We start from the raw sequence: 115,343 nt of genomic DNA, 5'->3' as shown, positions 1-115,343 counted from the left end.
CTGGGTGTGGATTATGTTTCCAGCGGTGCGCTGACACATTCGGCACCGATCATGGATATTTCCTTGAAAAATCTGCATCCGATCGGAGCGTGAGGTAAGAAAAGTTGAGTGGAGAAGAACGTAGAAATCAGATCATTCATATTTTGCAATCGAGCGATACGCCTATCTCCGGTGTCAAACTGGCAAAGATGCTTGATGTGAGCCGGCAGGTCATTGTGCAGGATGTGGCATTGCTCCGTGCTAAGGACATCTGTATTCATTCGACCAACAGGGGCTATGTCATCGACAAGAATCAGGAGACCCTGCGTGTCTTCAAGGTCATCCATACAGAGGAGGAGACGGCAGAGGAACTACAGACCATCATTGATCTGGGAGGCTGGGTCAAGGATGTCTTTGTCTATCACAAGACCTATGGTGTGATCCGTGGAGAACTGAATATCCATTCCCGCTATGATATCGAGCAGTATATTGCAGAACTCAAAAGTGGCAAATCCAGCCAGTTGATGAATGTGACATCGGGCTATCATTATCATACAGTTTATGCGCGGGATGAGGCGGTCCTAGACCGGATTCAGGAACTCTTGGGAGAAAAAGGATTTTTGGCGAAATTGCAGGAATATGAACCGGTGAACTTTTGGGAAGAATCCTAGAGATAAAATCCGCAGATACATTTTGTGTCTGCGGATTTTTTTATGGGCGTAAGTGAGAAAGCACTGGGGGCGGGCAGGCGCAGGCACTAAGAAAAATATTAGGAGCCAATTCGTTACGTCTCTTAAAGAGCCAATTTGTTTGTAACGAAACTGTCTCTTGCACGGCTTCGACAGTCGAGCGGATGTGTCCGTCTGTGGCAGATATTCAGGGGCGTCACTTATAAGAGTTGCCTAGTTATTTGCAAGTCCTAAGCACCTCTAATGCGTTTTGCATTCATATCTGCCACAGACGAACAGCATCCTGGGAGACTGTCTAACCTTGCAAAGACAGTTTTCATAAAATAAAACAAATGCCTCTTTATAGAGACGTAGAATTGCGCGACTTTTTTCTTAGTGCCTGCGCCTGCCCGCCCCCAGTGCTTTCTCACTTGCGCCCCAACAAAAAAGAGCGCCCCACAAAGGAACGCTCTAAGTCTTAGTATTCGATCGAGATATCGCCCGTGTCACTTGTGACGGTCAGGGTCTGTGCGTTTGCTGCTGCAGCATCCTGCTTGTAGTGGCTCCGGAAAGAACGATCATTGATCTCAATCTCGCCTATATCACAAGACAGATCCATCTTGTAGGAATCCAGCGGTGACGGAGTCTCAACATCAATATCGCCGACATCGGAACTAAGTGCTGCTGTCTGGAAAGTGACATTTTCCAGTGAAATATCGCCAACATCGGACTGGAGAGTGATGGTGGTAAAAAGATTGTCTGAAATATCAATATCTCCAACGCTGGAGGAAATATTCAGGGTATCGGTGCCTAATCTTTCCATAGTAAAGTCGCCGACATCAATCGTTCCGTCGATCAGTTTTAGAACGGCATCCTTAGGAACCGTGATCTTACAAGTACAATCGGCATTGTTGGTCAGCCCATGTACTTTCTTTGTCTTTTGGCTGATATAAAGTGTTTCATTTTTTACCTCATACTGTGGCAGCAGATTTTCTTTGTTGGTCTTATAAGAAATCGCATAGGTGTCGCCATAAGCGATGCTAATATCAGATACTTCCATTTCCAGATGGATGTTTGAAAAAGCCGCCACTTCTTCGTATACTGTACTTCCGGATAGAAAAGACTCGGAGTCATTCACATCATCCAGATCATCACTCATGTCAGACAGCCAGTTGCCAGCCGGAAGCACTACATGAACGAGTAGTCCGATTGCAATACAGATAACAGTGATAATGGTTAATAGGGTTAAATACCATGTTCTTTTTTTCATAAGTAACCTCCTTAGTCAGACCAGATATTCTTTATACATTTGTGAACGATGGCTGCCAGCGGCCAGATGATCCAGGTCATATACCAGTCAAAACTTAAAAAAGACCAGATCAGATAGGCTGCGGAAATGGTAGGCCAGTAAACAGACATGATGGCGGCAACCGTTTTATTGCTGTAATTTTCCTGCTTTTGATAATCTACATACTGTCCGCCCATGGAACGACTATCGTTGAGTTTTAAAAGGGTGTTAAAACCATCCATCTTGATGGATGTCAAAACGATCATAAATACACCGATGGCTATGATGATGAGTACCGCAGCACCGGAAATATCATCGATAAAGTCAGGCAGTGGCAAAGCATCCATGATAATGGCAGGTACAGCGCACAAAACGCAGAAGATGATGCCGACACTTAAGAGAACGGCATGTGTGGTGCGATACATATTGCGTCTGTCATGCACATATTCCGTGGTAGCAAAATCTAAAGAACAGTGCTGATGTTTCATAAATTCCCAACGGTTCATGGTAATGCCGGAAGTAACAAAAAGTGCTACTGCAATGGCTATGAAAAGAAACATGCCGATCACACCAAGAGCCTCCATGAACGTTTCTCTTTCGGTGAGTTCTCCGATGCTGCTCATAACGATCGTAGAGACCGGGCTCAGGATACACAAGAGTACGCCAAGTGCAATCAGAAAGGCATGGCGGGAAGATGCTTTCAGGTATTCTTTTACTTCAGTAAGAGATACCATGCGCCCTGCTTCAAAGGTCTGGCTGTGGTGTAATACACTGTCAATGCCAAGATCCTCTGCCAGTTCATCCAGATTGCCAAACTCGGCGATCACGGTTCCGATGGCTTCGTTCTCTGTCTTGCCATCGGCAATGAGTTCCCGGTATTTGTCTTCCATCATCTGTCCGAGTTCGTATTTGGCTTTTTGCACTTCGGGGGTGTTTGGAAGATTTAAAAACATTGTCTCTAAATAATTTTTAATAGCGTCCATAACTATTCTCCTTGTTTTTTGATAAATTTTTCTACGACTTCTTTGGTTAATTGCCATTCGGCACATTTTTCATGATAGTATGCCCTGCCGGCATCGGTGATGCGATAGTAGGTGCGGCGTTTCCCGGTGTCCGGGTTGTTGCCGTCAAAGGAAGTGATGTAACCGTTCTTCTCCATACGGGTAAATGCGGAGTAGAGCGTCGTTTCCTTGATGCAGTATTTCTCATCGCTCATCGCCTTGATCTGTTTGGAGATCTCATAGCCATAGGATGGCTGATCCCAGAGCAGATACAGGATCATGGTATCGTTGTAGCCTCGAATGACATCGCTGCTGATCCTTGTCATATCATAGATCGCTCCTTCCATTTATCTGTCAAATGTCTGTTACTACGACAGTCAATGCTACGACTGACATTGCTACGTCTGTCGTAGTAACAATATATGACATTTCCTTGGGATTGTCAATAGGGAAAAAGAATTGTAGAATAAATCTATATCAAAAAAGGACGGAAAAGAAAATGCTGAGACGAAAAGTCAGAGGGTACGACAGTTTTCGATGTATTGCCGGAGATTGCCCCCAAACCTGTTGTGCAGGCTGGTTGATCGAGATCGATGATGAGGCTTTAGAGGGCTATCAAAAGGAGACAAGTGCTTATGGGGAGACCTTGCGCGCACGGATCGATTGGGAGGAAAAAGTATTCAGACAGGATGCGGACGCACGCTGTGCCTTCTTGCGCCAGGACGGTCTGTGTGATATGTATTGTCACTTGGGCGAGGACAGCCTTTGTCTGACCTGCACATCCTATCCCAGACATACCGAGGAATTTGAAAATGTCAGGGAATATTCGCTTGCTATTTCCTGTCCGGCAGTGGCGGAGCAGCTTTTAGCGACCACTCAGCCGCTTTCCTGGGAGACTTGGGAAGATGATGAGATAGAGGAGCCTTATGAAGAATTTCATGGAATTTTATATGAAAAATTAGTTGTAATGCGCGAGTCTATGATCGCCATTATGCAGGATCGTCGGATTCCTTTTGCCATTCGTTGTCACACCATGCTTAGAAAGGTAAATGCCATGCAGGAAGCCTTGGATGAGGGCAGATGGGAAGCCTGTCTTTTGGACGCCAAGGCGGCAGAGGATGCTAAAGAGGGTGTGAGAGCCTTTGCTTCCTTAGAAGATATGCATGTTCTGTTCCGCAATCTCTATGCCCTGGAGCCGCTTTCCTATATGTGGCGGGAACGTTTGCTGGCGGCAGAGCATCTTTTATATGAGACCGATCAAGAGACCTATACGCATCTGCAGCAGGAATTTGAGACCAGCCAGCCGGATCTTTTTGTCAAGATGGAGCAGATCGTCGTTTATTTCATTTTTGCCTATTTTTGCGGAGCCGTTTATGATGAGTATGTCTATGCGCTGGCGCAGGAGGCAGTCGTCAATGCCTATCTGATCCGTGAATTGTGGCTGGCAAAATGGCTGGAACAGGACAAGACCATAACGATAAAAGATATGGCAGAGATCGCTTACCGCTATTCCAGGGAATTGGAACACTCCGAAGAAAATCTGGAATGTATGGAAGAAATGATGGATGGGCAAATTTTAGTATAGATGTATGTGTGGTAGAGGATGCGAAAAAAGAAAGGCGATACCATGGAAAAAAATTCAAATCTGCATTATGTTTTGACGAGCCATGTGGCAGAACGGGGGAGTGACGGACAGTATTATTGCCGTGCCTTGCAGACTGTCATGGTGGGGGCGTATTGTTATTGTACTTCCTGTCCGCTTTTTGGCGGATTTTCTCAGTTCGGCAATATGGAGGAGGAACCGGAGTGCTGGTACTATGACATGGAGGAGATGCAAGAGGAAAAACGTCTGCCGGAAGAACAGGAGATGCGGACGGCGGGCTTGATCTTAGCGGGGATCATGGGGGAGTTCCCGGACTATCTGCCCCAGGATGAGACAGCCAGACCCTTTTCTGTTATAGAGCGGGCAATCCAGTATGCAGCCGAGGCACATAAGGGCGCCGTGCGTAAGGGCAGTCTGGTGCCCTACATCGCACATCCTATGGAGACCATGATGCTGGTGGCATCCATGACAAATGACAATGAAGTGATCGCGGCGGCGGCACTGCACGATGTCGTGGAGGATACACCGATCACGATCGAGGAGATCGAGGCAGAATTTGGACAGAAGATCGCTTTTTATGTGGCACATGAATCGGAGAATAAGCGCGAGGACAGACCCAAGAGTGAGACCTGGAAGATCCGCAAGCAGGAGCAGTTGGAAAAGACAAAGGATGCCAGCCGATCGGTCAAATGTATCATGCTGGCGGACAAGTTATCCAATATGCGGGCGAGTCTGCGTGATTTTAAACGGGATGGGCGCGCTATCTGGCAGAAGTTTAATATGAAAGACGAAAAAGAACAGTACTGGTATTATCACGCGGTCGCAGATGTGGTAAAAGAGCTGGCAGACACGCCCTGCTATCAGGAATACATCAGTATTTTAGATATTGTCTTTCATGATCTGGATGAGGAAATGACAAGGGATCTATAGGCAGGGAATGGTGCAGTCGAGTTTTTGACTCAGATATTTGCAGCAGTCTTTACGGTGGGCATCATCCGGGCAGTAGAGGCGGAGGCTGATGGCGATGGCATCCGGGCTAAAGGTCTTTAAGAAGTCCCTATCAGTTTTTGTCATGGCTGGAAACTGTCCTTTGCTAAAAGATAATTCAGTGGAAATATGATTCAACTTTGTAAACGCAGCCAAAAGAACATCCTCCGGCTGATGCAGGTCTATTTGGATCTTTTGGCAGGATGCCAGTTCAAATTCACAGGTAGAAATGATCTGCAGGCAAAGATGCAGGCGACCGTCGATATCCGAGGCTTCCATGAGAATATCCGGTCGCTTTTCTTTTACGGATAAGAAATAGGCTTTGGCACCGGCAATGTCCTCTTTCCTAAAATAGGTAAAGAGTTTCTGGACAGTCTCTTTGGTTTCTTTTTTTTCGCCGATCAGACCGACTTTACATTCTTTGACGCGCAGGTGACGATACTCGCACCAGACCATAAGGAGAAACTCGGAGATAAAACCATAGAGTCTCTTGTGGTAATCATCATAGGTATCCAGGGCAAGCAGTGGATGCATGGCTTCAAAAATCGGAAAGAGAAAGGCACAGTATTCATCAAAGAGAGGCTTGGAGCAGATCATCATATTGCCAAAATAAGTATGGTTTTCCTGCAAGCGTTTGGCATAGAGAGGATAAAAATCAGGATAGAGTTTGGCAATGACCTGACCGGCTGCCGCAAGATCCTCCGGTGTGTGATTTTCTCCAAAACCATAAGCATAAGAAAAATTCAGGGTCAGGCATTTGGAGGTTATCATGTCATAATCTTTGAGGAGTGGAGCCAGTTGTGCCCGGGTAAAAATACTGCCGGCATCATTTAAAAGATAACGCCGGTAATGGCAGACACCGACATAATCCAGATCTTTTACATTTTTCCAGACCCAGTAAAGACCGGTCAGTTCGCTATAATAGCAGTTCTTAGCAGAAATATTATCCCCGGTATCATCGGCAAGATAGCCCAGATCTTCATGCGTGGCATGTCCGACCTGCAGGGAAACATAGAGCGGGTCCGGCGGGGTATCAAAGGTCTTGTGGGTCATGGCAAAAATTTGGATCTTCATCAAAAACTACCTCTTTAAAAATGAAACTTTACTAAAGACTACTATAGTACAGGAAGAACAAAAAGAAAAGCAAACGAATACTTGCTTTATGGAAAAATTTTGTTATAATTATAGATGGATTTGTTTGTTGAACCGCATTACCACTATAAATAGGAGAGCATTATGGCATTATCCATTGGTCGCATGGGAGCGACAACATCATATTTACAGATCCGTCCGCAGTCTTATGCACTTTCCAATGAGTCACAGACTTCGGCGGCATATGAAGCATCCAAGACACAGAGTCTGCAGGGGATCGGAGCCGTTGATCCGGTACAGTATCCGAATGCACAGACCGGCGGAAAGAGCCTGTCGGGCATATCTTCTGCGCAGGAGGTAGAGCAGGCTTACAATGCGATCGCATCCGCCTTTGAGGGTGTGACGACTTTTTATGGACAGGACAGCGTGGGATCTTCTTATGGTATGCTGGGATCACAGATTGATGTTTATGCATAGATGAGCAAATAGAATAGAGACAGGGATAGGACGATCCGCTATGCGTGGATCGTCTTTTTTACGGAAACTGATGATTACAAAACAGTTTCTTTGACGCTGTCGACAAAAGATGAAAAAAATAAAAAAGACCGATAAATCGGTCTTTTTTGAGGGGAGTATAAATAATTAATAAGGGGTGTAAAAGGAAACTTCCTCTTACATGGCTAATTATATAACGTCCTTTTTCGGATTGCAATAAAAAAATAATAAAATTTTTATAAACTTTTCTATAGGGATATTCATTGACACATTTTTTTACAAAAGATAATATGTAATTATCTATGATTATGGCTAGAGAAAGGTTTGTTTTATGGAGACAATACAACTGGTGGCACCTTGTCATTTTGGCATGGAGGCAGTTTTAAAAAGAGAGATCTACGATCTCGGATATGATATTACAAAGGTGGAGGATGGCAGAGTGACCTTTGAAGGGGATCTGGAGACCATTTGCAGGAGTAATATCTTTCTGCGCACCGCAGAGCGCGTCATGGTACAGATCGGCAGATTTCGTGCCACGACCTTTGATGAATTATATGAAAACATGAAGGCTTTGCCATGGGAAGACTGGATTCCACAGGATGGAAAGTTCTGGGTCAAAAAGGCTTCTTCTGTAAAAAGCAAACTTTTCAGTGCATCGGATATCCAGTCCATTTGCAAAAAGGCAATGGTAGACCGTTTGAAGATGACCTATCATACGGATTGGTTCAAAGAGGACGGCGCTTCTTTTCCGGTGCGAATCTTCCTATTAAAAGATGAAGTAACGGTGGCACTGGATACGACCGGCGATCCTTTGCACAAGAGGGGCTACCGGACATGGACAAGCAAGGCACCGATCTCTGAGACACTGGCCGCGGCTCTTATCATGCTGACCCCGTGGCGGGCAGACCGCATCCTGGTAGATCCTTTTTGCGGCAGTGGCACTTTTTTGATTGAGGCAGCCATGATGGCGGCAAATATAGCACCGGGCATGAACCGGTCCTTTACGGCAGAAGCATGGACACATTTGATACCAAAGCAGATGTGGTATGATGTGGTAGAAGAAGCCGAGGAGATGGTAGATACGGATATTTCCTGTGATTTGCAGGGCTACGATATTGACCCGGATATGATCCGTATTGCGAGAGCCAATGCCAAGCAGGCAGGCGTAGATCATCTGATCCATTTTCAGCAACGTGATGTGGCAGACTTAAAGCACAGCAAAAAATACGGCTTTATCATTACCAATCCGCCGTATGGAGAACGCCTGGAGGACAAGAAGGATCTTCCGGCACTCTATACGACGATCGGACAGGTCTATCGTGATTTGGATGCATGGTCAATGTATCTGATTACATCCTATGAGGAGGCAGAGCGTTATATCGGACGCAAGGCGGACAAGAATCGCAAGTTATACAATGGAATGATCCGGACCTATTTCTATCAGTTTATGGGTCCGAAACCGCCGAAGAAGAAGGATAGGGTATGAGATATTCCAAGAGATATATAGTACTTACGGTCATACTTCTAGTGACCTTTCTGGCAAAACTCAATACTTGGAATGATGAATATGCGGATGTGACAGCCTTTCGTGGCGCCAAGTTGCAGGACGAGGTCTTTTATCCGCTCAAGGCGCGCAGCATCAATGAGGAGGGCAATCTGCACTTGACGGTGGGCGAGGACACTTACGGTGTGGCTGACGGTATCATCATGGGTGACCATATGCAGGTCATGGCATCGCTTCCCTTTGTGGAGGACTTTTTTGGATGCAGTGCCTCTCTTTATGAGGACAAAAAGATCCTCTTAGATTATGGTGACCGCTCTTATACCTTTTATATCAACAGTCTGGATGCCAAGCGGGATGACAAGGCGATCACTTTGGATGTCATGCCGGAGTTGCATGAGAAGCAGGCATATCTTTCTTTGCAGGATCTGTGCCGTGAGTTTGGCTGTACCTATAGTTATGATGAGACCAATTATCAGGCGACGATCTCGGGTGATCTGCAAAAAGGAAGCCTTCCGGCATCCTATGATCTGCGGGAGAAAGATCGTGTGTCCGCTGTGCGCAACCAGGGCGACACTTCGACCTGCTGGGCGCAGGCAGCACTTTCGGCCTTGGAATCCTCTCTTTTGCCGGAAGAAAAGTTTTCCTTTGATGCAGACTCTATGACCTCGGACAATGCATATCAGGTAGATACGTCTCTGGGCGGCAACTATACCATGGCGGTATCTTATCTGGTATCCTGGATGGGACCGGAGCAGACAGGGGAAAAGACCGTGGATAAACATGTGCAGGAAGTCCATTTTTACGATAGTGATGACATCGACGATATCAAATGGGCGGTCTATCAGCATGGCGGTGTATCGACATCCATTTATGCCAGCCTATCCACGACAAATTTAAGTAAGTCTTCCTATTATAATAGAAAAAAGAATGCCTACTGCTATACCGGGGCGGAAAAGCCAAATCATGATGTTGTGATCATTGGCTGGGACGACCATTACAGTGCGTCCAATTTCCCGGGAAAAGTGGCGGGGGACGGAGCCTTTATCTGTCAGAACAGTTGGGGCGCGACCTTTGGCGAAAATGGTGTGTTTTATGTTTCCTATTATGATACCAATATCGGCGATCAGGCGGTCTCATATGCTGGTATAGAGGATGCGGACAATTACGATACCATTTATCAGTCAGATCTGTGTGGCTGGGTCGGACAGGTCGGTTACAATAAGGCCAAGATCCATGCTGCCAACATTTATGAGGCAAAAGAAGATGAACAGATCGAAAGTGCAGGCTTTTATGCACTGGGCAAGAATACGTCATATCAGTTATATATGGTTACAGATTATCGCAACACGGCATCCCTTGCCAGCCGCGTGGAAGTGGCGCGGGGCGAATTGGAAGATGCGGGGTATTACACCATTCCTTTTGACAGACCTTATAGCGTAAAAGAGGGAGATAAATTTGCCATTGTTGTGGTATTATCCACACCCGGTATGGATCATTCTATGGCGATCGAATATCCGGCAGATGCTCTGAGCCAGCATGCAGATATTTCGGATGGCGAGGGCTACATCAGTAACAACGGGCTGGATTGGGAAAGTGTCGAGGAGACCGCCGGCGGCAATCTTTGTCTCAAAGCCTATGGAAAGAAAGTGGAAGAAGACTAGACGATGGGAAAGATGATAGGATGAAGTTAGAAAAAAAAGTCGTGGGTCTGGTCGCGACCATATTGCTTGTATTAAGCGTAGCAGTCTGTGGTATTTTCCTGGGCATCCCGGATCTGCATGTGTGGGCGCAGCAGAAGCAGTTGCAATATGCCACACAGGTGGAAAAAGGCGAGTCGGTCTTATCCCTGATGCAGGCGGAGACCGCCGTTTTAAAAGAGGGGCAGCAGGACATCGAGATGCAGGGACAGTTGCGTCTGGAGATCCCGGAGGAAGTAAAGACCGCAGATGTTAGTATCGAGCAGAATTATGTGGATCAAGAGGTGCGGATCTATATACCGGAGATCAGCCAGTCCTATTTTTATGATTATCCCATGATCGGCAGCAGCGACCATATTGACGACATCAAATATGATGTGGAAAATAAAAAGGGGCTGATCGATATCCTTTTGGATAATGTCTATATTACGGATGTGACCTGGCAGGACCATTATCTTTATATGGATTTTGTGGCACCCAGAGATCGCTATGATAAGATCGTGGTCATTGATGCCGGGCATGGTGGCAGTGATCCGGGAGCAGAAGTTCTGGGAACCGATGAAAAAGACATTGATCTGGCGATCGCAAAAAAGATCCTGCCGTATTTTAAAGATCAGGACAAGATAGGTATTTTCTATACGCGAACCGATGACAGCAGCCTGTCACTGGAAAAAAGAGTAGGGCTTGCTAATACTTTGCAGGCAGATCTTTTCCTGAGCATCCACAACAATACGACGGCGAGCGGCAGGATGTCCGGGATCAATGGTACCGAGGTCATGTATCATGCAGCAGATGAAAGCGGGGCGTCCAAAGCCTTTGCCCAGACCTGTCTGGATCAACTTTTACAGACACTTGGTTCCGGGAGCAAGGGCGTTGTCGTGGGGGATGATATTTATATCATTCGGACGGCGCAGATGCCGGTAGCCTTGGTGGAGATCGGATTTATGACAAATCAGGAAGAACTGGATAAATTAAAGAGTGATGAATATCAGGAGGCAGCCGCAAAAGCACTTGCACAGGCTGTGCTCCAGACATTGGAGGAGTAAGACCATGAAAAAAATTATTTTTGCTACAGGCAATCAAAACAAAATGCGGGAGATCCGTGAAATCTACGAAGATCTGGGCTATGAGATCCTTTCTATGAAAGAGGCAGGGATTTCTGTGGATATCGTGGAAGATGGAAAGACCTTTGAGGAAAATGCCCTGATCAAAGCCAGAGCCATCGCAGACCAGGTGGATGCCATCGTTCTTGCAGACGATTCCGGGCTGGAGATCGATTATCTGAACAAGGAACCGGGCATTTATTCTGCCAGATACATGGGCGAGGATACCTCGTACGACATCAAGAATGCCAATCTGATCGAGCGACTGGACGGTGTGCCGAAGGAGAAACGTACGGCACGGTTTGTCTGTGCTGTGGCAGCGGTATTCCCGGATGGCAGCGAAAAGGTGGTAAGAGGCACGATTGAGGGATATATCGGTTGGGAGCCGGAGGGGGAGAATGGATTTGGCTATGATCCGATCTTTTATGTAGATGCCTATGGATGCAGTACGGCGGCTATGTCCCGCGAAGAAAAGAACGCGATCTCCCATCGTGGAAATGCATTGCGTAAGATGAAGGAAGAATTGATCAAATATGAGAATACTGGTTGTTAGTGATACACACAGAAAACATGATAATCTGGATATCGCCATCGAAAGGGTCATGCCGGACCGCATTTATCATCTGGGCGATGGCGAAGGATGCGAGGACTATATCGAGGCGGTAGCGGAATGTCCGCTGGAGATCGTGCGCGGCAACTGCGACTTTGGAAGTGATCTGCCGGCAGAAGTGGTGATGCAGGTAGGACGTCATGTAGTCATGCTGACACACGGACATTATTATAATGTAAATTATGGAACGCAGATGCTTGTGGAGGCTGCCAAGGAAAAAGGTGCGGACATTGTATTCTACGGGCATACGCATGTGCCGGAAGTGACGTATGAGGAGGATATGACCATCATCAATCCGGGAAGTATCTCTTATCCGAGACAGGACGGCAGAAGACCCTCCTATGTGGTCGTGGATGTAGACCCACAGGGAGACCTGCATTTTAATCTGATCTATATGTGATCTTTGCAAAAAATAAGATGACGAAAGATGGGAAATCCGCCTGTGGCAAGGACTGGCAGGGCTTGGAAAAAGAAAATAAAAAAAGTGAAAAAAGTTGTTGACATTTATCTGACTCTGCCATATAATATTACTTGCGTCACGGAGAGACGACGCGGTAATACATCGGGGTGTGGCTCAGTTTGGCTAGAGCACCTGGTTTGGGACCAGGGGGTCGCAGGTTCGAATCCTGTCACCCCGACTTGTATGCGGGTGTAGTTCAATGGTAGAACATCAGCCTTCCAAGCTGAATACGTGGGTTCGATTCCCATCACCCGCTCTTTTATTTATGTGTTCGTAGCTCAGTTGGATAGAGCAACGGCCTTCTAAGCCGTGGGTCGGGGGTTCGAATCCCTTCGAGCACATTTGATGTTACTATTTCTTGTCATTATGCAGGAGGTAGTAATATTTTTTAAGTAAGACCTTGTCTTACTCATCTCAATATGGTGGGTATAGCGCAGTTGGTTAGCGCGCCAGATTGTGGCTCTGGAGGCCAAGGGTTCGAATCCCTTTATCCACCTTTGTTGCGATAGAGCAACATTATGAAGTTGTTGGGCTATCGCCAAGCGGTAAGGCACTGGATTTTGATTCCAGCATTCGCAGGTTCGAATCCTGCTAGCCCAGCTATCTTTTATAACATGGGATACTAGCTCAGTTGGTAGAGCACCTGACTTTTAATCAGGTTGTCGGGGGTTCGAATCCCCCGTGTCTCATTTCTTGAAAACATTGAAAAACCGTTGCAAAACCTTGTAAAATCAAGGCTTGCAGCGGTTTTTTGTCATATTCTTTTTCTCAAAAACAACGTGAAAAAATTATCAATTCTTGCTATCGTTTTTCCCCACCTGTATAATAAAAATTACATAAGTATGAAAGGTCTTTTTAGAATAAAGGGGTAGTTCTGAAAAGGCGAAGAAAAAGTAAAGGGGGATTTTACATTGAGTAGATTAACGGTTATGACAGATGATCGTGCATCGTCTACGACCTTGACACTTGCCAAGGAATTTAAGCAGCGTATCATCGCCAGCCCACCGGGAGTTTGTCTGGTGGAGATGCAGCTTGCCATGTTAAAAGTATGCCATGCGCAGAGTTGCGGAAAGTGTGTGCCATGCCGGGACGGCTTGGGAAAATTGGAGGATCTGTTGGAGGATGTCCTGAACAATCGGGCGACAGAGAATACACTGGCTCTGATCGAAAAGACAGCAAAGAATATCGAGTTGTCAGCAGACTGTGCAATCGGATTTGAGGCGGCACGTATGGTGCTTGTGGGCTTGGACGGATTGCAGGAGGACTATATTTCGCATGTAAAGCATCACAGATGCAGCGGTAGTTTTGAACAGCCGATCCCATGTATCGACCAGTGCCCGGCACATGTAGACATTCCGGGCTATATCGCTCTTACCGGAGCGGGCAGATATGAGGATGCTGTGCGTCTGATCCGAAAAGATAATCCGTTTCCGGTGGCGTGTGCATTGATCTGTGAGCATCCTTGCGAGCAGAGATGCCGTAGAAACATGCTGGATTCTTCTGTCAATATTCGCGGACTCAAACGGTCTGCCGTAGATTTTGCAGATCTGGATTCCATTCCGGTACCGCCAAAGGCAGAGCCTACAGGGAAGCGCATCGCCATCATCGGTGGCGGACCAAGTGGACTTACGACAGCTTATTTCCTGCAACTGATGGGACATCAGACTGTGGTATTTGAGGAGAAACCGGCACTTGGAGGAATGCTTCGCTATGGTATTCCAAATTATCGTTTCCCGAGAAAACGTCTGGCGCAGGATATTGATTACATATTAAAGACCGGTGTGGAAGTGCGCCTAAATACACAGATCGGACGTGATATTTCAATGGAAGATCTGGAAAAGGAATACGATGCCATTTATATTTCCATCGGTGCACAGACTGACAAGAATTTTGACATTGAAGGAGCAGACAGCCTGAACGTTATCTCAGCAGTCAATCTGCTGCGCGACGTGGGACTGGAAAAGCGCTTAGACTTTAGCGGACTAAAGGTAGCCGTTATCGGTGGTGGAAATGTTGCCATGGACTGTGCGAGAACAGCTATTCGTGCCAATGCGGAAAAGGTAAGCATCATTTACAGACGTCAGGAAAAAGACATGACAGCATCACCGGTAGAGGTGCGTGGAGCCATTGAGGAAGGGGTGGAATTATTTACCCTGCAGGCACCGCTTCGCGTGGAAGCAGATGAAGAAGGCAAGGCAGTGGCACTCTGGACGCAGCCGCAGATCAGTGGGCTTTATGACCGCAATGGAAGACCAAAGTCCAATAAGGCGGACAAGGATCCAATCCGCATGCCGGCAGATATCATTCTGGTTGCCATCGGACAGGATATCGAGAGTGAGCAGTTTGAAGAACAGGGCATTTCGACCAAATGGAACCGTATCATCACGGATGAGGGCGGTAAGACAACAGGAAATCCTGGCGTATTTTCCGGTGGAGACTGCGTATCCGGACCGGCAACCGTGATCAAGGCGATTGCAGCAGGCAAGGTCGTGGCTGCCAATATTGATGAATATCTGGGATATCATCACGAGATCACCGTAGATGTGGATATCCCATCTCCTCTTATGAATGACAAGTTGCCAAGTGGACGTATCCATTTGACAGAAAGAGAAGCGTGTGAACGCAAGAACGATTTTGACGGCATTGAGAATGCTATGAGCCGTGAAGAAACGATTCAGGAAGCAGCCAGATGTCTGCGCTGCGATCACTATGGATGTGGAGTACTGAGAGGAGGTAGGGAATTAAGATGGTAAATGCCAAGATTAACGGAATAGAAATTCAGGTAGAAAAAGGCACGACGATTTTGGATGCCGCCAGAGAAAAAGGCATTCGCATCCCTACGCTCTGCTATTTAAAAGAGATCAATGAGATCGGCGCATGCCGTGTTTGCTTAGTGGAGATCGGTGGGAAAAAGAATCTTGTTGCTGCATGTAATAATGTGGTGGAAGAGGGTATGGAAATCTTTACCAACAGTCCCAAGGTGCAGTCTGCAAGACGTACCAACGTGGAATTGATCTTATCACAGCATGATTTTCGCTGTGCCACCTGTGTAAGAGGCAATGATTGTAATCTGCAGAGACTTGCCAGAGAGTTGAATATTATTGAAATCCCATACAAGATCGAGATCGAGAACCAGCCATGGGATCATTCTTTCCCGATCATCCGTGATTCTGCAAAATGTATCAAATGTATGCGCTGTGTGCAGGTCTGCGACAAGATCCAGACCATGGGCGTGTGGGACATTATCAATACAGGCAAACGTACCAGTGTAAGCACGGTAGATATGCAAAATATCGAAGATATGGATTGCGCCCTTTGTGGACAATGCATCACACATTGCCCGACCGGTGCACTTCGTGAACGAAATGATACGGTTAAGGTCATGGATGCCATTATGGATCCGGATCAGATCGTGATCGCCCAGATCGCTCCGGCAGTTCGTGCCGCATGGGGCGAGGGCTTTGGGCTTTCTACAGAGCAGGCGACAGTAGGGAAAATGGTGTCTGCCGCAAGACAGATTGGATTTGATTATATTTTTGATACGGATTTTTCTGCGGATCTGACAATTATGGAAGAAGGGCATGAGTTGTTGGAGCGTCTTTCACATGAAAAAGATGCAAAAATGCCAATGTTTACGTCCTGCTGTCCGGGCTGGGTACGCTTTATGAGATCGCAGTTCCCGGATTATGTAGACAATTTATCTACAGCAAAATCGCCACAGCAGATGTTTGGAGCCATTGCAAAGACTTATTATGCAGATATCTTGGGTGTGACACCGGACAAGATCACCTGTGTTTCCATCATGCCTTGTACTGCCAAAAAGTATGAATGTGCAGTGCCACAGGTCAATGACAGTGGAGCAGATCGGGATGTCGATGTTTCGCTTACAACGCGAGAGTTTATCCGTATGCTTCGTGCAGCCCAGGTCAATATCGATACCTTGGAAGAAGATGCTTTTGACGAACCACTTGGTATTGGTACCGGAGCGGGTGTGATCTTTGGTGCGACCGGTGGAGTCATGGAGGCAGCACTTCGTAGTGCATACTATTTTGTGACCGGAAAGAATCCGGGGGCAGATGATTTTTCTATTGTACGTGGAGAAGATGGCATTCGGGAAGTGACCGTGGATATTGCCGGTACGCCGGTGCATGCAGCCGTAGTCAGTGGACTGGGAAATGCCAGAAATCTGATGGAGCGCGTCAGCAGAGGCGAGGTCTCTTATGATTTCGTAGAAGTGATGGCCTGTCCGGGCGGATGTGCCGGAGGCGGTGGACAACCGATCCATGATGGCTTGGAATTGGCATGTCAGCGTGGACAGAAGTTGTATGCGCTGGATAAGGGAAGCCAGTTGCGCTTTTCACATGAAAATCCGGCGATCGTCCAGGCTTATGATAAATTCTTAGATCGGCCACTGTCGCATAAGTCGCATGAACTTTTGCACACCAGACAGGCGGAATGGGATTTATAAGAAGATACACGCATTGTGTCATTTATGAAAAAGTTTCTTGCAATTTCTGATAGGGGATAGTACAATCAGTAGCATATCAACGGATATTATTTACCAAGGGGAATTTGTAGGAAAGGGGGCAGAGTTATGACAAATGAAGAATTGCTGGTAGCCATGACTAGGGTCATGTCAGATATGCTGGATGAGAAGTTAGACAAAAAGTTGGATGAAAAACTGGATCAGAAACTTGATGAAAAGTTGAATCCGATCAAGGCTGATATCTCAGGATTAAAGCAGGATGTATCAGGGCTAAAGCGGGATGTATCAGGGCTAAAGCAGGATGTATCTAACTTAAAGTCAGATATGGCAGAGCAAAAGGCAGAGACACAAAGTTTGAAGTCAGAGATGCAAGGACTCAAGACAGAGACACAAAGTTTGAAGTCAGAGATGCAAGGACTCAAGACAGAGACACAAAGTTTGAAGTCAGAGATGCAAGGACTCAAGACGGAAACACAAGGCTTAAAGGAGCGTATGACAAATGTCGAGTTACTTCTTGAAAATTATGTTGTGCCGAGTCTGAAAGATCTGTGCAAGGTTGTCAATACGGAGTACAGAAAGTATGAAATATCCATCGAGAGCCATGAGCAGATGAAAACAGATACAGATGTTTTGAAGTCGGTTGTATCCGATCATTCGGAGCGTATTATCAGATTAGAAAAGATGAATGGCTTGTCATCGGCTGGCTAATGATTGAAAAGTGTAAAAGAGGTCGCAGGGATTTGCAAAAGCATTTCCCAGTGACCTCTTTTCACTTGCTCAATTATTACTTCGTGATATACATCGTTCCATGTAATTATACGCTCGTTTTAACGCTTGGACTACTGAAGTAAGGAAAGAACATCCTGTGTAGACTGGATAGCCTGTGAAATAGTATCAATAGCTGCAGTAGCATCATCCTCTGTATCAACCTTAAGACCCTTAACACCAATTCCTGTCGCGCTCATTGCATCAATCTGGACACCAATCTTGTTGTCAGATGACGAATCTGCACCTACATGTAAATTGAAGTTAAGAGTGCCATTTACATTTTCGCTTCTAACCATACCACTTGCAGTTGTTATTTCAACTGACTTTGCTGCGTCTGCAAAATACTTAGTTGCGGTAGTTGTTCCATCAGATTGTTTTGTAGATTTTACATCTGTTGCTGAAGGGTGTTCTTTCATTACTTCAGTAATCTCAGAGTTAAGGGAGCGCGTTAGTCACATAACGCAATCTACATCTTATCGTATTAATTGAGCAAAAGAAGAGAGCGTAGGGATTGAAATCTCCCTACGCTCTTTTTGAAATACCTTACATCAAGATATCATATTCTTTTAACAATTCTTCCTGATATATTGGATCTTGAACACTGCGCGTCAAATCTTCCAGACGATTATCGGCTATCAAAGACTGGTTCAGACGATTGATGATATCCTGCCCCATTTCCTGTCCAAGTCGCTTACCGCGTTCTTCCCCTAAGGCGATTCCGTCCTGATAGGACTCTGCTTTTTCCATTTTGATATGTTTTTCCTGATCGTATTCAAATAAGCACACGCGTAACACCTCCGCTCGATTCTTTCGCAGAAAATCCAAACTGCCAAAATCCTATCAAAATACTATGGAAACACAGCAAAATCTTGCAAAATGCCAAAAATCCTACGGATTTGCGGCATTTTTTGTGTAAAAGGACATTGAGAAAAATGTCAAGATAACATATAATAAGGCAGTATTATACAAACAAGGAGGAAAATTCAATGAAAAAGTTTGGTATTAAAGAAGTCGTTGCGACCGGTATCGGAACAGCACTCTTTATCGTGCTTACAGAGGTGCAGATTCCATTGGGAATTATTCCTAACACTTCATTACAGCCAAGAGCAGCAGTCCTTGCATTTTTAGCAGCAGTATTTGGACCAGTTGTTGGTGGCATTGTAGGTATTCTTGGTCATGCACTTGGCGATGCTATGTTTTATGGTAGTATCTGGTGGAGCTGGGTTATTCCAGAAGCTGTGATTGGTATCGGCGTAGGCCTTTTCGCTAAGAAGTATCAGATCAAAGAAGGCGGATTTGATCGTAAAGCAATTGTACTTTTTAATATAGTACAGATTGTAACAAATGCGGTTGCATGGATTCTCGTTGCTCCGGTACTAGACATTGTCATCTATTCAGAGCCTACCAATAAGGTATTTGCACAGGGTGCATGTGCATTTGTAGCAAATATTATTATTACAGCAATTCTTGGAACTCTGCTTGGCATGGGTTATACTAAGATTGGTGCAAAGTCATCAAGCCTTACAAAAGAAGACTAATTATTAAAAGGGAATGTGATTGTGGAACCTATTATCGAGTTTAAAAATTATTCGTTTAAGTACAATTCACAGGTAGAACCAACTCTCCGGGATATTGACCTTAGCGTCTATCCCGGAGAAAAAATTCTTATTATAGGGCCATCCGGGTCAGGCAAATCAACACTTGCCAACTGCATCAACGGATTGGTTCCTTTTTCATATGCAGGAGAGAGTACCGGTGAGTTATATATTGGAGGAAAGGAACCGAAAGACCTGGGCATTTTTGGCCTATCCAAGATGGTCGGCACTGTTTTACAGGACACAGATGGACAGTTTATCGGACTGACGGTAGCGGAAGATATCGCCTTTGTATTGGAAAACGACTGTATGGAAGAAGAAAAGATGCACAGACGTGTGGATGCGATTGCCGATATGGTGGATGTGAAAAATCTTTTGCACCATGCACCGGGAGCATTGTCAGGTGGACAGAAGCAACGTGTGTCTATGGCAGGCGTCATGATCGATGACGTGGATATTCTGCTTTTTGATGAGCCACTTGCCAATTTGGATCCGGCAACAGGAAAACGCGCGATCGCATTGATCGATTCCATCCAAAAAGAACAGAATAAGACCATCCTTATCATTGAGCACCGTTTGGAAGATGCTTTATATAAGGATGTAGACCGTATTGTGGTCGTGGGTGATGGCAGGATTGTTGCGGATATGACACCGGATCAACTTTTATCTTGTGATATACTGATGAAAGAGGGCATCCGTGAACCGCTTTATGTGACGGCATTGAAGCATGCAGGCTGCACGATTTCCGAAAAAGATCGTCCGGCACATGTGGAGACCATGGATTTTTCTGCCTACAAAGGACAGGTACAGGAATGGTTTGCCAGTGCCCAGACACCGGCAAAGGGAAAAAATAGCCAGGTGGCTCTTGCCGTAGAGCATTTGGATTTTTCCTATGATGCCAAGCACCCGATCTTACAGGATATTGATTTTTCGGTAAATAAAGGCGAAATGATCAGCATTGTTGGAAAAAATGGTGCCGGAAAGACGACTCTTTCCAGCCTGATCTGTGGCTTTTTGCAGCCGGATAAGGGCAGGATCCTCTTGGATGGTCAGGATATCGCACCGCTTTCCATCAAGGAGCGTGGCGAAAAGATCGGTATTGTCATGCAAAATCCAAATCAGATGATCTCCAAGGCAATGATCTATGATGAGGTGGCTTTGGGTCTTGCCGTGCGCGGTGTCTCGGAAGATGAGATCAAGGAAAGAGTCTATGAAACACTCAAGATCTGCGGTCTTTATCCTTTCCGTAACTGGCCGATCTCAGCCCTGAGTTTCGGACAAAAGAAGCGTGTGACTATTGCTTCTATTTTAGTCATGAACCCACAGATCATGATCTTAGATGAGCCGACAGCCGGACAGGATTACCGTCACTATACGGAGATCATGGAATTCTTAAAACGGGTAAACGAAGAATTTGGTACCACCATCATTATGATCACGCATGATATGCATTTGATGCTGGAATATACGGATCGTGCCATTGTGATCGCGGACGGACAGATGATCGCGGACGACACACCGGCAAATATCCTGACGAATGGGCAGATCGCAGATCGGGCATACTTAAAGCAGACTTCACTTTATGAGATGGCAGAAAAATGCGGTATCCCGTCACCGTCTGCGTTTGTTGAATGCTTTATCAACTACGAAAGGACGGTGAGATAATGGCAAAATTATTTTCTTATGAAGAAAAAGGAACATGGATGGAAGATCTGTGTGGCGTTACCAAGCTGATCTTCTTTCTGGCATGGACCATCACCTGTATGTTGACCTATGATACCAGGGTGCTTGCCATTATGCTTGCGACCAGTTTAATCTTGTTTAAACTATCCAAGACCAGTTGGGAACAGGTTGGTTCCGTTTTTAAGGTGATATTGGTATTTATGATCATCAACATTCTGGCTATTTTTATCTTTGCACCGGGACAGGGAACAAAGATCTATGGCACAGAGCACATCCTTTACAGTCTGGGCGGCCGCTGGGTGGTGACCCAGGAGCAGTTGTTCTATGAACTCAATGTTGTGCTCAAGTATTTTACGATCGTGCCGGCGGTATTTATGTTCATCATCACGACCAATCCATCCGAACTTGCGGCATCATTGAATAAACTTGGCGTAAGTTATAATATCGGTTATGCGATGGCGATCGCGCTCCGCTATATCCCGGATGTGCAGGATGATTTCCACAAAATCAAAAATGCACAGGAAGCGCGCGGAATCGAGATGTCCGGCAAGGCAAAACTGATGGATCGAATCAAAAATGTGTCAGCCATCATTTTCCCATTGATCTTTACCAGTATGGATCGGATCGACACGGTCAGCAATGCCATGGAGTTGCGTGGGTATGGAAAAAATAAAAAGCGTACCTGGTATATGGGGCGCAAACTTGCAAAAGCAGACTATGCGGTCATGATCGTAACTCTAGTCGTTATGGTCATAGCACTTGTGGTTACATATCATGATGGAAGCAGATTTTATAATCCATTTATTTAAGACAAGGTAGGGAAGGCCTATGAAAAAAAGAGGCAAGATCATATTAGGGATTTTGGCAGCACTTATCGTGGTCGCCGGTGGGGCATTTTATACTTGGGCGCAGCAACCAAGTTCCCGCTTACTTTTATCCTCCATTTATTTTATGGAGGTCACACTGAAAAATCCGGGCTATCTTTTGCATGATATTGATATTATGGAGATGTGCCGTGACTATGGCAATGGAGATACCGAACTGACCGGTAAAGTAGGACTTTCCGGTATGCAGCAGGTAAAATCTTCCATCTATTTTGATGTGGATGCCAAGCGGTCTTTTGCACAAAAGCGCATTTCTTCCAAGATGGATATGGATCTTTTGTGGGTCGATATGGGCGAGTTGGATTTTTATGCAGAGGATCAGACGGTCTACATGGAAGCCCCGCTTTTGGGGGATGATATTGGCTATGCCTTCCCGACGGGGCAGGATCTCTTTTTGAAAATGCCGGATCTGACTTCTGATATCGATAAAACATGGTTCAAGGATCATATGCAGGATATTGCAGACCTGACCAAGCAGATCTCCATCGATCAGACGGGTAAGACCATCGAAGATGAAGATGGCACGGTCAGTGAGGAGTTTGTGATCACCATTCCGCAGGGATGTGGACAGTTTATCTGGGATCTTTTAGGAATTGATGCCCCGGATTATGATGTGGTCTGCTCCATGTATCTGACCAAGCACAACCATTTGCGCAGGCTTTCTGTGGATATGTCGGATGTCTTAGATGGTGCATCCATGGTCGTTGATGGCGAGGATGTCGGCACTGCCTATATGTATTATGAACTGCCGGACGATGAGCGCGTAGAAATGAAGATGGTGCGCAATCCCGACTATTCTCATTGGATCGATGCGGAAATGACCTACTATGCCAATACCGGCAAACAGTACAAGATGACATCCCATATCACATGGCAGGAGGCAGAGGATGGATTTAGCCTGAAGGCTACCGATATGGTCATGACCTGTGACGGAGATACGATGGCAAAAGGATATTTTAAAGGGCAGATGAGGGAGGTGACCGAAGGACTGCCGGATCTTTTCGGCGATCAGGCGGACTACATTCATAATCTGGAAGCCCTTGACTGGAAAGAGGTACGAGACGATACCGAAGGCTTTGTCAATGATGTATTAGGCAAAACATCTTTCTCGGTATTTATGGATGATGACAAATAAAAAATGACAATACAAAAGACAGATGCTCTGGTGCAAGATAAGCGCCCAGGCATCTGTCTTTTTATTAGCTTATTAGCATTTTTCCGGTTCCGGATAATCTACGCCGAAAGTCTCGACGGTCACTTTTTTCATTTTCTGTTCCTCTAAAGGACGATCAGAGTAATCGGTTGCGGTCTCAGCAATCTTGTTGACTACATCCATGCCCTCGATGATCTGACCAAAGGCCGCGTACTCGCCGTCCAAGTGTGGGCTGGTCTGGTGCATGATAAAGAACTGGCTGCCAGCGGAATCCGGGACCATGGTGCGTGCCATGGAAAGGACACCCGGTGTATGCTTGAGGTCATTCTGGAAACCATTGTGAGAAAATTCTCCGGCAATGGAATAGCCAGGACCGCCGGTACCTGTGCCGGTCGGATCGCCGCCCTGCAGCATAAAGCCGCGGATCACACGATGGAAGATAATACCATCATAGTAGCCCTTGTTTACCAAGGAGATAAAGTTGTTGACTGTGTTTGGTGCAACATCAGGATATAATTCTGCTTTCATGATGTCGCCATTTTCCATTTCTATGGTTACGATAGGATTCTGTGCCATATGAAATACCTCTTCTTTCTAAAAAATTGTCGCTGCCGATAACAACAACGAAATATGCAATATATTATAGGTCATATGAGGGATGGAGTAAAGAAAAAATAATATTGGCTTTTGTCAGACTTTTAAAATAATTCAAAAAGGTCTTGCCAAAAGGAAAAAGACTTGTTAATATCAATCTCACCATCTTATGAGATGGCATCTTTTTTCGACGGCGTATCGCCGGCTTATTCCGATTTGGGTATGCTTTATGTCCTTTTATGCAAAAATGAAAGGATGAGAGAATATGCAGGATATTATTAAAGAATATGGACCAGCTATGATCACCGTGGTTGTGATCGGAGCAATGTTGATCTTGGTTTCGACACTGATCGGTAAGGATCAAAACAGTATTGTCGGTGGGGCTTTTTCCCAGTTACTGACGTATTTCTTCACGAAGAATGCGCTGTAAGGGGGACGACATGAGTGAACGGATGATCGCATTGGGTAAAAGTGGTGATTTTTTCGGACCGCTTTATCCCTATATTATCGATGATGATGTGACGGATGTGGATTACAACGGCAGAGAGGTCTGGATCACGGACAGCGATAATTGTCGTCATGTATGCAAAGATCTGATCTTAAGTCAGGATTTCGTGGACCAGTTTACCGGGCGCGTGGCAAATGGTGTGAGCAAGGCATTCAACCGGCAAAATCCGGTCTTGGAGGCAGAGACGGCAAGTCTGCGCATTACCATTGTGCATGAGTCTGTGTGTCTGACCGGGCGCAGCATCTGCATCCGCAAGTCCCTGCCCTATGTGCGGCTGCATGCCAGACAGATGATCGCAGAAGGCTATTGCAAAGAGGAGGTTTTAGACCTGCTTTTGTCCTGTGTGGCAGACCATAAAAATATTGTAGTGGTAGGCGAACCGGGAGCGGGCAAAACGGAACTCTGTAAATTTTTATCCGGTTATATCCCGGAGGATGAGCGTGTGATCACGATCGAGGATACGACGGAATGGCATTATCCCAGTATGCATCCAGACCATGATTGTCTGGAACTGCGGATCAACCGGCAGATGGACTACACGCAGGCGATCAAGACCTGTCTGCGCCTGAATCCTAAGTGGATCATGCTCTCGGAGACTAGGTCTAAGGAAGTGGTCTATCTGATGGAGTGTCTGAGTACGGGGGTACACGGCATGACGACTCTGCACACGTCGGATGTGAGAAAGATACCGGATCGTATGTTAAATATGGCGGGAAATGAGCGGGATGCCGGACGCATGGAAAATGATATTTATTCCTTTATTGATGTTGGAATTCTGGTGCGCAGGCGCGGCTGGGAAGATAGCATGGAGCGTTATCAGATCAGCAGATATATCGATCAGGTCTGCTTTTTTTCCAGAGAAGATGGAAAAAATCAGGTGCAGATCGTGGTAGAAGATGGAAAAGTGATTTCCGATGCATGGGGAGAGAGGAAGGGAACGTATTATGAAGCGAAAGTTGCTATGGGATGAATTGTATCAATATGGCTATGTTTTTTCCTGGAAGAAAAGTCTGGGGATGTATGGTGTTGTGGTGGCATTTGCCCTTTTGCTGGGGCGGTATTTTCATCTGGATGGGATCTATCTTGTCCTTTTGTGTGGCTGGTGTGCCTTTCTGTTTCCCTTTTTTCTGCGCAATCTCTATCGCAACCGCTATGGGCAGTTGCAGTTTGTGGAAGCAAACACCTATATGGAGCAGTTTTTGTACTCTTTTCAAAAATCGGGCAAGGTGCTGGTGACCTTAAAGGATGTAGAAAAACTTTTGGCAAAGGGCAGGATGCATACCTGTATCAGGGATGCGATCACCTATATTGAAAAGACCTATGGGGAAAATCAGGTGGAGGCGAAGGCGCTGTCGCGTATCGAGCAGGAATATCCCCTGCAGCAGATGGCAACCATGCACCGTTTTGCCTTGCAGGTAGAACAAAATGGGGGAGAATATGGGGATGCTATCTTACTGATGCTGGATGCCAGGCGCATGTGGGCAGACCGGGAATATGAACTTTTAAAGGAGAAAAAGAGAAAGCGGACGCAGATCTTGGTCTCGGTCGTCGTATCTTTGCTTTTGTGTTCTGCCTTTGTCTATGTGGCAAACGGCATTTCTATGACAATCTCCGATTATGCCCTAGTTAAGGTCACAACCCTTGCCACGCTTTTGATTGATCTGTGGATCTTTTATGTGGCGGATAAGAAACTGGCAAGTGGCAGTATGGAAAAGACCTGCGATGAGAAAGACTTACTCCGCCAGTATGAAAAAGTAAAGCGGTGTGATGCGGCAGGCAAAAGAGAATTGGGCTATGGCATTGCAAAAAGAAAGGTGACCCGTGCCCTGCAAAAGGTCTTTCCGCAGTGGCTCTTAGAAGTGTCTTTGCTCCTGCAGAGTGAAAATGTGCAGGTGGCGATCATGGAATCCTATGAGGAAGCGCCCCTGCTCTTAAAGCCGGAACTGCGCCAACTGATACAGGATCTGCAGCAGAAACCGACAGACATGGAGCCCTATCTGGCATTTTTGCAGACCTATGCCCTGCCGGAAGTACAGTCCTCCATGAAGATGCTTTATTCTTTGTCGGAGGGCACCGGGGGCAATGCGTCCAGCCAGATCAGTGATATTATCCGTAGAAATCAACTGCTTTTCGATCAGGCACAGAAGATGAAAAACGAGGATGCCTTAGGTGGGCTCTACGCCTTATTTTTAGCACCGCAGTTGACCGGGGGAGCCAAGATGTTAGTGGATATGGTCATGCTCTTTTATGTCATGATGGCAAGCAGTATCTTGCAGATGTAGGAAAGGGGAAAGTTTATGGAAGTCATTATAAAATCATTTATCGGGGTTTTCTGTCTCATGCTTTTGACGGTTACGGGAATCGGCATTACGGCGACATCGGTATCAGCGCGAAATGCAAATGCCTTTCTGACTGCCAGTGCCGAAAGGATCGAGGCAGCACATTTTGCAGAGGATGTGATCGAAGCCTGTCAGGCAGATGCAAGAGAAATGGACTATGACCTTAGTGTGGAAGTTTATCGACCGGGGGGAAGTAAGCAGGCAGCCTATGGAAGTATGACGCTGACCTATGACTATGGGATTTCTTTTTTTGATCTGGAAAATACCAGAAGGATTGCGGTGGATTTATGGTAAAGGGGGAACTATATGCAGGAAATTATGCGGGATTATGGGATGGCGCTTTTTTACAGTGTCATCGGCGGCAGTATTTGTGGCGTCTTTCTTTTGGCAATACAGGCATTTTGTATGTAAAGAGAGGAGAAGTGGGATGAAAGAGATTATGGATACTTATGGGGAAATGTTGCTAGCGGTCGTTACGACCGTCATGTTGGGGATCTTGTTCTGGCAAGAGATAAAAAGTCCTTTTGGCATGGGGTTGGCGCTGGCATTAGAGCAGATGTTTGGATAAGGGGAGAATATGACAGAAATTATAAGAAACTATGGTAGGACTTTGCTTGCCATGGTGGTAGCAGGGGCTTTGCTGACCTTATTCTTTTGCCTGTCTTTTGCAGGAGAAAAGGGGCTGCCTCGGACACTGGGAAAGCAGATGAAAGAGAAGATGGGACAGGAGACATATGGGATGACAACTTCCGATCAAGCCATCCGAAGGGCAAAAGAAGATTCGGTTCCGACAGCAACCACGCAGACGCTTTTGGTCGGGAAGTCCTATCAGGCAAAGGATATGATCTTAGCAAGGGATGCCAGGGGAGAGGAGGCGTCTTTTTCCATCCTTTGGATCGAGGATACCGACAGCAGGGAAGTGGTAAAAGCGCAGGAAGATGCGGCGGGAGAAGAAAACTATTGCTTTGAGCGTAGCGGCATCTATCGGGCAAAAGTCATGCTTTGGGATGCGCAGGGGGCAAGTCAGAATGGTTGGATCTATCTGCGTGTGGAAGAAGGAGAACAAGGATGAAATATATCGTGTATGGTATCGTTTCTGCGGCGATCTTGTTTCTTTCCGTGCTCATGTTTCTGACCGTCGAAGGAAGGACAGACCATGAAAAGACCTTGGAGGAGGCGGTCAGTCTGGCTTTGGATCAGACCATGCAGGAACAATGGATGCAGGCAGAAAGTATAAAGGATGACGAGGCATGGGCGGATGCTTTTTGCCGGATCTTAAAAGAGAAAATGCAGGGGCTTGGAATCAAAGGGGAGTGTAAGGTGGAGATCTACGGCGTGGATAGCAAAAATGGTCTGCTGTCCGTGGGGGTGACCGAGACCTACCGGCATCCCAATGGAACAGAGGGAACCTGTCAAGTGATAAAAACTGCCCTGTGGGATCAGAAGATGGAAACAGAAGATCATGAGGTGCGTTTTTATGTGGATGACAGACTGTGGCAGGCATACCGGGTAGAGGATGGAGCAGACTTTATCTTACCGCAGACCCCGGCGGTCGAGGGGCGAAAGTTTTTAGGCTGGTCAAGACAGGCAGATCAGTGGAGTGGGGAAGCATTTCCTGCGCAGGTAAAGGAAACACAGATCTATTATGCGTGTTTTGAGTAAATGAGATCATAGAAAAATGGGGAGGAACCATGAGAAGAAGATTGCGAGAAAAACAGGAAAAACGAAAACAGGGGAAAAGGATTTGTGCTATGTTTTTGCTGGTGCTTACGGTCATATCTGGCGGTGGAAATGTATTGCCGGTTCGGGCAGAGAGCACAGAGGTGGAATTGGTGGAGCACCAGAATGCAGAAAAGTTGGCTTTCGATCGGGAAGATGGGGCGATGTCTAAGACAAACATGGAAGGAATGGCGGCAGAAGCAGACGACCGACAGATAGGATATGACTTAGAGATGGAAGACACAGAAAGCGAGGTGACATACGCGGACGAAGAGATGCAAACCGCAGAAAACGAGAAATCGCGCGCGGACATAGATTCGCAAGCCGCGACAGTAGAGGAAGGCACAGGCGCGGAGTTGCAAGACGGGATAAGTATGCCGGAACAGAGCATGTCGGTCACAAGTTATGGCGGTGGCTGGTTCTACGACTATTGGATGTGTTCTTCCTGGATGGATTTTGTCGTGGGCGCATGGTTAAATGGGGCGAAAAAATTTGTCCTCTTGGAGGATATTCCTATAACAGAACGCTGGCTGATCACAGACGGTGCCTGTTTTACCATCAACGGCAACGGACATCAGATGGTCAATTATCTGTCACAGCCGGGACCCATGGTCACGGTGCAGAATGGTGCAACCCTGATCACAGAGGGCAATCTGACACTCAATGGAAACAACCACAGAAATAATGGTGCAGCAGCGGAAGGTGGTTCTTCTGCCGTGGATTGTATCAATGCATCATGGTATGGCAGTGATACGACTATCTGCAATAACTGGAATTATGGCTATATCGGGGTAGACCATCTGGGCGGTGGCACCGGGTTTAATATCGTATCGGAAAATGGCTCGGGCTTCCCGGCAGTCGGCGTCTTTAACAACTGTCGGGCATATAACTGTGATGGTGCAGCATTTTTTGCAAGGAATACGGATGGCAGGGGAGCAACGCTGATCTGCAATAACTGCGTGGCTTATGACTCATCCTGGGGATTTATGGTCACGGATGGCGGAATGTATCTGACAGACTGTTCGGCGCAAGCACCACGCTATGACGGCAGTAAATGGCTCTATGGCGGTGCGGGCATTGCCTATATGGGGCAGGCGAGCGGCAGTGCCAAAGGATGCAGTATGCAGGGGGCAAATTGCGGGCTGTGGCTTAATGCTGCCAATCGCATTGAGATCCGCCAGTGTCATATCAAAGATAGTCTGACCGGCGTTTTGGCTACGGCAAATGAGCCATGGTCTACCTATCTTTTGGATGCCTGCAAGATCTATGGCAATACACATGGGCTGATACATGGCTTTTTCAATCGTCCGACCGGAGAGATAGAAAAAAGCAGTCTGCACAATAATACGACTGCCATCTGCAACAGCGGAAATCTCTCTGTGACCGCCTGTGCCATCTATGATAATGGGACGGGGATCGACAATGTATGGGGCATACTGCGCGCAAAAAGATGGCAGGATGGAGAGAAACAACTCGTATGATATTTTGCAAAAAGGAGAATATCATCTATCCGGGGAAATCGCCATCTGCGGCAAGGGGATATGGCTGGCAAAAGACAGGAGCCTAAGACTGTCCGGTGCGCTATCCCAAAATCTTTCAAAGATCTCTCTGACGTTGGAAGAAGAATGCCCGGAGCCGGGGAGGCTTGTCCTTTCCTGCGATTATGATAAGACCCAGAATACGGCAGACCGGATGAAAGAAAAATTTACTCTGACCAATACGCATACAAAGACTTGGAATGCGGGGCAGGGGAAATACCGGTCTGCCATCCTGCGGGCGGGCACAGGATCTAATGCGTCTGTCGGACAGGTCATTGTATCTGAGACATATACGATTGCTTTTGAGGGAAATCTGGACAATCCCCATGTGACATTTTCCCTGCCGGAGCAAAAGCCCCTGTACTGGAAAGAGGCGCAGACCATAAGTGCACCTGCCTTAGCGGTCTTTTATGATGGAAGAGTCTTTACTTCTCTGGAGCAGACCGGGTGGAGGCAGACTGCCAAAACGACAGAGGAATTCTGGCAGATCGGACAGGATAAGGTGTTTTCCGCAGAGGCATGCACAAAGGACTATTGTTTTTATGCGAACTATGACGTGATAGCGGATGTTCTCATATGTGGAAACGGTCAGACTGCCGGGGAAGATTATAGGATCCGTGATTGTAAAAAGACGGTTTCTTTACCGGAGAATACCTTTGCGCGCATAGAAGAAAGTCTGGTATGGGATGAAAATTTTGCCGAGAAAGTATTGGAAAGAAAGACCTATGCCCATATGGGCTGGGCAATGCGGGAGGATGCCATTTATAAGGATGCGGATGTGCTTGCTGTCGGCAGCCCGGCAGACTTAAATGCCTGGGGCATGCAGGCTTTGGAAAGTGGAACAGAAAAAGTAGATGTCGACGGCAGATTAGAGCCCTTGACCTTTTACAGTGTCTGGGACAGACCGCCGGAGATCTCTGCAAAAAACCGCTACTGGTCAAAAAATCAAGTCAAGGCAGGTGCGGTGACAAAACAGGAAGTCCTAAGAACAGCCGGAGCAAGTGATGCCGAGGATAGGGAAAATCTGGTACTGGATGTGGAACTGCCGGATGAAAAAACGCTGCTTTCTCTGGGGGAGAAAGGCTATGTGACGGCACGCTATAAGGCAGTGGATGGTGCCGGAAATATGACAGAGCGTCTGGTCAAGATGGGCATCACAGAAAGCGGTATTTATCAGGGACAGTATCGGGATGGCAATGCCATTGTACTGCGAAAGATCGACCAGACCTATTATAATAAGAAGACAGAAGAAGCAGGCGGGCTGATGGAGGAGTCGCTTTGGTATGTCGATCCTGCCTGTAAAGAGAAAATCTTACAGACTTTCACGGCACAGGAGGAGGAAGAGCCGGTTTTTTCTTATGAACTGTCTTTATCCGAGTGAAAATACGAGGAATATCCTTGGTATTGCTTGATTTCTAAAAGAAAAAATATATAATAAAATGAAATAACGAGATATTATTATAAGAAAGAAAAAGGAGTGATGTTTTTTGGATACCGTCTCGATACTTCAGTTAGTGATCTTGGTTGTTCTTTTACTTTTATCTGCGTTCTTTTCTTCTGCGGAAACAGCGCTGACAACCGTCAACAAGATCAAAATGAAATCTATGGCAGAAGATGGCGATAAGCGGGCACAGTGTGTGCTCAAGGTAACAGATGATTCGGCAAAGATGCTGTCGGCGATACTGATCGGCAATAATGTAGTCAACCTGTCAGCATCATCACTGGCAACGACACTTGCCATACGCCTGTTGGGCAGTGTGGGCGCAGGGGTAGCAACAGGACTTTTGACCCTGCTGATCCTGATCTTTGGTGAGATCTCGCCGAAGACACTGGCAACACTCAATGCGACCAAGATATCTTTGTCTTATGCAAAGATCATTTGGGGCTTAATGGTGATTTTGACACCGGTGATCTTTTTAATCAACAAGTTATCTTTGGCATTTTTACGTCTGCTTCGCGTAGATCCCAACCAGAATGAGGGAGCCATTACCGAGGAAGAATTGCGCATCATGGTAGATGCCAGCCATGAGAGTGGCGAGATTGAGGGAGAAGAACGAGAGTATATCCATAACATCTTTGATTTTACGGATGCGACCGCCAAGGAGATCATGATACCCCGTATTGATATGACCATGGTCAATGTGAACTGGTCCTATGACAAATTAGTGGAAACTTTTAAAGAGGATATGTTCACGCGACTGCCGGTCTATGAGGGAGACACGGACAATATCATCGGTCTGATCAATATGAAGGATATGATCCTAGCACCGCGCGGAGAGGATTTTTCCATCCGTGATTATCTGCGAAAAGTATATTTTACCTATGAACAGAAGAATACCTCGGAATTGTTTGAGGAGATGCGAAAGGAGCGCTTAAGCCTTGCAATCGTGCTGGATGAATACGGTGCAGTGGCAGGACTTGTGACCCTAGAAGATCTCCTGGAAGAATTGGTGGGCGAAATCCGTGATGAATTTGACGGAAATGAGGAAGACGATCTCATCCGGATCAGCGACAGGGAGTATGATGTCCTTGGTTCTATGAATCTGGAAGATCTGTGTGATGAACTGCACCTTGCCTTTACCTCAGAAGATTATGATACCATCGGTGGTTATCTGACCGGGCTTTTCGATCATTTCCCACAAAAGGGAGAAGTCTATGTGACCGGGGATGGTGTGATACTTCGGGTAGAGGGCGTGGATAAGAAGCGTATCACCAAAGTGCATATCAAACTGCCAAAGTCGGACGAGGAAAAGGCAGAAGAAGTATAGAAAACATAAAATGAGAAAAGAAATGCCAGAACCGGATCAAAACAGGTTCTGGCATTTTTATTACTTCCCGATATAGTCATCGGTGACGATCAATGTCTCATAGCCGTCATTTTGCAGTTTTCTCTGCAGGACAACGGCTTCGTCCAAGTTATCGACAGGGCCGACCCAGATGGCGATCAGTCCGCCGATGCGTTTCCAGACTGCGGAATATCCCTGCCCCTTTAATTGCTCCATCAGGTAGACCGCATTCTCCGGATAGCGGAAAAGACCAACCTGCACATAATACCACATACGAGGCATTGGTTTTTCTTCCGGCATGGGCAGTGGTTCACAGGACGCATCGGCAAGCTGCCGGCGCATGTCAGCCACCGGATCGGACGGACTGGCTTCCGGTGCGATGGATCGTGCCTTTTCCACAGGTGCAGAGGCTGCCTCCACAGGAGCATGTTGCGCATCTGCACTCATTTGGTTTGTTTTACCGGAAGTCGTCTGAGAAGCATCAGAAGTGGTCTGCGGTATAGGGGGAACCTGCTCTGTAGAAGCCGTCGGGGCATGTGTCGTCCGCAGTGGCAGAGCAGCCATCACACCATCTGCAATGGCGCGGGCAATAGCATCAAAATTCTCATCGAAAAGTCGGTTGTCCTCTTTGGAATTGATAAAGCCGACTTCTAAGAGAACAGCAGGCATGGAAGTGCGGCGGAGCACAACGAGTTCCTTGCGGGATTCAATGCCCAGATTTTTAAATCCGATCTCCTCCAAGTTTTCATTGACATTTTTGGCAACGCGGAGCGCCAGAGGATTTTTATCATATACAAGGGCTTGCACACCCTGATAGAGATCTGGAGTTTCGGCAAAATTACGATGGAAGGATAAAAACAGATCCCCACCCGCAGAGTTTGCGATCTGCGCTTTGTCGTAAGGTGAATCGTAACGATCGTCTGTGCGTGTATAGATGATCTGATATCCTGCGTTTTGTAATTCCTGACCTACTGCCAGGGCTAATCTCAAGTTGTCATCTTTTTCTTTTCTGTTTTCATAGACGGCACCGGGGTCGAAACCGCCATGGCCCGGATCTATAATGATGGTCTTTGACATGAGAAAACCTTTGCATATGTTTTTAATAGCCTATGCGAACACAAATAAAATGTGAACCATTCTATACAAAAAACTATAGTTTTGGTATGATAAATGGAGTGAAAAAAGATGAAATGCAAGATAAAAGGAAGTTTTTTAAAATGTGTAAAGAATGCAAAAATGTCATAAAACGTCTGGCGGGGGCAACCCTTGGTCTGACTTTGTGTCTGGGGCTTTTGAGTGCATGTGGCAGCAAGACGACACAGCAGATGGAAGAAAAGAAAGAGGCAGGCATTACTGCCATGCAGTCGGCAGATTACAAGACAGCGGTAGAATCCTTTGATGCGGCATTGCAGTTATCCGGTGCAAAAGTGGATGCGAATGTCGTGGATATCTGTTTTTATAAGGCGGCAGCAGAGTATGCACAGGGCAATCTAAAGGAAGCCATAGCCGTCTATGACTCGATCGTTGATTATGATGAGACCGATTATCGTCCCTGCTTTTTACGGGGCAGCGTTTATCTGAACGAGGGCGAGAAGGAAAAGGCAATCAAAGACTATGAAGAGGCGGTCAAGCGCGCCGGCAGCAATTACGAATTATATATTTTGATCAGCCAGAATCTGAAAGCCTCCGGGATGGAAGATGAGGGCGATAATTTCTTGGATGAGGCACTGGCTCTGGAAGGAAAAAGCGGTGAGGACTATCTGGGCAAAGGACGGATCTATCTGGAGCAGGGAGACTATAAGCAGGCGATCGAATATTTGCAGACGGCAGTAGAGAAGAAGACGTCAGACGCTAAGGTCTATCTGGCAGAGACTTATGAGGCATCCGGGGACAGCGACAGCGCATCCAAACTTTTAGCAGAGTATGTCAAGGAAGAAAAGCCTTCGGCAGAGGCACTGGCACTTCTTGGTAATATGGAGATCAAGGCGGGCAATTATGACAAGGCATTGGAGTATTATCAGGAAGGCATCAAAAAAGAAGATGATACCGCGATGCAGGATCTGCTCAAGGGGGAGATCGTAGCACTGGAATACACAGGCGATTTTAGCAGTGCCAAGGAGAAGATGACAGAATATCTGGCAAAATATCCGACGGATCAGGCAGCCTTAAGAGAGCAGACTTTTCTACAAACTAGATAAAATTTTTGCATTGATTTATTAAATGCAAAATGAATAAGTGACAAAATACCCCATGAAATCGGCTTTTCATGGGGATTTTTTGTATTTGTCGTCAAAATGACGAAAATACTATATATAGTGAAATGATATTGACCCATGCACCATATTTTGATAGAATTTGTACATAAATAGCGTTTGAACGAGAAACATGTCGCTTACATGTATGGAGTTTGGAGAACCAAGGAATTTTGAAAGGTGGATTAGGAAATGTTTGAAGTTGTGAAAAGGGATGGACAAGTAACAGAGTTCAACTTGGGGAAGATCAATGATGCGATCGCCAAGGCATTTGATGCGACACAGATGTCTTATAATGATGATATCATTGGTTTATTGTCTTTGCGCGTATCTGCGCATTTTCAGGATAAGATCAAGGACGGAAAGGTATCGGTAGAGGCAATCCAGGACAGTGTTGAGACCGTTTTGGAGCAGACCGGTTATACCGAGGTCGCTAAGGCATATATCCTGTATCGTAAGCAGCGTGAAAAGATGCGTAATATGAAGTCTACGATCTTAGACTACAAGGACGTTATCAATAGTTATGTAAAGGTGGAAGACTGGCGTGTAAAGGAAAATTCTACCGTTACTTATTCTGTAGGAGGTCTGATCTTAAGCAATTCCGGCGCAGTGACGGCAAATTACTGGCTTTCCGAGATCTATGATGAGGAGATCGCAGAGGCACACCGCAATGCGGACATCCACATCCATGATCTGTCTATGTTGACCGGTTATTGTGCAGGCTGGTCTTTGAAGCAGTTGATTCAGGAAGGTCTGGGCGGTATTTCCGGCAAGATCACATCTGCTCCGGCAGCACATTTATCCGTGCTTTGCAATCAGATGGTAAACTTCCTCGGCATCATGCAGAACGAATGGGCAGGAGCACAGGCTTTCTCTTCTTTTGACACCTATCTGGCACCATTCGTAAAGGTAGACAATCTGACCTACCGCGAAGTGAAAAAATGTATCGAAGCATTTATTTACGGAGTAAATACACCGAGCCGTTGGGGAACACAGGCACCATTCTCCAACATTACTTTGGACTGGACCGTTCCGGCAGATCTTGCAGAATTACCTGCTATCGTCGGCGGCAAGGAAATGGACTTTAAGTACAAGGACTGCAAGAAGGAAATGGATATGGTCAACCGTGCATTCCTTGAGATCATGATCGAGGGCGATGCCAATGGTCGTGGATTCCAGTATCCGATCCCTACTTATTCTATTACCAGAGATTTTGACTGGTCTGATACCGAGAACAACAGACTGCTCTTTGAAATGACCGCAAAATACGGCACACCATATTTTTCAAATTATATCAACAGTGACATGGAGCCGAGCGATGTGCGTTCTATGTGCTGTAGGTTGCGTCTGGACTTGAGAGAACTCCGCAAGAAATCCGGTGGTTTCTTTGGCTCAGGTGAAAGTACCGGATCTGTTGGCGTTGTTACGATCAACATGCCGCGTATCGCATATCTGGCAAAGGACGAGGCAGACTTTTATGCAAGACTGGATCATATGATGGATATTGCCGCAAGATCCTTAAAGATCAAGCGTGGTGTCATCACCAAACTTTTAAATGAAGGTCTTTATCCATATACCAAGCGTTATCTGGGAACCTTTGACAACCATTTTTCAACGATTGGTCTGATTGGTATGAACGAAGTGGGACTCAATGCAAAGTGGCTTGGCATGGATCTGACACATGAAGAGACACAGCAGTTTACCAAGGACGTCCTCAACCATATGCGCGAGCGCCTGTCTGATTACCAGGAAGAATACGGTGATCTTTACAATCTGGAGGCAACACCGGCTGAGTCTACGACTTATCGTCTGGCAAAGCATGATGTTGCACAGTTCCCGGATATCAAGACGGCAGGCAAGGAAGGAGATACACCTTTCTATACCAACAGTTCACACTTGCCGGTAGAATACACATCCGACATTTTTGACGCATTGGATATTCAGGATGACTTGCAGACCCTTTACACTTCAGGAACCGTATTCCATGCATTCCTGGGTGAAAAGTTAGACACATGGGAGTCAGCGGCAAAACTGGTTCGCACCATCGCGGAAAATTACAAGTTGCCGTATTACACCTTGTCTCCGACCTATTCTGTATGTAAGGAGCATGGATATATCGCAGGCGAGCATTTTACCTGCCCGCATTGTGGAGCAAAGGCAGAAGTATATTCCCGTATCACAGGCTACTATCGTCCGGTACAGAACTGGAACGAGGGTAAGACCCAGGAATACAAGAACAGAAAGTTATATGACATCAAGAAGTCTGTTTTGAAAAAGCCGGCAAAGAGTTTGGTGACAATCACGGAAGATGATGTCAAGATCCAGCCTTTGCATAGTGTAAAATATCTCTTTACCACAAAGACTTGTCCAAACTGCGCCATGGCAAAGGAGATCTTAAAGGATCAGGAATACGTTGTGATCGACGCAGAGGAAAATGTGGAACTGACACAGCAGTATGGTGTTATGCAGGCACCGACGCTTGTTGTGGTAGACGGAGAACATACCAAGAAATATGTGAACGCATCCAACATTCAAAAGTTTGTGGATGAGACACTGGTACAACAATAGCATTTGAGGGGCGAAGGCATAACCTTTCGTCCCTTCTTTTTAAAAAAGACCAAAGGGGGCAATCCTTGTGGCAAAAGGAACGTCCCTGTGAACAGGAGTGAAAGATGGGAATTTTAATCAAAAACGGACACATTTTAAATCCACCGACAGGAACGGATGAGGTCATGGATCTTTATGTGGAAGGAGATCGCGTGACAAAGATGCAAAAGGATCTGGCGGCAGGAGCGGACGATCAGGTGATCGACGCCAGCGGCTGCTATGTTTTTCCGGGATTTATCGATCTGCATGTGCATCTGCGCGACCCGGGACTTACCGCAAAAGAAGACATTGAGACCGGATCGCGGGCAGCAGCACATGGGGGATATACCACGATCGTTGCCATGCCAAATACCAAGCCGGTCGCCGATTGCCCGGAAGTCATCCACTATGTGCATGATAAGGCAGCAGAGGTCGGGCTGACCCATGTATTGCAGGTGGGTTCTGTGACAAAAGGCATGGAGGGTAAGGAATTGTCAGACCTATCCGGCATGATAAAAGCCGGTATCCCGGCAATCTCCGAGGACGGCAAGAGCGTTATGGATTCGGGACTTTACCGGGAAGCCATGAAGATCGTAGCAAAGGCAGACATCCCGGTACTGGCACATTGCGAGGACATCAATCTGGTGCAGGGCGGTGTCATCAATCAAGGAAATAAGTCAAAGGAACTTGGCGTATCCGGTATTTCCAATGCCGTAGAGAACGTGATCGTAGCCCGTGACATCATGCTGGCGGAGGAGACCGGTGCAAGACTCCACCTTTGTCACTGCTCTACCAAGGAATCGGTAGAGTTGGTGCGTGATGCCAAGAAAAAGGGTATCAAGGTCAGCGGTGAAGTATGTCCGCATCATTTTACACTGACGGAAGATGATATTGTGGAAGGGGATGCCAATTATAAGATGAACCCGCCACTGCGTACCAAGGCGGATGTGGACGCCTTAAAGGCAGGTCTGCGCGACGACATTATGGAAGTGATCTCTACCGACCATGCACCGCATACGGCAGAGGAAAAGGCAAAAGATCTAAAGAGCGCACCGTTTGGCATAGTAGGTATGGAGACGGCAGCAGCACTTACCTTTACCGAACTTGTAAAAACAGGTTACCTGACCCCGATGGGTATGGCAGAGAAAATGAGTACCAACCCGGCGCGTATCCTTGGCATTAACAAGGGAGATATCAGCGTAGGACGCCTTGCAGATATCACGATCTTTGATCCAAAGGATACTTACGAAATCAATGCAGCAGAATTTGCCAGCAAGGGAAAGAATATGCCGTTTGAGGGAAGAAAAGTGACCGGTCGTGTGGTTGGTACGATTTTGGATGGACGTATTGTTTATCAGAAGTAACTGGGGTATCATAGGAAAAGAATAAAAAGAGTGAGGATAGAGATATGATCAACAAGTTAAATGAAAAAATTAAAAAGACAGGCGCACCGATCGTGGTCGGCTTAGACCCTATGCTTTCTTATCTGCCAACGCACCTGCTGGATGCAGCCGTGGCAGAAAAGGGTGAGTCTTTAGAGGCAGTGGCAGATGCCATTTTTGCATACAACAAGGCAATCGTAGATGCAACCTATGATCTGATCCCTGCGGTAAAGCCACAGATCGCTATGTACGAGCAGTTCGGACTGCCGGGGCTTGCAGCTTTTAAAAAGACCGTAGACTACTGCCACGAAAAGGATCTGGTCGTGATCGGTGATGTAAAACGTGGAGATATCGGTTCCACATCCGCAGCCTATGCGACAGCGCATTTGGGTCAAGTCGCCGTAGGAAGTAAGGTGCTGACACCATTTGATGAGGACTTTGCGACTGTCAATCCATATTTGGGCAGTGATGGCATTGAGCCGTTTGTCAAAGTCTGCAAAGAGGAGAAAAAGGGAATCTTTGTATTGGTCAAGACCTCCAATCCGTCCAGTGGAGAATTTCAGGATCGCGTGATCACGGATGATGAGGGCAAGCAGAGACCTCTATATGAATTTGTCGGACAGATGGTTGATAAATGGGGTAGCGACTGCATGGGTGATGACTACAGTTATGTCGGTGCTGTTGTAGGAGCCACCTATCCGGAAATGGGAAAGGTATTGCGTGAATTGATGCCAAAGTCTTATATCCTGGTTCCGGGATATGGCGCACAGGGCGGCAAGGGTGCAGATCTGGTACATTTCTTTGACAAGGATGGTCTGGGCGCTATCGTCAATTCCTCCCGTGGTATCATCGCAGCCTATAAGCAGGAACAGTATCAGGCAAAGGGCATTACGGAAGAGAATTTTGCAGATGCGAGTCGTATGGCAGTTGAAGCCATGATTGCGGATATTAAGTCAGCATTAAATTAACAAGGAGTACATGTTATGGCAAAGATTCAGGAAATGGCAACCGTATTAGAACAGACCATATTGGCAGAAAGTGTCTACAGTATGTGGCTGGCCACCAATGTTGCAAAGGAAGCGGCAGCGGGACAGTTCGTATCCCTTTATTGTGGGGAAGGAAGCCGCCTCTTACCGAGACCGATCAGCATTTGTCAGATCGATACCGACAGAAACGCCATTCGTCTGGTCTACCGGCTGGCAGGAAAAGGAACAAAAGAATTTTCCAAACTGCAGACAGACGAACAGGTCAGGATTCTGGGACCTTTGGGAAATGGCTTTCCACTCGAAGGTCAGCATCCAATCGTAATCGGTGGCGGTATCGGCGTACCTCCGATGTTAGAATTAGCAAAACAATTAAAACAGGATTCAACAATCGTTCTGGGCTATCGGGATGATCAGTTGTTTTTAAAAGAGCAATTTGAATCATACGGACAGGTGGAGATCGCAACGGATGATGGCTCGGTAGGGCTACACGGTACGGTCGTGGATGTCTTACGGCAAAAGAATGTGACTGGGGATGTCATCTATGCCTGCGGTCCAAAGCCTATGCTTGCTGCCGTTAAGAAGTTTGCGGAAGAAAAGGGCATCAAGTGCTATATTTCTATGGAAGAGCGGATGGCTTGCGGCATTGGTGCATGTCTGGGCTGTGTCTGCCAGACCAAGGAAGTAGATGCACATTCTCATGTGCATAATGCAAGGGTCTGCAAGGATGGTCCGGTATTTCTGGCTGAGGAGGTGGAACTCTAATGAATACACAGGTAAATTTAGCAGGGGTAACCTTAAAAAATCCAGTCATGGTGGCATCAGGAACCTTTGGATCCGGAGCCGAATATAGTGAGTTCGTAGATCTGAACCGTCTGGGTGCGGTCGTGACAAAGGGCGTGGCAAATGTGCCGTGGCCGGGCAATGCGACACCGCGTGTGGCGGAAGTGCGCAGTGGTATGCTCAATGCCATCGGACTGCAAAATCCGGGCATTGATGTTTTCTGCCAGAGAGATCTGCCTTTTTTGGAAGGCTATGATACCAAGGTGATCGTTAATGTCTGTGGAAAGACTACGGCAGATTATCTGGAGGTTGTGGAATGTCTGGGACAGGAAAAGCGTGTGGATATGTTGGAAATCAATATTTCCTGCCCGAACGTCAAAGAAGGCGGTATTGCTTTTGGACAGGATCCAAAGGCGGTAGAGGCGATCACCAAAGAAGTGAAAAAGCATGCAAAACAGCCGGTTATTATGAAACTCAGCCCGAATGTAACAGACATTACGGAGATGGCACGCGCGGCAGAAGCAGGCGGTGCAGATGTCCTTTCTTTGATCAATACCCTGACCGGTATGAAGATTGATATCAATCGCCAGACTTTTGCATTGGCAAATAAGACAGGCGGTATGTCCGGACCGGCAGTGCATCCGATCGCGGTACGCATGGTCTATCAGGTGGCACAGGCAGTGAAACTTCCGATCATTGGTATGGGTGGTATTGAAAATGCCGAGGATGCGATCGAGATGATCTTAGCAGGTGCTACAGCGGTATCGGTAGGAACCGCCAATTTCTATAACCCGATGGCAACCCTTGAGATCGCAGATGGCATCGAAGATTATATGAAACGTATGCATGTGGAAAATGTGCAGGATCTGATCGGAGCGGTACATTAAGGAGCGGGTATGGATCGTTTTTTTAATAAAAAAGTAGCAATGCAGTCTGCACGCATCCTTAGTTTTTCCCTGCTCATTATTCATACATGGTTTATTTTCTATTTCCATGCCTTAGACGTCGTGGAAATGCGAAACCTGAATTTTTTGAGTGTATTGATCTATATTATCAGTTTCTGGATCATACAAAAAGAAAAGATAGATTGGTTTATCAGCATTGTAGGGATCGAAGTCATGGTACACATGATCTTTGCAGCTTATTTTGTGGGGACGGATTGTGGACTACAGATCACTTTGCTTGGCATGCCAATCGTCTTTTTCTATACAGATTATTTCTCGCTGAAATTGCGTGGACGCAGTGCGCACGGGATCCTTTACAGTGTAATATATATGATAAGTTATATCTGCATTGAATTTATAGACAGATATCACAAGGCGGTTTATGTCTTGCCGGAATGGGTAAATTTTTACACAAAATTATCTATTTTGATCTTAGCCTTTGTCATTCCGATCATTTTAGCCTATGTCATGACGCGCTACTCTTATTCTATGGAAAAGAATTTGCGTCAGTTAGCACAGACAGATGCAATGACCGGGCTTTTGGATCGCTATGGCATGCAGGATGTCGTCCGGGCAGCAATAAAAGGCGAGAATGCCACAGAATGTTGGATCGCTGTATTGGAACTGGATAATTACGAGTGGATCCGTCAGACCTATGGGCATGTGGCGGCAGATCAGGCGCTGATCGAAATTGCAAATTGCATGCAGAGACGGATGCCGGATTGCACCTGCGCCAGATGGGATAGCAATGAATTTACCATCGGCGGAAGAAATGTTTCAGAAAGCAGAGAAAAACTGGACCACTTGCTTGAAAAAATCCAGCAGACACAGGTGTTGGATATGACCGAGGAGTGCTTACTGCAGGTGTCCGGAGGCGTGGCTGTCTATGAAGATAGCATGGAGATGCAGGATTGGTTTGAGAGAGCAGAGCAAAAGTTACAACTTGCCAGATACAACGGTGGAAATCAGGTGATTATGTGATGGATGAAAAGAAAATATGCGTGCGAGAGGCTAGGGTTTCGGATGCAGAGGCCTTGTGTGAAATTTATGCTTATTATGTGAAGAATACGGCGATCACCTTTGAAACAGAAGTCCCTTCAGTGGCAGAGTTTACTGACCGGATCTGTAGTATTCAAGCGTGGTATCCCTATCTGGTCGCTGAGTGTAATGGTCAGATTCTTGGGTATGCCTATGCCCACCGCTATCATGAAAGAGCTGCTTTTGCCTGGGATGTGGAGGTGTCTATTTATATCCATCAGGAAAAAAGGCGCGGTGGATTGGGTTGTATTTTGTATGAAGCACTGGAAGCGGCTTTGAAAAAGCAGGGAGTGGTCAATTGTTACGCGCTGGTCGCAGAGCCTGAGACAGAAGATGACTACCTGACCTTTGATAGTCTGAAATTCCATCAGAAAATGGGTTATCACATTGCTGGAACCCAGCATTACAGCGGATATAAATTTGACCGCTGGTATCACATGACAACACTGGAAAAGTTCTTAGGAGAACATAAAAAGGGGATGACAGAGATCAAGCCCTACCGGACTGTGGAGTGAAAGAGAATAGAATAGGAATTTTTGGGACACAATCGACGCATGATTGTGTCCGTTTTTTGTCCTGCTATTTATGGTAAAGTGAACGTGATTTAATAGAGGAAAACCGAGAAGCAATCGAAAGGACGGTTTTGGGAATATGTTTACAAGAGAAAAGAAAGCAGAGAGATACGAGCAGATGAGACAGGGCGCCTCCAAAAAAGAAATCCTTGAAGGCAGTAGGGGCAGAAGGAGACTGTGATTACTTTTCCTAAAAGTGTCCTCTCTTGCAAAAAAGAAAACCATTTTTGTCCATTGTCAAAAAAATATCAAACTTACTTGTAAAACCTCAGGATTGCGTTAAAATGTAGAAAAAGACAGTTCGGAAGAATTGGGTATTTTAACAAAATTAGGAGGTTTTTTATTATGGCAAACAGATTTGTGTTGAACGAGACATCTTATCATGGTGCAGGAGCAATCGCAGAGATTGCAACAGAAACATTGGGAAGGGGATTTCAGAAAGCATTTGTATGCTCAGATCCTGATCTGGTAAAGTTCGGTGTAACCAAGAAAGTGCTTGACGTACTGGATGAGGCAAAGATCGCTTATGAACTCTACTCAAACATCAAACCAAACCCAACGGTTGAGAATGTAAAGACCGGTGTGGAAGCATTCAAGGCATCCGGCGCTGATTATATCGTTGCAATTGGTGGCGGATCTTCCATGGATACAGCGAAGGCAATCGGTATCATCATTAAGAACCCGGAATTCGCAGATGTTGTAAGTCTTGAAGGCGTTGCACCTACAAAGAATAAATGTGTTCCTATTTTTGCAGTGCCAACAACTGCAGGAACCGCAGCAGAGGTTACCATCAACTATGTTATCACAGATGCAGAGAAAAACCGTAAGATGGTATGTGTAGACCCTAAGGATATTCCGGTTGTTGCCTTTGTAGATCCTGAGATGATGGCAAGTATGCCAAAGGGACTTACCGCTGCAACCGGTATGGACGCACTGACACATGCGATCGAGGGATATATTACAGCAGGCGCATGGGAGTTGTCCGATATGTTCCACTTAAAGGCAATCGAGATTATCTCAAGATCTCTCCGTGCTGCTGTTGAGAACACACCGGAAGGCAGAGCAGATATGGCTTTGGGACAGTATGTTGCTGGTATGGGATTTTCTAATGTAGGTCTTGGTATTGTTCACTCTATGGCGCATCCTTTGGGCGCACTTTACGATACACCACATGGTGTGGCAAATGCTATTATCCTGCCAACAGGTATGGAGTATAATGCACCGGTATCTGGCGAAAAGTATCGTGAGATTGCCCGCGCTATGGGGGTAGAAGGTGTTGACGATATGACACAGGAAGAGTACAGAAAGGCTGCTATTGATGCTGTCAAGAAGTTGTCAGCAGATGTTGGTATCCCGGCAGACTTAAAGGATATTGTAAAGAAGGAAGATATTCCATTCCTGGCACAGTCAGCATATGATGATGCATGCAGACCGGGTAACCCAAGAGAGACAAGTGTAGAGGAGATCACAAAACTTTATGAATCACTTCTTTAGTCTGTAACTAGTTTGTAACACCGCAAAAAGTACACTCATCCTATACTAAGATGAGTGTACTTTTTTGGAATTATAGCCCGATTGGTTCACAAAGAGCCAATCGGTTTTGGGTTTAGCAAACGTTTTTTCACATACAAGTGGACGATTTCTATTGTTAGGTTGCTGATGTGGAATTGGTCTATTATAATCAATATGTGACAAGCAATGACGTGACAAGAGCCTGCAATGGCTCAGATCATGTGGAAGGATGTTAGATGAATTTGCGAAAAAAGAAACGAGGGTTTCTGTTTCTTGAGGTAGTCCTGATTGGTCTTACGATAGGAGTCATCTTCTATGGCAGATATCAAACTGTGCAAAGGACAGAGGGAAAAAAGGTCGAACAGGAAAAAGAAACATCAATAGAAAGGGAAAGTCGGCAAGCAGAGCAACTTCCAGAACAGTTACCAGAACCTGCAGATACAGACTTCGTGAAAATTACAGATTATATTCCGGATATTGTGGTGGATCTTAAGTATGCCACAGCAGATAATTTTACCGGTACGGTCATCTACGATTTTAAGGATGCCTATTTGCGCTATGGAACAGTAAAAAAACTCGCAGTGGCACAGGAAAAATTCAAAGCTATGGGATATTACATAAAAATATGGGATGCCTATCGTCCGTTTGCGGCACAGGAAAAGTTGTGGCAAGTCTGTCCAAATCCACGTTATGTTGCAAACCCAGCCAATGGTATGAAAGCACATAACCTTGGAGGGACAATTGACATGACGCTTGTTACATTCGATGGAAATGAGGTGGAAATGCCGACCGGTTTTGACGATTTTTCCCTCAAAGCCGACCGTGATTACAGTGATGTGCCGGAAACAGCGGCAGGAAACGCTAGAATGATGGAGCGTGTGATGACAGAATGTGGTTTTGTAGGTTATGCGGGAGAATGGTGGGACTATTCCGATACAACAGCCTACGAAGCCTGTGATTTCGAACCATAATTTAACAATTATATAGAATAAATTCCTTTGGTATCTTTGGAAACTGCGTTATAATGATTTCATGTTGTTTCAATAAATAGGGGGTATAAATAAGGATAGAGTCAGACCAAGTGGCTGGCTCTTATGGAATGGTAGGATGAATGATATGAAAAAAGGTACTGTGAAATCCATTTTAATGCTAGGAATTTTTTACTTTGTATTTCTTGGTGCAGAATACTATTTTGATAATATGATGGCTTTTGTGACAGATGCAGATGGTGTGGTCTTAGCACAGAACTATATTTTAGGTAGTAGTGTGCTTGGATTTTTGTTGTATGCACCAATGGAAAAAATGTTACCGGCAAAGATAAAGCAACTGTTTTGGAGCATGAGCAGTGCTGCTGTGATTCTGATGTTCTTTTTTATCAGGATTCATAGCGGCTATGGACATACATTGCGCGCAGGTTTGTTTTTATTCTTGTTGCTTGGGTATTTTGGAAGTGGTGTGCATTATTTGGTGGCGCAGACTTTTGCGACAGAAATTGAGACAGAAAAATCGCATTTGGCACGGACAGTAGGATGTGCCTATGCCTTTGGGATTTTATTACAGTTTATCAATAACAATTGTATTTCATCCGTAGCAGTGCAGGTGATTTTCTTATGTCTGGCATTTGCTGTTATGGAAGGTTTGTTTATGGTAAAAGCACAGCAGGTCGGTGCGCAAGGAGAAACGCATCCGCTCATAGAAGCGGATGGTGTTGCACGAAAGACTGGCATGCTGTTGATTTTTATAGTCGCTCTCATGACATTTATTTTTGCAACATTAGATAACGCGGTGACATTGGTACATGCTGGTGGAGGTGCGGATATTGGACAATGGCCGAGGCTTTTACTTGCATGCAGTGGTTTGCTTGCAGGATTTTTATATGATATCAAAAAAGGTGCTTACCAGAACATCATCATGTATTGTGTGATGATGCTTTCAACGATTTGCGTGGTTGTGATCACGTGCGGTGGTCCATTTATATTGGGATTGGTTGTATTTTATCTGTCGGCCGGCTTCTTTTCCATCTATTTTGCCAGCAGTTTTATGCGTCTTTCGTATGCAATGAAAGAGGGAAAACTATGGGCTGGACTGGGGCGTGCTGTCAACAATCTGTGTGCGGTGGGAACGGCTTCAATGTCACTGGCACTTTTACATTCGCCAAGTTATGTTACCATTGTCATTGCACTTGTGTTATTTGCTATTACAAGTGTTCTGATTTTTGTATACCAGAGATATGGGGATCAAATGCGATGGAAACAGGAAAATGCAATTTTATCACAGGAAGCAGAAAAAACAGAAAAGATATTAGAAACACATAAGAAAAGTGAAGAGGAATTGCTTGCACTTTTTGCGCAGGAGTTTTCCTTAACACCACGTGAAGTGGAAGTGCTTGCGTGCATGCTTCATTCAGAAGATAATGTGACAGAGATGGCGACCCGGCTTGCTATTTCGCGGGCAGCCTTGTACCGTCATCTTTCGAATATGAATGAGAAAACAAATACCAAGGCAAGAATTGGTTTGCTCCAATTTTATTATGCCTGGATGCAGGAAAAATAAAGGAATCTGACAATTTGAGACATATGTCAACTCCCACATTACGACCGCATATGCTAGAATTTTACCCATCATTAAGTAGTAAATACGATGTTGGAGGGTGAGCGTATGCGACGACGTAATGTGGGAGTTTTTTGTTGTTTACTCTGTCTTGTATTGGCATGTTCTACCATGATGTGGCAGCACTTTTAAAAAATGCGAAGTATGTGGCTGTAATTCATGTAAAAATTAATCCTGAATTTAATATTTATCTTGATAAAGATGAAAATGTCGTGGCATTGGAATGCCTGAATGCAGATGCAAAGGACGCATATGGCAAGAAATCGTTTGCTGGGAAATCACTAGACGAGACATTACAGACCGTGGTTTCTATTGCAGCAGAAAAAGGCTACATGAAAGAAGACCAGACGGTAGCACTTACCATCACGGAATGTACGACCGATTTGAATGCTACCGAATTACAGACAAAAATGGATAGTGTAGTAACGGAAGCGGCAAAGGAACAGGATATCACAGTTACGACAGCGATGGATATGAGTGAAGAAGTCAGGATGGCACAAAAAGAGGCGGGATTGTCCTGTGTGCGGTGGCAGTTTTAAGTGCGTTGTATGTGGTGGCAGCGGTACACTTTAAAATGGGATGTATGCAAGAAAATAACAATACATAGAAAAAAACGACAAAAGGAGGAATACAACATGAAAAAAACAAAAGGAAGGATGCGTGGAATTTTATCGCTGGTCTTAGCACTGCTCTTGATGGTAACGATGATTCCAGCACAAAAAGTATTGGCAGAAGGTGGTTCCGGCGGCGAAGAAAATCCACCACAGCCACCTAAGCCTCCAGTATCACAGGGAATTGAATTTGTCTTAGAAGGTAATGCAAGAGATAAATTTGGTGAAATGATTGCTGCAGGAAATGATGCCAACAATATTTATGTAAAGGTGAATGAGGATACATCTTATCAGAAGATTAACGATTTGATAAAGAGTAAGATGGTTACCGTTTCTCCGGATGGACGTTATCAGTTTGACAAATCTGTGACAAAAGTTTCTCTCTATGTAAAATACGATGCAAACTATATGGTACAGTTTATGCCAAATGTAGCGGGCATAGGCTTTAGCGAAAATGCACCGCTCGTTTTGGATGGCTCTGGCTCACAGCATATCCAGATTGATAAAAAGGTCAACACGATCACATGGGCGTATGACGATGTGCGTTATGGCAAAGATGCTTATCTGGAGCATGGAACAGCAGAAATTATTGCAGTAAACGGAACACCGGTTGCACAGCTTCCGAAGGATCCGGACAATTTTGCAGCAAATGCAGGAAACAAAGATGGCGGACACTTTGCAGCAGATCCTGGTGCTAAGATTACCATTAAGCTGACACCAGATTATGGTTACCAGTTATCGGGAGTTCAGTTAAATGGCGGCGCTACGTTAGAGGCACAAAAAGATGTATCTACGTTCACATTTACCATGCCGGATACAAGCGTTCACTTCAAAGGCATTTTTACAAAATCAGAAGATGCCGTAGTGACAACGGGAAATACAGTCAAAAATGCTGCAATTGCAAATGGTGCAAATGCTACAAACAGCGGAAATCTGGAATTGAAGGTATCTGATAACACGAATTACAACACAGCAGCAGCCACAGCTCTTGTTTCCGATGCTGTAGCAGCAGAGGCGGTAGACCTTTCTTTGAACCAGGTTGTCAGCAAAGGAAATGGCACCAATTGGGAAACTGGAATTACGGAATTTGAAAATCCAATCACATTATCTTTGGCATTGAAGGATTATGATGCCAATTATGATTATACGGTAGTGAGAAACCACAATGGAAAACTGACAGCACTTGATACAACAGCAATCAACGGAACGGTTTCTTTTGCAACCAATCAGTTCTCTACCTACGTTATTGTAAAGAAAGAAAAGAGTAAGACACCGGTTTATAGTACACAGGCTAATGCCGGCGCAGGTGCACCACAGACAACATTTTCACAGACGACAAAGGAACTGTTAGATGCCATTGGTCTGACCGCGGCAGAAAAGAAAGCAATTGCAAATGGTGCAAATGTAAATGTTAAGACATTGACAGAGAAAGAAGCAAAATTAATCGAAAGTGTCATTGGCAAGAATAAGATGGCAGAAACATATGACATCAATCTTTTGCTTCAGATTGCAGGCTTAGCAGATCGGAATATCACAGATCCAAGCAGTGCAATCGGTATAACCATCACGATTCCAGATAAATTTATTAACACGGATACCAGTGTGAAGAGAGTTTATCGCATGGTTCGTATTCATGATGGAAAAGCAACGGTAATTGACGGAACGTTTGATGCGAATACAAAACAATTTACATTTGCAACGGATGGATTTTCCACCTATGCATTGGTATATGAAGATGTGGCTGCAACTACAACAACCCCAGCAACGACATCGCCAAAGACAAACGATACTTCATTACCTATCGCATGGCTTCTGCTTTTAGGTGCCGGTCTTTGCGGATGCATGGCAGTAACGCTCGTAAAAAAGAAAACGAAATAAAAAGTACATGACGATTTGATAGAATGCTCCCACAGATAGAAGTGAATGTGGGGGCATTCTTTTTGCCTGTGATGATGTCTGTTTTTTATGTTCGGGAAAATCCCTGTGGTTGCAAGGCGGGGGAGTTTATAGTAAAATTGTGGAAGGTTTAAAGGAAAAATAAGAATCAGAGGAGGTCTTGATTATATGGAAAGTTACAAGAAGGAATTCATTGAGTTTATGGTAGAGAGTGATGTTTTAAAATTTGGCGATTTTACCTTAAAGAGCGGTCGTAAATCTCCCTTTTTTATGAATGCTGGTGCTTATGTCAGCGGACCACAGTTGATGAAACTGGGCGAGTATTATGCAAAGGCGATCCACGATGCTTACGGCGAAGATTTCGACGTCTTATTCGGACCGGCATACAAGGGTATTCCGCTGGCAGTCATCACGGCAGAAGCCTTCTATCGTTTATATGGAAAAGAAGTAAAATATTGCTCCAACCGTAAAGAAGCAAAAGATCATGGTGCAGATATGGGTTCTCTTTTGGGCTATAAAATCAAAGATGGCGACCGTGTTGTGATGATTGAAGATGTAACAACTTCTGGTAAGTCTATGGAAGAGACCGTTCCAATCGTCCGCGCACAGGGTGACGTTACGATCGTAGGTCTTATGGTAAGTTTAAATCGTCAGGAGATCGGACTCTCCGGCGACCACAGCAAGTCAGCCCTGGATGAAGTGGCAGAGACTTACGGCTTTGCGACCAATGCCATTGTGTCTATGTCAGAAGTGGTAGAACACTTATATAATCATGAGCATCAGGGTAAAATAGTCATTGACGATTCTATGAAAGCGGCTATCGACGCATACTATGACCAGTATGGCGTGCGATAAAGATGGTTATTTTATGAACAAGACAAACAAGATCCGGTATGTGATCCCTTTTATCCTCTATATGGGACTATTGATATATTTTCTGCTTTTTGCAGAGGCATTTCGGGAAAATGCAGTGGATGAGTATCGCTACAATCTGATCCCTTTTCGGGAGATCATGCGTTACATCCAATATCACAAGACGATTGGAACCGGGCGGGTACTTTTGAACCTGCTGGGCAATATCATAGGCTTTGCCCCTTTTGGATTTTTCCTGCCCTGTATCAGCAGACGACCGATCGATCTCTGGGCGGCAACACTTTTTTCCATGGAGTTTTCCATCACGGTAGAAGTGATCCAGTTGTTCAGCCGCGTGGGCTGTTGTGATGTGGATGACGTGATACTCAATACCTTGGGCGGTATGCTGGGCTTCCTGTGTTATCGGGTTTGGAGGAAATATAGACATGAATCGTAGAAGTAGAAGATATAGTGGGAAAAAGAAACCCTTATCTACACCATCCATAGGTGCGGCATTGGGAGCGGCGGCATCGCTTTTGATCCTGGTACTGGCACTTTTTATTGCAGCAAATACAGATGGCAGCAGTGCCAATATCATCGGCGGTATCTCGGTGCTTGCCATGATCCTGGCGATCGCGACATGCGTGGCAGGAGCGCATATGGCACGCAATGATAATTTTGAAAAAATATCCCGTATCCTTGGAGTGGTCGTTCCGGCGATCGCGACGGCATGCTGGGTGATCTTATATTGTATCGGTATTCTGATTGGATAAAAGACAGGTGGGTAGAAAAATGAGACAATTAGAGCGACAGGAAGAATATGAAGAACGATTTGCTCTGGTAAGTGAGCGGGTAGATCAGTTAAAGGAAGATGCGGAGGTGCCGGATCCCTTTGCTTCTTATTTTAAAGAAGTGGCAGCATTTCTTGGGCTGGTAAAAAAGACATATGTCTGTGTGGCAGAGGGCGCCTATGAGAGGCTTTCCTTAGAGGAACGGCAAAAGATACACGCGGACTTGTATGGCAGATTGGAGCCGGCGGTCTATGAGGCTTCTTATTTAAATCCGGAATATGCTGAGGAGACGCTGGGAGCAGAACTGGGCGGTATGCTCAGCATGCTTTATGCAGATCTGTTATCGACCATACCGGATGCCTTTGAAGAAAGGCTGGACCTGCTCTGCATCTGGAACGAACTCTTTGTAGAACTCCACGGTTGTTTTGTGGAAGAAATGCAGGAGATGGGAACAGAGACAGGAGCATTCTCCGGGGAATCCTTGAAATGGATTGCAGGAAATGTAAAGGATGCGATCTACTGGTTCTATCATGACTATGCGGAAAGTTTTGTACCGGATACGATTCTGCCAATGATCGATCCATCCTATGATTTCTTTACCAAATGGATCGAGGAAGCAGACTTATCCGGCAATGCCTATCTTTACCGCATCGGTGCACCGGTCGGTAAGAATGAACTTTTGATGGCAGATTATCTGCGAAAGATGCCGCAAGATCAGATCGATGCTATGGCGCATACCTTTACGGAGGGCTATCGCAAGGGCTTTGAGATGGCTGGCAAGGATATCCATGCGAAAAAGACGGTCAAGATCGAGGCACCGCTTGGCATGGAGCGTATGGTAAAGGCTGCCATGGCACAGTTTGTAGACATGGGCTTAAAGACGACCATCCTGCGTGAGGCGACGATCTCACTTTACGGCAGGGGCGGTGGCAAGCGTGGTTATTACAGTGTATCGCCAAACCGTCAGTATGATTATGACCACAAGGATGATAAGGCATATTATTTTGATAAATCCTTTGTAGAACGCCGCTTGGAAGTCATGCGTGACACCTTTGAAAAGGAAAAAGACAAGGCACTGACCTTTGGCGGTCCGGCGGTTGTGGAAGTCTTTGGCGAAGAACCATTTGCGCCGGTCAACAAGGAGGCAAATGCCAAGTATTCCGACAAGCAGAATTCTCTGAACGTATATAATGCTGTGGAATCCGGTAAGATCACCAACACCTATATCCCGGGAGAATCCTACAGTTTTACCATCATTGCCTATCCATTGCCGGCGATCGGCGATCAATTTGAGGAGATCTTTGCCAAGACCGTTGAACTCAACACCTTAGACTATGAAAAATACCAGACCATCCAGCAGCATATCATTGACGCACTGGATCAGGGACAGAGCGTACATGTGACCGGACGTGGAGACAATCACACAGATATCCGGGTGCAGCTGCATCCGCTGGCGGATCCTGCAAAAGAGACGATCTTTGAAAACTGCGTGGCCGATGTCAATATTCCGGTGGGGGAAGTCTTTACATCTCCGGTCCTGGAAGGAACCAATGGTGTTCTGCATGTGACCCAGGTCTATCTGGGAGAACTCTGTTACAAAGATCTGGAGGTCGTATTTACGGACGGCAAGATCACAGCCTATGACTGTGCCAACTTTGAGACGGAAGCAGAGAATAAAAAATACATTCAGGACAATGTCCTTTATCACCATAAGACCCTGCCGTTGGGCGAGTTTGCGATCGGCACTAACACGACGGCTTACCGCATGGCAAGAGATTATGACATTGCGGACAAACTGCCGATCCTGATCGCGGAAAAGACAGGACCGCATTTTGCTGTGGGTGATACCTGTTATTCCCATGCGGAAGATGTGCCGATGTATAACCCGGACGGTAAGGAAGTTGTAGCGAGAGACAATAGCGTATCTTTGCTCCGCAAGGACCCAAAGACCGTGAACCAGGCATATTTTAACTGTCATACCGATATTACCATCCCTTATGATGAGTTGGGCGATATCGTGGTGGAATGTGCGGATGGCAGAAAGATCACCATTCTTTCACAGGGCAGATTTGTCCTGCCGGGAACCGAGGAATTAAACGTTGAATTGGAACGATAAATAGAAGAGACTTACAATTTAAGGAGGAAAAGAAAATGGCTAAAGTAGGAATTGTAATGGGCAGCGACTCTGATATGCCGATCATGGCAAAGGCAGCAGAGGTCTTGGAACAACTGGGGATCGATTATGAAATGACGATCATTTCCGCACACAGAGAGCCGGATGTGTTCTTTGAATATGCGAAGGGGGCAGAGGCAAGAGGCTTTAAGGTCATCATTGCGGGAGCCGGAAAGGCAGCACATCTTCCGGGCATGTGCGCAGCACTTTTCCCAATGCCGGTCATTGGTATCCCAATGAAGACATCTGATCTTGGCGGTGTGGATTCTTTGTATTCTATCGTGCAGATGCCAAGCGGTATCCCGGTTGCGACCGTCGCTATCAATGGTGGGGCAAATGCGGGCATTTTGGCAGCCAAGATCTTAGCGACCAGCGATGATGAGATCTTAGAGAGGTTAAAGAAATACAGCGAGGATCTGAAAGATCAGGTCGTAGAGAAAGACGCGCGCTTACAGGAAGTGGGCTACAAGGCTTATATGGAAAAATAATAAGATGCATGGGACTAGGATATATTAGGATGACTAATATATCCTAGTAGTTTTTATTACTAGAATTTCTAAGACACAGGTTTTATAATGGGAACAGAGATACTCATAACAGCACAAAAGGAGTAGTGAAAAGCATGGATTACAAAAAAGCAGGTGTAGATATTGAGGCAGGTTATGAATCTGTCAAATTGATGAAAAAATATGTGCAGGAGACCATGAGACCGGAAGTTTTGGGCGGTCTTGGCGGATTTTCCGGTGCATTTGATCTTTCATCCATCAAGGATATGGAGGAACCGGTTCTTCTTTCCGGTACAGATGGATGTGGTACCAAGGTAAAACTGGCATTTCTTATGGACAAGCATGATACCATCGGTATTGATGCGGTTGCCATGTGTGTCAATGATGTGGCATGTGCAGGTGGCGAGCCACTTTTCTTCTTAGATTACATTGCTTGTGGCAAGAATTATCCGGAAAAGATCGCAACCATCGTCAGCGGTGTAGCCGAAGGCTGTAAGCAGTCCGGCTGTGCTCTGGTCGGCGGCGAGACGGCAGAGCATCCGGGACTTATGCCGGAAGATGAGTATGATCTGGCAGGTTTTGCCGTTGGTGTCGTAGACAAGAAGGACATCATTACCGGTGAGAATTTAAAGGATGGCGATGTACTGATCGGTATGGCATCTACCGGGGTACATTCCAACGGATTTTCTCTGGTGCGCAAGATCTTTGACATGACAAAAGAGTCTTTGGATACCTATTATGACGAACTTGGCACAACACTGGGAGAGGCATTGCTTGCGCCTACCAGAATCTATGTCAAGGCATTAAAGGCGGTTAAGGATGCAGGTGTGACAGTCAAGGCATGCAGCCATATCACAGGCGGCGGCTTCTATGAGAATATCCCGCGTATGTTGCCGGAAGGCAAGCGTGCCGTTGTAGAGAAGAATTCCTATGAAGTGCCGGCAATCTTTAAGTTGATGGCAGAAAAAGGAAATGTGGATGAACACATGATGTATAATACATACAATATGGGACTTGGCATGATCGTTGCCGTGGATCCGGCAGATGTCGATAAGACCATGGAAGCAATGCGTTCTGCTGGGGATAGACCATATGTTGTTGGTAAGATCATTGATGGTGAAAAGGGTGTAGATCTATGTTAAAATTAGCAGTTTGTGTGTCCGGTGGCGGTACCAATCTTCAGGCGATCATTGATGCGATAGAAGCAGGGCGGATCCATGATACCGAGATCTCCCTGGTCATCAGCAACAATCCAAATGCCTATGCCTTGGAACGTGCGAAAAAGGCTGGTATTGAGGGTATCTGTATTTCGCCGAAATCTTATGAGAACAGGGATGCCTTTAATGCGGCATTTTTGGAAAAACTGGATGCAGCCAAGGTGGATCTGGTCGTACTCGCCGGATTTTTGGTCGTGATCCCGGAGATCATGATAAAGAAATATCGCAATCGTATCATCAATATCCATCCGTCGCTCATTCCGTCCTTTTGCGGAACCGGCTACTATGGCTTGAAAGTGCACGAGGGTGTGCTTGCCAGAGGTGTCAAGGTGACAGGTGCGACCGTGCATTTTGTGGACGAGGGGACAGATACGGGACCGATCATTTTACAAAAGGCAGTAGTTGTGCAGCAGGATGATACACCGGAAGTTTTACAGCGTCGTGTGATGGAAGAGGCAGAATGGCAGATCATGCCGCAGGCGATCGATCTGATCGCAAGAGGCAAGGTTAGCGTGGTAGATGGAAAAGTTAGAATTGCGGAGTAAGGAGAATGGCATGAAAGTATTAGTTGTAGGCAGTGGCGGTCGTGAGCACGCGATCTGTATGAGCGTGGCAAAAAGTAAAAGGGTAGACAAGATCTACTGTGCACCGGGCAATGCCGGAATCGGTCAGATCGCTGAATGTGTACCGATCGGTGCCATGGATTTTGATAAATTAGTTGCATTTGCTAAGGAAAACGCCATTGATTTTACAATCATTGGTATGGATGACCCTTTGGTCGGTGGTATTGTGGATGCTTTTGAAGCAGAGGGCTTAAAGGTCTTTGGACCGAGAAAAAATGCGGCAATTCTGGAAGGAAGCAAGGCATTTTCCAAGGATCTTATGAAAAAATACAATATTCCTACGGCAGCCTATGAGCGTTTTGACGATGCAGAGGCAGCGATCGCTTATTTAAAGACCGCCAAGATGCCGATCGTATTAAAGGCAGATGGTCTTGCACTGGGCAAGGGTGTATTGATCTGCAATACCCTGGAAGAAGCCATCGAAGGGGTACATACCATCATGATGGACAAGAAGTTCGGAGATGCCGGCAATACCATGGTCATCGAGGAGTTTATGACCGGACGCGAGGTCTCTGTGCTTTCTTTTGTGGACGGCAAGACCATCCAGATCATGAGCAGCGCGCAGGATCACAAGCGTGCCGGGGATGGAGATACAGGTTTAAATACCGGAGGCATGGGAACCTTTTCTCCAAGTCCTTTCTACACCAAGGAAGTGGATGAATTTTGCAAGAAATATGTATATCAGGCGACAGTGGATGCTATGGCAGCCGAGGGCAGAGAGTTTAAGGGTGTTATCTTCTTTGGCTTGATGCTCACGGAGGACGGACCAAAGGTTTTGGAATACAATGCCAGATTTGGAGATCCGGAGGCACAGGTTGTACTGCCGCGTATGAAGAATGATATTATAGATGTTATGGAAGCATGTGTGGATGGCACTTTAGATCAGTTGACGCTGGAATTTGAGGATAATGCAGCCGTCTGCGTGGTACTTGCATCAGATGGTTATCCGGTTTCCTACCAGAAGGGATTTCCAATCACAGGCTTTGATAAGTTCGACAATGAGGAGTATTTCTGCTTCCATGCAGGTACAGCCTTAAATGATGCAGGACAGATCGTGACAAATGGCGGACGTGTACTTGGTGTTACAGCCAAGGGCAAGGATTTAAAGGACGCCAGAGCCAAGGCTTATGCGGCAACAGACTGGATCTCTTTTGAAAACAAATATATGCGCCACGACATCGGCAAGGCGATTGACGAGGCGTAAAAAGAACCAAAAGTAAAAAGGTTTGTGAAACCTGGGAAGGCTTCACAAACCTTTTTTCATGTCTGGACAGTAAGCGAACATCAGCGGAACTGGTTGCTGTCTGCTTCATAATAATAATCAATGGCTGCCAGTCGTTTTTTAAGATCTGCCTGATCGACATTCTCTGCCGCACAAAACTCTGCAAGGGATGGATATCGGTCTCTTAAATTCATGTTGACGACACTGAGCAGCATCATGGGATCTAGTGGTAAATTCATTTTCATACTCCTTTATAAACGAATGTGCTTTCTTAGACATATATATTATATGTAAGAATGTAAAATTTGCAAATGAAAATGAATTTACTACAAAATTATTTAGAATACTGCGCAAGCGGTTTCTTTAAGAGTGGATACAGGATGGTGGAAAGGATCACACCAAAGAGTCCCTGCACGATGTTGAACGGAACACCGCTGGCTGAGGATGCCAGACCTGCGGCAAGGCTTGTGCTTGAGAAACCATCGCCTGCTGCGAGTGCCATCAAAAAGATCTCAAATACAAAGTATCCAAATACCATGAAGGCTTCGCCAACGACACCACTGATCGCGGTAAAGGCTGCCTGCTTGCCACCGGAAACTTCGGAAAGTTTCTTGGTAAAAGCACGGTAAACTAGGCTGGCAAATACAGCGGTAAGCATCTTGATGACAAAGGTTGCCGGTGCATAGGAGAAGTATCCGCCAAATAAGTCAGAGAACATAGAACCAATACCGGCTGCAAGTCCGCCATAAAGTGGTCCAAGTAAAAATCCTGACAAAAGTACAATAGAATCACCTGGATGGATATAACCCATGGTAGGTGTCGGTACCTTGATGATCATGGTAGCAACACAGGTCAGTGCTGCAAATAAAGCTGCAAAAATCAATTTTTTCGTTTTCATATTTTTCCCTCTTCTTTCTTTTATCTTGTCAAAAGTCTTGCTTTTGTGCGAGTAACTGAGTATCATTATATGCATAATTGGTTATGTGAAAATAACCATTTTAAACAAATTCGACCATACCAGATTAAAAAATACTGAAAAACCTAGAGAAATACTAGGAAAAGCCGATTTTTACGAAAAAAGAAAAATAGAGGAATGTATATGCTTACCTATACTTTTGAGGAGAGGGGCGAAAAACCCTACTACCAATATTTATATGAAGTATTAAAAGAAGATATTGAGGAAGGAAGATTAAAAGAGGGGGAACACCTGCCGTCCAAGCGGGCTTTTGCCAAGCAGTTGGGACTTTCCGTGATGACTATTGCCAGTGCCTATGAGCAGTTGTTGGTAGAGGGATATATCTATGCCGTGGAGAAAAAGGGTTATTATGTGGCGGCGGTGCAGCCCTATCTGACAGAACCTTTACAAGAGGATCCTGCGGTGAAAATTTTTATTGAGGGGGACGATGCCAGCCACGAGGAAACAAAGGCAAACTGGCGGATGGATTTTGCATCCAACCATGTAGACCGGGAACGCTTCCCTATGAGCACGTGGTCACACCTGATGCGTGCTGTATTAAGTGGCCAATCGAAGGATGTGCTTTTGCCGTCGCCACCGCAAGGTGTCTATGAACTGCGGCAGGCGATCGCGGACCATCTGTATCATTTTCGCGGTATGCGTATTTTGCCGGAACAGATCGTGATCGGTGCGGGAACCGAGTATTTGTATCATCTGCTCATCCAACTTTTGGGGAGAGACCATGTCTATGGCATCGAAAATCCGGGCTATCAAAAACTGGCGAAGATCTATGCGCATAATGGCGTGGACTACCGCTATGTGGATCTGGATGCGCATGGACTTTCCATGGAGTCGCTGAGAAAGCAAAAGGTAGAGATCATCCATACATCGCCGACCCACCATTTCCCGACCGGTATTGCTATGCCTATCAGCAGGCGGCAGAAGTTGCTTGCCTGGGCAGCCGAAAAAGAGGGACGTTATATCATTGAGGATGACTATGACTGTGAGTTCCGTTTTGGCGGTCTGCCCATTCCGACCTTGCAGAGCATTGATGGAGCGGGGCGGGTGATCTATCTGAATACCTTTTCCAAGAGCCTGACCCCCTCTATCCGTATCAGTTATATGGTTCTACCCCGGACGCTGGTCGGAAAATTCCAAGAGAATTTAGGCTTTTATGCCTGCACGGTGTCAAATTTTGAGCAGTACACCCTGGCTGCTTTTTTGCAGCAGGGCTACTTTGAAAAGCATATCAACCGTATGCGCAATTTTTACAAGAACCACCGAAATCAGGTCATTGCCAAATTAAAGGAAAGCCGTCTGTGGCAGATGGCATCCATCTATGAGGAGGATGCCGGCTTGCATTTTCTTTTACATATTGATACACAAAAAGAGGACAGCGTTATCAAGGATCAGTTGCAACAAAGGGGCATCCGCCTGCGGGGTATGAGCGATTATACCTATGACGGCAGTCAGGTGATCCCGCATACATTTATCATCAATTATACGGCGATCGATCCGCAAGACCTGCCAGAAGTTCTGGAAGAAATCTATCAGGTTTGTATAAACTAACTATTGTCTTGTAGAAAAAACATGATTTTGCGCGAAAGCGATTGAAAAATAATCCAAGCGTGTTAGAATGATGGATGGAAAATAAGAAATAAATTTGTATGAAAGGAAACAGTTATGTTTGGATTTGGACAGTTAATTGACATTTTAAAAGAAAACCCAAAGAAGATCGTTTTCACAGAAGGAACCGATCCTCGTATTCTTGAGGCATCCTCAAGACTTCTTGCATCTAATTTCTTAGCACCGATCTTGATCGGAAAGCCGGAGGAAGTAGAAGCAGCAGCAGAAAAGAGTGGATTTAATATCCGTGGCGCAGAGATCATTGATCCAGCAAATTACGATAGAATGGACGAGATGATCGAGATGTTCTGCGAACTGAGAAAGAAAAAGGGCGTTACCCCGGAGCAGGCAAGAGGCATTCTTTCACAGGCAAACTACTTTGGTACCATGCTTGTAAAGATGGGCGTTGCTGATTCTTTACTTGGAGGAGCAACATATTCTACAGCAGATACCGTAAGACCTGCTTTGCAGTTGATTAAGACAAAGCCGGGCAACTCTATCGTATCTTCTTGCTTTATCATGGTTCGTCCAGCTGCTACAGGTGAGAACGAAGTACTTGCTATGGCAGACTGCGCAATCAATATTCATCCTACAGAGGACGAATTGGTGGAAATCGCTGGAGAGACAGCAGAATGTGCTAGAATCTTCGGTATTGACCCACAGGTTGCATTCCTTAGTTATTCAACACTTGGTTCCGGTAAGGGCGAAGATGTAGATAAGATGCGTAATGCAGCAGCTAAGACAAAGGCAAAATTCCCGAACCTTCCAATCGAGGGAGAGATTCAGTTTGATGCAGCCGTTTCACCACGTGTTGCTCGTACAAAGTGTAAGGATTCAGAAGTAGCAGGTCATGCAAATACCTTTATCTTCCCTGATATCAATGCAGGTAATATTGGTTACAAGATTGCACAGAGACTTGGTAACTTCGAGGCATATGGTCCTATTCTTTTAGGATTAAATGCTCCAGTTAACGACTTGTCCCGTGGATGTAATGCCGCAGAAGTTTACTCTATGGCTATCATTACAGCAGCACTTGCATAAATCATATTGTAAGTAATACAAAAGGCGTTCTGCTTATGCAGAGCGCCTTTTTTGGGAGTTTCATTATTCTGTTATAAAACAACTTCGAAAAGAAGTGCTTTTATAATTCACATGCTACGTCGTAAGCAGATTTGATTGCATGATCAATGTTGCTTGGACGTTCGCCGGCACAGTCACCAACATAGTGGATTGGCAATGTGCAATTGTTTAATTCTGCGACATTCTTCTTTGCACCAACAGCCATAACAACGAAATCAGAAGCAACTTCTGCTTTTTCTGTCTTTTCGTCAACTGTCTTTTCAACGATAACCGCATTTTCTGTGATTTCCATCAATTTAGCAGAAGTGAGAACTTCTACTTCATGGCTGTTTAATTCTTTCATCAATGTAGGAAGAACGGTGTTGCTTTCTTCTTTTGCAATCTGGTCCATCATTTCAACGATGGTAACCTTGCATCCGCGAGAAGCCAGATATTCAGCTGTTTCGACACCGACAAGTCCGCCACCGATGACAGATACCTTGCCAAATACGATTTCTTTCTTTGCAAGAACATCCCATGCACTGACAACCGTTGGAAGGTCTTTTCCAGGAACTGGGATGATGGCATTCGTTGCACCTGTTGCAACGATGACTTCATCGAAGGAAGCGTAATCTTTTTCACTAAATTCCTGACCAAGACGGAAGGTGACATCTAATTCTGGTAATACGTTGCAGTAGTAGTTGATACTACGCATCATTTCTTCTTTTCTTGGTGGAACACTTGCAATCAATAACTGTCCACCAATCTGTAATGACTTTTCAAAAATAGTAACCTGGTGACCACGCAAAGCAGCAACACGGGCAGCTTCTAAGCCTGCAATTCCGGCACCAACGATAGCAACACGTTTTGCAGTAGCAGCAGGAGTAATCTGACGGCTTGCTTCATAACCATTTTCTGCATTTAAAACGCAGCTTAAGAATGCACGGTTTTGAATGTTGTCGGTACAACCCTTGTTACACATCATACATGTTCTGACACAACCAGCGTGGTTATCTGCACACTTATTAGCAAAATCAGGATCTGCAAGCAAAGAACGACCAAGTGCGATAATATCAGCAGAACCGCTGGTAAGTACAGCTTCAGCAGCTTCTGGTGTCACAATACGTCCTACAACGGATACTGGAATCGAAACGATTTCCTTGATCTTCTTAGAGTAAGAAACCATAAAGCCGTATGGCTGTGTTCCCATAGCAGGAATGGTATCACCCATATTTCCTGTGTGGTTTGCCTGCGCTACGTGAAGGGTGTCTACGCCAGCAGCTTCCAATTCTTTTGCAAAAATGCAAGCTTCATCAAATGGAAGACCACCTTTACCACGGAATGCATTTTCGCCGAGTGGAGTTACAATAGGAAGTTTATAATCAATCACCATATCTGGAACAACGGTCTTTAACCGTTTTACGAGTGTTAATGCAAAACGTGTACGGTTTGCAAGATCTCCACCATATTCATCTGTTCTGTGGTTTAAGATTGGAGAGCAGAGAGAACCAACCAGACGGTCTCCATGTACTTCAATACAGTCAACACCAGCTTCCTGTGCTAAAATAGCGCAGTTTTCCATGTGCTTGATGATCTCTTCAAGTTCTTCTGCAGTTACTTCGTTTACAAAATGCTGCATATCATGATGCAATTTTGCTCTTGCTTCCTGCATTTTTCCCTGATGGAATAAATCATTTAATGCGGCAACGTTGTAATCCGGATGGAATAACTGGATTCCAAGCTTTGCACCATTTTCGTGACAAGCATCTGCGAGTCTTTTGAATCCTTCTGCCTGTGCAGGAGAAAAAAGCTTTGGTGTAGGAGAGAATGTTGCAAGAGGCGCAACGTCTCCGATTACAATATAACCAACACCACCCTTAGCGAGGCGTTCGTAAAAACGGAAACTCTGCTCACCGATAGAACCGTCTTTTTCCTCATATCCGGTTGTAAGCGGAGGGAACATCAAGCGGTTCTTAAAGGTTGTTTTTCCAACTGCGATAGGTTCTAATAGTTTCATAAGTCATACTTCCTTTCAAGTCTGTTTCATTTATTTTAATGCCTGCAAGAAGGTAAGAATAGATTCATTTAATTCTTTTCTTGCAGAAGCACTGGCAAAGTTATGGTTTGCACCTTCGATGGTCTGATAGGTGCATTTTCCAGAATAAAGTGTTTCATATTTGTGGCAGGTAGCATCGTCTACTAAATCATCAGCGGTACCACGAACGATAAGGACAGGACCTTCGTAACCAGCAGCGGAAGAAAACGGCTCGTACTGGTATAAATCATGATTAAAAGATGTTGCAAAGCAAAGTCCTTCAATATCAGCACTTGTGATGCCTTTTGCCTCCATAGCTTCGGCGCGTTCCTTACATCCAAACCACATACCGGCACCCGGACACATGAGAATCAATGCGTAAGGGTTTACTCTTGGAGCAGCAGTAGCGGCTGCATAGCCGCCCATGCTCTGACCGGAAAGAATTACTTTTTCCGGATCAGCAAAATCCTGCTGTTTTGTCCAATTTATAATATCTTCAATATCTTCAAGAATGCCGGTAAATGTCATATCTTCAAACTCTCCATCACTCTCCCCGTTTCCGAATAAATCGAAACGTACGCTGGCAAAACCATGCTTTGCAAGAAATCTTGCCGTTTGCGTATAACTGTTTTTGTAGCCACTCTTATTTCCAGTAAAGCCATGTACATTTACAATGGCAGGAAAACGTGAACCCTCATCTGGGATATCTACAATTCCGCGTAAAACGTGACCGGAACGATTGGTAAGTTCGACTTGTTTGATCAATGTGATTTACCTCTTTTCTAAAAATTATTCAGCGTTTGCAGCGTTTCTCTTATCTGCTAACTGATGTAACATTTCTTCTGTTTTTTCTTTGGTTAATGGATATACAAACTTTAATACAAGTACAGCTAATAAGTAACCAACAACATATAAGCCGGTATAGGTTTTCCAGAGATGTCCAGCGAAAGCGTCACTCTGTACTTCCAGATTTACGTTAAATCCAGCAATCGCAAGTGCGAAACTACTCATACTTCCAGATACTGCATTTGCAAGCTTACGGAAGAAAGTGTAAGCAGAGTAAACGATACCTTCGTTACGCTTTCCAGTCTGGAGTTCCTGATAATCAATGGCATCATTTACAAGTGCCCAGATTAATACCTGGAAACCGCTGACACCGAGATAGCAGATACCGTTGATGATGATAAAGAGCAAAGGATTCTTCATTGGGAAGAAGAATAAAATGGCAAATACAACGACAGAGAAAGTAGCACTGTACATAATCCATTCTTTTTTACCAAATTTCTTTGCAACAAACTTGATACCAACGAAAGCGATGAGTGACCAAAGGACACTTAACATACCAGAAATTGCCATGATAGCAACGTTTCCAAAGTAGTCACGGAATAAATAAGTATTCAATCCGTTTACCATACCTGCACCAACGATACCGATAAAGCTTGATAACATAACACCGAGTAAAGCTTTGTTTTTGGTGATATCTTTTAATACTTGTAAGTAATTGAGTTTTTCTTTTTCTTCTTTTATAGGTTCTGTAATGACACGCTCTTTACACCAGTTTGCTGTAATCATCAAGCAGATGAAACCGATAACGGCACAGACAGCAGCCATCATCAGAAAATGACTAGGTACTGGCTGGTTATCCTTGTAAAGGAATAATGGACCAGCGATAACGATAACCGTCATGAAAATGGTTCCACCAAGACTTCTATAGCGGGAAAGATCTGTACGCTGGTTTACATCGTCTGTCATAACACTGGAAAGACTTCCGAATGGAACGTTGACGCAAGTGTACATAATTTCATATACAACATAAGTAATGAACATATATGCAAGACGGGCACCATATGCGAAGTTACTTACATTAACAAATCCTAACACGCAAAGAACAGCAGTTGGGAAAGCGAAAAATTTAATCCAAGGAATAAATTTACCTTTTCCGGTGTTTTTGTGGCTATCAACCAATGCACCGATGAGTGGATCGTTGATGGCATCCCACAATTTGGTCACCAACATTAAGATACCGACGTGTACTGGATTTACTTTTAATACCAATGTGTAAAAAATTGCTAGATACATAGCACGGAATTGTTCCGTACAGCAACACCCTAAATCCCCCAGAGTGTAGCCGATTTTGTCCTTCATAGAAAAAGGTCTTGTTTCTTTCATAATAAAATACCTCTCGTTTTATAATGTTTTGGTAGCTACAGTATTATTATAGAAACAAAAAAAGAGGTCACATATACAAAAATTGCTTGCAAACTATGAAAAATTGATATATCGTTAAAATTGACAAAATAAACAAAAAATATAGGGAAGGAATGTGCAAAGTGAACATATGAAGAGACAAGGATATGAAATGGAGCATGTAAAGATTGTGGAGAGCGGTCAGAGAAGTTTTGGACAAAGCAATCGTCATACCATTATTTTTGTTGTTGGCGGTGTTTCCTATTTACAGGCAGAGGAACGGAATGAGGTTTGTACGATGGAAGATCTTATTTTTATCAAACCCGGCAATCGTATCAAATTGGAATACCGTAAAAACAAATATCCGTTGGAACTGTATGTTCTTTATGTTGGCGCTGACTTACTAAAAACACTTTCCGATGAACATACCGATTTGAATGCGGCGTTTGATGTCGTACCATTTCAGGTAAAAATGGTACATGCAGAGAGTGAAGCAGCAATGCTGATTAAAAATATTTCGAAAAAACTCTATGCAATGGCAAAAGAAGAACAAAAATTTGCACATGCATTATATGAGAAGAGCCAGTTGACCATTTTGCTTATTTTGGCATTGCGCTCGTCTGTGCAGGAGGACAGACAGCATAAGGTGAATAAGAAAAAACATGTGGTGATGGATGATATCTTTATTTATATTAAGGAACATTTGACGGAGGATATTACGCTGGAACGTTTAGAGGATGAATTCTATGTCAGCCGGTATCACATTGTAAGAGAATTTAAAAAAATGACCGGAGAGACACCACATGCTTATATTGTAAAGGCAAGACTTGATCTTTGCAGACGCTATATTGAGCAGGGGAAAAGCATTCGCGAAGTGTATGAACTGGGTGGATTTGGTGGGTACAACCATTTCTTCCGGGCATTTAAGAAAGAATATGGTGTGACACCTATGCAGTATTATAAGAATTTACAGATTGATCGAAGTGTGGATGAAAAATCACGCATTTCCTAATGCTGTCATATAGTAAAGAGACGATGGCTGCAGGAGAAAAAAATGGATGTGACAACACCAGGAAACATAGGATTTGCATCTTCAGGAGAACTCGAAATTGAATTATATGATAGTACTAACAGAGGACCGGTGCGTGGGGCGCAGGTGAGCATTTACCGGGCGTCAGATGGTGAGAAAATAGCAAGTTATGTTTCGGACGGAGCAGGACAGATTCCGGATATACGTGTAGAAACACCGCCGTTAGAATACAGCTTAGAATCGCAGGCAATGGGGATGCCTTATGGACAATATAATATCGTGGTAGAAGCTGCAGGGTATGAAACATTAGAACTGACAAATGCGGAGGTATTGCCGCAGGAACTGTCACTGCAGCCGGTTCCTTTGATCCCCACGGGAAGTATGACAGGAAAAACAGAAGAAATTGTGGTGCCCGGCAATACGCTTTATGTACCGCAAACGCCTAAAATTCCGGAGACAGAGGTAAAACCAGTTACTGAAACCGGAGAAATCGTTTTAAGCCGCGTGGTGATCCCAGAGTATATTATTGTGCATGATGGAACTCCGTCCGATGCAAAAGCGAAGAACTATTATGTGACATATCCGGATTATATCAAAAATGTGGCATCCAGTGAAATCTATGCGACCTGGCCGGATGCTGCAATTCGTGCAAATGTACTTGCCATTATGTCATTTACACTGAACCGTGTTTATACGGAGTGGTATCGTGGCAAAGGGTATGATTTTACCATTACATCATCAACGGCATACGATCAAAAATGGTCGTATGGACGTACCATCTTTGAATCGATTTCACAAGTGGTCGATGAAATGTATACCAATTATCTGGCACGACCAAATGTCAAGCAACCAATTTTGACGCAATATTGTGATGGGAAAAATGTACGATGTCCAAAGTGGCTCAGTCAGTGGGGCTCGAAAGATTTGGCAGATCAGGGGCTTCGTACCATAGAAATTCTTCGTTATTATTATGGCAGTAATATCTATATTAGCACAGCGGAAGAAATCAGTGGCATACCGACATCCTGGGCAGGAGAACTGTCCGTGGGTTCAGAAGGAAAAAAGGTGAGCCAGCTGCAGGAACATCTGAATGTGATAGCAGGGGATTATCCGGCGATTCCGCGTGTGGCTGTGGATGGTATTTATGGACCTTTGACAGCGGAAGCGGTGCGTACCTTCCAATCTATTTTTGGACTGCCGGCGACAGGTGTGGTAGACTATCGTACATGGTATAAAATCTCCCAGATCTATGTGGGAGTAACCGGTATAGCGGAATTGTAAAAAAGATACAAGTTACAGATAGAGAAAAGAGGAAAAAACATGGCAAAATGGCTCATGTATAGTAAGCGGGCAGATTTTACCGCAATGGGCAAAAAATATCAGATCGATCCGGTAGTGGCGCGCATACTCGTCAATCGCGATTTGACGGAGGATGCAGCCATTACTGCATTTTTGCATCCCAGCGAAAAAGACCTTGGGGATGGAAAAGCCTTAAAGGATATGGATGTGGCGGTCGCTCTTTTGCAAAAGGCGATAAAAGAGAAAAAAAAGATCCGTATCATTGGCGATTATGATATTGATGGGATCCAGGCGACTTATATTCTGCATCAGGGACTGCTGCGTCTGGGGGCGATCGTAGACTATGCCATACCCGACCGTATCGAGGACGGTTATGGTGTCAATATCCGTCTGATGGAAAAGTGCGTGGCTGATGGGATCGGTCTTGTCATCACCTGCGATAATGGGATCGCGGCGGCGGATGCCATCGCCTATGCCAAGGAGGCGGGCATAGAGGTGATCGTGACGGACCATCATGAGGTGCCTTACGAAATGGTCGAAGGCAAAAAAGTCTATCATCTGCCGCCGGCGGATGCCGTGGTCGATCCCAAGCGGGAGGACTGCATGTATCCGTGTAAAAAGTTGTGTGGAGCGGTCGTGGCATGGAAAGTGATCTGGGTATTATATGAAGCGGCAGGCATTGCGCGTCAGGAAGCCATGCGTTTTATGGAAAATGCGGCTTTTGCAACGATCGGGGATGTCATGGAACTGGTCGAAGAAAATAGAACGATCGTAGCCCTTGGTATAGACCGGCTGCGCCATACCAAGAATCTGGGGATGCAGACTCTGATCGCACGCTGTGATCTTGCGCCAGAGGACATCAGTGCCTATCATGTCGGCTTTGTCTTAGGTCCCTGTTTAAATGCCAGCGGCAGGCTGGATTCTGCTACAAAGGCCTTGGAACTTTTGGAGGCTGAGGATATAGAAAGCGCAGCCGGATTGGCGGAAACATTGCGCCAGTTGAATGAAGAAAGAAAGGTCATGACCGAACAGGGCGTTGCGCAGGCGATCGCACAGATCGAGCAGGCGGCAGACGCGGATGCGCCTGTCTTAGTCATTTATCTGCCACAGGTGCATGAGAGTGTCGCAGGCATCATAGCCGGGCGCATCCGGGAACGCTATGAGCGCCCGACCTTTATTCTGGTGGATGCGGCAGACGGAAATGGGGCAAAAGGCAGCGGCAGGTCTGTCGAAGGTTTTTCCATGTATGATGAGATGTGCAAGTGCAAGGAACTTTTTAGCAAATTTGGTGGACATCCTATGGCGGCAGGTCTGTCTCTTCCGGTCGAAAATATAGATGCCTTTCGGACAGCCATCAATGCCAATACGCAGATGACAAAAGAGGAAATGCAGACGCTCATCCACATTGATGTGCCTATGCCTTTTTCCTACATCAGTGAGGAATTGATCGGGCAGTTGGAAAGATTAGAGCCATTTGGAAATGGCAATCCCAAGCCGGTATTCGCGCAAAAAAATGTCTGCATCCTGCGAAAAATGCCTATCGGCAAACAAAAGCAGTTCCTGCGTCTGACCCTGCAGGGGGAGGATGGCAGTCGCATGGAAGGTCTTTATTTTGGGGAGCGGACGGTATTAGAGGAGATTGAAGGCGAGCGGGGATGCATTACCATTACATATTATCCGCAGATCAATGACTTCCGTGGCAGAAGAAGCCTGCAGATCGTCATATCAAATGTCTGCTAGATGTTGCATAATACTACAAAAAAATGTAGAATACATAGTATACATTTGTGTAAGAAAATGTATGAATGGAGGTATGCGCAGGCATGTTTCATAGCAAAGAAGTGAAGCAACAGTTACAGCAGGCTGAGACGCTTGGGCGACAGGTGGAGACATACGAGGCTATGCTTCAGACGGCGGCATCGGATGTGGCAGAAGCACAGATGGATGTGGATCAGTTACAGATGAGCGCGGCAAAGATGGATCGAAGCCTGACCAAGGTTGTAGGTTATGCCAAGGATACACGGGATGACCAGCAGGTCATGGAAGATGGCATACAGGAATGTGTCGAGGTCTTACGACAGGATAGTCTGCAAGTGGGACAGATCCTGGAAAAAAGTGCCAAGCATACTGATTTTTTACACCAGCAGGAGACGGCATTGACCGACCTGATGGAGCAGAGCAAGCATTATACCGGACTTGCCAAGTCGGTTTCGGAAGGCTCCAATAAAGAGACATCCGAGATCAAGCGTCTGATGGAACAGATGTCAGGCTTGGAAAAGTTTACCGGGACGATCAGTGCACTCGCCTTACAGGCAGCAATCGATGCGGGGAGACTGGGCGACGAGGGCGCGGATTTTATCCGTAGCGCAGAGCAGATCCGGTCTTTGGCAGAAGTCTTTGGCGGACAGTTATCGGACACCTTAGAGCAGGCAGAAAATCTCCAGAAGGAGATCACCGAGATGAGTGGACAGATCCATCAGTTTATTTCTTTGCTCAAGGACAACAACCGTGCGCTTAGCAAGATGGCAACGGATGTGAGCCGCTATAACGCGGGACAGACTGATACAGAGTCACCGGAGGCATCTATGGCAGGTCTGATCGAGACTTTGCAGGAGTATCAGGGACGTGTGACAGATGATATCAGCAGGCAGGAGTGCATCTTGGAAGAGATGGAAAAGATCGGCACCTGTTATATGGAGCAAGAAGAGAGCACAACGCATTTAGAGCAGACGGTCGCACACATGAAGCAGACCTTTGCTGATGCCGGTGGTTCAGAGACACAAAAGTAAAGGTAGCAATACCATTTACATATATGAGACAAATAATAAGGGGGATTATAAAATGGCAGAGCAGACATATCAATTTGCATCAGCAGATGGGGTAACACAGATTCACGGCGTCAAGTGGACGCCGGATCAGGAGCCGGTTGCCGTGCTTCAGATCGTACACGGCATGGTAGAATACATCGAGCGTTACCGCCCGTTTGCAGAATTTTTGAACAGTAAGGGGTTCGTGGTAGTAGGACATGATCATATCGGACATGGAGAGTCTGTTTCTTCACCGAAAGAATGGGGCATCATGCATGCAAAGCATCCGAGTGACATCATGGTAGAGGATATCTACAGCAACTACAAACTGACCAAAGCAGAATATCCGACACTTCCATATTTTATCATGGGACACAGCATGGGATCTTATATGACAAGAAAATGTCTGTGCGTTAAGGCAGAGGAAATGGATGAATTGGACGGAGCCATCATTATGGGAACCGGTACAGAGAGTGACGGAACCATCAATGCAGGACTTGCGTTGATTAATTTCTTATCCTTCTTCCGCTCAGATCAGTATCGCAGTACTATGGTCAGAGATATGACCTATGGTGCACCTTACAAGCAGTATGACTGCACAGGTGCTAGGCCGGAGAAGAGTTGGCTGACAAAGGATGTTGATATTGTAAAGAAATATTATCAGGATCCAAAGTGTACCTACACATTTTCCTTAGGTGCATACCGTGGACTGGTAGAGTCTACCAAGTATGACAATGATCCAAACAACATCGCAAAGATGAAGAAGGATCTGCCGATCTTCTTTGTTTCCGGTGATAGTGATCCAGTTGGAAATATGGGCAAGGGTGTTGAGGCTGCCAGAGACAAGTTCCTTGCAGCAGGCATGCAGGATGTTTCCTTGAAATTATACAAGGATGATCGCCATGAGATCTTAAATGAGACAGACCGTCAGGTAGTATATGAGGATCTGTATGCGTGGATGCAAAAGAAGATGGAAGCATAGTCCGTCTGAAAAGATAAAATAGAAGGTCCCTGCGGGAGACGTGCTGGCGTTTCTTGCAGGGATTTTTGTGTGATAGGAAATTCGCCTCAGCATCTGTCCACATCCCCAGCCCGAACTGTCGCCTACACTTTCTTACTGAGAAATGCCCAGAACTTCTTGAACGGGGCAAGGTCGCCCTGGATCTCCTCGACCTTAAGACGGTTGGCTTCGTTAAATCCTACCAGAATATCGTGGTTGGCTTCTGCCAGATAGTCCATGATACCATCAATGTCAGACTTGATATTTTTCGGACAATGAATGTACTGACGTTTGGCGGCAGTAATATGCAAGGTATAGGAAATAGAAAAGTGGTGCCACAAAAACTTATGCAGGGTAGAGTATTTGTAGATCCAGATGATCTGACTGATCGGCACGATCGCCACACCATAATTGGACGTTTCAATAAAATAATGCTCCGTGATGAACATATCTTCCGTGGCAAGCTGTGGCAGGGTTGCCAGTTCTTCCTCGGCTTCCGCTAAGATCTCGCGGGGCTTGCCATAACAACGGAGCCTCTGCACAGGTACGGAGAGCACCGGAAAGGCAATGTAGATGGCATAGCGGATGATACTGATAAAAGCATAAAGCCCGCTTAAAATATAGACCAGTTTAAAAAGTGTCGTTGCAAGATCGGTGGCATCCGGCTGTGAGATCATATAAGGTGAGATCGTGGAAGTAATGCCGTTCTGCGACCATGCCAGATCTTCCGACAGATAGAGCAGCAATTTGCTCATGGCATGGGAATTATATAGGATCTTGCCGCGGATCTTGATCTTGTCAATAGTCGGAAGTCCCTGCTGGGAGTCGTCCGGATTCAAGAGAACCATGATGCAGTCGTCGCCCATGACCGTATAGTAATAATAGCCCACCGTGCTATCCAGCCAGCGCTTGGTATAACCGGTAAAGTAGAGGTCTTTCAGCGTGATCTCGATGTAGCGGTCATTGTCTTGGTATAGTTTTTCGATATCGTCCTCACCGCTGGCACTCGCCGGACGCATGAGATTGCTGACCGGATAGAAAAAGGCAAGCAGTGCCAAGATGGCTAAAAAGATGATCGGCGATACAATTCTATGCTGATAGAAGGAGCGGATGCTCCTGCTGATGTAATGTTCAAAATTTTCTTTCATATGATTTCGCATACTCCAATGTCTTATTTCTCTCAGTATAAGGTTTGTACCTGATTTTTTCAAGGCGGGCAAAGACCACTTTTCGTTTGCATTTATGGATAAATGTGTTAGTATTACTTATGGTTAAAAAGGTTTACTGGACAAGTATGCCTTTTTATAGGAAAGAGGTAATATGGCAGCGTACGAAAGTTTTGCAGAGGTCTATGACCTTTTTATGGACAATGTGCCTTATGATGTGTGGAAAGACAATTTACTGGGCATCTTGGCGCGGTATAAAATTACAGAGGGGCTGGTAGCGGATCTGGGCTGTGGCACCGGCAAGATGACAAGACGGCTGGCAGAATCCGGCTATGACATGATCGGCATTGATAATTCTTATGAAATGCTTGGCATTGCCATGGAGTATCCTGCAGAGGGCATCCTTTATCTGTGTCAGGATATGCGTGCTTTTGAGTTGTATGGCACGGTCGCGGCAGTGGTCAGTGTATGTGATTCCATGAACTATATCGTGGAATATGCAGATCTGGTCGAGGTTATCCGCTTAGTCAATAATTATCTGGATCCGGGCGGTATCTTTGTCTTTGACCTGAATACGCCGTATAAGTATCGCAGTCAACTGGCGGATAATACTTTTGCCGAGAACCGCGAGCAGGGCAGTTTTATCTGGGAGAATACCTTTGACGAGACGACCGGGATCAACGAATATGACCTGACGCTCTATATTCAGGATGAGGAAGATCCAGATTACTTTATGCGATTTGAAGAGGTGCATTATCAGCGCGCCTATGAGATAGAAGCGATAAAAAAGGCATTGCGTGAGGGAGGGATGGATCTGCTTGAGATCTTAGACGCAGATACCATGACGCCAGTATTGGAGGAGACTGAGCGCATGTATGTCATTGCAAGAGAAGTGGGAAAGAAGAGAGGATAAAAGATGAGTGCATATAAAGATTACATTGTAAGAGCAACCGCGGCAGATGATGCTATTCGTGCATTTGCCATTACATCAAAGGATCTGGTGGAATTTGCCAGAGCAAGCCACAATACCAGTCCGGTCGTTACCGCGGCACTGGGACGTATGCTTTCGGCGGCTGCCATGATGGGCATTATGATGAAGGGGGACGACGACATGCTGACCCTGCAGATCCAGGGCAACGGACCGATGAAAGGGATCACGGTCACAGCGGATGCCAAGGGACATGTCAAGGGCTTTGCCAATGTGCCGGATGTCATGCTGCCCCCCAATAAGGATGGCAAATTAGATGTCGGCGGAGCCATTGATCTGGGCATCATGCGCGTGATCAAGGATATGGGCTTAAAAGAGCCTTATGTGGGCACGGTACCGTTGCAGACAGGCGAGATCGCCGAAGATCTGACTTATTATTTCGCGACCAGTGAACAGGTGCCGTCTTCAGTTGGACTTGGCGTTTTGATGAATAAAGATAATACCGTGGCACAGGCAGGTGGCTTTATCATCCAACTCATGCCTTTTACTTCCGATGAGATCATTGAAAAATTAGAGGAAAATATCAAAAATCTGCCATCAGTGACAACCATGTTATCCGAGGGCAAGACGCCGGAGCAGATCTTAGAGACCGTTCTGGCAGGCTTTGACGTGACCTTCCATGAGACAGTGGATGCGGGCTTTGTCTGCGATTGCTCCGCAGAGCGTGTGGAGCGAAGTCTGTGCAGTCTTGGGGATGAGGACGTGGCAGACATCATTGCGGATGGCAAGCCGATCGAGGTCAAATGTCAGTTCTGCAACAAGGCATACAATTATACCGTGGACGAATTGATCGAGATGCGTAAGCGCAAATAAGATAAGAGAGAAGAGTATGAAAGACGGATTTATCAAGGTGGCTTGTATCACACCAAAGGTGCGTGTCGCAGATGTCACTTATAATGTAAAACAGATACAAGAGGCGATGGAAGCAAGTGCTAAGGCGGGGGCTATGATCGTGGTATTCCCGGAACTTTGCATTACAGGATATTCCTGCCATGATCTCTTTTATCAGCGCACTTTGCTGACGCAGGCAAAGGCAGGGCTTCTTAGCCTGGCAAAAAAGACGGAAGACCTATCCGGTATCTTTTTTGTCGGACTGCCATGGGAGCATCAGGGCAAATTATATAACGTTGCAGCAGCGCTTTGCGGTGGAAAGGTACTGGGACTTGTGCCAAAGACCTATCTGCCAAATTATGCAGAGTTTTACGAGGCAAGACAGTTTACACCGGGTATGCAGGAGATCGTAAATGTCTGTCTGGAAGGACAGGAGACTGACATACCTCTGGGAACAGATCAGGTCTTTCGTTGTAGAGAGATACCGGAACTTGTCATAGCCTCCGAGATCTGCGAAGACCTGTGGACACCGTGTCCGCCATCCGGCAGGCATTGTCTGCACGGAGCGACCCTGATCGCCAATCTGTCTGCCAGCGATGAAGTGACAGGCAAGAATGCATACCGCAAAGATCTGGTGGCAATGACATCGGCACGCCTATATTGTGCCTATCTCTATGCCAGCGCAGGCGAGGGCGAATCCACGCAGGATGTCGTCTATTCCGGGCATAGCCTGATCGCGGAAAACGGCAGTATCTTAGTAGAGAGTGACCTCTTTGCGACCGGAATGGTCCTAAGCGAAATAGATGTCTATGCAATCGCTGCAAAACGCCATATGATGTCTACCTATGAGATGACAGATGCCGACTATTATGAGACCTATTTTTCTCTGTCTTTGCAGGAGACGAAACTGACACGTTTTGTAGACAAGGCACCATTTGTACCATCAGATGAGGCAAGCCTGCGCAGACGCTGCGAGGAAATCTTAGACATCCAGTCTATGGGCTTGAAGAAGCGGCTGGCACACACCGGAGCAAAAACGGCGGTGATCGGCATTTCCGGTGGTCTGGATTCGACCCTGGCACTTTTGGTTACCGTGCGTGCTTTTGATATGCTGGGACTGGATCGCAAGGGCGTAATCGCTGTGACCATGCCGGGATTTGGAACGACAGACCGTACCTATCAGAATGCGGTTTCTATGATAAAAAGTCTGGGAGCGACTTTCCGTGAGATTTCGATCCGGGATGCTGTGCTTCAGCATTTTGCAGATATCGGACAGGATGCCGAATGCCATGACGTGACTTATGAAAACGGACAGGCTAGGGAACGCACCCAGATCCTCATGGATATTGCCAATAAAGAAGGAGGCATGGTCATCGGAACCGGTGATATGTCAGAACTGGCGCTTGGTTGGGCGACCTACAATGGCGACCATATGTCTATGTATGGGGTCAATGTATCTGTACCAAAGACTCTGGTGCGCTATCTGGTTTCCTACTATGCGACCTATCTTGCCGATGAAGCATTGGCAGATGTGCTGCGCGATGTCTTGGATACCCCGGTATCGCCGGAACTCCTGCCTCCAAAGGATGGCGTGATCGCGCAAAAGACAGAAGAATTGGTAGGCCCATACGAATTGCATGATTTCTTCTTGTATCATCTGATGCGTTATGGCAGTGAGCCGAAAAAGATCTATCGTCTGGCAAAATATGCCTTTGCAGAGGATTATGACGAAGCCACGATCCTAAAGTGGCTGCATACATTTTATCGCAGATTTTTTGCGCAGCAATTCAAACGCTCGTGTCTGCCGGACGGACCAAAGGTTGGTACGGTCAGTCTGTCACCGCGAGGAGATCTCAGAATGCCTTCAGATGCATGTGCCGAACTATGGTTAGAGCAGATCGCATCCTTATATAAATGAGCGTAGAGTAAGGGAAAGGTAGTTATTATGTTAAAGTTATTTTCAAAAAAGGGTGAAGAAACGGACGCACCATCGACTGTGGAAACGAGCACAGAAGAGAAAAAGAACGTTGACAAAAAGAAGATCGCCATCATTGGTGGCAGTGTCTTAGGTGCGCTTTTGATCGTATTTGTGGGATTTGGCATCTTTTTCCAGAGCCACTTCTTTTTCCGCAGCACGGTCAATGGTGTGAAGGCTTCTGCAGCCAGTGAAACCACCATGAAGACCCGTCTGCAAGATGCGGCAAAGGGATATGATCTCACCGTGGTAGACAGCGAAGGAGACAAGGAAACACTTTCTTCCGATGAATTGGGACTCAAGATCGACATCAGCGACAAGAAGATCAAGACACTCTTGAAGAAACAGAACGGTTTCCTCTGGGTATATCGTCTGTTCGTACCGGCAGAGTATATGGATGATGCATTGGTTTCCTGTGATACCGATACGCTGGAAAAGAATGTGGCAAAACTCTCCTGTGTGACCAATCAGGATGTCAAGGCGACCGAAAATGCAAAGGTCTCCTACAAGGATGGTTCTTTTGTTGTCACCAAAGAAGTCTACGGTACGGAGATCGAGGTTGAAAAATTAAACAAAAAGGTAGAACAGGCAGCCTTATCTTTGCAAAAGACCCTGGATCTGACCAAGGATAAATGTTACAAACAGCCGAAATACACCGAGGATAGCAAGGAAGTCAAGAAACTCATCAAGACCCTCAATGGCTATCTGGATACCAAGATCACTTACCAGATCGGCAGTGCGACCGAGTCTGTGCCAAAGGATACGATCGGCACATGGCTTTCCGGTGACGACGATATGCAGCCGGCATTTGATACCGAAAAAATGAAAGAATTCGTCTCTACCATGAGCAAGAAATACGATACTTACGGACAGCCAAAACAACTGGCAACACAGTATGGCGTGACCGTTACCGTACCGGGTGGCAACTACGGATGGCGTATCGACAAGGATGGCGAAGTGGCACAGTTGACCGAAGATCTCAAGGGTGGTAAGGATGTCAGCCGTGATTTCGTTTATCAGTACACAGCAGCCAGCCATGACGGCAACGATTATGGCAACTCTTATGTGGAGATCAACCGTACGGCACAGCATGTATATCTGGTCGTAAACGGATCTGTTGTTATGGATACTCCTTGTGTTACCGGAAATCCAAACAACGGTCATGTGACTCCTTGTGGTGCTTTTCGCATTACATATTGTGAGAGAAATGCGATCCTTAAGGGAGCAAACTATAGAACACCGGTATCTTATTGGATGCCGTTTAACGGAGATATCGGTCTGCATGATGCGACCTGGCAGAAGTCCTTTGGTGGACAGCGTTACCGTGAGGGCTATGGTTCTCATGGCTGTGTCAACCTGCCACTTTCGGCTGCCGGCACCATCTTTAGTTATGTGCAGGCAGGCTTCCCGGTACTCATGTATGATCTGGCAGGCACAGAGACCGTGGATTCTTTGACCCAGCAGCAGGCAGATGCCTGCAAGAATGCCATCAATGCGATCGGAAGCGTGACGGTGGACAGCGGCGCAGCCATTTCTGCAGCACGTAGTTCTTACGATGCCTTAAAAGATTCCGGCAAGGCTTGTGTAGACAACTATCAGGTATTGGTAGATGCCGAAAATGCATATGCAAATATCTGGGCTGGTATTGCACAGCAGGCAGATGCGGATGCACAAAATCAGGCAAATACAGTCATTGCATTGATCGATCAGATCGGCACACCGGTGACGGCAAACAGCAAGGCAGCCATTGATGCAGCACAGAATGCCTACAACGGATTGTCGGATGCCGCAAAGGCAAAAGTCAGCAACAAGGCAGTTTTAGATGCGGCAGTTGCAGCATATAACGCATTATAGAAAGGACAGAGGCAGATGAGTGGATGGGAGACATATGTTAGAAAAGTGGAACCTTATGTTCCGGGCGAACAGCCAAAACGTAAGGTGATCAAACTAAATACCAATGAAAATCCTTATCCACCAAGCCCTCGGGTGCAAAAGGTCTTAGATGGATTTGATGCGGAAGAACTCCGGCTATACCCGGATCCCGAAGCCGCAGATCTGATCGAGGCGATTGCTTTAGAAAAAGGACTTTCCAAAGATCAGATCTTTGTCGGTGTCGGATCGGATGATGTCCTTGCCATGAGTTTTCTGACTTTCTTTGGCAGTGACAAGCCTATCCTCTTTCCGGATATTACCTATTCTTTTTATGATGTCTGGGCAGAACTTTTCCGTATTCCTTATGTACAGATCCCTTTGCAGAAGGATTTCCGTATCTGTATCGAGGACTATAAGAGAGAAAATGGCGGGATCGTGATTCCCAATCCAAATGCGCCGACCGGGATCGCAGAGTCTTTAGATGCCATCGAGGAGATCTTAAAGACAAATCCGGACTCTGTCGTGATCATTGACGAGGCATATGTGGATTTTGGAACAAAAAGTGCGCTGGCATTGTTACCAAAATATGAAAATCTTTTGGTCGTACAGACTTTTTCCAAATCCAGATCACTGGCAGGAAGCCGTATCGGCTATGCCATGGGCAGCCCCAAACTGATCTCTTATCTGAACGATTGTAAGTACTCCTTTAACTCTTATACCATGGATCGACTGACCATACAGATCGGCAAGGCATCCATGGAGGATACACCTTATTTTAAGGAGCAGGTCGACCGTATCGTTGAGACCAGAGAATGGGCAAAAGAGCAGTTGCGGCGTCTGGGATTTACTTTTTTGGATTCCAAGGCAAACTTTATTTTTGCAAGCCATGCCAAGATGGCGGCTGCAGTTATTTTTGCGGCTTTAAAAGAAAAGGATATCTATGTGCGCTACTTTAACAAGCCGCGCATTGACAATTTCCTGCGCATTACCATCGGCACCAAAGAGGAGATGGAGCGTCTGTTTGCGGCATTGGAAGAAATCTTGCAGCAGGCATAAAAGAAGAGAGAGAGGCAGGCAATCATTTATGGATTGGTTGAATATGATTATCAATGTCATCGCTATTTTTGCAGGGCTTGGGATTTATCTGGGCGTCATGCATACCAAGTGGGGACGCGAGCATGAAGGCTATCAGTATGCCATTATGTTGGCGGCAATCATAGCGGCATGTCTGGTTGGCGGATTGCTCCGCTTTATCTTTGGATAAAGACTTTTGGCATGAAGGGATGACACAAGTCATAGAATGGCAAAAAAAGGAGAGATGAGCATGGCAGAGGCTTCAAACTGTGAAATGTGCAATAATTTTGTCTATGATGACGAAGATGAATGTTATGTGTGTGATATGGATCTGGATGAGGATGATATGGTACGTTTTTTGATGGGAAATACGGCGTCCTGTCCTTACTATCAGTCCAATGACGAGTATCTGATCGTGCGTCATCAGATGTAATTTATGGATGTGATCAGCGATAAGATAGATGCATCGCTGCAACTGGCGTTGCAACTTCCTACAGAAGAACTGGAGAAATCCGGCAGTCTGTCGGCAGGCTATGAAAAAGAAAGCCAGTCATGGGAGTTGATCCTGCGTCTGGCAGGATCGGTTCAGACCTTGCGGCAGGCTTTTCCCCAGGCAAGTTTTCAGGAATTGAGCGGTGGCTATGTCACGGCACTTGTCCCAGAGGATGCGATCGAGGCGCTGGCGGCGCAGGATAGTGTGATTTATATAGAGCAACCCAAACGGATCGTAACAGGAGTGGCACAGGGCGTGCGTGCATCCTGTATCTGGCCGTTACAACAAGAGATGACCCCGGTAGGACCTTTGTCTGGCCGGGGGATTTTTGTCGCCATTATCGATTCGGGCATTGATTATTTTCACCCGGATTTTCGCAATACGGATGGAAGTAGCCGGATCGCATGGCTTTTTGCGGATGGAAAAGAATACAGTAAGGCGCAGATCGATCAGGCGCTGGCAGCGGAGGATCGCACGTCGGCACTTTCTTTAGTACCGGTGACAGATCCGTCCGGGCATGGTACCCATGTGGCAGGGATTGCGGCAGGAAACGGCAGGGCATCCGGGGGGAGAAACCGGGGAGTGGCATATGAAAGTCCCCTGATCGTCGTAAAACTAGGGACAGCCCGATCCGGTGGATTCCCTTTGACCACACAGTTGATGGAAGCAGTGGAGTATGTCAAGCGAAAATCCATAGAAGAAAGGAAACCGGTGGCGATCAATATCAGTTTTGGAAATAACTATGGATCTCACACAGGAACATCGCTTTTGGAGACTTATCTATCCCAGGTGGCAAATCAGTGGAAGATGGCGATCGCGATCGGTACCGGGAATGAGGGACAGGAGGCATTGCATCAGCAAGGGAGACTGTCTGCATTCAGACAGGAATTAGGAATCGAACTGGCAGTGGATGTCTATGAGACCAGTGTCAATCTGCAATTTTGGAAACGCTATCAGGATGTTGTGGATTTGGTGCTTTTGGCACCGGATCAGAGTCAGGTTTTCCGTTTTTTAGATAGTGAGCAGGGAGTCGCGGAAGGGCAGATCGCATCTTATGTATGGAACAATACAGAGATTCATGTTTTCTTTGACGCACCAAGTCCCTACCAGATTTATCAGGAGATTTATTTTGCATTTTTGCCAAAGACAGATTATGTGGATGCTGGCGTCTGGACGATCAGGCTCTTGCCTCGGCGGATCAAGGATGGCTCTTATGCTCTTTGGCTGCAGACGGGGGGAAGTCTGAATGAAAATACCGGCTTTTTACAGGCGAGTGAGGAAACGACTTTGACGGTGCCGTCGACTGCCGACAAGGTCATTTCGGTGGGAGCATATGACAGCAGGAGAAATCAGTATGCCTCCTTTTCGGGGAGGGGATTTGCTTGGGTGACCGGGGAAGTCAAGCCGGATCTGGTGGCACCGGGTGTGGATATCACATCCTGCGCGCCGGGCGGTGGTTATGTGACAAGAAGCGGCACTTCCATGGCAACACCTTTTGTGACCGGTTCGGCTGCCCTGATCATGCAGTGGGGGATTCTGGAAGGGAATGATTCATATGCCTATGGGGAAAAGTTGAAGGCATATCTTTTGCGTGGGGCGCTTCCCTTGCTGGGAGAGCCTATGCCGTCTGAGAGGACAGGATGGGGCAAGTTGTGCTTAAGGGATAGTCTGGAATAAGTAAGGATGGTTTTTTCGCGGCAGTCGCGTTATAATAAACATAATATTGACGTGATATCGTGGGGGAATTTATGCAGAGTTTTGTGGATAAGATCAAAAGTTTTTTCAATGTGCGTACCAAGGGTATGCGGCTGGTTCTATTTAATGTGATGGTCGTGGTCGCAGTGCTGGGCGGAGTATTTTCTATTATCATGGCAATAGCATCGCTATTGCCGGTACAGCCGGTGCCGATCTTTATTGTGGCAATTCTGATCGCTGTCCTTCCTTTTTATCTGGCAAATTATAAGGGGCGGCTGGGTGTAGCCTCCAATTTTATGGTTATTGTGAGTTGCTTCTTTTTATTTCCTGGCATCTTTTTCTCCCAAGGCGGTATTGAAAGTGGAATGTCCAGTTGGTTTGCGCTGGGAATCTTATTTATTTTCCTGCTTTTGGATGGCGTAAATTTTGTTGTTATGTTGTCTTTGGATGCTATCGTTATCATCGGTTGTTATTGGCTCTCTTACAAATATCCACAATTGGTGCACGGGCAGATGCTGCGGGCAAGTTTTTTCCTCGATGTGGTTCAGAGTATCTTTGTCACGACGGTGGCGGTAGGTCTGATCGTCAAGGTGCAGGCATGGATGCAAAAGCAGCAGGATAGCATCGTGGAGGAGAAAAACAAACTTCTGGTGGAAGTGACGCAAAAAGCAAAGCATGCGCAGAGAGAGGCGGAGATCGCCAACCATTCCAAGAGCAATTTCCTTGCAAATATGTCGCATGAGATCCGAACACCGATCAATACGGTTCTGGGCATGGATGAAATGATCCTGCGTGAGACCAGGGAAGATAATACCAGAAGTCTGGCACAGGATATTCGGACTTCAACGGAATCCCTGCTTGAGATCGTCAACGAGATCTTGGACTTTTCCAGAATTGAATCCGGTAAGATGGAATTGATGGCAGATGATTACGAACTGTGTGATGTGCTACACGATACCGTGACGGTATTCGGTCTGCGTGCTAAGGAAAAGGGCTTGTATCTGCATATCCATGTGGATGAGAAACTGCCTGCCATGTATCGGGGAGATTCCCTGCGCCTGCGCCAGATCATCAATAATATCATGAGCAATGCCATCAAATACACCAGAGAGGGCGGTATCAATTTTTCCGTGACCGGGCACCAGGAAGAAGATTCGGAAGTCCTGCATTTTGAGATCGAAGACACCGGTGCGGGGATCCGGGAGGAAGACCTGCATCGTCTTTTTGAGGCATTTGAGCGTATCGACGAAAAGACCAACCGCAACATCGAGGGTACGGGACTTGGTATGGCGATCACGGCAAATCTTTTGCATATGATGGACTCTAACCTACAGGTCAGGAGTGTCTATGGGCAGGGCTCTACCTTTTATTTTGATCTAAAACAGCGTGTCAAAGATTGGACCCCGATCGGGCATTTCCAGGTCAAGGATAAAAAGAATGCAGACAACAGCAAAGAGCAGCATTTTACTTTTCTGGCGCCAAATGTGCATGTTCTCCTTGTGGATGACAATGCCATGAACCGCAAGGTCTTTTGCAAACTGCTCAAGCATACACAGATCCAGATCGACGAGGTGGACAATGGCTTTACCTGTCTGGAAATGGTCAAAAAGCGCCATTATGATATCATCTTTTTGGATCATATGATGCCGGAACTGGACGGTGTCGAGACTTTTTCTTATATGCAGAGCATGCAGGAGAACCGCTGCAAGGATACGCCGGTCATCGTACTGACGGCAAATGCCATCATCGGTGCCAAGGAGCAGTATATGCAGATCGGTTTTACGGACTATCTGTCCAAACCGATCGATTCCCATCGCTTGGAAAATCTGATCGTAGAGCAACTGGCACTCCACAATATCCATGTGGAGCCTATAGAACTTTCCGGCAATAACTCCGAAGTCTACGGTGAAAAAAATCACGAAGCCTTACAGGAACTGCCGCAGGTGGAAGGCTTTGACTGGGAATATGGGCTCTTGCATTTTCTGAATGCGCAGATGTTGTGGGAATCCGTGGAAGATTTTTATAATGGCTGTGAGAGCGCTGTTGCGGAACTGGATCTTTTATATCAGGATATTTCCGGCCCTAAGGGGATAGATGCCTATCGGATCAAGGTGCATGCCCTAAAGAGCAATCTGGCGTTGATCGGAGCCATGCAGGCATCCGCGCTTGCCAGGATCTTAGAATATGCGGCAAGAGACGGCAAGGAAGAACGTCTGCGACATCTGCATGGCGTTTTGATGGAAGAAGTCGAGGCTTGCAGGCAAAATCTTTCGGTGCATATGCAGCCGTTAGAAAAGAAACCAAATATGACAGATAGAGCATGGATCCTTGGTATGCCTTCTATGTTATGTGCCGATGCGGAAAATCTGGATTATGACGGCATAGATCAGATCATGCAGATGCTGGAGGGCTATGCCTATGAGGAAACTTTGCAGGTAAGGATCGATCAACTGGCGGCTAGTGTCAGAAATCTGGATCTGGATACCAGTATTGCGATCTGTGAGCAGATGAAAGATATACTGGAAAAGGGCAAGGCTGACACTTGACATGTGGGGCGCATGAGTATAACATGAGATAGGACTTGGTGTTTGATGCAGGGTATCGGACATTATAAAATAAAAGATAAGAGGTCAAGCGATGAAAAAGGTTGAAGACTACATAAGAAGTATTCCGGATTTCCCGGAGGAAGGCATTATCTTCCGTGATGTTACAAGTATTTTGCAGGAAGCAGATGGACTACATTTGGCAATCGATGAGATGATCAAGTTGCTGGATGGCGTGGATTTTGATGTGATCGCAGGAGCAGAGTCCAGAGGATTTATCTTTGGTGTGCCGATCGCCTATGCGCTGAACAAGCCATTTGTGCCGGTTCGTAAGGCTGGTAAACTGCCATGCGCTACCGTATCCAAGACATATGATCTGGAGTATGGTTCTGCAACGATCGAGATGCACAAGGATTCTATCAAGCCGGGACAAAAGGTGGTATTGGTAGATGATCTGATCGCGACCGGTGGAACGATCGAGGCTGCTGCACAACTGGTAGAAGAACTTGGCGGCGAGGTTGTCAAGATCGTATTCTTGATGGAACTTGCAGGACTTCACGGCAGAGATAAGTTGGCAAAGTATGATGTCGCATCTGTTGTGACCTATGAGGGTAAATAAAAGACAGGCTTTTGAAATGACAAGAGGCATGCTGCGTGCATGCCTCTTTTGCTTTTTGTGTCTTCTTATTCTGCCTGTAAGCGTTCGATTAGAGGGATGACCTTGGAAAGATCGCCAGCCCAGTCATAAAGCAGTGGCTCAATGTCCGGTGTCGGCATGGTAAGATCCGGGATCATGACGGTAATACATCCGGCATCATGTGCCGAACGGATCCCGTTAGGCGAATCCTCCAGAGCAAGACAATGCGCCGGATCCGCGCCCAGTTCCTTGCAGACATGCAGATAGACATCCGGGTGAGGCTTGCCCTGTTTTACCATGGAAGCACTGATCACGGTATCAAAAGCGTTTTCCAGTCCGACTGTCTTTAAACGTTCCAAAGCGCGATCCAGTTTGGTGGCAGTGGCAACAGCCGCCCGGATCTTGTGGTCTTTGAGATAGGTCAGCAGTTGGTCTAAGCCCGGTTTTGTCTCGATACCTTCTTTTTCCATGAGAGCCAAAACCAGTTTTGTGTTGTATTGGTGCACGGTCTCAAAGGAGAAATCCTCCCCGTAGCGGCTGCCCCAGAGTTTTTGTGCATCCGCGTGATTGAGGCTTCGTTGCATCAGGGCATCTTCTCTGGTAAAATCAGGATAACCGCAGGCGGCAAAAGCGAGTGGCCAGGTGCGGTTATAAAATTTTTCGGTGTCTGTAATGGTTCCGTCCATATCAAAGATTACGGCATCTAATTTCATGAAGATCTCCTTTTTCGTAGCGTAAATGATTTCGTTCGCGGAACAGTATAGCACAGGAGACGGATGAGGACAAATAGTATGAAGTATTTCGGGATTTCCTTTTTAGATAAATTTCATTGCAGCAAGGGGGTATGCCCCAAGACTTGTTGCAAGGGCTGGCAGATTTTGGTGGATGCGAAAACGATGGAAAAGATAGAGCAGGAGCCGGCAGACCGTAGAAAGACTCTCCTGCGAAATATCAAAGGACAAAAGACAGACAGCCCCCAGATCAGAAAGCGTTTGGGATCCTGTCCCTATCATACCGGGGAGGGATTGTGCGGTTTGCAGCAGGAGGGCAGGACGGATCTGATGCCGCGTGTATGCAGGGAATATCCGAGGCGCACGATCTCTTATGAAGCATTTGCGGAGATCGCCTTAGAACTTGCCTGTCCGGAGGTGGCACGCCTGTTTTTAGAGGAAAAAGAGCCGCTTTCCATGCTTCCTTGGCAAAAGGAAGAAAGAGAGATCCTTTGGAAGATAGGCAATGAGGATCTTCCTTTTTTAGAATTTTTACAGGAACTGCGTCAGACTATGGTGGATGAGGCACAGACGCAGGAGCGTTTTGACGTCGCACTTTTATACCGGCAATACCGGTGCTTCGATGCCATGCATGAGCATCTGATGCGTGATAAGCGTGCTGAGGCAAATGCCGTGTTAGATGCCTATAGGAACCGGTGTCAGGAAAGCAGGCGGGTAGGAGAACAGGAGGATTTGGATGCAGGTGCACCAAGGCAGATGTTATTTTTCCCTATGGATCTGGTAGATAAGGTCATTGCGCATCAGTTGGATCTGCCAAATCTGGCGGTCAACAACGCTTACCTGAAAAAATGTATCCGGCTTTATTATCGTCTTTGTAATGGTAAGACGGCAGAGGAAGCAGGAGCCTTTTTTGAAAAGGTCTGGCAGGAAATGGAAGAGGAAATGCCGGGAACTTATGACAAATACCGCAAGTATTACATATACTATCTCTATGAAATGCTCTTATGTGTCTATGAGGATTATCATCTGCTCAAGACCATTCTCTTGGGCAATATGTATCTGGAACTTTATATGGTCATGGATGCGATCGCCTGGCTGGATTGTAAGAAGCATAAAGTGACCTATGATCTGGAACTGCAGGTAAGAACCCTATCTTCTTTGGAGCGGCGGATGCGGCACAATACGGGGGTGACGGATGGAATCCTTAGCAGGGTACGAAAAGATTTTTTGTAAAAATCCTTATAAAAAATTCTTGACAGAGGGACAACATTGGAGTATAAATAACATATATTTGAGAAACCGTTGAACAAGAGAAGTACTATCTTGGAACATTCACAGAGAGTCATCGTTGGTGGAAGATGGCAATGCAAAAAGTTAGGAATGGACTTGTGAGGGCATGCCTGAAATGATCTTTTCAGAGTAGGGGATGACGGGAACCAGACTCGTTACTAAACTGGCACGTATGATGGTATGTGGAATGAGAGGGTTGCATAGCAGCCAATTTGAGTGGTACCGCGATAATGATTTTATTACCGCCTCAGAGTTTTTCTGGGGCGGTTTTTTTATTATCCTATTTACCAGTCCAAATTCCGAATCCGATTCATACATCATTCAAAGAATGGCAAATGTCTTTGAAAAAGTATTGAATTCTAGGAGGAAAAGAAAATGAAGAAAAGAATTGTAGCAGGAATGATGGTAGCAATGATGGCAATCGGAGCAGTAGGTTGTGGAAACGCAAGCAGTGACAGCAAGAAGTCATCCGACACAGAGTACACGATCGGTATTGCCCAGTTTGCGGAGCATGGCTCTTTGGATAATTGCCGTGAAGGCTTTTTGGAGGGGCTGAAGGAAGAAGGTATTGTTGAGGGCGAGAACCTGACAGTCCTTTATGACAATGCCCAGACCGATACCGGTACAGCAAGCACGATCGCAGACAACTATGTTTCCAAAAAGGTCGATATGATCTGTGCCATTGCAACACCTTGTGCCATGAGCGCATACAATTCTGCAATGAATACAGAGATCCCGGTTGTTTATACGGCAATCTCCGATCCGGTCGCAGCGCAGCTTGCAGATGATGACGGAAATTCCGTAGGAAATATCACAGGAACATCCGATGCACTTCCGGTCAAGGAACAGTTAGAGATGATCCGCGAACTGATGCCTGATGCAAAGAAGATCGGTATTATCTACACCACAAGCGAGACAAATTCAGTCAGCACCATTGAAACTTACAAAGAATATGCACCGGATTACGGATTTGAGATCGTAGAGACCGGTATCAACACCATCGCTGATGTGGATATGGCAGCAGCAGACATGGTAAGCAAGGTAGACTGCATTACCAACCTGACAGACAACACCGTAGTCAGCGGTTTACAGACCGTACTTGAGCATGCAAATCAGGCAAACATTCCGGTATTCGGTTCCGAAGTAGAGCAGGTAAAGAATGGATGTCTTGCAGCAGCAGGTATCGACTACAAGAAACTGGGTATCCAGACCGGAAAAATGGCAGCAAAGATCTTAAAGGGTCAGGCAAAGGCTTCTGAAATGCCATTTGAAAAGATCACAGACCCAAGTTACTACGCAAACACAGAAGTGGCAGATAAGTTAGGTATCGATTTACCAAATACATTTACCGAAAAAGCAGAAGTATTTGATACGATCACAGTAAGCGAGGAATAAAATGACTTTAGTTATCAGTGTTTTTGAACAAGGTATGATCTACGCGATCATGGCACTTGGTATGTATATCACATACAAGATCCTGGATTTCCCGGATATGACAGTAGATGGAAGCTTCCCTTTGGGGGCTTCCTTGTCTGCTGTTTTGATCTCACAGGGCATGAACCCATATCTGACCCTTCTTCTTAGTTTTGCAGCAGGACTTATGGCAGGGACGATCACAGGACTCATTCATGTAAAATTAAAGGTGCGGGATATTTTAGCCAGCATCATCATGATGACGGCGCTTTATTCGGTCAACCTTCGTATTGCGGGAAAGGCAAATCTGCCGATCTACAATTATGACAATATTTATAACAATAGTCTGACCAATCATTTGCTTGGCGGTGCCCTGTCGCCTTATAAGAATTTGATCATCATTGCGATCATTGTCGTGATCGTAAAATGTGTGCTGGATTGGTATTTAAAGACAAAATCCGGTTATCTTTTAAAGGCAGTCGGGGACAACGAAACACTGGTGACTTCGATGGGGATTGACAAGGGCAAGATCAAGATCTTAGGACTTGCCATTGCAAACGGTCTGGTTTCCCTCAGTGGCTCCATGTTCGCCCAGCAGCAGCGTTTTTTTGATGCATCTATGGGTGTTGGAACCGCAGTCATTGGTCTGGCATCGGTCATCATTGGAACAGCACTTTTCGGACAGATCAGCGTTTTTGGATTTTCTATCAGCGTGATCCTGGGATCCATCCTTTACAAGGGCTGTGTGGCAGCAGCCATCCGTATTGGACTACAATCCACGGACTTAAAACTGGTAACGGCAGTCTTATTCCTCTTGATCCTGGTACTTTCCTCAAGGATCGAGAAATATCAGGGCAGAAAGCGTAGAAAGGAGCGGGCATGATCGAATTAAAGCATATTCACAAATATTATAATGCAGGCTCCGTCAGCGAGATGTGCCTGTTTGACGATTTCAATCTGACGATCCAGGATGGAGAATTTGTTTCCATCGTCGGCAGTAACGGTTCGGGAAAGACTTCCCTTTTAAATATCATCTGTGGCAGTATCGGTGTGGATCGGGGGCAGATCCTGATTGGGGGCGAGGATATCACAAGGCAGAAAGATTATCTGCGCCATCGCAGTATCGGGCGTGTCTATCAGGATCCTTCCAAGGGTACTTGCGGGCATATGACTATCTTGGAAAACATGGCACTTGCGGACAATAAGGGTAAGCCATACAATCTGGGTATGAGCGTCAAAAAGAGCCGGGAAGATTACTACCGGGAGTTGTTGCTTCCGCTGGGACTTGGGCTGGAAGATAAGATGCGTACGCAGGTTGGTTCCCTCTCCGGCGGACAGAGGCAGGCAGTGGCACTTTTGATGGCGACCATGACACCGATCGACATGCTGATCTTAGATGAGCATACGGCGGCATTAGACCCAAAGACAGCAGAGATCATTATGGAACTGACGGGTAAGATCGTAGCCGAAAAACATCTGACCACCATGATGGTCACCCACAATCTCCGTTATGCAGTGGAATATGGTGACCGGCTTTTGATGATGCATCAGGGGCAGGCGATTCTTGATAAGTCCGGGAAGGAGAAAAAGAATCTTGCAGTTGACGATATCATGGGTGTATTTAACGAGATCAGTGTGGAGTGTGGTAATTAATGGTAGAAGAATTGGCAGTCAATGCTGTAGAAAAGAAATTGGATATGCAGGCATCCATTTTGGTGGGAAACTATGAATATTATTATGCCTGTGGAAAATTAAAAGGTCTGATGGATCTGGCGGTGGATGAGAAAACCGCACCGCTTGTTATGAAGGAGATCGTGGATGAAGCCTTAGCGTCTTATACACCGGATGAAGAGACTGAGCCGGTCAAGGCTTATCTGAAAACCTTGCTCCTGCGCTACCGTCCGGCGGATGAGTACGATGCCCAGATGGCAGACCTATTTCGCCAGGGCAGTGGTCGTTAGGGACGTTCCTTTTGCCACAAGGAGCGTCCCTTTTGCATCTATTGCAGTCTAGATAATATGACACCCCCCAACTCACGCCGTAATCTTTCCAGGTGACTTCAATCTGGTCACCTTTTCACCCAACCTGTTTGCCTGATTTTCAGGATAAGTATCAAAGTAAGATTTATGTTGAACTGCGCGCTTCTTCTCAAAGTATGGGATTTTCGCCCAGATCATAGATGGCGCGCCGACAGTTAGCAGATACAGCGGTCCCCAGATGAGCGACTGGATCGTGTGCCCGTATTCATGCACCGCAAACATTTGAGAAAAATCTTCCTCGCTATAATTTCCCTTTTCATGTTCATAATAGAAAAATGGATCATCAGAAACAAAGATGAATAAGCCAAGTGATAGACTCGCTTTTAACTTCCATGTAGTACAGATTGCTCCATGGAAATTTTTATGCAGGCAGTCACGGTTTTTTAGAAAAATAATAAAGCCCGCCAAGGTTTGTGGAAAGCCCCAAGTCAGTTGCAATATCGTATATAAAATCTTTTTCATTATTCCCTCGCTAGAGTCATCCTATGTGATTTTTACAATCATAAGAGTAACATTTTTTATTCACATGTTCAAATGCATATTTCCCCTCATATTTACACACGCTATCCTATAGAAAAATAATGAAAACATGGGAACGAGCCAAAGGGGACACTCCTTGTGGCAAAAGGAACGTCCCTGTGGCGAGGAGGATAGTATGCAAATACAAATGGGGGCGGACAGTCTCTGTCTGCCGAAGCCGGTTTATATCATGCAGACGGCATCTGTTGTTGGAAAATTGGAAGGAGAGGGACCACTGGGGGATTGTTTTGACATGATCTGTACGGATGACCGATTTGGCGCGGATTCCTGGGAACGTGCGGAAAGCGAGATGCAAAAAGAGTCGCTGACGCTGGCACTGGGTAAGGCAGGGATGGACGGAGAGCAGTTGCGCTATCTCTTTGCGGGCGATCTTTTGGGACAGACCATTGCATCCTCTTTTGGCTTGATGGAGTTTCAAAGACCGTTTTTCGGTTTGTATGGTGCCTGCTCGACGGTGGGAGAAGCCTTATCTTTGGCAGCCATGAGCGTTGCGGCAGGCTATGCTGATCTTGTTGCTGCGGTCACTTCCTCACACTTTGGCGGAGCAGAGCGGCAATTCCGTTTCCCTATAGAATATGCCAACCAAAGACCACTTTGTTCGACATGGACGGTCACAGGCAGCGGTGCTTATATTTTGGGAACGGTTAAATCCGGGGCAAAGATCACAGGCATCACAACGGGAAAGATCATGGATCTGGGCATCCGGGATGCACAGAATATGGGGGCTGCCATGGCTCCTGCAGCATCTGCCCTCATTTTAAACCACATGAAAGATTTTGAGCGGAGTCCCAAAGATTATGATGCCATCATCACGGGTGATCTGGGAAGTGTGGGAAGCGAGATCCTGGCAGAACTTTGCAGTATCGGTGGATGCGACATCACAGACAATCACTATGACTGTGGCATGGAGATTTTTGATGCAGACGAGCAGCACACCTGTGCGGGAGGCTCCGGCTGTGGCTGCTCAGCGGTCACGTTGGCATCCTATTATCTGCCCCGTGTCATATCCGGCAAATGGAAACGGATCTTATTTATTCCGACGGGAGCGCTCTTATCTCCGGTCAGTTTCAATGAGGGCAACAGTGTACCAGGCATTGCTCATGGTGTCGTGATCGAACATGAGGAGGTGGCATGATGGACTATGTAAAAGCATTTGTCATTGGCGGTCTGATCTGTGCCATGGTACAGATCTTAATGGAAAAAACAAAAATGTTGCCGGGGCGTATCATGGTACTTCTGGTCTGCACAGGAGCACTTTTAGGAGCCATCGGCATCTATGAACCTTTTGTGGAATTTGCAGGCGCAGGTGCATCAGTGCCCCTGCTTGGCTTTGGCAATGTCTTATGGAAAGGCGTCAAAGAAGCCGTGGAAGAACAGGGATTCTTAGGAATTTTTGCAGGTGGGCTCAAGGCCGGGGCTGTGGGGATTTCGGCGGCACTCATCTTTGGTTATCTGGGAGCCCTGATCTTCCCACTCAAGCGAAAACGATAAAACGCATAGGACTAGGTATAAAAACAGAAAATCCAAGCCATACTATAAATGCCTTGCAAGGAACGAGGTAAATTGTGTAAAGGAGAATATCGCGATGAAAAAAGGAAAACTTCTGCTGGTATTGGCACTTTCGGTATTGGCACTCGCTACTTTTGTAGGTTGCGGAACTAACAAGAACACAACCGACAATAATAAGAACGAAACGCAGAATGTCAACGACGCGACCGGAGGCAACAAGAAGGACACAAGTGATGACACAAAGACGGAGGACAATGGCGGCGGCATCATTGATGATGTTGTCGATGGTGTAGGCGACGGCGTTAAGGATGTGACCGACGGTGTATCCGATGGTGTCAAAGATGTGACCAATGGTGTGGAAAATGCCACAGACAATATGACAGACAACAATAAAACGACCAAACCAAACAATACAAATGCCAATTAAGGAATAAGAAAAGGAACACCGGTCTTTATAATCAAAGAGGCGGTGTTCCTTTTATTTACTACTTATCCGCAGGTTCCGGCAACTAGGACGGCGGCATCATAATCGCGCCCCATGATGTTGAATTCGATAAAGTAGGTAAAGACGATCATGAGTAGAACCTGTGCAGCCAGCAAGATGATGAGTGGCAGTGCCAAAGAGGCAAGTTCCCAAAGTTTCAAGGTGATCATTGCCATACCGAGAAAGAGGGAAAGACTGATGCCGCCCAGTCCACGAGTTGGCAGGCTTCGGTGTATAGTCCTGCGATTGCGCGCAGATTTGTACTTTTTTTATAGGCGTCAGTGCTTTCATTGGAAAGTGCGGAAAAAGTGTTGGCAAAAGAATAGTACATGCCACCGATATCCGCCCAGGTTCATATATACAGTTTATAATACATAGCGTGAGTTTTATATCCGGCTTTGTACATTTAGGAAGGTGCTGGTTTATTTCTGGCACCTTTTTTTTATTGTGCATTGAGAAAATGAAAAAAAAGGCTATAATAGATTTATGGCAACGAAGAAGAAAAGACATAAATTTACAAAAAAACAAAAGAAAAAATTGATCTTGGAGATCGTGATTCTCTTTTTAGCAACAGTTGGTGCCATCACAATACTTCTGGGAATCGGACACAAGGTAGTTGAAGTATTTTCGGGCAGAACAGCCCATAAGGTAGTGAGTCAGCAGCCGCAACTTGATGTGGAACTCTTATCCATCAATGATTATTCCAGACCGGGACTTGCGATGAATGAAGTCAAGGGGATTGTGATACACTATACCGCCAATCCGGGTTCCACTGCGATCCAGAACCGTAATTATTTTGAAGGATTAAAAGACAGTCATGAGACTATGGCCAGCAGTCATTTTATTGTGGGTCTTGACGGAGAGATCGTGCAGTGCATCCCAACCAATGAGATCAGTTATGCTTCCAATGACAGAAACAACGACACGATTTCCATTGAGTGTTGTCACCCGGATGCAACAGGTAAGTTTAATCAGCAGACTTACGATTCGCTTGTGGAGTTGACGGCATATCTGATGGGACGTTTTCAGTTGACAACGGACGATGTCATTCGTCATTATGATGTGACGGGTAAAAAATGCCCACTTTATTATGTAGAGCATGAGGATGCCTGGCAACAGTTTTTGACAGATGTCAATCAATATATTGATACGCATGGTGAAGTGCAGGAGGAGTAGGATGCGCGAAGAGCAGTATAATCAGATGGCAGATGCTTTACGAAAGCATCCGGGAATGCTTGGACTTATGCTGGGGCTAAACCGTGTGATCACATTACTTACGATGGCAGCATATCCTATGCTTCTTTTGTATTTGCTTTTTTCAGAAAAATATGAGATGCTATATCACACTGTTTTAGTGCCGGGAGTTGCCTTTGTGGTTGTCAGCATATTCCGACGTGTTTACAACGCACCACGTCCTTATGAGCAGATGCAGATCAGATCACTTATTCAAAAAGATACAAAGGGAAAGAGTTTTCCGAGCCGCCATGTCTTTTCAATCTTTATCATCGGCATGAGTTTTATGCCTGTTTTTCCGGTGATAGCAGGTGTGATCTTTGTGGCGGGTGTATTTCTTGCCCTGATACGTGTGATCGGTGGTGTGCATTATATTCATGATGTGATCGCGGGAGCATTTCTCGGAATTTTGATCGGATTTTTAGGTTTTTATGTGATCTTTTAGATGACGCAAGCCATATATGGGAGAGTAAAATATGAAGAAAAACATACGAAAAGTGACAGCAGTGCTTTTGGGCTTGCTGGGAACAATTCTTGCCATTTATGTAGGCGGTTACTGGTTGTTCATCCGTCCGGTGCGTTTCCTTTATGTTGGATTTATGGCAGGAACATTGACAAAGAAATCCCTATTGATCTGCATTATCAAGATATTTCTTGCATCTACGGCAGGCGGAGGTATCTGGTGTATCTTTGATATCATAGCAGGTCATTTTCGTGACGAGTAGGAAAAGGTAAAAATTGCATAAAATATAAGAACAGTCATGTCACATATAGGACATGGCTGTTCTTTTTCTTACTATTTGAAGTGAAAATTATTCGTCCACACTGTAGTTTGGTGCTTCTTTTGTGATGTGAATGTCATGCGGATGGCTTTCCTTTAAGGAAGCAGCAGAAATCTTGACAAATTTTGCTCTTTCCTGAAGTTCCGGGATGGTAGGACATCCATTGTAACCCATACCAGAACGGATACCACCAACGAGCTGGAAGATCATGTCTTCCAAAGATCCCTTGTAAGCTACACGTCCTTCCACACCTTCCGGTACTAACTTCTTAGCACCTTCCTGGAAGTAACGGTCTTTACTTCCGTTTTCCATAGCAGCGATGGAACCCATACCACGGTAAACCTTGTATTTTCTTCCCTGGAATAACTCGAAAGTACCAGGAGCCTCGTCACATCCTGCAAACATGCTACCCATCATACATACGTTACCACCGGCAGCAAGTGCCTTTGTGATATCCCCGGAATACTTGATACCACCATCAGCGATAACCGGGATACCATATTCTTTGGCAACGGCATAGCAGTCCATGATCGCAGTGATCTGTGGAACACCAATTCCGGCAACAATACGGGTCGTACAGATAGATCCAGGTCCGATACCAACCTTGACAGCGTCGGCACCGGCTTCGATCAATGCTCTTGCAGCATCACCGGTAGCGATGTTACCTGCGATAACCTGAAGATCCGGATAAGTAGCCTTAACTTTCTTAACAGCCTCAATGATGTTCTTAGAATGACCATGAGCAGAATCCATAACGATAACATCAACATGGGCATTTACAAGAGCCTCAACACGTTCCATCATGTTTCCAGTGATACCAACACCGGCACCACAGAGCAGGCGACCCTGGTCATCCTTTGCAGACAATGGGTACTTAATCTGCTTTTCAATATCCTTGATTGTAATCAGACCACGGAGATTGAAGTCATCATCCACGATTGGTAACTTCTCTTTGCGTGCCTTTGCAAGAATTGCTTTTGCTTCATCTAAGGTAATACCGACTTTGGCAGTAATCAGACCGTCTTCCTTAGAAGTCATAGATTCTTTGATCTTTTTAGAAAAATCAGTTTCAAACTTGAGATCACGGTTGGTGATGATACCGACTAACTTGGTTCCCTCGGTGATCGGTACACCGGAAATACGGAACTTAGCCATCAGTTCGTCAGCATCTTTTAAGGTATGTTCCGGTGAAAGATAAAATGGATCTGTGATAACGCCGTTCTCAGAACGCTTTACCTTATCTACTTCTTCAGCCTGTGCTTCGATTGACATGTTCTTGTGAATGATACCGATACCACCCTGACGAGCCATGGCAATCGCCATCTTGGATTCGGTAACCGTATCCATTGCTGCACTCATCATAGGAATGTTTAACTTGATTTTTTTGGTCAGATTGGTAGTCAGATCAATCATATTAGGGGTAACCTCAGAATACTGAGGGACTAATAATACATCGTCAAAAGTAATGCCTTCGCCAATAATTGTACCCATTGTGTGTTTTCCTCTCTTTCTTTTCACTCGTATTTCATATTTTAGCAGGTTCGGCAAGACAACCAAGCCCTACTTTAATATGATATTTTAACAAAATAGCAGAGGATAGGCAAGTAGAACAAAAGGTTTCTTTTTCGTACAAAGTGTGCTATGCTCAATCCAAATGATTTTTTAAGAAAGGAAACTACATATTATTATGGAATACCGACCGTGTATCGACATACACAATGGCAAGGTGAAACAGATCGTTGGAGCTTCTTTGCAGGATGAGGGCGATCAGGCAAATGAGAATTTTGTATCTAAGCGGGATGCTGATTTTTTTGCAGACTTTTACGCAAAGGATGGATTGAAAGGCGGGCATGTGATCATGCTGAACAAGTCGGACAGTCCCTACTATGAGGCAACCAGACAACAGGCACTCTTGGCACTCCATACTTACCCGGGAGGCATGCAGATCGGTGGAGGCATTACAGCGGACAATGCTGCATATTTTTTGGCGGAAGGAGCCAGTCATGTGATCGTGACGTCCTATGTCTTTTCTGATGGCAAGGTCAATTACCAGAATTTAGGCAGATTGGTGGAGGCGGTTGGCAAGGAACATATCGTCTTAGATCTTTCTGCACGCAGGGCAGATGACGATTATTTCATTGTGACAGATCGTTGGCAGCATTTTACCAAGGAAAAGATCACGACAGAGTTACTGGATCGGCTTTCTTCCTATTGTGATGAGTTCTTGATCCATGCGGCGGATGTCGAGGGCAAGTGCCAGGGGATCGAGGAAGATCTGGTCCGCCTTTTGGGAGACTGGGGCAAGATCCCGATCACTTATGCGGGAGGTATTTCTGATTATCAGGACATTACACACATCAAGGAGATCGGTGACGGCAGGATCAATATCACGATCGGTTCGGCACTGGATCTTTTTGGCGGCAATCTCAATTATGAGACTGTCTTAAAATACGTGCAGGATGTATAGAAAAGAGGAGTGCTGAGGGGAAGCAAATGGCGACAGTATTGCAACTAAAAGATTTTACAAAATCTTATGATGGACAAAAGCCGGCAGTGGATCATGTGTCACTTGAGGTAGAGGAAGGAGAGATCTTTGGCTTTATCGGGCACAATGGCGCCGGCAAATCTACAACGATCAAGTCGATTGTTGGCATCTTATCCTCCCATAATGGAGAAATCTATATTGATGGGAAAACACTTTGGGAAGCCAAGAAAGAATGCCAGAAAAAGATGGCATATATCCCGGATAATCCCGATCTGTATGAATATATGACTGGGATTTCTTATATCAACTTCATCGCAGATATTTATGAAGTGCCGACGGAGGTGCGGACAGAACGTATCGAGAAGATCGCGGATGCCTTTGAGATCAAGGAAGCCTTGGGAGATCTGATATCTTCCTATTCCCATGGTATGAAGCAAAAGGTAGCCCTGATCAGTGCCTTTGTACACCAGCCCAGGTTATTGGTCTTAGATGAACCTTTTGTGGGCTTGGATCCCAAGGCATCTGCGGTATTAAAGCAAGAGATGCGCGCCTTGTGTGCACAGGGAAGTGCTATCTTCTTTTCGACCCATGTGTTGGAAGTGGCAGAAAAGTTGTGTGACAAGGTCGCCATGATCGATCATGGGCATATCGTTGTGAGTGGAAGTGTAGAGGAACTGACCAGGGAGGCTTCCTTGGAGGAGGTCTTTTTGGAACAGTTAGAACTCGCGAAAGCGCAGGTGGAAAGCCATGCGTAGTTTGGCACTTTTGATGAAATTACAGTTGGATGGGATCTTTCGTTTTAGCGAATTCCGTTATGCAAAAAGCGGCAAAGCAAAAATCGCTTTCTTTTTGCGAAGTCTGGTGCCACTGCTTTTGGCATTTGTTCTGTATGGTGTCTGCTATTATCTGGGACAGACTTTGTCAAAGGGCGGGCTTGCAGGAGTCTTACCGGTCTTAGGCTATCTGCTGGGAAGCCTTCTCACGCTGATCTTTACTATGATCAAGATCAATGAACTCTTAGCCGGTGATGATAATGCCCTATTTCTTTTATCCTTGCCCATCAGTACCTTTTGGCATGTGTTTTTGATCTTTTTACGCTTGTATGTAGAATGTACCATACTGGTTCTTTTGAGCAATATTCCTTTTTTACAGGCATATCTGATGGCAGTTTCTGTAGATGGGGGCTTTTTGGGACGTTGGATCGTGGGGCTATGTTTTACCTGTCTGCCGATCACCGGGATCGCATCTCTGGCGGGTATTTTCCTGGCACTCATCCTTTGTTCCGTCAAAAACAGCAACTTACTGCATTCGATGATCATGCTGGCAGTGCTTTTTGTCATGGGACTTCTGGTGGGAAATTCCATAGGAAATGTATCCAATGCGGTGTCGATGCATAAAGATCAGTCTGAGATCATCCGGGCAATCTGTGCCAACTACTCCTTTGGCAGGATGTATCAAAATGGTGTTGTGGAAAATAACGGAGCCTTTTTCTTCCTGTTTTTGGTAGCCTCCTCCGTCTGGTTTTTATTCTTCTTTTTATTTATGCTGGTCGCCTATCAGGAAATCGTGCTGGCACTGCGCGCGCCAAAAGTATATAAAACGTTTTCTTATGGCACACAGGAGGCAAAAACCAAGCATCGGGCTTTGGAAGAAAGACTATGGAGTCAGTGGATCCATTCGCGGTCTTATATGGTAAGTACGCTGATCGGCCCCATGTATGCGCTTATGTCGAGTGCGTTTTGCCTGTTGAGGGCGCAGGAGATCAGGCAATTTTTATATGCTGACTGTGACAGAGGACGTGTTGACCTTGTGATCCTTTGTCTACTGTTGGCACTGCTCGGTATGGGAAGCAGTAGTTACTGCGGATTTTCCATGGAGGGAAAGCGGCATTGGATCATGGAATCTATGCCTATGGAGGAGAAAGATATGGAGGGACTGCTGGTCAAGAGAAACCTTTTTATCACCATTCCGGTTGCGGTCGTATCTTGTATTTTCCTGGGATTAGCGTTTTCTTTTGGCATATTAGAAAGTCTTGGTTTTCTCCTATGCAGCCTTGCTTACTGTTTGCTAACAGCCTTTTATGGTGCTAAGATAGATAAAAAATTTGCAGATTATTCTATGCTATCGGAGAATCAGATCTTACGGCAGAGCACATCCTTTTTCTTGGGATGGCTACCCGGTGTGGCAATACCGCTTCTTCTTGCGGTGGGGCTTGGAATCGGTCTTTGAGCAGGTCTGTTAGAAAAAGAAGAGAAAGGAACGTCATATGAAATTTACAAAAATGCATGGATGTGGCAATGACTATGTGTATGTAGATTGCACAAAGGAAGTCATTCCCAATATTTCAGAAACCGCCATTCGAGTGAGTGACCGTCATTTTGGCATTGGTTCGGATGGGCTGATCCTGATAAAAGCGTCTGATGTGGCAGACTTTGAAATGGACATGTATAATGCAGATGGCTCCCGTGGGAAAATGTGTGGAAACGGCATCCGCTGTGTTGCAAAATATGTCTATGACCATGGTCTGACAGACAAGACGACGATCACGGTCAACACTCTTTCCGGCATCAAGACATTGAAACTGACGGTAGAAGATGGCAAGGTCAGTAAGGTGCGTGTCGATATGGGAGAGCCGGAACTCATTCCGGCGCAGGTTCCCGTCAAAGCATCTGTCCTTGGCTTGGCGGACGATCGAAGGGAAGCGATCGTGGCGGAGCCATTAGAGATCAAGGGCAGGTCTTATGATATTACCTGCGTATCTATGGGAAATCCGCACTGCATCACCTTTATCGGGGAGGATGTCAGAGATTTTCCGCTGGAGGAAGTGGGGCCGGTCTTTGAAAAACATGAACTTTTCCCGGAGCGGGTCAACACCGAATTTATCAATGTGATCGACAAGGATCATTTGCGTATGCGCGTGTGGGAACGCGGTTCCGGCGAAACACTTGCCTGCGGTACAGGAGCCTGTGCTGTGGCAGTTGCGTCCTATCTTAACGGGTTCACAGGACGGAGTGTAGATATCGAACTTCTGGGCGGACATCTGGAGGTCGTCTATGACGAAAAGACCAACCATGTCTTTATGACAGGTCCGGCAACCGAGGTTTTTTCCGGGGAAATCGATTTATAGGAGTATAGAACTTGACAGCAAAAGTAACTTGTGAATGGACATAAAAGGAGAATGAAGATGTACAAGATCAATACGAATTATCAAAAATTACCAGGAAGTTATTTGTTCAGCAATATTGCAAAGAAAGTCAATGCCTTTACAGAGGCACATCCGGAGGCAGACATCATCCGTCTGGGTATCGGGGATGTGACCCAGCCGATCGCGCCGGCTATGATCGAGGCCATGCATAAGGCAGTGGATGAGATGGGAGATGCCAAGACCTTCCACGGCTATGCACCGGATTTAGGTTATGCCTTCCTGCGGGATGCCATCGTGGCACATGATTATCAGGCAAGAGGATGCGATATCTCTGCGGATGAGATTTTTGTATCCGATGGAGCCAAGAGTGATTCCGGTAATATTCAGGAGATTTTTTCTGTGGACAACCGTATCGCTGTCTGTGATCCTGTTTACCCGGTTTATGTTGATTCTAACGTTATGGCAGGAAGAACAGGTGTATACGATGCAAATACACAGATGTGGAGCAACGTGATCTATATGCCATGTACGGCAGAAAATAATTTCGTACCGGAATTTCCAAAGGAGAACCCGGATATCATTTACCTGTGTCTGCCAAACAATCCGACAGGAACCACACTGACCAAGGATCAGTTGCAGGAATGGGTTGATTATGCAAACCGTATTGGCGCTATTATCATTTACGATGCTGCATACGAGGCATATATTTCCGAGAGCAATGTGGCACATACCATCTATGAATGTCAGGGAGCAAAGACCTGTGCGATCGAGATCCGCAGTTTTTCAAAGAATGCAGGATTTACCGGCGTTCGTCTTGGCTTTACGGTCGTACCAAAGGATCTGGTATGTGACGGCGTTTCTTTGAACGGCATGTGGGCAAGACGTCATGGAACCAAGTTCAACGGCGCACCTTACATCATCCAGCGTGCAGGCGAGGCTGTATATTCTGATGCCGGACAGGCACAGATCAAAGAACAGGTCGGCTATTACATGAACAATGCCAAGACCATCTACACCGGACTCAAGGATGCCGGTTACGAAGTCTATGGCGGCATCAATGCACCTTACATCTGGTTAAAGACACCGGATCATATGACCTCGTGGGATTTCTTTGACTTCTTACTGGAGAAGGCAAATGTGGTAGGAACACCGGGAAGCGGATTTGGACCAAGCGGAGAAGGCTACTTCAGACTGACAGCCTTTGGCAGTTATGAAAATTCCGTGCGCGCACTGGAACGTATTAAAAATCTATGAAAACATTAACTTTAAAAAATCTTGTGGTTTATATAGAAAAAGAAAAATTCACACCGCAGAATTATGAAAGACAAATGGCGTATTTGAAAGAAAATACGCCATTTTTTCAAAAGGTGGTCTTTTTGGAACCGGAGAATGTGGCAGTACTTTTTGATCTTTCGGATATGGCGGCGACCATCTGCCTGACGACTTCGCCGGATATGGCAAAGCAGATGCAGGGGTTGGGGATCGCTGTGCTTGGATTTCAGGCAGAGGAAGATGAAATGATGCAGGCAAACTATGTGGTGCTCAGTCTGGAACAGGTGACCTACCGGGATTTTGTCCGGGTCTTTGAAAGGTATCACGGGATCCCATGGCAGATCTTAGAGACGAAAAGATGCCGCCTACGCGAATTCTGCATGGATGATCTGGACGACCTTTTTGCCTTATATGCCAAGCCGCATGTGACCGATTTTATTGAACCTTTGTATGAGTATGAGCAGGAAAGGCTGTATGAGGAGACTTATATCGAGCGTATTTACGGTTTTTATGGATTTGGTATGTGGCTGGTCTTTGAAAAAGACTCCGGCAAACTCATCGGGCGTGCAGGTCTGGAGTACCGGGAACCTTGTCGGGAAGGGGAGGCAGAACTGGGCTATCTGATCACACCGGAGCACTGGCGAAAAGGCTATGCCACGGAAGTCTGTCAGGCGATCCTTTCCTATGCAAAAGACGAACTCGGCATGGAGCGGATCATCAGCCATGTGGACGAAAGAAACCTGGCATCGCGGCAATTTTTGGAAAAAATGGGATTTCAGGGAAAACAAATGCCGGACGAATGGATCTATTCTTATAATTTGTAAAGGAATCCCGCGAGATTTGTTGCTTTTTTGGAGAATTTTAACTATAATCAAAGGTAAAATTTGTGCTACTTTTTGGTTTTGCTCGTGGAGAGTATCAGAAACAGAAAGGGGAGATGACGAATGGCAGATTTCACTGTAGAACAACTAGAACAGATGGAACAGAGTATCGACCGGGAACGCAAGGGCATTATCGCCACTGCGGATTTTGTTGAGCCGGAAGAACTGCATCGTGAACTGATCGAGCGCATCCGTAAGTATCACCCGAACACGGACATTACCATGATCGAAAAGGCATATCACATTGCCTATACAGCGCATGAGGGGCAGTGCCGTAAGTCGGGCGAGCCTTATATCATCCATCCGCTTTGCGTTGCCATCATCTTGGCAGATCTGGAAATGGATAAGGAGACGATCGTTGCCGGACTTTTGCATGATGTGGTAGAAGATACCGTTATGACGATCGAGGAGATCTCAGCAGAGTTTTCTGATGAAGTAGCGCTTTTGGTAGATGGTGTTACCAAGTTGGGACAGTTGTCCTATGATGCGGACAAGGTAGAAGTGCAGGCAGAAAATCTCCGCAAGATGTTTCTTGCCATGGCAAAGGATATCCGTGTTATTTTGATCAAACTGGCGGATCGTTTGCACAATATGCGTACCCTTAAATATATGACACCGGAGAAGCAGAAGGAAAAGGCGAGAGAGACCATGGAAATCTATGCGCCTTTGGCACAGCGTCTTGGTATTTCCAAGATCAAGATTGAACTGGACGACCTGTCGCTCAAATATCTGGAGCCGGAAGCCTACTATGATCTGGTGGAAAAGGTGGCACTGCGCAAGCAGGAGCGGGAGGCTTATATTGACGGTCTGGTTGCCGAGGTGTCACAGCACATGAAGGGGGCCGGTATCGAGGCTGACATCGAGGGACGTGCCAAGCATTTCTTTAGCATTTACCGCAAGATGGTCAACCAGCACAAGACGATCGATCAGATCTATGATCTTTTTGCCATCCGTATTATCGTTGAGACGGTCAAGGATTGTTATGCGGCACTTGGTGTCATCCATGAGATGTATACGCCGATCCCGGGGCGTTTCAAGGATTATATTGCTATGCCAAAGCCAAATATGTACCAGTCATTGCACACGACTCTGATCGGACCGACAGGTACACCGTTTGAAATACAGATCCGTACTTATGATATGCACAGGACTTCCGAATATGGTATTGCTGCGCATTGGAAATATAAGGAGAGTGGCGAGGGTGCCACGATCAACAAAGAAGAAGAAAAGTTGAGTTGGCTGCGCCAGATCTTGGAGTGGCAGAGAGACATGTCGGACAACAAGGAGTTCATGAGCCTGCTGAAAAGTGATCTCAACCTCTTTTCGGATATGGTATTTTGCTTTACGCCATCCGGTGATGTCAAGAATCTGCCGAACGGCTCCACACCGATCGACTTTGCCTACAGCATCCATTCAGCGGTCGGTAACAAGATGGTGGGCGCCAAAGTCAATGGCAAGTTGGTGCCGATCGATTATGTGATCCAGAATGGAGACCGTATCGAGGTGCTGACTTCCCAGAATTCCAGAGGACCGAGCCGGGATTGGCTAAATGTTGTCAAGAGTACACAGGCAAAGAACAAGATCAATCAGTGGTTCCGCAATGAGTTTAAGGAAGAAAATATCATCAAGGGCAAGGAACTCATGATGGCTTCTGCCAAGGCAAAGGGGATCAATTATTCCGATATCAACCGACCGGAATATCAGGAAAAGATCATCCGCAAGTATGGTTTCCATTGCTGGGATGACTGTCTTGCAGCCGTAGGGCATGGCGGCTTGAAAGAGGGGCAACTTGTCAACCGTATGTATGAAGCATACAAGAAGGATCATCCGATTTTGATCACGGATGAGGATATCTTGGCAGAAAATAACCAGCCGGAGGACAACACACCTGCGGCAAAGGAAAAACAAAAGGAACACAAGTCCAAGAGCGGTATTACCGTCAAGGGGCTTTATGATGTTTCTGTCCGTTTCTCTAAATGCTGCACACCGGTGCCGGGGGATGAGATCGTTGGATTCGTGACGCGTGGACGAGGCGTTTCCATCCACCGTACGGATTGCATCAATGTGCTCAACCTGCCGGATAGTGAAAGAGAACGCCTGATCGAAGCAGAGTGGCAGCCGGATGCCATTGAACAGCGTTCCGGTGAAGTTTATCAGACAGAGATCCATATTTACGGCAACAATAGAACCGGGCTTTTGGTAGATGTTTCCAAAGTATTTACAGAGCGTGATATAGATATCAAGTCTATCTTTTCTAAGACCAGTAAGCAGGGCATTGCGACGATCGTGGTCAATTTTGGAACCAAGAGCAAGAACGAATTGCGTAGTCTGATCGAAAAGTTAAAGCAGATCGATTCTGTGATCGATGTGGAAAGGACGACAGGCTAGATGGGAGAAAGCATATGAGTGACAGACAGATTGTGCATCTGGTGGTAGGACCGGTGCAGACCAATTGTTATCTTGTGATGAACCAAAAGACAAAAGAGACGATTATTGTGGATCCGGGCGCGGAGGCTGACCGTATTGTATCTGCATTGACAAAGATGCAGGCAAAGCCGGTGGCCATTCTCTTAACCCATGGACATTTTGACCATGCCGGGGCGGCAGCAAGTTTGGCAGAAAAGTACGGCCTTTTGGTCTATGCCCATGAAAAGGAGGCAGAGACTTTGGCCGATAGCCGCATCAATTTGTCAGGACCTATGGCTGGCGGTGCCGTGACTTATCATGCAGATATCTTTTTAAAGGACGAGCAGGAGATCGACCTTGCAGGATTCCATATCCGGGTTCTGTTTACGCCGGGACATACACCGGGCGGATGTTGTTACTATTTTCCGAGAGAGGATATTGTCTTTTCCGGAGATTCTCTTTTTTGCGGTTCCATCGGACGCACGGATTTTCCGGGTGGAAGTGCGAGACTTCTTGTAGAATCTGTGCGAAACAAACTCATGACGCTTCCTGAGAATACCATTGTCTATCCGGGGCATGATGTGGAAACCAGCATTGAACAGGAGCGGATGTACAATCCATTTCTCTAAGAAAGTGAAGAGATAAATGATTACAGTAAAATTAAATGAAGCGAATTTTGAATACGATATCTACTCTTTGATCAAAGCCTTCTATCCACAGGAAGAAATTCTTGTGGATACGAATCCAAAGGCAGATCAGGAGAAGGTATCGTTTTCTTTTGCCGTGACCTATGCCATGGAGCAGATCACCATCACATGGAAGATAAAGGATGCTGAAACGACGAGAAGATGCGACGTTTGTTATCAGGATAGAAAAGATACCAAAAACAGACTGAAGCGCTTACTATATGAAATATTGCAGGAGATTTCAGGACGCGAACTGCCGTGGGGAACGCTGACAGGAATCCGACCGACGAAGATCCCACTGCGGATGCTGGAAGAGGGGGCCGATGAGACGGCAATTCGTACTTATATGAAAGATACCTATCTGATCTCCGAGGAAAAGGAGACGCTATGCACGGAAATTGCCAAGAAAGAGCATAGATTGTTAGCACCGGTGGATTATGAAAATGGATACAGTCTTTATATCGGGATCCCATTTTGCCCGAGTACCTGTCTTTACTGTTCCTTTACCTCCTATCCGATCGGTATCTGGAAAAAGCGTGTGGATGCGTATTTAGAGGCTCTTTTTAAAGAGATTGATTTTGTTGCAGAGCATTTTAAAGACAAGGTCTTAGATACCATCTATATTGGTGGCGGCACACCGACAAGTCTTAGTGCCGACCAGTTAGATCGGCTTCTGACCAAGATCGAAGAAAGCCTGGATTTATCTGATCTTTTAGAGTTTACTGTGGAAGCGGGAAGACCTGACAGTATCACCCGGGATAAATTGGAAGCCCTGCATCGACACGGAATCGGTCGTATTTCCATCAATCCGCAGACCATGAACCAAAAGACCTTGGATCTGATCGGAAGACACCATACGGTCGAGCAGGTGATAGACAGTTTTCATTTGGCAAGAGAGGTGGGATTTGCGACCATCAATATGGATCTGATCGTGGGATTGCCGGGAGAACATATGGAGGATGTGGAACATACCATGTCTGTGATAAAGGAACTGGATCCGGACAATCTGACCGTACATTCACTGGCGATCAAGAGGTCTGCAAGGCTGAATCTGGAATGGGATAAATATCAGGACCTTCACATGGAAAATTCTGAGAAGCATATGGCGCTTGCACACCGGACGGCGCAGGCACTGGGCATGGAACCTTATTATCTCTACCGCCAGAAGAATATGACCGGAAATCTGGAAAACATTGGCTTTGCCAAGGAAGGCAAGGCTGGACTTTACAATATACTCATCATGGAGGAGAAGCAGTCGATCGTGGCGCTTGGGGCAGGAGCAGCCTGCAAATGTGTGAGTGACCATGGACTGACAGTGACAAGGTGTGAGAATGTCAAGGATGTTGGACTCTATATTGAAAGAATTGATGAGATGATTGAGAGAAAGCGGGAACTTTTTTCAGAAAGATGAATGTCTTTTTTGCACAGGCTCTGAAGCAGATCATTGTGCCCACTTATGAAAATGTGCTGGCGGTTTTCATCGCCCAATGCCAGAAGGATCTTTCGGCATTGGGCGAAGTCTTTGAAATGCGCAATGGTAAAGAAAATCGAGACCATTGCAGTGTCTTACATGCCGTGGAAAATAATCAAGAATTGCCTTGAACGAGATTGTATTTTGCGTATAATAAAAGGGAGACTTTGTGCTGAAGAAAAATGTAAGACTACCATGTATGGAGCGAAGATCATAGAAATGAGAAACAAAAAAGATGAGAAAAGATTTGAAGCCTCAGAGAATGTCGGGCTACAGCAATTTCATATTCTTGGAGCAGCCGGATGCATTGGAAATACGCTTGGATTTTTAGGTAATGTCATCATATACGGATGGACGGTTCCGTCGATTCTCTGTGCGGTCTGCGCGCTTGTTATGTTGGTTGTGACGATCTGGGGATCTGTCAGCAGGCATGTACTTCGAGCATCCTATATCATCATTGTGATGGTGGCACTGATGGAGTTCCCTATGTTGTATTATGTATATAAGAGTGGAACGATCGCCTATATGGTGCTTGCGATCGTTGCAATAGCGAACTTTATGAAAAAGAAGCACGCCTTTATATTTGGCACTATCGCCATTGCAGAGGATATATGCACGATACTTCTGACATATTATTACCCGGTACATATTGAGCCGGTGACTGAGATAAACGCACTGAGCACAACACTGTGTTCTTTTATTGTGACAATGATTAGCCTCTTTTTGATTACCGCCCTAGGCAGTGCCCAGCAGAGACGGCAAAAGGAACGCCTGGAAGCAATGACCGAGCAGTTGCGGTCTGCGGCAGATCATGATTCCTTGACGGGACTTTACAACCGCAGATATCTCAACCATTACATGGAAAAGATCATGGGAGCAGCGCATGCGGATTTTTATACAGCACTTATGGATCTTGATTTCTTCAAAAAGATCAACGATAAATACGGTCACCTTTTTGGAGATGAAGTGCTGATTGGATTTGCGGATATTATGAACCGTTACCTGCCGGACGATGGTATTTCGGTACGTTTTGGCGGGGAAGAGTTCCTTCTGGTTCTACCGCAAATGACGGAGGAGCAGGTGCGCGATCTACTGGAAAAGATGCGTCAGGATTACAAGGCTTTTGGCAGACAAAAGTGTGGAGAAGACTTTACTTTCAGTTGCGGTATAGAGCGTTATGTAGCGGATATGGAGATTACAGCCTTGTTCAGTCGTGCAGATGACAAGTTATATCAGGCCAAGCAAAAAGGAAGAGACTGTGTGGTGTGATTTTGCGTCCTTCTGCAATTTGTAAAACGATCAAGTTGCTTCTTAAAAGAATACGGATTATAATGAAATGAAAATGTAAATACTGGAGGAAATGAAATGGCTTTAAGTAAGAAACCGGTCAATGGTATGAAAGATATTTTGCCAAGAGAGATGGAAATCCGTGATTACGTGACCAATGTGATCAAGACGACCTATCGTGAGTTTGGATTTACACCGATCGAGACACCTTGTATGGAGAATATCGCAAACCTGAGCAACAAGCAGGGCGGCGAAAATGAAAAACTGATTTTTAAGGTGTTAAAAAGAGGCGAAAAATTGCATTTGGACACTGCGAAGGAAGAAAACGATGTGGTGGACTTTGGTATGCGTTATGATCTTACTGTGCCACTTTGCAGATTCTATTCTAATAATGCCAATGATCTGCCAAGTCCTTTTAAGGCATTGCAGATCGGTAATGTATGGCGTGCAGACCGCCCACAGAGAGGCAGATATCGCCAGTTTACCCAGTGCGATATTGATATTTTGGGCGAGCCGTCCAATATGGCAGAGATCGAATTGATCCTTGCTACGACCACGACACTGGGGCGTCTTGGATTTTCCGGCTTTGAGATCCGTATCAATGAACGTCGTATCTTAAAGGCTATGGCTTCCTACAGTGGTTTTGAAGAAAAAGATTACGACAGTATTTTTATCACACTGGATAAGATGGACAAGATCGGCATCGAGGGCGTTTCTACAGAACTTCTGGAAAATGGTTATGCAAAGGAAAGCGTCGATAAGTATCTTGGACTTTTTGATGCATTGGCAGACAAAAAAAACGTGGCTGAGGGCGTAGGATTTTTACAGGAGACCCTGGGTGGATATTTAGATGAAGAAATCTCCGGCAATCTGCGTGAGATCGCCCAGACGGTTGAGGCGGCTAAGGCTGCGGATTTTGCTTTGGTATTTGATCCGACTCTTGTGCGTGGTATGAGTTATTACACAGGAACCATCTTTGAGATCGCAATCCCGGAATTTGGCGGATCTTGTGGCGGCGGTGGTCGTTACGATGAAATGATCGGCAAGTTTACAGGACAGAATGTACCGGCTTGCGGATTTTCCATTGGATTTGAGCGTATCATCTTACTTTTGATGGAGCAGGGATTTGAGATTCCGGAGCGCCCAAAGAAAGTGGCTTATCTGGTAGAAAAGAAGTATCCGGCAGAGAAACTGACGGAGGTCTTAAAGCAGGCAAAAGAAGCCAGAGAAAACGGACAACAGGTACAGGTCGTTCGTATGAACAAGAACAAAAAGTTCCAAAAAGAACAATTACAAAAAGAAGGCTACGAAGAATTCGTAGAATTTTTCAATAGAGACTAAGGCAGGAGGATAAAAAACATGGCAGAGTCTATGCAGGGGCTTCACAGAAGTCACCGTTGTACAGAAGTAAATAACACTATGATCGGCGAGGAAGTTACGCTGATGGGATGGGTGCAGAAAAGAAGAAATTTAGGAAGTCTGATCTTCGTTGATTTAAGAGACCGCAGTGGTATGATGCAGGTAGTCTTTGATGAGCCTGTGATCGGAAGCGAAGGATTTTCCAAGGCAGGAACTTTGCGTAGCGAGTATGTGGTTGCTATCGTCGGCAAGGTACAGAAGCGTTCCGCAGCCGTCAATGAGAACTTAAAAACAGGAGATATCGAGGTGTTCGCAACGCAGCTCCGCGTGCTTTCTGAGGCACAGACACCGCCATTCCCGATCGAAGCCGGTATCCAGACCAAGGAAGAATTACGTTTGAAATATCGTTATCTGGATCTGCGTCGCCCGGATCTGCAAAAGAATCTGATGATGCGAAGCCGTGTTATGGGTGTGATCCGTTCTTTCTTACAGGATGAAGGATTTTTAGAGATCGAGACACCGATCTTACAGAAATCCACACCGGAAGGAGCCAGAGATTATCTGGTACCGTCCCGTGTGCATCCGGGCAGTTTTTATGCATTGCCACAGTCACCACAGTTATTTAAGCAGTTGTTGATGTGCTCTGGGTATGATCGTTATTTCCAGATTGCAAAGTGCTTCCGTGATGAAGACCTGCGTGCAGACCGTCAGCCGGAATTTACCCAGGTGGATATGGAGATGTCTTTTGTAGATATGGAAGATGTCTTAGATGTTAATGAGCGTCTGATCGCCCGCGTATTCAAGGAGACACTTGACGTAGAAGTACCACTTCCGCTCAAGCGCATGACTTGGCAGGAGGCTATGGATCGTTTTGGATCTGACAAGCCGGATGTCCGTTTTGGCATGGAACTGATAGATGTATCAGAGGTTGTTGCCGGATGCGGTTTTGGCGTATTTACCGGTGCTTTGGAAAATGGCGGAAGTGTCCGTGGTATCAATGTCAAAGGTCAGGCAGCAATGTCCCGCAAAAAGATTGACAAGTTAGTAGATCATGCTAAGGGTTGTGGTGCCAAGGGACTGGCATATCTTTCTATCAACGAAGATGGCACTTACAAGTCATCCTTTGCCAAGTTTATGACAGAAGAAGAACTTGCCGCTTTGGTATCTGCTATGGATGGCCAGCCGGGAGATCTACTTTTGTTTGCAGCAGACCGCAATAAGATCGTATGGGAAGTTTTAGGTTCCTTGCGTTTACAGTTAGGAAAAGAGTTTAATCTCTATGATCCAAATGAATTTGCTTTCCTTTGGGTTGTGGATTTTCCACAGTTTGAGTGGTCAGATGATCAGAACCGTTTTGTTGCCATGCATCATCCGTTTACCATGCCTTATGAGGAAGATCTGGACAAACTTACCAGTGATCCGGGTGCTGTCCGTGCAAAGGCATATGATATCGTATTAAACGGTTGTGAACTTGGTGGTGGTAGTATCCGTATCTATCAGAGCGATGTGCAGGAAAAAATGTTCAATGCACTTGGCTTTACCAATGAAGAAGCACATGAGAGATTTGGATTCTTACTGGATGCCTTCTCTTATGGTGTACCGCCACATGCAGGACTGGCATTTGGATTGGATCGTATGATCATGCTGATGATGCATGCGGATTCTATCCGTGATGTGATTGCTTTCCCGAAGGTCAAGGATGCATCCTGTCTGATGACAGAGGCTCCGACACCGGTTGATCAGGCACAGTTAGATGAGTTGGGACTTGCGTTAGAAAACATAGAAGAATAATCAGGTACTAGAAAGGGTAGGGGTATAAATTATGGCAAAGAAACCAAAGAAAGCAATTGCACTTACACCGGAACAGACCGCCAGATCAAATAAATTAGGGGTGATGATCTACGGTATGTCTTTCCTAGGCTGGCTGCTGATCATGCTGATCACGCACACCATGTCTGCGCCGGGCATGGTAGTTATGCTGGTATGTTTTATATTGGCATCTTTCTGGGGATTGTGTAAGGGAAGCGAAGAAAATACGCATATCAAGATGTCAGTCATGTATCTGATTCCTTATATTGCTGTGACATTCACATCAGCAGCCAAAATATATCCGATTGTATTTATAACAGTGTATGCTTTAATTGTGTATCAGAATGTCCGTCTGGTGTCTTGCGGTACTGCTGCAACAGTCATCATCAATCTGGTAAGTATTGGATATCGATCTGTACAGGGACAGATGACAGGGGAAGATGCAACCATAGAGTTGATCTCTACTATGCTGTTTGGTTTCTTTAGCATGTATACGGTATTTCGTATCTACAATGCAACCAAGGATAATATGGATCAGATCCAAAAGCAGACCAATGAAGCCATCGAGGTGGCAAATCAGGTGGGACAGATCTCACAGGACATTCTGGATAATTTCCATGTGGTCACGGATGGCATGCATGACATCACAGAGCAGGCAAATGAAAATAAGGGTGCACTCAGTGATATTTCTTCCGCATCTTCCGTGAACAGTCAGGAAATGAGCCATCAGTCCGAATTGACACAGAACATTTATGCAATCGTGCAGGAAACACAGGCAAGTGCAGAACGTGTCCAGCAGAATGCGGAAGAAGTGTATGAAAAAGTCAGCGAAGGTGCTGTCCTTTCAGAGGATATGCGCACGCAGGCACAGGCAGTATCGGGAGATATCGAAGCGACCAATCAGATCATTACCGATCTGGTAGCACAGATCCAGGGCGTTTCCAGCATCACGGATGCTATTCTTTCCATTTCCAGCCAGACCAACCTCTTAGCCCTCAATGCGTCGATCGAGGCAGCCAGAGCAGGCGAGGCAGGCAAGGGATTTGCCGTAGTAGCCGATGAGATCCGTACGTTGGCAGAGCAGACCAAGAACTCTACGGAAGAGATTACACAGATTATGAACCAGTTGATCTCTGTGGCAAATCAATCTGTAGAAAAGATGAATCACTGCGTAGAGGGGATTCAGTTACAGAATACCAAGATTGCGGATGTCAACAGCAGTTTTGAACAGACCAAGGATAATGTCGGTAAGTTAAAGACTATGGTGGATGGTATCATTGATGGTGTCAATGAGGTGTCCAATAACACAGCCAAGATCGTTGACAGTGTAGTGAGTGTTTCTGAAAATACCAATCGTGTTTCTGAACTATCCGGAAACGGTGTAGATGGTGCTGTCATGATTTACGACACCATTCAGGATTTCTCCGATACTATTGGCAGATTGCATGGAAAAGTAGAAAAATTACAGGATACGATCTCAAACGAACAGTAATACATAAAAAGCCCGGGTGCAAACAGCATCCGGGCTTTTGGGTATGAGCATATATTAGCGGACTAAGACATCTGTGATCTCGCCGATATACATGGTGTGCATATCGCCATCCGCATACCACTTGTCTGCGATGGTCGGATCAATGAACTGATCGGCTGTTATGCGGGTCGCAGATAATTTTTTACAGAGGATGACAAATTTGGCTTCGTCTAAAAACGGAGTGCCTGTCATGTGGTTGATATGCAGACGTGCTCCGGCGATCTTATCCTCATTGTGACCAGAAACCTTGCCCAGGTAATTCAGTGTGCTGTGCATATGATCATCTTCAAAGAAATTGATAGAAAATGTATCGCTTGCATCGATCAGTTCCTTTGTGTAACGGGAATCACGGATATAGATGGTGGCTACGTTTTTTCCCCACATGACACCGACACCGCCCCAACTAACAGTCATGGCATTGGCTTTGCCGTCTGCCTCTGCGGTCACGGCTGCCCATTCGCTACCGATCTTTTGAAAAGGATTAAACTCTAACATATTCATAGGATATGGTTGAAATGTATGCATAATGTACTCCCTTCGTATCTTTCTTATTTTTACCATTATATTATTTTTGAAAAAGGCTTTCAAGAACCATTGCCTGTGGGGAATGAAAAAATATACAAAAAAGCCTAAGAAAAATGCAGGATAATTATAGACTGTATTCTTGACAAGCCTTGTAAAGAGGAAGATAATAAGAAAAACAGAGAAATTTTGCAGGATTTCATCTGCGATTATGCAATATATGGAGGAAGAAATCATGGAAATTAGATTTGAAGAACGTAAGCAGTTAAAGGAAAAGCCAGATCAGAAACATCTTGGATTTGGTAAGTACATGACAGACTATATGTTTATCATGGACTGGGACAAGGATCAGGGATGGCACGATGCTAGAATCGTACCACAGGGACCGATCGAATTGGATCCGGCATGTGTGACACTGCACTATGCACAGGAGACATTTGAAGGCTTGAAGGCATATCGTACCGCTGAGGGCAAGATCCAGTTGTTCCGTCCGGAAATGAACGCAAGACGTATGATCAATTCCAACGCAAGACTTTGTATGCCGGCATTCCCAGAGGACATGTTTGTAGAAGCAGTCAGAGCACTGGTAAAGCAGGAAGCAGATTGGGTTCCATCTGAGCCGGATACTTCTCTTTACATCCGTCCGTTTATGTTTGCTACAGAAGCAGCGCTTGGTGTGCATATGGCATCTTCTTACAAGTTTATGATCATTTGTTGCCCGGTTGGAGCATACTATGCAACAGGACTTGATCCGGTTAAGATTCTGGTTGAGGATGAATTGGTTCGTGCCGTAAAGGGTGGTACCGGATTTACCAAGTGTGGCGGTAACTATGCAGGATCTATCTTAGGACAGGTTAAGGCTGAGAAGATGGGCTATGCACAGGTACTCTGGCTTGATGGTGAGCATCGTAAATATGTAGAAGAAGTTGGTACTATGAATATCATGTTCAAGATCGCCGGCGAGATCTACACTGCACCGATCGAGGGAACCGTACTTCCGGGTGTTACCAGAGATTCCATGATCCATTTGCTTCGTGATTGGGGATACAAGGTCAACGAGACACGTCTTTCTGTAGACGATCTGATGAAGGCAGGGCATGACGGTACTTTGGAAGAAGTATTTGGTACCGGTACAGCAGCTGTTATCTCACCGGTTGGAGAACTTCGTTACAAGGATGATGTTGTTGTCATCAACGATGCCAAGACAGGCAAATTAACACAGAAATTATACGATACTTTGACCGGCATCCAGTGGGGCAAGATCGAAGATCCTTACGGATGGACACAGGTTGTAGAATAAGATCGCAGAATAGGATAAATGAAGGGCTCGATCAGACAGGATCTGATCGGGCTTTTTTATTTTTGGGTCGCTGGAGGAAGCCTGCATATAATGGGCTTGACGTGGGTAAGGATAATACGATAATATTTAATTGGATAACTAGGATTTAAGATGAAAGAGGAGTATTTATGTTTGATAAGGTTTATGGTTATGTCAAAAAATGGGTGACGGAATTGTGTCACATTTTAGAGTTGATCGCAGCGATATTTGTTTTTATTGCGGTCGTGATCGCGCTGATCGCGCTGATCCCACATGTGGGTGAATTGTGGGAGAACCGTTCAACGGCTGGGGCAATGCTGGAGTTTTTAGAACAGGTATTTCTGGTCGTGATCGGTGTTGAATTTTTGAAAATGTTATGCAGGCCGACCGCAGATAATGTCTTGGAGACGATCATCTTTTTAGTGGCACGTCATATGATCGTTGTCACGACGACAACACCGTTGGATGATCTGATATCTACCATCAGTATTGTCCTCTTATGCTTTGTGCGAAGATATTTAAAGGAACATCGGATGAAGGACAAGATGCGGGAAGAAGATTGGCGCAGATTAGAGGAGTCAGATGAATCAGGAACTGCTGAATGAATTAAGACAGATCAGCGATGAAGAACAGGGCTATCTTAAGGGACAGGTCGATGTGGATCGCGGAATCTATATGGAGCCGGAGACCCATATGGTCGATTACAAGCGGCTGATCGAGAGTGGTAAGACCATAGAGATCCGTACCCATACCCGCTTTGTGCATTTTCCGGCGCACACACACAA

General features: G+C 45.8%; 111 protein-coding genes, 6 tRNA genes, 1 pseudogene and 1 other annotated feature (2 of these 119 cut by a window edge). Of the genes and pseudogenes, 99 read left to right on the top strand and 19 right to left on the bottom strand.

Translation table 11 applies throughout. The features are described 5' to 3' along the window. Positions 1 to 93: the 3' portion of a carboxylating nicotinate-nucleotide diphosphorylase gene (gene nadC, locus H8R94_RS03805; RefSeq protein WP_186853932.1), read on the top strand. 768 nt of this gene lie to the left of the window's left edge; only the last 93 of its 861 coding nucleotides appear in the window; its start codon lies off the left edge, out of view; the stop codon is at positions 91 to 93. Positions 94 to 104: 11 nt separating this feature from the next. Next, on the top strand, positions 105 to 650 hold the full coding sequence (locus H8R94_RS03800; RefSeq protein ID WP_118280728.1) for a transcription repressor NadR: 546 nt from the start codon (positions 105 to 107) through the stop codon (positions 648 to 650). Between the two features lie 475 nt (positions 651 to 1,125). On the opposite strand, the gene H8R94_RS03795 is transcribed toward H8R94_RS03800, so the two are convergent. From H8R94_RS03795 to H8R94_RS03785, 3 genes are read right to left on the bottom strand one after another with little or no spacing between them, the layout of a single operon-like run. Next, positions 1,126 to 1,917: a DUF4097 family beta strand repeat-containing protein gene (locus tag H8R94_RS03795; protein WP_186853931.1), complete on the bottom strand. Its 792-nt coding sequence runs from the start codon at positions 1,915 to 1,917 to the stop codon at positions 1,126 to 1,128. Positions 1,918 to 1,928: 11 nt separating this feature from the next. Further along, positions 1,929 to 2,918, bottom strand: a complete 990-nt coding sequence (locus tag H8R94_RS03790; RefSeq protein WP_186853930.1) for a permease prefix domain 1-containing protein — start codon at positions 2,916 to 2,918, stop codon at positions 1,929 to 1,931. 2 nt (positions 2,919 to 2,920) lie between these two features. Then, complete coding sequence (locus H8R94_RS03785; RefSeq protein ID WP_118280731.1) at positions 2,921 to 3,262, bottom strand: PadR family transcriptional regulator; 342 nt, start codon at positions 3,260 to 3,262, stop codon at positions 2,921 to 2,923. A gap of 173 nt (positions 3,263 to 3,435) precedes the next feature. Between H8R94_RS03785 and fliB (H8R94_RS03780) the strand changes: the two genes are divergently transcribed. Continuing rightward, a complete protein-coding gene (gene fliB, locus H8R94_RS03780; RefSeq protein ID WP_147403499.1) occupies positions 3,436 to 4,521 on the top strand; it encodes a flagellin lysine-N-methylase in 1,086 nt (361 codons plus the stop codon). A gap of 42 nt (positions 4,522 to 4,563) precedes the next feature. Next, positions 4,564 to 5,469: an HD domain-containing protein gene (locus H8R94_RS03775; RefSeq protein ID WP_243238439.1), complete on the top strand. Its 906-nt coding sequence runs from the start codon at positions 4,564 to 4,566 to the stop codon at positions 5,467 to 5,469. Here H8R94_RS03775 and H8R94_RS03770 read toward each other — a convergent pair. After that, a complete protein-coding gene (locus tag H8R94_RS03770; RefSeq protein ID WP_186853929.1) occupies positions 5,464 to 6,600 on the bottom strand; it encodes a DUF4422 domain-containing protein in 1,137 nt (378 codons plus the stop codon). The genes H8R94_RS03775 and H8R94_RS03770 overlap by 6 nt on opposite strands. 162 nt (positions 6,601 to 6,762) lie before the next feature. On the opposite strand from H8R94_RS03770, the gene H8R94_RS03765 reads away from it, so the two are divergent. From H8R94_RS03765 to H8R94_RS03695, 15 genes are all read left to right on the top strand, one after another. Continuing rightward, positions 6,763 to 7,095, top strand: a complete 333-nt coding sequence (locus H8R94_RS03765; RefSeq protein ID WP_186853928.1) for a hypothetical protein — start codon at positions 6,763 to 6,765, stop codon at positions 7,093 to 7,095. A gap of 349 nt (positions 7,096 to 7,444) precedes the next feature. Further along, positions 7,445 to 8,599, top strand: coding sequence for a THUMP domain-containing class I SAM-dependent RNA methyltransferase (locus tag H8R94_RS03760; protein ID WP_118280735.1), 1,155 nt, complete (start codon positions 7,445 to 7,447; stop codon positions 8,597 to 8,599). Continuing rightward, positions 8,596 to 10,278, top strand: a complete 1,683-nt coding sequence (locus H8R94_RS03755) for a lectin like domain-containing protein (protein WP_186853927.1) — start codon at positions 8,596 to 8,598, stop codon at positions 10,276 to 10,278. The genes H8R94_RS03760 and H8R94_RS03755 overlap by 4 nt, the downstream gene beginning before the upstream one ends. Positions 10,279 to 10,298: 20 nt before the next feature. After that, positions 10,299 to 11,360 (top strand): N-acetylmuramoyl-L-alanine amidase, encoded by a 1,062-nt coding sequence (locus H8R94_RS03750; protein WP_118280737.1) that lies wholly within the window; start codon positions 10,299 to 10,301, stop codon positions 11,358 to 11,360. A 4-nt stretch (positions 11,361 to 11,364) separates the two neighbouring features. Next, complete coding sequence (locus H8R94_RS03745) at positions 11,365 to 11,970, top strand: XTP/dITP diphosphatase (RefSeq protein WP_118280738.1); 606 nt, start codon at positions 11,365 to 11,367, stop codon at positions 11,968 to 11,970. Beyond that, the gene (locus H8R94_RS03740) at positions 11,951 to 12,427 is read left to right on the top strand and encodes a metallophosphoesterase family protein (protein WP_118280739.1); all 477 of its coding nucleotides are present in this window, start codon (positions 11,951 to 11,953) and stop codon (positions 12,425 to 12,427) included. Before H8R94_RS03745 ends, H8R94_RS03740 begins: the two co-directional genes overlap by 20 nt. 163 nt (positions 12,428 to 12,590) lie before the next feature. Further along, positions 12,591 to 12,665: transfer RNA gene (locus H8R94_RS03735), tRNA-Pro, on the top strand. A 7-nt stretch (positions 12,666 to 12,672) separates the two neighbouring features. Next, positions 12,673 to 12,743: transfer RNA gene (locus H8R94_RS03730), tRNA-Gly, on the top strand. 11 nt (positions 12,744 to 12,754) lie between these two features. After that, positions 12,755 to 12,828, top strand: a tRNA-Arg gene (locus H8R94_RS03725). A gap of 81 nt (positions 12,829 to 12,909) precedes the next feature. Next, a tRNA-His gene (locus H8R94_RS03720) sits at positions 12,910 to 12,983 on the top strand. A gap of 32 nt (positions 12,984 to 13,015) precedes the next feature. Continuing rightward, positions 13,016 to 13,087: transfer RNA gene (locus tag H8R94_RS03715), tRNA-Gln, on the top strand. A 16-nt stretch (positions 13,088 to 13,103) separates the two neighbouring features. Then, a tRNA-Lys gene (locus H8R94_RS03710) sits at positions 13,104 to 13,176 on the top strand. A 222-nt stretch (positions 13,177 to 13,398) separates the two neighbouring features. After that, a complete protein-coding gene (locus H8R94_RS03705; RefSeq protein ID WP_279286806.1) occupies positions 13,399 to 15,240 on the top strand; it encodes an NAD(P)-binding protein in 1,842 nt (613 codons plus the stop codon). Beyond that, entirely contained in the window at positions 15,234 to 16,955 is a 1,722-nt protein-coding gene (locus H8R94_RS03700; protein ID WP_186853926.1) for an NADH-dependent [FeFe] hydrogenase, group A6, read from the top strand. Before H8R94_RS03705 ends, H8R94_RS03700 begins: the two co-directional genes overlap by 7 nt. 126 nt (positions 16,956 to 17,081) lie before the next feature. After that, entirely contained in the window at positions 17,082 to 17,681 is a 600-nt protein-coding gene (locus tag H8R94_RS03695) for a hypothetical protein (RefSeq protein WP_186853925.1), read from the top strand. 131 nt (positions 17,682 to 17,812) lie between these two features. Here the strand turns inward: H8R94_RS03695 and H8R94_RS03690 are convergent, their stop codons facing one another. Both H8R94_RS03690 and H8R94_RS03685 read right to left on the bottom strand, forming a co-directional pair. Further along, complete coding sequence (locus H8R94_RS03690; protein ID WP_186853924.1) at positions 17,813 to 18,157, bottom strand: hypothetical protein; 345 nt, start codon at positions 18,155 to 18,157, stop codon at positions 17,813 to 17,815. Positions 18,158 to 18,284: 127 nt separating this feature from the next. Then, on the bottom strand, positions 18,285 to 18,527 hold the full coding sequence (locus H8R94_RS03685; protein WP_118534509.1) for a hypothetical protein: 243 nt from the start codon (positions 18,525 to 18,527) through the stop codon (positions 18,285 to 18,287). A gap of 200 nt (positions 18,528 to 18,727) precedes the next feature. Here H8R94_RS03685 and H8R94_RS03680 point away from each other — a divergent pair, with 200 nt between their 5' ends. The 4 genes from H8R94_RS03680 to H8R94_RS03665 are packed head-to-tail and all read left to right on the top strand — an operon-like array spanning position 18,728 to position 23,038. Continuing rightward, positions 18,728 to 19,279 carry an ECF-type riboflavin transporter substrate-binding protein gene (locus tag H8R94_RS03680; RefSeq protein WP_118280744.1) on the top strand — a complete coding sequence of 184 codons (552 nt, stop codon included), beginning with the start codon at positions 18,728 to 18,730 and terminating at the stop codon, positions 19,277 to 19,279. Between the two features lie 21 nt (positions 19,280 to 19,300). Further along, positions 19,301 to 21,001, top strand: a complete 1,701-nt coding sequence (locus H8R94_RS03675) for an ABC transporter ATP-binding protein (protein WP_178009501.1) — start codon at positions 19,301 to 19,303, stop codon at positions 20,999 to 21,001. Further along, positions 21,001 to 21,828 carry an energy-coupling factor transporter transmembrane component T family protein gene (locus tag H8R94_RS03670; RefSeq protein ID WP_118534511.1) on the top strand — a complete coding sequence of 276 codons (828 nt, stop codon included), beginning with the start codon at positions 21,001 to 21,003 and terminating at the stop codon, positions 21,826 to 21,828. Before H8R94_RS03675 ends, H8R94_RS03670 begins: the two co-directional genes overlap by 1 nt. 19 nt (positions 21,829 to 21,847) lie before the next feature. Continuing rightward, entirely contained in the window at positions 21,848 to 23,038 is a 1,191-nt protein-coding gene (locus H8R94_RS03665) for a hypothetical protein (RefSeq protein ID WP_186853923.1), read from the top strand. Positions 23,039 to 23,110: 72 nt separating this feature from the next. On the opposite strand, the gene H8R94_RS03660 is transcribed toward H8R94_RS03665, so the two are convergent. Next, on the bottom strand, positions 23,111 to 23,632 hold the full coding sequence (locus H8R94_RS03660; protein WP_118280748.1) for a peptidylprolyl isomerase: 522 nt from the start codon (positions 23,630 to 23,632) through the stop codon (positions 23,111 to 23,113). 283 nt (positions 23,633 to 23,915) lie between these two features. Here H8R94_RS03660 and H8R94_RS03655 point away from each other — a divergent pair, with 283 nt between their 5' ends. From H8R94_RS03655 to H8R94_RS03610, 10 genes are all read left to right on the top strand, one after another. Beyond that, positions 23,916 to 24,080 carry a hypothetical protein gene (locus H8R94_RS03655; RefSeq protein ID WP_158573010.1) on the top strand — a complete coding sequence of 55 codons (165 nt, stop codon included), beginning with the start codon at positions 23,916 to 23,918 and terminating at the stop codon, positions 24,078 to 24,080. A gap of 10 nt (positions 24,081 to 24,090) precedes the next feature. Then, entirely contained in the window at positions 24,091 to 25,128 is a 1,038-nt protein-coding gene (locus H8R94_RS03650) for an ATPase, T2SS/T4P/T4SS family (protein ID WP_158575117.1), read from the top strand. Continuing rightward, positions 25,103 to 26,440 carry a hypothetical protein gene (locus H8R94_RS03645; RefSeq protein ID WP_118534514.1) on the top strand — a complete coding sequence of 446 codons (1,338 nt, stop codon included), beginning with the start codon at positions 25,103 to 25,105 and terminating at the stop codon, positions 26,438 to 26,440. Before H8R94_RS03650 ends, H8R94_RS03645 begins: the two co-directional genes overlap by 26 nt. Positions 26,441 to 26,455: 15 nt before the next feature. Next, a complete protein-coding gene (locus tag H8R94_RS03640; RefSeq protein WP_118534515.1) occupies positions 26,456 to 26,791 on the top strand; it encodes a hypothetical protein in 336 nt (111 codons plus the stop codon). A 133-nt stretch (positions 26,792 to 26,924) separates the two neighbouring features. Further along, positions 26,925 to 27,065 carry a hypothetical protein gene (locus tag H8R94_RS03635; protein WP_158573012.1) on the top strand — a complete coding sequence of 47 codons (141 nt, stop codon included), beginning with the start codon at positions 26,925 to 26,927 and terminating at the stop codon, positions 27,063 to 27,065. Between the two features lie 9 nt (positions 27,066 to 27,074). Next, the gene (locus H8R94_RS03630; protein ID WP_186853922.1) at positions 27,075 to 27,569 is read left to right on the top strand and encodes a hypothetical protein; all 495 of its coding nucleotides are present in this window, start codon (positions 27,075 to 27,077) and stop codon (positions 27,567 to 27,569) included. Then, entirely contained in the window at positions 27,566 to 28,159 is a 594-nt protein-coding gene (locus H8R94_RS03625) for a hypothetical protein (RefSeq protein WP_186853921.1), read from the top strand. The genes H8R94_RS03630 and H8R94_RS03625 overlap by 4 nt, the downstream gene beginning before the upstream one ends. Before the next feature lie 29 nt (positions 28,160 to 28,188). Next, positions 28,189 to 29,697: a hypothetical protein gene (locus H8R94_RS03620; protein ID WP_186853920.1), complete on the top strand. Its 1,509-nt coding sequence runs from the start codon at positions 28,189 to 28,191 to the stop codon at positions 29,695 to 29,697. Continuing rightward, the gene (locus H8R94_RS03615; RefSeq protein ID WP_186853919.1) at positions 29,675 to 31,135 is read left to right on the top strand and encodes a hypothetical protein; all 1,461 of its coding nucleotides are present in this window, start codon (positions 29,675 to 29,677) and stop codon (positions 31,133 to 31,135) included. The genes H8R94_RS03620 and H8R94_RS03615 overlap by 23 nt, the downstream gene beginning before the upstream one ends. A gap of 106 nt (positions 31,136 to 31,241) precedes the next feature. Beyond that, a complete protein-coding gene (locus H8R94_RS03610; RefSeq protein ID WP_186853918.1) occupies positions 31,242 to 32,522 on the top strand; it encodes an HlyC/CorC family transporter in 1,281 nt (426 codons plus the stop codon). A 60-nt stretch (positions 32,523 to 32,582) separates the two neighbouring features. Here the strand turns inward: H8R94_RS03610 and H8R94_RS03605 are convergent, their stop codons facing one another. Continuing rightward, positions 32,583 to 33,617 (bottom strand): N-acetylmuramoyl-L-alanine amidase, encoded by a 1,035-nt coding sequence (locus H8R94_RS03605; protein ID WP_186853917.1) that lies wholly within the window; start codon positions 33,615 to 33,617, stop codon positions 32,583 to 32,585. Between the two features lie 140 nt (positions 33,618 to 33,757). Here H8R94_RS03605 and H8R94_RS03600 point away from each other — a divergent pair, with 140 nt between their 5' ends. The 21 genes from H8R94_RS03600 to purD all read left to right on the top strand — a co-directional run bounded on the left by H8R94_RS03600 (position 33,758) and on the right by purD (position 57,075). After that, the gene (locus H8R94_RS03600; protein WP_186853916.1) at positions 33,758 to 34,738 is read left to right on the top strand and encodes a tetratricopeptide repeat protein; all 981 of its coding nucleotides are present in this window, start codon (positions 33,758 to 33,760) and stop codon (positions 34,736 to 34,738) included. A gap of 246 nt (positions 34,739 to 34,984) precedes the next feature. Beyond that, entirely contained in the window at positions 34,985 to 37,360 is a 2,376-nt protein-coding gene (locus H8R94_RS03595; RefSeq protein WP_118280758.1) for a ribonucleoside triphosphate reductase, read from the top strand. Positions 37,361 to 37,464: 104 nt separating this feature from the next. Beyond that, positions 37,465 to 38,742 (top strand): dihydroorotase, encoded by a 1,278-nt coding sequence (locus H8R94_RS03590; protein ID WP_186853915.1) that lies wholly within the window; start codon positions 37,465 to 37,467, stop codon positions 38,740 to 38,742. Positions 38,743 to 38,786: 44 nt separating this feature from the next. Then, positions 38,787 to 39,728: an orotidine-5'-phosphate decarboxylase gene (pyrF, locus tag H8R94_RS03585; protein ID WP_178010325.1), complete on the top strand. Its 942-nt coding sequence runs from the start codon at positions 38,787 to 38,789 to the stop codon at positions 39,726 to 39,728. A gap of 15 nt (positions 39,729 to 39,743) precedes the next feature. Next, complete coding sequence (locus H8R94_RS03580; RefSeq protein ID WP_118280761.1) at positions 39,744 to 40,508, top strand: dihydroorotate dehydrogenase electron transfer subunit; 765 nt, start codon at positions 39,744 to 39,746, stop codon at positions 40,506 to 40,508. Continuing rightward, positions 40,508 to 41,413, top strand: a complete 906-nt coding sequence (locus tag H8R94_RS03575) for a dihydroorotate dehydrogenase (RefSeq protein ID WP_118280762.1) — start codon at positions 40,508 to 40,510, stop codon at positions 41,411 to 41,413. Before H8R94_RS03580 ends, H8R94_RS03575 begins: the two co-directional genes overlap by 1 nt. A 9-nt stretch (positions 41,414 to 41,422) precedes the next feature. Then, on the top strand, positions 41,423 to 42,451 hold the full coding sequence (locus H8R94_RS03570; protein ID WP_186853914.1) for a GGDEF domain-containing protein: 1,029 nt from the start codon (positions 41,423 to 41,425) through the stop codon (positions 42,449 to 42,451). Continuing rightward, entirely contained in the window at positions 42,451 to 43,023 is a 573-nt protein-coding gene (locus H8R94_RS03565; RefSeq protein ID WP_186853913.1) for a GNAT family N-acetyltransferase, read from the top strand. Before H8R94_RS03570 ends, H8R94_RS03565 begins: the two co-directional genes overlap by 1 nt. A 402-nt stretch (positions 43,024 to 43,425) precedes the next feature. After that, positions 43,426 to 44,574, top strand: a complete 1,149-nt coding sequence (fucO, locus tag H8R94_RS03560; RefSeq protein ID WP_186853912.1) for a lactaldehyde reductase — start codon at positions 43,426 to 43,428, stop codon at positions 44,572 to 44,574. Positions 44,575 to 44,828: 254 nt separating this feature from the next. Further along, positions 44,829 to 45,563, top strand: a complete 735-nt coding sequence (locus H8R94_RS03555) for a M15 family metallopeptidase (protein WP_186853911.1) — start codon at positions 44,829 to 44,831, stop codon at positions 45,561 to 45,563. A gap of 145 nt (positions 45,564 to 45,708) precedes the next feature. Next, positions 45,709 to 47,145 (top strand): helix-turn-helix transcriptional regulator, encoded by a 1,437-nt coding sequence (locus H8R94_RS03550; RefSeq protein ID WP_186853910.1) that lies wholly within the window; start codon positions 45,709 to 45,711, stop codon positions 47,143 to 47,145. Between the two features lie 134 nt (positions 47,146 to 47,279). Then, positions 47,280 to 47,741, top strand: coding sequence for an anti-sigma-I factor RsgI family protein (locus H8R94_RS03545; RefSeq protein WP_186853909.1), 462 nt, complete (start codon positions 47,280 to 47,282; stop codon positions 47,739 to 47,741). Positions 47,742 to 47,837: 96 nt separating this feature from the next. Then, a complete protein-coding gene (locus H8R94_RS03540; RefSeq protein ID WP_186853908.1) occupies positions 47,838 to 49,691 on the top strand; it encodes an InlB B-repeat-containing protein in 1,854 nt (617 codons plus the stop codon). A 186-nt stretch (positions 49,692 to 49,877) separates the two neighbouring features. Next, positions 49,878 to 50,564, top strand: a complete 687-nt coding sequence (gene pyrE, locus H8R94_RS03535; protein WP_186853907.1) for an orotate phosphoribosyltransferase — start codon at positions 49,878 to 49,880, stop codon at positions 50,562 to 50,564. A 13-nt stretch (positions 50,565 to 50,577) separates the two neighbouring features. Beyond that, positions 50,578 to 51,018, top strand: a complete 441-nt coding sequence (locus H8R94_RS03530) for a VanZ family protein (RefSeq protein WP_118280771.1) — start codon at positions 50,578 to 50,580, stop codon at positions 51,016 to 51,018. Beyond that, positions 51,008 to 51,334, top strand: coding sequence for a hypothetical protein (locus H8R94_RS03525; protein WP_186853906.1), 327 nt, complete (start codon positions 51,008 to 51,010; stop codon positions 51,332 to 51,334). Before H8R94_RS03530 ends, H8R94_RS03525 begins: the two co-directional genes overlap by 11 nt. Before the next feature lie 19 nt (positions 51,335 to 51,353). After that, positions 51,354 to 53,468, top strand: a complete 2,115-nt coding sequence (locus H8R94_RS03520; protein ID WP_186853905.1) for an aminopeptidase — start codon at positions 51,354 to 51,356, stop codon at positions 53,466 to 53,468. A gap of 35 nt (positions 53,469 to 53,503) precedes the next feature. Then, entirely contained in the window at positions 53,504 to 54,013 is a 510-nt protein-coding gene (gene purE, locus H8R94_RS03515; RefSeq protein ID WP_118280774.1) for a 5-(carboxyamino)imidazole ribonucleotide mutase, read from the top strand. Between the two features lie 134 nt (positions 54,014 to 54,147). After that, complete coding sequence (gene purM, locus H8R94_RS03510; RefSeq protein WP_118280775.1) at positions 54,148 to 55,173, top strand: phosphoribosylformylglycinamidine cyclo-ligase; 1,026 nt, start codon at positions 54,148 to 54,150, stop codon at positions 55,171 to 55,173. Next, on the top strand, positions 55,167 to 55,793 hold the full coding sequence (purN, locus tag H8R94_RS03505; RefSeq protein ID WP_118280776.1) for a phosphoribosylglycinamide formyltransferase: 627 nt from the start codon (positions 55,167 to 55,169) through the stop codon (positions 55,791 to 55,793). Before purM ends, purN begins: the two co-directional genes overlap by 7 nt. Before the next feature lie 10 nt (positions 55,794 to 55,803). Continuing rightward, positions 55,804 to 57,075 (top strand): phosphoribosylamine--glycine ligase, encoded by a 1,272-nt coding sequence (purD, locus tag H8R94_RS03500; RefSeq protein ID WP_118281350.1) that lies wholly within the window; start codon positions 55,804 to 55,806, stop codon positions 57,073 to 57,075. Positions 57,076 to 57,155: 80 nt separating this feature from the next. Here the strand turns inward: purD and H8R94_RS03495 are convergent, their stop codons facing one another. Then, positions 57,156 to 57,332 carry a DUF4250 domain-containing protein gene (locus H8R94_RS03495; protein WP_178010303.1) on the bottom strand — a complete coding sequence of 59 codons (177 nt, stop codon included), beginning with the start codon at positions 57,330 to 57,332 and terminating at the stop codon, positions 57,156 to 57,158. A gap of 95 nt (positions 57,333 to 57,427) precedes the next feature. Beyond that, positions 57,428 to 57,991 (bottom strand): ECF transporter S component, encoded by a 564-nt coding sequence (locus H8R94_RS03490; RefSeq protein ID WP_118280778.1) that lies wholly within the window; start codon positions 57,989 to 57,991, stop codon positions 57,428 to 57,430. A gap of 201 nt (positions 57,992 to 58,192) precedes the next feature. Here H8R94_RS03490 and pdxR point away from each other — a divergent pair, with 201 nt between their 5' ends. Next, positions 58,193 to 59,617, top strand: a complete 1,425-nt coding sequence (gene pdxR, locus H8R94_RS03485; protein ID WP_118280779.1) for a MocR-like pyridoxine biosynthesis transcription factor PdxR — start codon at positions 58,193 to 58,195, stop codon at positions 59,615 to 59,617. A 114-nt stretch (positions 59,618 to 59,731) separates the two neighbouring features. After that, positions 59,732 to 60,715 carry a phosphate acetyltransferase gene (gene pta, locus H8R94_RS03480; RefSeq protein WP_118280780.1) on the top strand — a complete coding sequence of 328 codons (984 nt, stop codon included), beginning with the start codon at positions 59,732 to 59,734 and terminating at the stop codon, positions 60,713 to 60,715. A 100-nt stretch (positions 60,716 to 60,815) separates the two neighbouring features. Here the strand turns inward: pta and bilR are convergent, their stop codons facing one another. Genes bilR through H8R94_RS03465 form a run of 3 tightly spaced genes read right to left on the bottom strand, consistent with a single transcriptional unit; the run spans position 60,816 to position 64,937 of the window. After that, positions 60,816 to 62,750, bottom strand: a complete 1,935-nt coding sequence (gene bilR, locus H8R94_RS03475; RefSeq protein ID WP_186853904.1) for a bilirubin reductase, long form — start codon at positions 62,748 to 62,750, stop codon at positions 60,816 to 60,818. A gap of 30 nt (positions 62,751 to 62,780) precedes the next feature. Continuing rightward, positions 62,781 to 63,533, bottom strand: a complete 753-nt coding sequence (locus H8R94_RS03470) for an alpha/beta hydrolase family protein (protein ID WP_186853903.1) — start codon at positions 63,531 to 63,533, stop codon at positions 62,781 to 62,783. Between the two features lie 24 nt (positions 63,534 to 63,557). Continuing rightward, positions 63,558 to 64,937: an MFS transporter gene (locus H8R94_RS03465; protein WP_118280783.1), complete on the bottom strand. Its 1,380-nt coding sequence runs from the start codon at positions 64,935 to 64,937 to the stop codon at positions 63,558 to 63,560. 169 nt (positions 64,938 to 65,106) lie between these two features. Between H8R94_RS03465 and H8R94_RS03460 the strand changes: the two genes are divergently transcribed. From H8R94_RS03460 to H8R94_RS03440, 5 genes are all read left to right on the top strand, one after another. After that, complete coding sequence (locus tag H8R94_RS03460; RefSeq protein WP_186853902.1) at positions 65,107 to 65,967, top strand: helix-turn-helix transcriptional regulator; 861 nt, start codon at positions 65,107 to 65,109, stop codon at positions 65,965 to 65,967. Positions 65,968 to 66,009: 42 nt separating this feature from the next. Next, on the top strand, positions 66,010 to 67,266 hold the full coding sequence (locus H8R94_RS03455; RefSeq protein WP_118280785.1) for a peptidoglycan-binding protein: 1,257 nt from the start codon (positions 66,010 to 66,012) through the stop codon (positions 67,264 to 67,266). 39 nt (positions 67,267 to 67,305) lie between these two features. Further along, on the top strand, positions 67,306 to 69,024 hold the full coding sequence (gene recJ, locus H8R94_RS03450) for a single-stranded-DNA-specific exonuclease RecJ (RefSeq protein ID WP_186853901.1): 1,719 nt from the start codon (positions 67,306 to 67,308) through the stop codon (positions 69,022 to 69,024). Positions 69,025 to 69,107: 83 nt separating this feature from the next. Continuing rightward, positions 69,108 to 70,073, top strand: coding sequence for a hypothetical protein (locus tag H8R94_RS03445; RefSeq protein ID WP_186853900.1), 966 nt, complete (start codon positions 69,108 to 69,110; stop codon positions 70,071 to 70,073). Between the two features lie 52 nt (positions 70,074 to 70,125). Next, the gene (locus tag H8R94_RS03440; RefSeq protein ID WP_186853899.1) at positions 70,126 to 71,073 is read left to right on the top strand and encodes an alpha/beta fold hydrolase; all 948 of its coding nucleotides are present in this window, start codon (positions 70,126 to 70,128) and stop codon (positions 71,071 to 71,073) included. A 122-nt stretch (positions 71,074 to 71,195) separates the two neighbouring features. On the opposite strand, the gene H8R94_RS03435 is transcribed toward H8R94_RS03440, so the two are convergent. Next, entirely contained in the window at positions 71,196 to 72,239 is a 1,044-nt protein-coding gene (locus H8R94_RS03435) for a DUF6709 family protein (RefSeq protein ID WP_186853898.1), read from the bottom strand. 172 nt (positions 72,240 to 72,411) lie between these two features. Here H8R94_RS03435 and H8R94_RS03430 point away from each other — a divergent pair, with 172 nt between their 5' ends. The 10 genes from H8R94_RS03430 to H8R94_RS03385 all read left to right on the top strand — a co-directional run bounded on the left by H8R94_RS03430 (position 72,412) and on the right by H8R94_RS03385 (position 84,347). Next, positions 72,412 to 73,170, top strand: coding sequence for a class I SAM-dependent DNA methyltransferase (locus H8R94_RS03430; RefSeq protein ID WP_186853897.1), 759 nt, complete (start codon positions 72,412 to 72,414; stop codon positions 73,168 to 73,170). A 3-nt stretch (positions 73,171 to 73,173) separates the two neighbouring features. Continuing rightward, positions 73,174 to 74,058: an Hsp33 family molecular chaperone HslO gene (hslO, locus tag H8R94_RS03425; protein WP_118280791.1), complete on the top strand. Its 885-nt coding sequence runs from the start codon at positions 73,174 to 73,176 to the stop codon at positions 74,056 to 74,058. 16 nt (positions 74,059 to 74,074) lie between these two features. Continuing rightward, a complete protein-coding gene (locus H8R94_RS03420; RefSeq protein ID WP_186853896.1) occupies positions 74,075 to 75,994 on the top strand; it encodes an NAD(+) synthase in 1,920 nt (639 codons plus the stop codon). A 27-nt stretch (positions 75,995 to 76,021) separates the two neighbouring features. Next, positions 76,022 to 77,905, top strand: a complete 1,884-nt coding sequence (locus H8R94_RS03415) for a peptidoglycan binding domain-containing protein (RefSeq protein WP_186853895.1) — start codon at positions 76,022 to 76,024, stop codon at positions 77,903 to 77,905. Between the two features lie 15 nt (positions 77,906 to 77,920). Next, positions 77,921 to 78,979 carry a histidinol-phosphate transaminase gene (gene hisC, locus H8R94_RS03410; RefSeq protein WP_186853894.1) on the top strand — a complete coding sequence of 353 codons (1,059 nt, stop codon included), beginning with the start codon at positions 77,921 to 77,923 and terminating at the stop codon, positions 78,977 to 78,979. A gap of 28 nt (positions 78,980 to 79,007) precedes the next feature. Beyond that, positions 79,008 to 79,187, top strand: a complete 180-nt coding sequence (locus H8R94_RS03405; RefSeq protein WP_186853893.1) for a hypothetical protein — start codon at positions 79,008 to 79,010, stop codon at positions 79,185 to 79,187. 60 nt (positions 79,188 to 79,247) lie between these two features. Beyond that, a complete protein-coding gene (locus H8R94_RS03400) occupies positions 79,248 to 79,430 on the top strand; it encodes a DUF6472 family protein (RefSeq protein WP_186853892.1) in 183 nt (60 codons plus the stop codon). Between the two features lie 3 nt (positions 79,431 to 79,433). After that, positions 79,434 to 81,167 (top strand): S8 family peptidase, encoded by a 1,734-nt coding sequence (locus H8R94_RS03395; protein ID WP_186853891.1) that lies wholly within the window; start codon positions 79,434 to 79,436, stop codon positions 81,165 to 81,167. A gap of 71 nt (positions 81,168 to 81,238) precedes the next feature. Continuing rightward, the gene (locus H8R94_RS03390; RefSeq protein ID WP_186853890.1) at positions 81,239 to 83,731 is read left to right on the top strand and encodes a response regulator; all 2,493 of its coding nucleotides are present in this window, start codon (positions 81,239 to 81,241) and stop codon (positions 83,729 to 83,731) included. Between the two features lie 91 nt (positions 83,732 to 83,822). Next, complete coding sequence (locus H8R94_RS03385; RefSeq protein WP_118280798.1) at positions 83,823 to 84,347, top strand: adenine phosphoribosyltransferase; 525 nt, start codon at positions 83,823 to 83,825, stop codon at positions 84,345 to 84,347. Positions 84,348 to 84,412: 65 nt separating this feature from the next. Here the strand turns inward: H8R94_RS03385 and H8R94_RS03380 are convergent, their stop codons facing one another. Continuing rightward, entirely contained in the window at positions 84,413 to 85,078 is a 666-nt protein-coding gene (locus H8R94_RS03380; protein ID WP_186853889.1) for an HAD family hydrolase, read from the bottom strand. Between the two features lie 78 nt (positions 85,079 to 85,156). Between H8R94_RS03380 and fliB (H8R94_RS03375) the strand changes: the two genes are divergently transcribed. The 5 genes from fliB (H8R94_RS03375) to H8R94_RS03355 all read left to right on the top strand — a co-directional run bounded on the left by fliB (H8R94_RS03375) (position 85,157) and on the right by H8R94_RS03355 (position 89,760). Next, a complete protein-coding gene (fliB, locus tag H8R94_RS03375) occupies positions 85,157 to 86,329 on the top strand; it encodes a flagellin lysine-N-methylase (protein WP_186853888.1) in 1,173 nt (390 codons plus the stop codon). A 60-nt stretch (positions 86,330 to 86,389) separates the two neighbouring features. Further along, positions 86,390 to 86,639 (top strand) — a binding site (T-box leader). A gap of 122 nt (positions 86,640 to 86,761) precedes the next feature. Then, positions 86,762 to 87,781: an ABC transporter substrate-binding protein gene (locus H8R94_RS03370; protein ID WP_118280802.1), complete on the top strand. Its 1,020-nt coding sequence runs from the start codon at positions 86,762 to 86,764 to the stop codon at positions 87,779 to 87,781. Position 87,782: 1 nt separating this feature from the next. Continuing rightward, positions 87,783 to 88,682: an ABC transporter permease gene (locus H8R94_RS03365; protein WP_118280803.1), complete on the top strand. Its 900-nt coding sequence runs from the start codon at positions 87,783 to 87,785 to the stop codon at positions 88,680 to 88,682. Further along, complete coding sequence (locus H8R94_RS03360) at positions 88,679 to 89,452, top strand: ABC transporter ATP-binding protein (RefSeq protein ID WP_186853887.1); 774 nt, start codon at positions 88,679 to 88,681, stop codon at positions 89,450 to 89,452. Before H8R94_RS03365 ends, H8R94_RS03360 begins: the two co-directional genes overlap by 4 nt. Then, positions 89,452 to 89,760 carry a DUF3837 family protein gene (locus tag H8R94_RS03355; RefSeq protein WP_186853886.1) on the top strand — a complete coding sequence of 103 codons (309 nt, stop codon included), beginning with the start codon at positions 89,452 to 89,454 and terminating at the stop codon, positions 89,758 to 89,760. Before H8R94_RS03360 ends, H8R94_RS03355 begins: the two co-directional genes overlap by 1 nt. A gap of 72 nt (positions 89,761 to 89,832) precedes the next feature. On the opposite strand, the gene H8R94_RS03350 is transcribed toward H8R94_RS03355, so the two are convergent. After that, complete coding sequence (locus H8R94_RS03350) at positions 89,833 to 90,300, bottom strand: hypothetical protein (RefSeq protein WP_118534554.1); 468 nt, start codon at positions 90,298 to 90,300, stop codon at positions 89,833 to 89,835. Positions 90,301 to 90,493: 193 nt separating this feature from the next. Here H8R94_RS03350 and H8R94_RS03345 point away from each other — a divergent pair, with 193 nt between their 5' ends. From H8R94_RS03345 to H8R94_RS03335, 3 genes are all read left to right on the top strand, one after another. Further along, positions 90,494 to 91,513, top strand: coding sequence for a stage V sporulation protein AD (locus H8R94_RS03345; RefSeq protein WP_118280806.1), 1,020 nt, complete (start codon positions 90,494 to 90,496; stop codon positions 91,511 to 91,513). After that, a complete protein-coding gene (locus H8R94_RS03340) occupies positions 91,513 to 91,869 on the top strand; it encodes a SpoVA/SpoVAEb family sporulation membrane protein (protein ID WP_186853957.1) in 357 nt (118 codons plus the stop codon). Before H8R94_RS03345 ends, H8R94_RS03340 begins: the two co-directional genes overlap by 1 nt. Positions 91,870 to 91,963: 94 nt before the next feature. After that, positions 91,964 to 92,314 carry a hypothetical protein gene (locus H8R94_RS03335; protein ID WP_118534555.1) on the top strand — a complete coding sequence of 117 codons (351 nt, stop codon included), beginning with the start codon at positions 91,964 to 91,966 and terminating at the stop codon, positions 92,312 to 92,314. A gap of 65 nt (positions 92,315 to 92,379) precedes the next feature. Here H8R94_RS03335 and H8R94_RS03330 read toward each other — a convergent pair. Continuing rightward, a pseudogene (locus H8R94_RS03330) lies at positions 92,380 to 92,580 on the bottom strand (sodium/glutamate symporter); the annotation flags it as partial. A 277-nt stretch (positions 92,581 to 92,857) separates the two neighbouring features. Between H8R94_RS03330 and H8R94_RS03325 the strand changes: the two are divergent. The 3 genes from H8R94_RS03325 to H8R94_RS03315 are packed head-to-tail and all read left to right on the top strand — an operon-like array spanning position 92,858 to position 94,329. Beyond that, positions 92,858 to 93,547 carry a peptidoglycan recognition protein family protein gene (locus H8R94_RS03325; protein WP_118534556.1) on the top strand — a complete coding sequence of 230 codons (690 nt, stop codon included), beginning with the start codon at positions 92,858 to 92,860 and terminating at the stop codon, positions 93,545 to 93,547. Position 93,548: 1 nt separating this feature from the next. Then, complete coding sequence (locus H8R94_RS03320) at positions 93,549 to 94,049, top strand: phosphatase PAP2 family protein (protein ID WP_186853885.1); 501 nt, start codon at positions 93,549 to 93,551, stop codon at positions 94,047 to 94,049. Between the two features lie 31 nt (positions 94,050 to 94,080). Further along, positions 94,081 to 94,329: a hypothetical protein gene (locus H8R94_RS03315; RefSeq protein WP_118280813.1), complete on the top strand. Its 249-nt coding sequence runs from the start codon at positions 94,081 to 94,083 to the stop codon at positions 94,327 to 94,329. An 87-nt stretch (positions 94,330 to 94,416) separates the two neighbouring features. On the opposite strand, the gene guaB is transcribed toward H8R94_RS03315, so the two are convergent. Further along, complete coding sequence (gene guaB / locus H8R94_RS03310; protein ID WP_186853884.1) at positions 94,417 to 95,877, bottom strand: IMP dehydrogenase; 1,461 nt, start codon at positions 95,875 to 95,877, stop codon at positions 94,417 to 94,419. Between the two features lie 196 nt (positions 95,878 to 96,073). On the opposite strand from guaB, the gene hisA reads away from it, so the two are divergent. The 14 genes from hisA to H8R94_RS03240 all read left to right on the top strand — a co-directional run bounded on the left by hisA (position 96,074) and on the right by H8R94_RS03240 (position 112,679). Continuing rightward, complete coding sequence (gene hisA, locus H8R94_RS03305; protein WP_118280815.1) at positions 96,074 to 96,853, top strand: phosphoribosylformimino-5-aminoimidazole carboxamide ribotide isomerase; 780 nt, start codon at positions 96,074 to 96,076, stop codon at positions 96,851 to 96,853. A 26-nt stretch (positions 96,854 to 96,879) separates the two neighbouring features. Then, positions 96,880 to 97,626: an ABC transporter ATP-binding protein gene (locus tag H8R94_RS03300; protein ID WP_186853883.1), complete on the top strand. Its 747-nt coding sequence runs from the start codon at positions 96,880 to 96,882 to the stop codon at positions 97,624 to 97,626. Next, entirely contained in the window at positions 97,619 to 99,100 is a 1,482-nt protein-coding gene (locus tag H8R94_RS03295) for a hypothetical protein (protein WP_186853882.1), read from the top strand. The genes H8R94_RS03300 and H8R94_RS03295 overlap by 8 nt, the downstream gene beginning before the upstream one ends. 37 nt (positions 99,101 to 99,137) lie before the next feature. Then, positions 99,138 to 99,998 (top strand): diaminopimelate epimerase, encoded by an 861-nt coding sequence (gene dapF, locus H8R94_RS03290; RefSeq protein ID WP_118534561.1) that lies wholly within the window; start codon positions 99,138 to 99,140, stop codon positions 99,996 to 99,998. Positions 99,999 to 100,055: 57 nt separating this feature from the next. Beyond that, a complete protein-coding gene (locus H8R94_RS03285; protein ID WP_186853881.1) occupies positions 100,056 to 101,270 on the top strand; it encodes an LL-diaminopimelate aminotransferase in 1,215 nt (404 codons plus the stop codon). After that, positions 101,267 to 102,112 (top strand): GNAT family N-acetyltransferase, encoded by an 846-nt coding sequence (locus H8R94_RS03280; protein WP_186853880.1) that lies wholly within the window; start codon positions 101,267 to 101,269, stop codon positions 102,110 to 102,112. Before H8R94_RS03285 ends, H8R94_RS03280 begins: the two co-directional genes overlap by 4 nt. Positions 102,113 to 102,265: 153 nt before the next feature. After that, a complete protein-coding gene (locus H8R94_RS03275; protein ID WP_408639002.1) occupies positions 102,266 to 104,557 on the top strand; it encodes a RelA/SpoT family protein in 2,292 nt (763 codons plus the stop codon). A 14-nt stretch (positions 104,558 to 104,571) separates the two neighbouring features. Then, positions 104,572 to 105,204: an MBL fold metallo-hydrolase gene (locus H8R94_RS03270; RefSeq protein WP_118280822.1), complete on the top strand. Its 633-nt coding sequence runs from the start codon at positions 104,572 to 104,574 to the stop codon at positions 105,202 to 105,204. A gap of 16 nt (positions 105,205 to 105,220) precedes the next feature. Beyond that, the gene (hemZ, locus tag H8R94_RS03265; RefSeq protein ID WP_186853878.1) at positions 105,221 to 106,672 is read left to right on the top strand and encodes a coproporphyrinogen dehydrogenase HemZ; all 1,452 of its coding nucleotides are present in this window, start codon (positions 105,221 to 105,223) and stop codon (positions 106,670 to 106,672) included. Further along, complete coding sequence (locus tag H8R94_RS03260; RefSeq protein ID WP_186853877.1) at positions 106,669 to 106,863, top strand: hypothetical protein; 195 nt, start codon at positions 106,669 to 106,671, stop codon at positions 106,861 to 106,863. The genes hemZ and H8R94_RS03260 overlap by 4 nt, the downstream gene beginning before the upstream one ends. A gap of 88 nt (positions 106,864 to 106,951) precedes the next feature. After that, on the top strand, positions 106,952 to 108,001 hold the full coding sequence (locus H8R94_RS03255; RefSeq protein WP_186853876.1) for a GGDEF domain-containing protein: 1,050 nt from the start codon (positions 106,952 to 106,954) through the stop codon (positions 107,999 to 108,001). 96 nt (positions 108,002 to 108,097) lie between these two features. Next, positions 108,098 to 109,360, top strand: coding sequence for a histidine--tRNA ligase (gene hisS, locus H8R94_RS03250; protein ID WP_186853875.1), 1,263 nt, complete (start codon positions 108,098 to 108,100; stop codon positions 109,358 to 109,360). A gap of 18 nt (positions 109,361 to 109,378) precedes the next feature. Continuing rightward, positions 109,379 to 111,169: an aspartate--tRNA ligase gene (aspS, locus tag H8R94_RS03245; RefSeq protein WP_186853874.1), complete on the top strand. Its 1,791-nt coding sequence runs from the start codon at positions 109,379 to 109,381 to the stop codon at positions 111,167 to 111,169. Positions 111,170 to 111,200: 31 nt separating this feature from the next. Then, positions 111,201 to 112,679 carry a methyl-accepting chemotaxis protein gene (locus H8R94_RS03240; RefSeq protein WP_186853873.1) on the top strand — a complete coding sequence of 493 codons (1,479 nt, stop codon included), beginning with the start codon at positions 111,201 to 111,203 and terminating at the stop codon, positions 112,677 to 112,679. Between the two features lie 54 nt (positions 112,680 to 112,733). Here the strand turns inward: H8R94_RS03240 and H8R94_RS03235 are convergent, their stop codons facing one another. Further along, positions 112,734 to 113,243, bottom strand: a complete 510-nt coding sequence (locus H8R94_RS03235) for a flavin reductase family protein (RefSeq protein WP_178009589.1) — start codon at positions 113,241 to 113,243, stop codon at positions 112,734 to 112,736. 232 nt (positions 113,244 to 113,475) lie between these two features. Here H8R94_RS03235 and H8R94_RS03230 point away from each other — a divergent pair, with 232 nt between their 5' ends. The 3 genes from H8R94_RS03230 to H8R94_RS03220 all read left to right on the top strand — a co-directional run. Continuing rightward, positions 113,476 to 114,540: a branched-chain amino acid aminotransferase gene (locus H8R94_RS03230; RefSeq protein ID WP_186853872.1), complete on the top strand. Its 1,065-nt coding sequence runs from the start codon at positions 113,476 to 113,478 to the stop codon at positions 114,538 to 114,540. 167 nt (positions 114,541 to 114,707) lie between these two features. After that, positions 114,708 to 115,163 carry a hypothetical protein gene (locus H8R94_RS03225; RefSeq protein ID WP_118280831.1) on the top strand — a complete coding sequence of 152 codons (456 nt, stop codon included), beginning with the start codon at positions 114,708 to 114,710 and terminating at the stop codon, positions 115,161 to 115,163. Beyond that, a protein-coding gene (locus H8R94_RS03220) for an AraC family transcriptional regulator (RefSeq protein ID WP_118280832.1) crosses the window boundary here: on the top strand, positions 115,141 to 115,343 show its beginning. The gene runs 787 nt beyond the window's last position; 203 of the gene's 990 nt are visible here — the first part of the coding sequence; it begins with the start codon at positions 115,141 to 115,143; its stop codon lies beyond the right edge, outside the window. Before H8R94_RS03225 ends, H8R94_RS03220 begins: the two co-directional genes overlap by 23 nt.

This window comes from Roseburia lenta (assembly GCF_014287435.1).
In the GTDB taxonomy this organism is placed as follows: domain Bacteria; phylum Bacillota; class Clostridia; order Lachnospirales; family Lachnospiraceae; genus Pararoseburia; species Pararoseburia lenta.
Note: the sequence above shows the minus strand (reverse complement) of the source record. Positions and strands in the feature narration are given on the sequence as shown.

Excerpts from the sequence above, each read along its gene's own strand:
- H8R94_RS03795 (WP_186853931.1), bottom strand. The coding sequence starts at position 1,917 with ATGAAAAAAAGAACATGGTATTTAACCCTATTAACCATTATCACTGTT.
- H8R94_RS03790 (WP_186853930.1), bottom strand. The coding sequence starts at position 2,918 with ATGGACGCTATTAAAAATTATTTAGAGACAATGTTTTTAAATCTTCCA.
- H8R94_RS03785 (WP_118280731.1), bottom strand. The coding sequence starts at position 3,262 with ATGACAAGGATCAGCAGCGATGTCATTCGAGGCTACAACGATACCATG.
- fliB (WP_147403499.1), top strand. The coding sequence starts at position 3,436 with ATGCTGAGACGAAAAGTCAGAGGGTACGACAGTTTTCGATGTATTGCC.
- H8R94_RS03775 (WP_243238439.1), top strand. The coding sequence starts at position 4,564 with ATGGAAAAAAATTCAAATCTGCATTATGTTTTGACGAGCCATGTGGCA.
- H8R94_RS03770 (WP_186853929.1), bottom strand. The coding sequence starts at position 6,600 with ATGAAGATCCAAATTTTTGCCATGACCCACAAGACCTTTGATACCCCG.
- H8R94_RS03765 (WP_186853928.1), top strand. The coding sequence starts at position 6,763 with ATGGCATTATCCATTGGTCGCATGGGAGCGACAACATCATATTTACAG.
- H8R94_RS03760 (WP_118280735.1), top strand. The coding sequence starts at position 7,445 with ATGGAGACAATACAACTGGTGGCACCTTGTCATTTTGGCATGGAGGCA.
- H8R94_RS03755 (WP_186853927.1), top strand. The coding sequence starts at position 8,596 with ATGAGATATTCCAAGAGATATATAGTACTTACGGTCATACTTCTAGTG.
- H8R94_RS03750 (WP_118280737.1), top strand. The coding sequence starts at position 10,299 with ATGAAGTTAGAAAAAAAAGTCGTGGGTCTGGTCGCGACCATATTGCTT.
- H8R94_RS03745 (WP_118280738.1), top strand. The coding sequence starts at position 11,365 with ATGAAAAAAATTATTTTTGCTACAGGCAATCAAAACAAAATGCGGGAG.
- H8R94_RS03740 (WP_118280739.1), top strand. The coding sequence starts at position 11,951 with ATGAGAATACTGGTTGTTAGTGATACACACAGAAAACATGATAATCTG.
- H8R94_RS03700 (WP_186853926.1), top strand. The coding sequence starts at position 15,234 with ATGGTAAATGCCAAGATTAACGGAATAGAAATTCAGGTAGAAAAAGGC.
- H8R94_RS03695 (WP_186853925.1), top strand. The coding sequence starts at position 17,082 with ATGACAAATGAAGAATTGCTGGTAGCCATGACTAGGGTCATGTCAGAT.
- H8R94_RS03690 (WP_186853924.1), bottom strand. The coding sequence starts at position 18,157 with ATGAAAGAACACCCTTCAGCAACAGATGTAAAATCTACAAAACAATCT.
- H8R94_RS03680 (WP_118280744.1), top strand. The coding sequence starts at position 18,728 with ATGAAAAAGTTTGGTATTAAAGAAGTCGTTGCGACCGGTATCGGAACA.
- H8R94_RS03670 (WP_118534511.1), top strand. The coding sequence starts at position 21,001 with ATGGCAAAATTATTTTCTTATGAAGAAAAAGGAACATGGATGGAAGAT.
- H8R94_RS03665 (WP_186853923.1), top strand. The coding sequence starts at position 21,848 with ATGAAAAAAAGAGGCAAGATCATATTAGGGATTTTGGCAGCACTTATC.
- H8R94_RS03660 (WP_118280748.1), bottom strand. The coding sequence starts at position 23,632 with ATGGCACAGAATCCTATCGTAACCATAGAAATGGAAAATGGCGACATC.
- H8R94_RS03655 (WP_158573010.1), top strand. The coding sequence starts at position 23,916 with ATGCAGGATATTATTAAAGAATATGGACCAGCTATGATCACCGTGGTT.
- H8R94_RS03650 (WP_158575117.1), top strand. The coding sequence starts at position 24,091 with ATGAGTGAACGGATGATCGCATTGGGTAAAAGTGGTGATTTTTTCGGA.
- H8R94_RS03645 (WP_118534514.1), top strand. The coding sequence starts at position 25,103 with ATGAAGCGAAAGTTGCTATGGGATGAATTGTATCAATATGGCTATGTT.
- H8R94_RS03640 (WP_118534515.1), top strand. The coding sequence starts at position 26,456 with ATGGAAGTCATTATAAAATCATTTATCGGGGTTTTCTGTCTCATGCTT.
- H8R94_RS03635 (WP_158573012.1), top strand. The coding sequence starts at position 26,925 with ATGAAAGAGATTATGGATACTTATGGGGAAATGTTGCTAGCGGTCGTT.
- H8R94_RS03630 (WP_186853922.1), top strand. The coding sequence starts at position 27,075 with ATGACAGAAATTATAAGAAACTATGGTAGGACTTTGCTTGCCATGGTG.
- H8R94_RS03625 (WP_186853921.1), top strand. The coding sequence starts at position 27,566 with ATGAAATATATCGTGTATGGTATCGTTTCTGCGGCGATCTTGTTTCTT.
- H8R94_RS03620 (WP_186853920.1), top strand. The coding sequence starts at position 28,189 with ATGAGAAGAAGATTGCGAGAAAAACAGGAAAAACGAAAACAGGGGAAA.
- H8R94_RS03615 (WP_186853919.1), top strand. The coding sequence starts at position 29,675 with ATGGAGAGAAACAACTCGTATGATATTTTGCAAAAAGGAGAATATCAT.
- H8R94_RS03605 (WP_186853917.1), bottom strand. The coding sequence starts at position 33,617 with ATGTCAAAGACCATCATTATAGATCCGGGCCATGGCGGTTTCGACCCC.
- H8R94_RS03600 (WP_186853916.1), top strand. The coding sequence starts at position 33,758 with ATGTGTAAAGAATGCAAAAATGTCATAAAACGTCTGGCGGGGGCAACC.
- H8R94_RS03595 (WP_118280758.1), top strand. The coding sequence starts at position 34,985 with ATGTTTGAAGTTGTGAAAAGGGATGGACAAGTAACAGAGTTCAACTTG.
- H8R94_RS03590 (WP_186853915.1), top strand. The coding sequence starts at position 37,465 with ATGGGAATTTTAATCAAAAACGGACACATTTTAAATCCACCGACAGGA.
- pyrF (WP_178010325.1), top strand. The coding sequence starts at position 38,787 with ATGATCAACAAGTTAAATGAAAAAATTAAAAAGACAGGCGCACCGATC.
- H8R94_RS03580 (WP_118280761.1), top strand. The coding sequence starts at position 39,744 with ATGGCAAAGATTCAGGAAATGGCAACCGTATTAGAACAGACCATATTG.
- H8R94_RS03575 (WP_118280762.1), top strand. The coding sequence starts at position 40,508 with ATGAATACACAGGTAAATTTAGCAGGGGTAACCTTAAAAAATCCAGTC.
- H8R94_RS03570 (WP_186853914.1), top strand. The coding sequence starts at position 41,423 with ATGGATCGTTTTTTTAATAAAAAAGTAGCAATGCAGTCTGCACGCATC.
- H8R94_RS03565 (WP_186853913.1), top strand. The coding sequence starts at position 42,451 with ATGGATGAAAAGAAAATATGCGTGCGAGAGGCTAGGGTTTCGGATGCA.
- fucO (WP_186853912.1), top strand. The coding sequence starts at position 43,426 with ATGGCAAACAGATTTGTGTTGAACGAGACATCTTATCATGGTGCAGGA.
- H8R94_RS03555 (WP_186853911.1), top strand. The coding sequence starts at position 44,829 with ATGAATTTGCGAAAAAAGAAACGAGGGTTTCTGTTTCTTGAGGTAGTC.
- H8R94_RS03550 (WP_186853910.1), top strand. The coding sequence starts at position 45,709 with ATGAAAAAAGGTACTGTGAAATCCATTTTAATGCTAGGAATTTTTTAC.
- H8R94_RS03540 (WP_186853908.1), top strand. The coding sequence starts at position 47,838 with ATGAAAAAAACAAAAGGAAGGATGCGTGGAATTTTATCGCTGGTCTTA.
- pyrE (WP_186853907.1), top strand. The coding sequence starts at position 49,878 with ATGGAAAGTTACAAGAAGGAATTCATTGAGTTTATGGTAGAGAGTGAT.
- H8R94_RS03530 (WP_118280771.1), top strand. The coding sequence starts at position 50,578 with ATGAACAAGACAAACAAGATCCGGTATGTGATCCCTTTTATCCTCTAT.
- H8R94_RS03525 (WP_186853906.1), top strand. The coding sequence starts at position 51,008 with ATGAATCGTAGAAGTAGAAGATATAGTGGGAAAAAGAAACCCTTATCT.
- H8R94_RS03520 (WP_186853905.1), top strand. The coding sequence starts at position 51,354 with ATGAGACAATTAGAGCGACAGGAAGAATATGAAGAACGATTTGCTCTG.
- purE (WP_118280774.1), top strand. The coding sequence starts at position 53,504 with ATGGCTAAAGTAGGAATTGTAATGGGCAGCGACTCTGATATGCCGATC.
- purM (WP_118280775.1), top strand. The coding sequence starts at position 54,148 with ATGGATTACAAAAAAGCAGGTGTAGATATTGAGGCAGGTTATGAATCT.
- purN (WP_118280776.1), top strand. The coding sequence starts at position 55,167 with ATGTTAAAATTAGCAGTTTGTGTGTCCGGTGGCGGTACCAATCTTCAG.
- purD (WP_118281350.1), top strand. The coding sequence starts at position 55,804 with ATGAAAGTATTAGTTGTAGGCAGTGGCGGTCGTGAGCACGCGATCTGT.
- H8R94_RS03495 (WP_178010303.1), bottom strand. The coding sequence starts at position 57,332 with ATGAATTTACCACTAGATCCCATGATGCTGCTCAGTGTCGTCAACATG.
- H8R94_RS03490 (WP_118280778.1), bottom strand. The coding sequence starts at position 57,991 with ATGAAAACGAAAAAATTGATTTTTGCAGCTTTATTTGCAGCACTGACC.
- pdxR (WP_118280779.1), top strand. The coding sequence starts at position 58,193 with ATGCTTACCTATACTTTTGAGGAGAGGGGCGAAAAACCCTACTACCAA.
- pta (WP_118280780.1), top strand. The coding sequence starts at position 59,732 with ATGTTTGGATTTGGACAGTTAATTGACATTTTAAAAGAAAACCCAAAG.
- bilR (WP_186853904.1), bottom strand. The coding sequence starts at position 62,750 with ATGAAACTATTAGAACCTATCGCAGTTGGAAAAACAACCTTTAAGAAC.
- H8R94_RS03465 (WP_118280783.1), bottom strand. The coding sequence starts at position 64,937 with ATGAAAGAAACAAGACCTTTTTCTATGAAGGACAAAATCGGCTACACT.
- H8R94_RS03460 (WP_186853902.1), top strand. The coding sequence starts at position 65,107 with ATGAAGAGACAAGGATATGAAATGGAGCATGTAAAGATTGTGGAGAGC.
- H8R94_RS03455 (WP_118280785.1), top strand. The coding sequence starts at position 66,010 with ATGGATGTGACAACACCAGGAAACATAGGATTTGCATCTTCAGGAGAA.
- recJ (WP_186853901.1), top strand. The coding sequence starts at position 67,306 with ATGGCAAAATGGCTCATGTATAGTAAGCGGGCAGATTTTACCGCAATG.
- H8R94_RS03445 (WP_186853900.1), top strand. The coding sequence starts at position 69,108 with ATGTTTCATAGCAAAGAAGTGAAGCAACAGTTACAGCAGGCTGAGACG.
- H8R94_RS03440 (WP_186853899.1), top strand. The coding sequence starts at position 70,126 with ATGGCAGAGCAGACATATCAATTTGCATCAGCAGATGGGGTAACACAG.
- H8R94_RS03435 (WP_186853898.1), bottom strand. The coding sequence starts at position 72,239 with ATGAAAGAAAATTTTGAACATTACATCAGCAGGAGCATCCGCTCCTTC.
- H8R94_RS03430 (WP_186853897.1), top strand. The coding sequence starts at position 72,412 with ATGGCAGCGTACGAAAGTTTTGCAGAGGTCTATGACCTTTTTATGGAC.
- hslO (WP_118280791.1), top strand. The coding sequence starts at position 73,174 with ATGAGTGCATATAAAGATTACATTGTAAGAGCAACCGCGGCAGATGAT.
- H8R94_RS03420 (WP_186853896.1), top strand. The coding sequence starts at position 74,075 with ATGAAAGACGGATTTATCAAGGTGGCTTGTATCACACCAAAGGTGCGT.
- H8R94_RS03415 (WP_186853895.1), top strand. The coding sequence starts at position 76,022 with ATGTTAAAGTTATTTTCAAAAAAGGGTGAAGAAACGGACGCACCATCG.
- hisC (WP_186853894.1), top strand. The coding sequence starts at position 77,921 with ATGAGTGGATGGGAGACATATGTTAGAAAAGTGGAACCTTATGTTCCG.
- H8R94_RS03405 (WP_186853893.1), top strand. The coding sequence starts at position 79,008 with ATGGATTGGTTGAATATGATTATCAATGTCATCGCTATTTTTGCAGGG.
- H8R94_RS03400 (WP_186853892.1), top strand. The coding sequence starts at position 79,248 with ATGGCAGAGGCTTCAAACTGTGAAATGTGCAATAATTTTGTCTATGAT.
- H8R94_RS03395 (WP_186853891.1), top strand. The coding sequence starts at position 79,434 with ATGGATGTGATCAGCGATAAGATAGATGCATCGCTGCAACTGGCGTTG.
- H8R94_RS03390 (WP_186853890.1), top strand. The coding sequence starts at position 81,239 with ATGCAGAGTTTTGTGGATAAGATCAAAAGTTTTTTCAATGTGCGTACC.
- H8R94_RS03385 (WP_118280798.1), top strand. The coding sequence starts at position 83,823 with ATGAAAAAGGTTGAAGACTACATAAGAAGTATTCCGGATTTCCCGGAG.
- H8R94_RS03380 (WP_186853889.1), bottom strand. The coding sequence starts at position 85,078 with ATGAAATTAGATGCCGTAATCTTTGATATGGACGGAACCATTACAGAC.
- fliB (WP_186853888.1), top strand. The coding sequence starts at position 85,157 with ATGAAGTATTTCGGGATTTCCTTTTTAGATAAATTTCATTGCAGCAAG.
- H8R94_RS03370 (WP_118280802.1), top strand. The coding sequence starts at position 86,762 with ATGAAGAAAAGAATTGTAGCAGGAATGATGGTAGCAATGATGGCAATC.
- H8R94_RS03365 (WP_118280803.1), top strand. The coding sequence starts at position 87,783 with ATGACTTTAGTTATCAGTGTTTTTGAACAAGGTATGATCTACGCGATC.
- H8R94_RS03360 (WP_186853887.1), top strand. The coding sequence starts at position 88,679 with ATGATCGAATTAAAGCATATTCACAAATATTATAATGCAGGCTCCGTC.
- H8R94_RS03355 (WP_186853886.1), top strand. The coding sequence starts at position 89,452 with ATGGTAGAAGAATTGGCAGTCAATGCTGTAGAAAAGAAATTGGATATG.
- H8R94_RS03350 (WP_118534554.1), bottom strand. The coding sequence starts at position 90,300 with ATGAAAAAGATTTTATATACGATATTGCAACTGACTTGGGGCTTTCCA.
- H8R94_RS03345 (WP_118280806.1), top strand. The coding sequence starts at position 90,494 with ATGCAAATACAAATGGGGGCGGACAGTCTCTGTCTGCCGAAGCCGGTT.
- H8R94_RS03340 (WP_186853957.1), top strand. The coding sequence starts at position 91,513 with ATGGACTATGTAAAAGCATTTGTCATTGGCGGTCTGATCTGTGCCATG.
- H8R94_RS03335 (WP_118534555.1), top strand. The coding sequence starts at position 91,964 with ATGAAAAAAGGAAAACTTCTGCTGGTATTGGCACTTTCGGTATTGGCA.
- H8R94_RS03325 (WP_118534556.1), top strand. The coding sequence starts at position 92,858 with ATGGCAACGAAGAAGAAAAGACATAAATTTACAAAAAAACAAAAGAAA.
- H8R94_RS03320 (WP_186853885.1), top strand. The coding sequence starts at position 93,549 with ATGCGCGAAGAGCAGTATAATCAGATGGCAGATGCTTTACGAAAGCAT.
- H8R94_RS03315 (WP_118280813.1), top strand. The coding sequence starts at position 94,081 with ATGAAGAAAAACATACGAAAAGTGACAGCAGTGCTTTTGGGCTTGCTG.
- guaB (WP_186853884.1), bottom strand. The coding sequence starts at position 95,877 with ATGGGTACAATTATTGGCGAAGGCATTACTTTTGACGATGTATTATTA.
- hisA (WP_118280815.1), top strand. The coding sequence starts at position 96,074 with ATGGAATACCGACCGTGTATCGACATACACAATGGCAAGGTGAAACAG.
- H8R94_RS03300 (WP_186853883.1), top strand. The coding sequence starts at position 96,880 with ATGGCGACAGTATTGCAACTAAAAGATTTTACAAAATCTTATGATGGA.
- H8R94_RS03295 (WP_186853882.1), top strand. The coding sequence starts at position 97,619 with ATGCGTAGTTTGGCACTTTTGATGAAATTACAGTTGGATGGGATCTTT.
- dapF (WP_118534561.1), top strand. The coding sequence starts at position 99,138 with ATGAAATTTACAAAAATGCATGGATGTGGCAATGACTATGTGTATGTA.
- H8R94_RS03285 (WP_186853881.1), top strand. The coding sequence starts at position 100,056 with ATGTACAAGATCAATACGAATTATCAAAAATTACCAGGAAGTTATTTG.
- H8R94_RS03280 (WP_186853880.1), top strand. The coding sequence starts at position 101,267 with ATGAAAACATTAACTTTAAAAAATCTTGTGGTTTATATAGAAAAAGAA.
- H8R94_RS03275 (WP_408639002.1), top strand. The coding sequence starts at position 102,266 with ATGGAACAGAGTATCGACCGGGAACGCAAGGGCATTATCGCCACTGCG.
- H8R94_RS03270 (WP_118280822.1), top strand. The coding sequence starts at position 104,572 with ATGAGTGACAGACAGATTGTGCATCTGGTGGTAGGACCGGTGCAGACC.
- hemZ (WP_186853878.1), top strand. The coding sequence starts at position 105,221 with ATGATTACAGTAAAATTAAATGAAGCGAATTTTGAATACGATATCTAC.
- H8R94_RS03260 (WP_186853877.1), top strand. The coding sequence starts at position 106,669 with ATGAATGTCTTTTTTGCACAGGCTCTGAAGCAGATCATTGTGCCCACT.
- H8R94_RS03255 (WP_186853876.1), top strand. The coding sequence starts at position 106,952 with ATGAGAAACAAAAAAGATGAGAAAAGATTTGAAGCCTCAGAGAATGTC.
- hisS (WP_186853875.1), top strand. The coding sequence starts at position 108,098 with ATGGCTTTAAGTAAGAAACCGGTCAATGGTATGAAAGATATTTTGCCA.
- aspS (WP_186853874.1), top strand. The coding sequence starts at position 109,379 with ATGGCAGAGTCTATGCAGGGGCTTCACAGAAGTCACCGTTGTACAGAA.
- H8R94_RS03240 (WP_186853873.1), top strand. The coding sequence starts at position 111,201 with ATGGCAAAGAAACCAAAGAAAGCAATTGCACTTACACCGGAACAGACC.
- H8R94_RS03235 (WP_178009589.1), bottom strand. The coding sequence starts at position 113,243 with ATGCATACATTTCAACCATATCCTATGAATATGTTAGAGTTTAATCCT.
- H8R94_RS03230 (WP_186853872.1), top strand. The coding sequence starts at position 113,476 with ATGGAAATTAGATTTGAAGAACGTAAGCAGTTAAAGGAAAAGCCAGAT.
- H8R94_RS03225 (WP_118280831.1), top strand. The coding sequence starts at position 114,708 with ATGTTTGATAAGGTTTATGGTTATGTCAAAAAATGGGTGACGGAATTG.